Raw genomic sequence first — 113,543 nt, 5'->3', positions numbered from 1 at the left:
GCCCAGCTCGGCCTCGCCGTCGGCGACGTCGACCAGGTTGAACCGGCCCAGCACCGTCCCGTCCGGCTCCACGAGGACGTGGAAGTGGCAGATGCCGCTCTCCTGCTCGGTGAGCAGGCCCGCGTGCCGCGCGGCGAAGTCGGCGAAGTACGCGTCGCCCCGGTCCGGCACCGACCGCGCGAACCACTCCCGGTTCTGCCGCTCGAAGCGCAGCAACGCGTCGGCGTGGTGGGCGGCGAGCCGCTGAAGATCGGACACCGCGCCACCCTATCGAGCTGCGCCCGTACGCCTCAGTGGTCGCCGGCCGAGCGGCGGGTGGGGCGGCGGCCGGGCGGGGAGGGCGGCTCCGGCCCCGGGTCGGGCACCTCGGGCATCGGCCGGGTGACCGGCCCGGCTCCGGTGACCCGGAGCGGCTCGCCGTGGTGCCACACCTCGACGCAGGTCTCCGGGTCGGCGTCCGGCAGTTCGTAGCGAGCCTCGTCGGAGGTGAGGGTGACCCGCAGCCGGTGGCCGTGCCAGCGCAGGTGGAACGCGAGCCGGTCGATCGCCGCCGGCAGCCGGGGGTCGAAGGAGAGCACCCCACGGTCGTCGCGCAGCCCGCCGAAGCCCTGCACCAGGGCCAGCCACGCGCCGCCCAGCGACGCCAGGTGCAGCCCGTCGCCGGTCTTGTCGCCGAGGTCCGCCAGGTCCTGGAGCACCGACTCGGCGAACAGGTCGTACGCCAGGTCGAGGTGCCCGACCTCGGCGGCGAGCACGGCCTGCGGGGCGGCCGACAGCGACGAGTCCCGGACGGTCCGCGCCTCGTAGTAGGCGAAGTTGCTGGCCTTCTCGTCGGCCGTGAACTCCCCCGGGCAACGCTGCATGGCGAGCACCAGGTCGGCCTGCTTGACCACCTGTCTGCGGTACAGCTCCAGGTAGGGGAAGTGCAGCAGCAGCGGATAGTCGTCCTCGGAGGTGTCCGCGAAGTCCCACTCCGGCTGCTCGGTGAAGCCGGCCGACTGCTGGTGCACCCCCCGCTTGCGGTCGTACGGGACGAAGACCGCGTCGGCCGCGGCGCGCCAGGCCGACACCTCGGCCGGCTCGACCCCGAGCCGGGCCGCCGCCTCGGGGTGCCGCTCGGCGGCGTCGGCGGCCCCGCGCAGGTTGCGCCGGGCCATCAGGTTGGTGAAGACGTTGTCGTTGACCAGGGCGCTGTACTCGTCGGGGCCGGTCACGCCGTGCAGGTGGAAGGTGCCGGTGTCGGACCAGTGGCCGAAGCCGTGCCAGAGCCGGGCCGTCTCGACCAGCAGTTCCAGCCCGGGCCCGGCGAGGAACTCCTCGTCGCCCGTGGCGGCGGCGTAGCGCAGCACCGCGTCGGCGATGTCGGCGTTGAGGTGCAGCCCGGCCGTGCCGGCCGGCCAGTAGCCGGAGCACTCCCGCCCGCCGAGGGTCCGCCACGGGAAGGTCGCCCCGGTCAGCCGCAGCTCCGCCGCGCGCTCGCGGGCCTCCGGCAGGTGGGCGTGCCGCCAGCGCAGCGCCGAGCGGGCCAGCGGCGGGTCGAGGTAGGTCAGCACGGGCAGGACGTAGCCCTCCGTGTCCCAGAGCACGTGCCCGTCGTAGCCGTTGCCGGTCAGGCCCTTGGCGGGAATGGTCCGGTCGCCGTCCGCCCGGGCCGCCTGGAGCAGGTGGAACACCGAGAAGCGGATGGCCTGCTGGAGTTCGGCGTCGCCGTCGAGCTGCACGTCGGCGGTCTGCCAGGCGGCGTCCAGCGCCGCGCGCTGGCCGGCCAGCAGGGCCTCGAAGCCCTCCGCGCGGGCCGCGTCGGCCTCCGCGACGACCAGGCGGGCCAGCTCCTCCGGGGGCAGGCCGTCCACCGGGGTGCACTCGTACGCGGCGAACTTGGTCAGTCGCAGCCGCTCGCCGGCGCGCAGCGTCCCGGACAGCGTGAGGCGTAGCCGGTCGGGGGTGCAGTCGACGCCGGGGGCGAAGCCGTCCGGGGCGTGCACGTCGTGCGCGACGGCGACGGCGACCCGCTGGCCGCTGTGCCCGGTGCGGTGGACGAGGACGCCGTCGTGCCCGTCGGAGTGCCGGTACTCGGCGGTCAGCGGGTCGGTGATCACGGAGGCGGCGCGGGGGTCGTCGGCGCGCTCCGGCACCCGCTCGTTGGCGAGCAGGTCGGCGCAGACCCGCACCTCGACCGTGCCGTCCAACGGCTCGACGGACCACCGGACGGCGGCCACCGGACGGCGGGGCAGGGAGACCAGCCGGACGCTGCGGACGCGTACGCCGTGCCCGGCCGGCGAGATCCACTCGGTGTGCCGCTCGATCACCCCGGCGCGCAGGTCGAGCACCCGCTCGTGGGTACGCAGGGTGCCGGTGCGCACGTCCAGCGGTTCGCCGTCGACCCAGAGGCGGATCAGGGCGGCGTTCGGCGCGCTGATCACCGTGTCGCTGAACTGCGGGAAGGCGTACCCGTCCTCGGGGTAGTCGAGCTCGCGCCGCTCGTGGAAGCCGTTGAGGTAGGTGCCGGGCATGCCGTAGGGCGTGCCCTCGTCCAGGGTGCCGCGCCAGCCGACCCAGCCGTTGCCCAACGCGAAGATCGACTCGGTCTCGGCGAGGCGGTCCATGTCCGCCTGCGTACGCCGGATCCGCCAGGCCTCGTCGCCCCCTGTGACCTGCCCGGTCGGCGGCCGATCGGTGATGGGGGTTTCGTGCACAGCGCCTCCAGGGAAGTCCGACGTACCGGGTCAATCGAAACAGATGGGGCTGAGAGGTCGCTGAGACGAAAGTCGGGGTCACCACCCGACCAATGCACACTGCGCCCGACTTCCAGGTATTCCAGGGTTGTCTGGGTGCTAAACGAGGTATGAACGATCCGTGAGGTGAATCATGATTGATGCGGACACGCCGGATGTTCCGAAGATCAGTGTCGAGTGGTACCAGGACATCGTCGACTTCGCCGCCGACACCCCGCAACCGGTGCAGTGGTTCGCCGAGCACTTCACCGAGGGCGCGATCCTGCTGCTCGGCGCGCTGTGGCTGATCGCGGCCGTGTCCCGGCTCGGGGGCGGGCCGCGCGACCGCGCGTACGCCCTGGTGTCGCCGGCGCCCGTGGTGCTCGCGTACGGGTGCAGCGAGTTGCTGAAGACGGTGGTGGACCAGGAACGCCCCTGCCGGGCGATCGCCACCGAACTCGCCATCATCGCCGGCGAGTGCCCGCCGACGGGCGACTGGTCGTTCCCCAGCAACCACTCCACGATCGCGGGCGGCCTGGCGGTGGCGACGCTGCTGCTGTCCCGCCGGGTCGGACTGGTGGCGCTGCCGCTGGCGGCGCTGGCCGCGTTCTCCCGCACCTTCGTCGGCGTGCACTACCCGCACGACGTGGTCGCCGGTGTCCTGCTCGGCGCCCTGTTCGCCGCGCTGCTCACCCCGTTGTTCGCCCGCCCCGCCGCCGGGCTGCTGCACCGCCGCACCCGCCGGGCCGAGCGCCCCGTCCGCGATCCGGCCACCCCGACGTCCCGCCGCTGACCGCTCATGGGACGCGGAACCGGCCCGGGCCGACGGCCTGCGTGGACGGGAGGCCGCCCGGCCAGGGGAGGAGCGCGGGCGGCCTGCGCCCGGACGGATCAGAGCAGGAAGAGGGCGGCGAGGGCGCCGAGGACGAGGAACGGGCCGAAGGGGAGGTGGCTGCGCCAGCCGACGCGGCGGGCGGCCAGCAGCGCGACGCCGACCGCCCCGGAGAGCAGCAGGGCGAGCACCAGCCCGGCCACCGGCACGGCCCAGCCGTACCAGCCCAGCAGCGCGCCGACGCCGAGCGCCAGCTTGGCGTCGCCGAGGCCGAAGCCGCGCCGGCCGAGCAGCAGCGTGGTGGTGGCGAAGAAGAGCGCCAGCGCGACGCCGGCCACGGTGGCGCGCAGCCAGGGCGCCGGGCCGGCCCCGGCGAGGGCGGCCAGCCCCAGCAGCAGCCAGGTCCCGGCCGCGGCGGGCCAGGTGAGCCGGTCCGGCAGCCGGCACACGGCCGCGTCGACGAGGACCAGCGGGATCGCCCAGCCCAGCCACCAGGCCGTGGCGACCAGCACGGTGGCGGGCGGCCCGAGCAGCACCAGCGCCCCGACGGCCGCCGCGAGGGCGAGTTCCACCGTGCCGGGCGGCGGGCCGACGCGCGCCCCGCACCGCCCGCACCGCGCCGTCGGGCCCAGCGCCGGCCAGGGCTGGGCCAGCCCGACCGGGGCGCCGCACGCGTCGCACCCGGTCCGGGTCGCCACCCCCGGCGGTACGGCGTGCCGGATCACGGCGAGCCGGAGCGCCGGGGCGAGCGCGAGTACGGCCAGCAGCCGCGCCCCGCGCGCGGCGACCTTCGGTGCGGTCGGCTCCGCCACCGCCGGCGGCCCGGTCAGCGCCACGACCGCCCCCGGAGGCCGGCACCGGCGGCGACCACGCAGGGTAGCGCCATGGACAACTTCCGGTAACGGGCGAAACGGCCCGCACCCCTCCCCCGCAATGCGCGGTACCGGGCGCGGAAATGGCGCATCCGAATAGGCGGGAATCCCACCGTGGCGAAATAGCGACGCGTCGGCGCGGGGGACGGATCGGACCAGACACCACGTCCGGGACGCGCACCGGCCGCCTCGACGACGCCTCGCCCACCGCGCGCGCTTCCCACGCCAGCGCCCCACCGATCCCCGCCGCCTGACCCGCCCGTACCGGCCCCGACCACCCGCCGCCACCACCTGTCATCACTCACAGTGTTCAAAGGAATTGCCTCTGTTGCATCGGCGAGCGTCAGCCTATGCTCGCCCCTTGGGTGTGGTGCAACCCACAGCGAAAAGACAGGACAACGCGGGACAACGCTTTTGTAGAGATCCGTAACGGCAAATGCGTCGGCGCTTTACGACAGGTCCGGACGACCCCATCCGGTCGCGCCGCCGCATGCCCGGATGCCGCCACACCGGCCCCGGGTCGCCACCGAGGAGGCACGACGTGCGCGGACGGCGGTTCAGCCGATGGGCAACCTGCCTGCTCGCCATCGCGACGCTCGGCGCGGCCCCGGCGTGCGGTGCCGAGCCCGGACCGACCCCCCGGGCGGCGACCGCCGGGGACGCTCCCACCCCCACCCACCGTGCTGCCGACGAGCAGGCGGCGAGGAAGGCGGCGCTTGCCGCGTACGCCGGCTATCTCGCCGCCTCCCGCGAGGCGAGCGGGCGCGGCGACCCCCACGACCCGGAGCTGTCCCGGTTCCTCGCCGACCCGCTGCTGACCCGGGTCCGGCTGACCATCCGCAAGGCGAAGGAGCACGGCGCGATGCGTACCGGCACGTTGGTCTCCGACCCGACCGTGACCTCGGTGAGCCTGGATTCGAGCCCGCCCACCGTGGAGATCCAGGACTGCCTGGACGCCACCGGCTACCGGCTGGTCTACGCCAGGGACAAGCGGGTCGTGCCCGGCACCGGCGGAACGCGGCACCTGGCCACCGCCACCGCCACCCGCTACCCGGACGGCCGCTGGCTGATCAGCGCCGGCGCCGCCCACGAGGACCTGCCGTGCTGACGCGGGCGGGACGGGACGCCGGGGCGGCTCGCGTGCGTACCGCCGACGGTGGCGGCCGGAATGGGACGGCCCGCCGGTCGCTCGCGGGCGCCGGCCTGGCCCTGCTGCTGGCGCTCGGGGCGGCCGTGCCCGCGATCGCCGCGGGACGCGCGGACCCCGGCGCGGAGTGCCCGCCGGGGCAGAGCGACTGCAGCGTCTGGGACGACGATCCCGGCACCCCGGGCGGCCCCGGCGACGGTGGGGACGACGGCGGGGGCGGCGACTCGGGCGGCGGGGGCGGCGGCGGCAAGTGCCAGTGGAACGGCCGCACCGTCAAGTGCTACGACAGCGTGCTCGGCTGGTTCAACAACGGCGACGGCTGCTACTACAAGCTCGCCGAACCCCAACCCGAGGCTCCCGAGGGCCAGCAGTGGTACGTGCGCACCTGCAACGGCGGCGACCTCGGCTCCCAGACCACGGTCCTGCGCGACGCCCCGCCGCCCGGCTTCGGCGCGCCGCCCGACCCGGAGGAACTCGCCCGGCGGGCGCTGGCCAAGATCACCATCGCGGCGCCCCGGATCGCGGTCGCCCCCCGCCGCAGCAACGGTCCCGGCCTGGTCGGGCTGCCGGTCTGGATGTGGGGCCGCAACGACGACCCGAAGTACTTCGGGCCGATCCAGCGGGCCTCGGAGCACGAGCGGGGCCTGACCGTACAGATCACGGCGACGTTCGACCGGATCGTCTGGAACATGGGCAACCGCCGCAAGGTCACCTGCTCCGACGCGGGCACGAAGTACGAGGCCGACGGCCCGCTCGCCGGCCGCCCCTCCCCCGACTGCGGCTACGACAGCGGCTACCCGAAGGCCGGCGACTACCGGGTGCGGGCCACGACCTACTGGACGGTGACCTGGGAGGGCGGCGGCCAGAGCGGCGTCATCCCGGTCAACCGGACCACGGGAACGGTCCCGGTCCGAATCAACGAACTACAGGTAGTGGCCCAGTGAGCGCGAGGAGTGAGCCGATCTTGCGAGCCCCGCAGTCGCGAACGGAGATGGTCCGGTGAGTGTGGCGACCCGGAACGGAACCGGGCCGGTGGACGCGCCGGTCGCCCCGCCCCGGGTGGTGCGGCAGCGGCGGATGCGGCCCGGGCTGCTCGGCCTGGCCGTGCTGCTGATCGCCCTCGGCGGCCTGGGGGCGGCGTTCGCGGTCACCTCCGTGCGCGCCACCGGCAGCTACCTGGCCGTGGCCCGGCCGGTCGAGGTCGGCCGGCAGGTCAGCGCCGACGACCTCGTCCCGGTGCAGGTGGCCGGCGGCCAGGGGCTCTCCCCGGTGCCCGCCGGCCGGCTCGACGAGGTGGTCGGCAAGCGGGCCGTCGTGTCGCTGGCCCCCGGCACGCTGCTGACCATGGCGCAGCTCACCGACGACCCGCTGCTCGGGCCCGGCCAGCAGCAGCTCGCGCTGGGCCTGAGCCCCGCCGAGGTGCCCGCCCGCAGGCTCCATCCCGGCGACAAGATCCTGCTGGTGAGCACGCCGGACGGGGACGACGACCGCCCCGCGGGCGCCGCCACCCGGTTCGAGGCGACGGTCATCGACGCCGTCACCTCGGACGACGACGACGAGGTGGTGGTCTACCTGGCGCTCGCCGTCCGGGACGTGCCGGCCGTCGTCGCGCTGTCCAGCCAGGAGCGGATCGCCCTCGTACTGACCGGGGCGGCCTGACCATGGCGATCATCGCGCTGGTGTCGGCGAAGGGTTCCCCGGGCGTCACCACCGCCGCCCTGGCGTGCGCCCTGACCTGGCACCGGCGGCTGGTGCTCGCCGAGTGCGACCCGGCCGGCGGGTCGATCCTCGCCGGCTACCTGGGCGGCGCGCTCGACGGCCCCCGGGGCATCGGCGAACTGGCGGTCGGCGAGTTGCGCGACGGCAACCTGGAGTCGGCGTTCTGGTCGCAACTGGTCGACCTCGACGCGCCGAAGCGGGAGCGGCTGCTGCTGCCCGGCGTCGTCGATCCCGCCCAGGCCGGCAGCATCACCCCGCTCTGGCAGCGGTTCGCCGACTTCTTCGGCAGCCTGGAGGGCGGCGACCCGCCGTACGACGTGGTGGTGGACTGCGGGCGGCTGCACGTGGTCGGTCCACCGTGGCCGATCCTGCGCGCCGCCTCGGTGGTGCTGCTGGTCAGCGGCGCCCGGCTTCCCGACCTCTCCGGCACCCGGGCCATGGCCAGGACGATCGAGCGGGACTTCGCCGAGCACCGGGTGCCGCCGGGCACCCTGCGGCTGCTGCTGGTCGGCGACGGCCACGGCAGCGGCGAGGTCAGCAAGGCGCTGCGGCTGCCGGTGATCGCCCGGATGCCGCACGATCCGCGTACGGCCGAGGTGCTCGGCCTCGGCGGCACCGTGCGGGCCGGTCGGCCGCTGATGCGCGCGGCCGGGGCCCTGGAGGTACCGGTCGGGGCGCTGCTGGAACGCCGGCGCGCCCGGCTGACCTGGCCCGTGCCGCAGGGGGTGCCGGATGCGGTTTGAACCGGTCTCCGGCGACCCGCGCCGGCAGCCGCCCGGCGCCACCTCCACGGCACCGCCGCTGGCCCCGCCCAACGGCCGGCACCATCCCGTCCCGCTGCCGGTGCCGGTCACCGCGCCGCGGCCCGAGCCGCCGCCCCGGCCCCGGGTCGACTTCCAGGTGGTCCGCGAGCTGCGCCGGGAACTCAGCGAGCGGCTGGCCCTGTGGCAGCGCGGCCGGGAGTTCACCGTCGACGAGGAGGACACCGAGCGCGCGCGGCTCGCGGTGACGGTGGTGGCCGAGTACGCGGACGCGGTGCGCCGGGCCGGCACCCCGATGGCGGCCGGCGAGGAACGGCTCCTGCTCGACCAGGTGACCGCCGAACTGGCCGGGCTCGGCCGCCTCCAGACGCTGCTGGTCGACGACACCATCGAGGAGGTGCACATCCTCGGCTGCGACCAGGTGCGCGTCACCCGGCACGGCGGCGGGGTCGACTGGGTGGAGCCGATCGCCGACAGCGACGACGAGCTGGTGGAGATCCTCCAGGCGGCGGCCCGCCGGGCCGGGGCCACCGAACGCTCGCTGTCGACCTCCAAGCCCACCCTCGACCTGCAACTGCCCGACGGCAGTCGGCTCGCCGCGGTGTTCCTGGTCAGCCACCGCCCGTACGCGGTGATCCGCAAGCACAACACGCTGGACGTGAGCCTCGACGACCTCGCCGGGGCCCGGGGCGACCTGGACGAGATGATCGACCCGCTGGTGCGCGACTTCCTCCGCGCGTCCATGCGCGCCGGGCTGAACATCATGGTGGCGGGCCTCGCGGGCGCCGGGAAGACCACCGTCATCCGGGCGCTGATGGACGAGATCCCGGCCGACGAGCCGTACGTGCTGCTGGAGGAGAGCCGCGAGCTGCTGCCGGCCCGCCGCCGACTCAAGCACCGGGCGGTGATGAGCTTCGAGGCCCGGGAGGGGCACGGCGAACGCGGGGCGGACGGCCGCCCGGCCGGCGAGGTGAGCATCGCCGACCTGATCCCGGTCTCCCTGCGGATGGGCGTGCTGCGGATCATCGTCGGCGAGGTCCGGTCCCGGGAGATCGTCCCGATGCTCCAGGCCATGACGACCAGCCGCGGCTCGATGTGCACCATCCACGCCCGTACGCCCGCCGGGGTCAGCGAGCGGATCATCGAGCTGGCGCTCGCGCACGGCCGGGAGATGACCGTCGACCAGGCCCGCCGGATGGCCGGCAACGCGCTCGACCTGATCGTCTACGTCACCGTCGAGGACGAGACCGCGATCGGCGGGCGCAAGCACCGCTTCGTCTCGCACGTCGAGGAGGTCATCGGCGTCGGCGACGGCAACCGGATCACCACCACCCAGGTGTTCGGGCCCGGGCCGGACGGGCGGGCCGTACCCCGGCACCTGCCCGAGCGGGTGCGCGCCCAGCTCCTCCGGGTCGGCTACGACGCCCGGCTGCTCAGCCGCTGGATCGAGGCCGGCACGGGCGCGTGGCGGCGGCCCCGGCAGACCCGGCTCGGGCGGCGGTGACCTCGGTGCTGGACAACGTCGAACTCGTCGCGGTGGCCTCCGGCGCCGCCTGCGTGGCCGGGCTGCTGCTGGCGGTCGTCGCGCTGGTCGGCACCCGCCGGCCGCCCGGTGGCCCGGGCGCGGGCCGTGGGCTCGACCGGCTCTGGAAGGGCCCGGGCGCCACCCCGCGCGAGCAGCGGGCCCACCAGGCGCTGCTGGTCGCCGCCCTGGTCGCGGGTGCGCTGGCCTTCCTGGTCACCGGCCTGCCGGTCGTCGGCCTGCTGGTCGCGGTGGCCGTCCCGGGCACCCCGTGGCTGTTCTCCGTCGGCAAGGCCGAGCAGCGGGCCATCGCCCGCATCGAGGCGGTCGGCGAGTGGACCCGCCGACTCAAGGACGTCTCCGCGACCGGCCAGGGACTCCAGCAGACGATCATCGGCACCGTCGCCACCGCGCCCGAGGAGATCCAGGAGGAGGTACGGCTGCTCGCCGCCCGCCTCCAGGCCGGCTGGCTGGCCCGCTCCGCGCTGCTCGCCTTCGCCGACGAGATCGGCGATCCGGTCTGCGACCAGGTGGTGGCGGCGCTGATCCTGCACGTGACCGACCGGGGCGAACGCCTCGGCGACGTGCTCGGCTCGATCGCCGGGGCGGCGGCGGCCGAGGTGGCCACCCGCCGGGAGATCGAGGCGAAGCGCACCCAGCCCCGGTTCGCGGTCCGCTTCCTCACCGGGATGACCCTGGCCACCGTCGCGTACGGGCTGCTCAACACCGAGTACGTGAGCCCGTACGGCACGCCCTTCGGGCAGCTCGTGATGGCGACGCTCGGCGCGGCCTTCGTCGGCCTGCTGGCCTGGGTGCGGTCGATGAGCCAGCCCCGCCGGCCGGCCCGCTTCCTGCCCGCCCCGGACCCGGAGGAGGTGCTCGCGTGATCCTCAACTGGCAGCTCGCCGTCGCCGTGTGCGGCGGGGCGGCGGTCGGGCTGGGCGCCTTCCTGGTGGTCCGCGAGCTGGTGCCGGCCACGCCCGCGCTCGGGCCCGCGCTGCGCCGGCTGCACCAACCGGCCGGCGCCGGGCAGCTCGCCACGCCCGCCGACCGGCGGCTGGAGTGGCTCACCGGGCTGTCCCGCTGGCTGCGGCCACCGCACCGGCAGCTCGCCCTGATCGACCGGACACCCGAGCAGTACGCCCTGTCGATGCTGCTCTCCGCGCTGATCGGGCTCGCCGCGCCGACGCTGCTCGGCGTCACCCTGTTCGCCGTCGGCATCCGGCTGCCGGTGGTCGTACCCGTCCTCGGCAGCCTCGGGCTGGCGCTGTTCTGCGCCCTGATCGCGCACCGGTCGGTGCTGGACCGGGCGGACAAGGCGCGCGACGAGTTCCGCCAGGCGGTCTGCACCTACCTCGACCTGGTCGCCCTCCAGCTCTCCGCCGCGCACGGGCCGGTGCAGTCGCTGGAGCGGGCGGCGGCGGTCTGCGACGGCTGGGTCTTCGACCGCATCTCCGAGTCCCTGCGGATCGCCCAGATGCAGATGCACTCGCCGTGGGACGAGCTTCGCGACCTCGCCGAGCGCATCGGCATCCCGGAACTGGGCGACGTCGGGGCGATCATGCGCTCTTCCGGCAGCGAGGGCGCACAGGTGCACGAGACCCTGCGCAGCCGCGCTGACTCGCTGCGCGACCAGATCCGCACCGACAACCTGGCCCGGGCCGAGGGGGTGACCAGCCGGCTCGACATCCCCGGGGCGCTGCTCGTCTTCGTCCTGCTCGGCTTCGCCGTCTATCCGTTCATCGCCCGCCTGTGATCAGACCCCGAGAGAAGGAGCACGTCATGTCCGTCATCACCCGCCTGCACGTCGTCGTGTCGACACGCCTGGCCGAGCTGCGCGAGGACGGCGAGCGGGGCGACAGCCCCGTACCGACCGCAGTGATCATCTTCGGTCTGGTCGCCGTCGCGATGGCGGTCACCGCCACCGCCCTCGGCGCCGCCAACGACTGGATGGACAACATCCCGACCCACCAGGACCCGAACCCGAAGTAGCGCCGGGCCGTGCGCCGAGCAGACCCCACCCCGGTACGCCGGGCGGCCACCGTCGCCCGGCGCACCGTCGCGGCTGCCGCCCGGCGGCTCGTGGCCGGCGGGGTCGACCGGGGGGCCAACCCGGTCGAGCTGGCGGTGGTGATGCCGGTGATCCTGCTGCTGCTCTTCGCCTCGATCCAGGCAGCGGCCTGGTTCGTCGCCCGCTCCACCGCGCTCAACGCCGCGCAGAGCGCGGTCAACGCGCAGCGGCTGCACCAGGCGCCGCCCGGGGCCGGTGAGGCGCGGGCCGTCCGGTTCCTGAAGGCCTCGGGCGGCTGGCTGGTCGGCTGGAAGGATCCCGCACCGAGCTGCGAGACCACCGCGACCGAGGTGACCTGCACGGTGCGCGGGCGGTCCCTGTCGGTCGTACCCGGGGTCACCTTCCCGGTGCACCAGACCGCGCACGGGACCGTGGAACGGTGGACCGCGCCGTGAGCCGTACCGCCGAGCGGGGCTCGGTCTCGATCGAGGTGGCGGTGCTCGCCCCGGCGTTCATCGCGCTGATCGTGCTGGCTGGCGTCGCCGGGCGTACCGCCGTGGCGGCCGAGGCGATCGACGCCGCCGCCCACGACGCCGCCCGCGCCGCCTCGATCTCCCGGGACGCCCGCACCGCCCGCGCCGAGGCCCGGGACGCGGCCCGCCGGCAGCTCGACTGGCGCGGCCTGAACTGCGCCGGCACTCCCGAGGTGACGTTCAGCGGCGCGGTACGCGGCGCCCCCACCAGCTTCGACGCGGCGTTCCGCAGCCCGGCCGGGCAGGACGCCTCCGTCACCGTTCGGGTCGCCTGCACGGTCTCCTACGGGGACCTGCACCTGTCCGTCCTGCCGGGGATGCCCGCCGGCAAGCGCGTGTCGGCGAACTTCACGTCGCCGCTGGACCGCTACCGGAGCCGGGGATGACCGCCATCGGCCGGTGCGACCGGGGCCGGGTGAGCATCTTCCTCGCGGTGGCGATGGTCGGCGTCCTCTCCGTCATCGGCCTGGCCTTCGACGGCGCGGGTCAGCTGCGCACGTTGCAGCGGGCCGACAACCTCGCGGCCGAGGCCGCCCGCGCCGGCGGCCAGGCCATCGACCGGGCCGCCGCCATCGAGGGCGGGCCGACCCGGATCGACCGCCCCCAGGCCCGCCGGGCCGTCGCCGGTTACCTCGCCGCCGCCGGCGCCGCCGGCCACACCGTCAGCTTCCCGGTCGTCGACGGGGAGACCCGGGTCCGGGTACGCGTCACCGTCACGCACCACCGATCCATGCTCGGCCTGCTCGGCTTCGACGAGACCGTCACCGTCTCCGGTGAGGCGACCGCGCGGCCGCTCACCGGGGCACCGTAGGAAGGGAAGGCAGCCATGGCCGCATCGGGGCGTTCCGTCGTACGGCGGACCGGACGCATCCTGACCGGGTTCGGCGCGCTCGTCGTGCTCTGCGCGGTGCTGGTCGGCGCGCCGGTGGCGCTGCTCGCCCTCGCCGGCAACCCGTTGCCCGACCACCTGCCCAGCGTCGCGGAGATCGGCTCGACGCTGACCAGCCGAGACGACGGACGGCTCTTCCTGCGGGCGCTGGCGCTGGCCGGCTGGTTCGGCTGGGCCACGTTCGCCTTCTCCGTCCTGGTCGAACTCTGCGCGCAGGCGCTGCGCCGGCCGGCGCCCCGGCTGCCGGGGATGAGTCGCCAGCAACGGGCCGCCGCCGCGCTTGTCGGTTCGGTCGCGCTGGTCCTCGCGGCCAGCCCGGCGGCGAGCGCGGCGACGGCGGTCACCGGCCCGTACGCCCTGCCGGCGGCACCGCCCGCAGCCGCGCGGACGGCGGTTGCGGAGGCCGCCTGGCCGGGTCCGGCCGCGCACACCTGGTCCACCCCGGTCGCCTCGTCCGCTCCGGTGACCTCATCCGCCTCGGACGACGGGGTGGCGGTCTACCGGGTGGCCCGGGGCGACCACCTGGGCGCGGTCGCCCAGCGCTACCTGGACGAGTTCGCCGACTACCGGGAGTTGGCCGAGCTGAACCGGCTCGGCGACCCCGACCGGATCCACCCGGGTCAGCTGTTGAGGCTGCCCGGGGACGCCGAGGACCGGGGTGCCCGCCGGCACGCGACCGGCCGCCTCGTCGCCCGCCCGACCCCGCCCGCGCCCGCCCGGCCGGCTCCGCAGCCGGCGCCCGGGAAGGTCGCTCCCGAGCAGGCCACGCCGCCCCTGCCGGCTGCCGAGGCCCCGGCGGAGAGGGACGCCGGTCAGGCCCCGACGGTGACGGTGGGAGCCGCCCGGGCCGGCGAGCCCGATCGGGTGAACCGGCCCCTCGCGGTCTCCGCCGTCCTGGCGGTGGCGAGCATCGTCGGCGCGCAGATCGGCGCGGTCCTGGGCCTGCGCCGCCGCCCGGCCCACGTACCGGCCGGCGCGGGCCGGCCCACGGTCGCCGCGCGCCGCGGCACCACCGCGCGTGGCACCACCACGGCCAGGCGCGGCACGGGCCACCGGGACATCCGCACCACCCCACGCGGCGGCGCGATCGGAGTCGACCGGGGCACGGGGACCGGTACCCACGACAGCGTTCCGACCGGCCACGGCCGGACCCGTGCGGGTTCGTCCCACGACACGGCGACCGGCCGCCACCGCCGCCCCTGACTCCCGGGGCCGGGAGGCCGCCGGGGGCCGGTCAGGGCAGGCGGGTCTCCAGGACGCCGTCGACGACGCGGGTCGGCAGGATCTGCTGGTCGTTGCCGGAGGGGCCGTGCACGACCTCGCCGCCGTTGAGGCGGAACGCGCTGCCGTGCCACGGGCAGACCACGCAGTCGTGCCCGTCGATCTCGCGCACCTCGCCCTCGCCCAGCGGGCCGCTCTGGTGCGGGCAGCGCTCCAGCATCACGGTGACCTCGTCGCCGTGCCGGTAGAGGATCACCGAGACGTCGTCGACATCCCGGGTGATCAGCGTGCGCTCCGGCAGGGCAGCCATGTCCGCGATCGAGTGCCAGCCGTCGCTCATCCGGTGCAGCTCGGAGATGCTCTGGTTGACCTGCGCGCCCTGCTTGTACGCCAGGTGCCCGCCCAGGTAGGCCCCCATGCTGGCCGCGCCGAGCCCGAGGAACCCGAGCGTACGGCCGAGGTTGTGCCGGCCGGTCATCCGGGCGGCCACCGAGCCGGCGTAGAACGCCAGGCCGACGCTGTTGGACGCGGCGTGCACCAGGCCGATCCGGCGCTGGTCGCGAGCCAGTGCCGCCCAGTCGTTGAGGCCGGTGATCGCGGCCGGGAGGGCGCTGACGGTGCCCACCGCGCACAGCGTGGCGGCGGCCCGGCGCTGCCCCGGCATCAGGTCCAGCACCGCCGTGCTGATCCACGCGCCCACCGGCACCTGCACCATCGCCGGGTGCAGCGGATGGCCCAGCCAGACGCCGTGCAGCAGGTCGCGGACCCGCTGCGGTCGGAGGGTGGCCTGGACGACACGCTGCAACCGGTCGCCGACCCGGTCCAGGCCGGATGCCTGCTCGATCTTCGTCAAGAGTGCTCGCACCCGTACCGACTTCCCGGCAGGAGCCCCCGCAAACCGGTCGGCGGTGACGGATCCGCAGCGGTACGTGGTCGCGCCCCCACCGACCCGTAACGGGACGTCGCCACCGAGGTCGGCGGGCGCGGAAATCCGGTCGCGGGCCGCACCGTCCACGACCACTGTGGTCCGGGTGTACGCACTCTCCTCCCGCCCGCTGCCGGCCGGTCGACCGGCGACCCGACTCAGCGTCGCGCTGGGGCAGCCCCGGGCCGTGCCGCCCCCGCTGCTGATGCTGCTGGGCATGCTCTCCACCCAGGTCGGGGCGGCCGTCGCCAAGCAGCTCTTCGGCAGCACCAGCGCCGGCGGCACCACCACGCTGCGGCTCGGCTTCGCCGCGCTCATCCTGCTGGTCCTGGTCCGGCCGGGGCTGCGCCTGGGCTGGCGTACCGCCGGTCTGGTCGGGGCGTTCGGGCTGGCCCTGGCGGTCATGAACCTCGCCTTCTACGCGGCCCTGCACCGGGTGCCGCTGGGCGTCGCCGTCACCATCGGCTTCGCCGGGCCGCTGCTGGTGTCGCTCGCCGGCAGCCGCCGCCTCGCCGACGTGGCGTGGGCGGCGCTGGCCGGCGGCGGCGTGCTGCTGATCAGCGGGCTCGGCGGGACGGGGGTGGACCGGCTGGGGCTGCTGTGCTGCGTGGCCGTCGCGGTCGGCTGGGCCGGCTACGTGCTGCTCGGCAAGGCGGTCAGCGCCCGGGTGCCGGGCAGCCGGGGCCTCGCGCTGGGGATGGCCGTCGCCGCGCTGGCCGTGCTGCCGTTCGGGGTCGCCGGCAGCGGTACGGCGCTGCTCGACCCGTGGACCCTCGCGCTGGGCGCGGCCGTGGCGCTGCTGTCGTCGGTGCTGCCGTACTCGGCGGAGATGGCGGCGCTGCGCCGGATGCCGGCCCGGGTCTTCGCGGTCCTGCTCAGCCTGGAGCCGGCGATCGGGGCGCTGGTCGGGCTGGTCCTGCTCGGCGAGCTGCTGGCCTGGCCGCAGGCGGCGGGGGTGGCCTGCGTGGTCGGCGCCGCGCTGGGCGCCACCCTGGTCCGCCCGGACCGGTCCGCCCCGCGCTGACGCCTGGCGCCGCCGGCACCGCCGGGGGCATGCTGTCGGCATGGGCGTACGCGTCGAACGCGCCGCGGCGGTGACCACGGTGATCCTGGACCGCCCGGCGGCCCGCAACGCGGTCGACGGGCCGACCGCACGGGCGCTGGCCGACGCGTTCCGCGCCTTCGAGGCCGACCCCGACGCCTCCGTGGCCGTGCTCTGGGGAGCCGGCGGCACGTTCTGCGCCGGGGCCGACCTGAAGGCCATCGGCACCCCGAGCGGCAACCGGGTCGAGGCGCAGGGGGACGGCCCGATGGGTCCGACCCGGATGACGCTCAGCAAGCCGGTGATCGCCGCGATCTCCGGTCACGCGGTGGCCGGCGGGTTGGAGCTGGCGCTCTGGTGCGACCTGCGGGTCGCCGAGTCCGACGCGGTGCTCGGGGTGTTCTGCCGCCGCTGGGGGGTGCCGCTGATCGACGGGGGCACGGTCCGGCTGCCCCGGCTGATCGGCGAGAGCCGGGCGATGGACCTGATCCTCACCGGCCGGCCGGTGCCAGCCGAGGAGGCGTACGCCATGGGGCTGGTGAACCGGCTGGTCGCGCCGGGTGAGTCCCGGGCGGCGGCCGAGCGGTTGGCCGCCGAGATGGCCCGGCACCCGCAGACCTGCCTGCGCAACGACCGGGCGGCGCTGCTCGCCGGCGCCGGCCGGCCCGAGCCGGAGGCCATAGCGGGCGAACTGGCGTACGGGATGGAGTCGCTGGCCGCCGACGCGGCGGCCGGGGCGGCCCGGTTCGCCGCCGGCGCCGGTCGGCACGGCGACCCGGCCGACTGACCGGGCGGGACATCTCTCGACGGGCCGGGCGGTGCCGCCACTCGGGTGTCGAGTGGCCGCACCGCCCGGTGGACCGGCCGCCGCCCGGGCGACCCGGGTGGGTCAGTTGCGGTTGATGGTGAACGTCGAGGTGGGGTTCTGGATGTCCACCGCGTTGTTGCTCAGGCGAAGGTTGTTGAAGGTGACCGACCCGACGGCCGGCCCCTGCCCCGTCTCCGGCATCGGGTTGGCCCAGATGCCGAAGCCGGACTTCGCGTCGTAGGCGTCACCGCTCTTGCGGGCGCCGCTGATGGAGACGTTGGTGAAGACCGTGTCGGCGATCGGGAACTGCGGCTGCCCGCCGACGTAGTTGGTCTGGAACATGATGCCGCTGTAGGTGGGGTCGACGATGTCGACGTCGCTGACCCGGATGCCCTGGAACACCTTCGAGGCGGAGAAGACCCAGATCGCCGGGAAGGTCTGCCCGCCCCAGAAGTGCCCACCGGCCCGCACGATCGAGATGTTCTCGAACCGGGTGGGCGGGCTCGCGCCGAAGCCGTTCATCGGGTAGCCGAAGTCGAGCGAGCTGATGGTGATGCCGGAGTAGACCAGCGTGTCCGCGATGTAGATGTTGCGGAACGTGTTGCCGTAGCCGCCGTAGACGGCCACGCCGGCGGCCCGCCAGGTCAGGGTCGAGGTCAGGTTCTCGTAGACGTTGTTCTTCATGTCGGCGCCGCCCGCGTCGATCGCCGAGAACAGCGCGAAGCTGTCGTCGCCGGTGGCCCGGGCGTCGTTGTTGCTGACCAGGTTGTTGGTGCTCCCGTTGGTCATGTTGATGCCGTCGGCGAACATGTTCCGGATCCGGGAGTTCCTGATCGTCATGTGATCGGTGTTCGCGCCCCAGTAGAGGCACACCATATGCTCGTTCCAGATGTTGTCGATCACGATGTTCGACACGTTGGAGAAGTCGAACACCTTGCCCGGCCCGTCGATGCGCGACGTGTAGTTGCCGAAGTAGGCGAAGTTCGCGAAGGACGATCCGGCCGCCGAGTTCTCGGCCCGGAAGCCGATGTCGGTGTTGTCCTGGCCGGAGGGCGCGTTGAACCGGGTGTACCAGGGCCCGGCGCCGGTCACCTTGACCGCCTTGCCGTACACCTGGAACTTCGACGCGGTGGAGTAGTTGCCCGCCGGCAGGTACACCCCGACGAGGTTGCCGGTGGTGTCCATCCGTACCCGGTCCAGGGCGTTCTGCACGTCCTGGTGCGTGAAGCCGGTCGGCGTGGCGTAGCGCGCCGGGTCCGGGTTGCCGATCGGCGCCACCTGCTCGGTGTTGATGAAGTCGATGGCGTACGTGGTGGTGTTGGCCGGGTCCTTCTGGAGGCGGATCCTGCTGCCCGCCGGCACCGTGGAGTTGAGCATGACGTTGGCCTCGTCGTAGATGTGCCGCGGTCCGCCCGCGCTCGGCGAGTTGCCCGGGCTGGCCTCGTTGCCGTAGAGCCAGGCGTACCGGGACGTCAGGTCGATGGCCTTGTGGAACGTGCCGTTGACGTAGACGTTCAGCGTCGAGTTGATCCCGCCGCCGCCCGGGGCGTCCGGGATGGAGAAGCGGGTGACCAGGGTGTTGGTGCTGGCCCGGGTGGTCCACTCGACGTAGCTGCCGGTCGAGTTGAGGGTCACCGCCCGCCGGCCGGACGCCTCGCCGGCGAGGTCGCCGACGGTCCGGTTCGGCCCGACGACGCCGGCGCCGCCGCCGACCACGCCGTCCTCGGCCTCGTACATGTCGTACGGCATGTTGGCGCCGCGCCCCACGAAGAGCGCCCGGTCGCTGGTGTTGTTGCCCTGCTTGACCGGCAGCTCGTTGCCGTCGGCCGCGAGCACCACCCGGACGGTGTACTTGCCGTTCGCGGCCGTCCAGGTGCCCAGGTTGACCGGGCCGACGGTGGCCCCGGCGTTGATCACTCCGGAGTACGAGCCGGTCAGGGTACGCACGACCGTGCCCGCCTCGTTGAGCACGGTGAGCGTGATGCCGTGGGCGCCGGACGCGGAGGCCACGCTGCCGGCGTTGCGGATCGACACCGAGAAGGTGACCGTGTTGCCGGCCGCCGGGGTGCCCGGCGACCAGGCGACCGCGGCGGCCACCAGGTCGGAGCTGGCGACCGGGCTGACCACCAGCGGGCTCGGGTTGGTGTAGCTGTTGTTGGTGTCGTCCTGCTCGACGACGGTGTTCGCCTCGTCGACCTTCGCGCTCAGCGGGTAGCTGCCGGCGTCCCGGTTGCCGATGTTGGCGGTGACCGTGGCCGAGGCGCCGGCCGCCAGGCCGCCGACCGGCGCGGTGCCCACCCGGTTGGTGCCGAGGTAGAAGTTGACGTTGGTGGCGCCGGAGGCCGCCGAGCCGGCGTTGCGGACGGTGGCCGAGAGCGTGACGGTGCTCGTCTCCACGGGCGCGGACGGGCTGAACGACATGCCGGTCACGGTCAGGTCCGGGTTCGGCGCGGGGGTGCCGATGACCTGGAACTCGGCGACCTGCCCGGCCGGGGCGCCGGTGTTCGAGGCGATCGAGAGCCGCACGTCGGCCGCCGCGCCGGAGACCGGGATGGTCACCGTGTTGCCGCTGGCCGGGCTGAAGCTGTAGTTCGCCGCGCCGACCAGGGTGGTGAAGGTCGAGGAGCCCTGGTCCCGGCCGAGGACGGTGATGTTCTGGGTACGCGCCCCCCACGCGGAGTCGGGGTTGAGCTTCAGCACGACCTGGCTGAGGCTGGCGTTGGCGCCGAGCTGCACGGTCAACGTGCTCGGGTTGCCGTTGCCCTCCCAGTAGGTGGCCACGTTGTTGTCGTTGGCGTTGGTGGCCACGAACGTGTGCACGTGCCCGGAGGCGGTGATCGGCTTGCCGACCGCCAGGTTGCTGCCGACGGGCGGGTTGCCGGTGCCGGTCCGGGTCACGGTGTTGCTGTTCGCCGACTGGTTGCCGGCCGCGTCCCTGGCCCGGACCTGGTACGAGACCGTGGCGCTGTCCGGCTGGCTGTCGGTGTACGTCAGCGTGGAGCCGTTGACGCTGCCGCGCAGCGCGCCGTTGGCGTACACGTCGTAGCCGGTGACCCCGACGTTGTCCGTGGACGCGGACCAGGTGAGCCGGATCTGCCCGCTGGCGGGCTGGGTGTACGCGAGGTTGCCCGGGACGCTGGGCGCCTGGGTGTCGGGGTTCCCGGCGGCGCCGTAGACCTCGACCTCGGAGAGTTGGGCGGCCGGCCAGCCGGTGTTGCCGGTGACCTGCACCCGCACGTACCGGGTGCTGGTCGCGGTGAAGCTGACGGTGACGGTGTTGCCGGTGGCCGGATTGAAGGTGTGGCCGCCGGACGCCTTCAGGGTGGTGAACGACGAGCCGTTGGTGGAGCCAAGCACCGACAGCGTCTGGGTGCGGGTCTGCCAGTCCGACGACGGCGGCAGCTTGAGCACCACCCGGTCGACGGTGACGGTGGCGCCGAGGTCCGCCTGGATCCACTGCGGGAACGCGTTGTTGGCGCTCTCCCAGTAGGTGGCCGCGTTGCCGTCGTTGGCGTTGCCCGCCACGTAGTTCTGGTTGTGGCTGCTGGCGCTCATGGTGGCGGAGAGCCCGGCGAGCAGGGCGGCGCGGGCGGCGGTCGCGGCCGGGTCCGCCGGTGGCGCGGCGGCCGCCGGGGTGACGGCCGGAACGGCGGTGAGGAGCAGCCCGGCGAGCACGCCGGCGAGCAGCCGCCGGTTGGCCGGGCGGGCCGATCGGGGGACGGGACGGGGCGCGCCGGCCGGCGCGGTCCCGGGTCTGGTGCCGTTTCTGGACATGGGTCGCTACACCTCTTTCGGGGGTGGGGTGCGGGTGCGTTGCCCGGTGACGGGCGCAGGGGTACGCCCGTCGTGCCGCGACAGGTGGGGACGGTGCGGGGCGGAGGTCGGGGCGGCGCTGCGCCGGGCCGCCCGGACCGGGACGGCCCCCGCCGGGACGGGCGGGGGCCATCGGGTCAGCTGGAGTGGACCTCGAACTCGCTGAGCTGGCCGGCGGGCCAGCTGCTGTTGCCGGTGAACGTCAGCCGCAGGTACCGCTGGCTGGTCGCCGCGAAGGTCACGGTGACCGTGTTGCCGGTGGCCGGGTCGAAGGTGTGGCCGCCGGACGCCTTCAGGGTGGTGAACGACGAGCCGTTGGTGGAGCCGAGCACCGACAGCGTCTGGGTGCGGGTCTGCCACGCCGAGGACGGCGGGAGCTTGAGCACGACCCGGGACACCGTCCGGTTGGCGCCCAGGTCCACCGTCAGCGACTGCGGGAAGGCGTTGTTGGCGCTCTCCCAGTAGGTGTTCGGGTTGCCGTCGACCGCGTTGGTCGCCACGTACACGTCGGCGTGGCTGGTCGCCGCGGCCGGTCGACCGAGCGCCAGGTTCCCGGCCGGCGGCGGGGTGGTGGGCGGCGGGGTCGTCGGGGGCGGGGTGGTGGGGCCGCCGCCGTACACCTCGAACTCGGAGAGCTGCGCCGCCGGCCAGCCCGTGTTGCCGGTGACGGTCAGCCGGACGAACCGGCGCTCGCCGGCCGGCACGCTGATCGACACCGCGTTGCCGCTGGCCGGGTCGAACGTGCGCCCGGCCGACCCGGCGAGGGTGGCCCACGAGGAGCCGTCGGTCGAGCCGAGCACCGACAGCGTCTGGGTCCGGCGCTCCCAGCCGGCGGGCAGCTTCAGCACCACCCGGTCGACGGTGCGCGCCGCGCCCAGGTCCACCGTCAGCGACTGCGGGAAGGCGCTGTTGGCGCTCTCCCAGTAGCTGGCCGCGTTGCCGTCCACCGTGTTCGTCGCGACGTAGTTCTGGTTGGCGCTGGACGCGGTCACCGGCCGCCCCTGCGCCAGGTTTCCGCCGGTCGGGGGCGGGGTGGTCGGCGGGGGCGTGGTGGGCGGCGGGGTGGTCGGGGGCGGGGTGGTCGGCGTCGTCGGGGGCGGGCTGGTGGGGCCGCCGCCCCACTGCGGCTCGGGCCACGGCCCGCAGTACGGCGTCGACGTGTACCAGCCGGAGTTGCCGGTGCCCTGGGTGATCTGGAAGCCGCTGCCGACGCAGTTGTGCATCGGGTTGGCCTGGGCGATCCCGGTGGCCCGCACGTTCGTGAAGGACACCTGGCTGGGCGCCTGCACCTGGAGGGCGTACGTGCCCGCGCCGTCGATCCGTACGTTGTTGAAGCTGATCCCGCTGGACTGCCCCTCGATCCAGTGCAGCGCCGCGTACGAGCTGTCCAGGATGTCGGTGTCGGTGACGTTGACCGCCGCGCCCTGGATGGGCTCGTTGAGCGCGGAGAACCAGATCGCGCCGACGCCGAAGCGCCAGTTGTAGTCCGAGTTGCCGTTGCGGATCAGGGTGTTCCGGGCGACGGTGATCGTCCCGGAGACGGCGGTCGGGCCGGTCACGCCCGGGTAGCGGTTGGCGACGTGGATGCCGCCGCCGTTGGTGACCGAGTCGGCGGTGACGTTGTCGGTGATCTTGATGTCCCGCCCCCCGTACGTCACCAGGTGGTTGGCGAGGATCGTCACGCCGATCGTGTTGCGGGTGAAGGAGTTGTTCACGTTCGGCACGCTCTGCGCCCACATCGCGAGGGCGTCGTCACCCGTGTTGCGTACGAACGTGTTGGTCACCGTGGAGTTGGTGACGCCCCAGTGGAAGTTCACCCCGTCGGCGGTCTGGTCGAGGATCCGGCTGTTGCGGATGGTGAAGTTGTCCATCGGGCCGTCCATCCAGGCCCCGACCTTGGTGTGCTGCATCCAGACGTTGTCGACCACCGAGTTCGACATCGCCCCGCCGATGGCGTTGACCTGGTCGTCGTCGATCCGCTCGCGGATGTCGCCGATGATGGCGAAGTCGCGCAGCGTGACGTTGCGGCTGGGTCCGCCGGCCTCGTGCGGCCGGATCTCGCCGCTGTAGCCGCCGCCGGGGACGTACTTGCCGTAGATGCCGGCGGCCCGCTTGCGGTCGGTCGGGTGTCGCCCGCCGAGCACCGAGTACCACGGTCCCGCCCCGCGCAGGGTCACCCCGTCCACGACGACGTGGTCCCAGAGGGTGAACGTGCCGGTCGGGATCCAGACGGCCCGGCCCTGGGCCTTGCCGGCGTCCACCGCCGCCTGGAACTTCGCGGTCGAGTCGGTCGCCCCGGTCGGGTCGGCGCCGAAGTCGGTGACCACGTCGAGCACGCCGGCCGGCTTGGCGATCGGGGCACCCACCAGCTCGAAGTCGGCCAGGTCGATGGTGAAGGTCGGCGACTGGGCGGTCGAGGAGACCTGGAGGCGGATCTTCGTGCCGGCCGGGTACGTGGTCCCGAACATGGCCCGGGTCTCGTCGTAGAAGTGGTGCGGGTTGGTGTCGCCCGGGTTGTTGTTGAACGGGTATCCGCCGTAGTACCAGCCGTACCGCGAGGTGACCGGCACCGCCTTGACCAGGGTGCCGTTGGCCCGCAGGTCGATGCTGGCGTCCCGGCCGGTGCCGGCGGCGTTGTCCGGCAGGCTGTAGCGGAAGGTCACCGCGTTGGCGGGCGCGGTGAGGGTGAACTCGACGTACTCGCCGACGGCGTCGAGGGTGACCGCCTCCCGGCCGGACGCCTCGGACGGCAGCGTGCCGTAGCGGCGGTCCGGGCCGATCCTCGTGCCGGTGTGCGCGACCTCCTCCGCCTCCTGCTCGACGAACGGGACGGTGGCGCCCCGCCCCGGGATGTCGAACGGCGAGAGTCCCGCCGCCTGGGCGGGGGTGGCGGTGCTGGTCAACGCGATGACGGTGAGCGAGGTCGCGGTGAGGGCGAGGCCGGCGAGGGCGGCGATACCCGCCCGGGTCCTGGTTCCGGGGGGCGCATGCGGGGTGGCGGTGGTGTGGTCGGGCATCGGCGAACTTCTCCCTGTCGTCGGTGGTCCCCCCGTGCGTTACAACGTGGCGCTGGAGCTGCGTACCTCCTTCCCGGGTGCGGGTGACGCGGTGCCGACGGCCGGGACGGGCCGCCGGCACCGCGCGGTGGTCAGGCCGTCTCGGGTCCGGCCGGGTCTTCTTCGGCGGTACGCAGCCAGACGGCGGTGTCCGGCGGAAGCAGGTCGTCGTCGAGCGGCCCGCTGGCGAGCAGCCGCCCAGTGTGTGGCGGCAGCGGCACCGCGACGTCCGAGAGGTTGACCAGGCAGGTGAAGCCGGGCCGACGGTGGTGGGCGAGCACGTTGTCCGGGGCGGGCAGCCAGCTCATCGTCCCGTCGCCGAGCGCCGGTTCGGCCCGCCGGATCCGGATCGCCGCCCGGTACAGCTCGAGCATCGAGGACGCGTCGCCGGTCTGCGCCCGGACCGTCTGGTCCTTCCACCCGGCCGGCTGGGGCAGCCAGGGGGCCGTGGCGCCGTCCGGACTGAACCCGAACGGCGGCTCGTCGCCGGCCCAGGGCAGCGGCACCCGGCAGCCGTCCCGGCCGGGGTCGATCCGGCCGGAGCGTTCCCACATCGGGTCCTGGCGCAGCGCGAACGGGATGTCCTCGACCTCCCAGAGGCCCAGCTCCTCGCCCTGGTAGACGTAGGCGGCGCCGGGCAACGACAGCGACAGCAGCACGGCTGCCCGGGCCCGGCGGGTGCCCAGCTCCAGGTCGGTGGGGATGCCCTCGCGCTTCGCGGCGAAGCTGAACGTGGTGTCCTCCCGCCCGTAGCGGGTGACGTGCCGGGTGACGTCGTGGTTGGAGAGCACCCAGGTGGCGGGCGCGCCCACCGGCGCATGCGCGCTCAGCGTGCCGTCGATGCTGTCGCGCAACGCCGTGGCGTCCCAGGCGCAGCCCAGGAAGTCGAAGTTGAACGCGGCGTGCAACTCGTCCGGGCGCAGGTAGTTGGCGAACCGCTGCCGGTCCGGCATCCACACCTCACCGATCAGTGCGCGGTCGCCCGGGTACGCGTCGGCGACCCGCCGCCAGGCGCGGTAGATCTCGTGCACGCCGTCCAGGTCGCGGAACGGGTGCGGCCGGCCCGGCAGGGTCTCGGGCAGCGTCCCGTCCTTGACCAGTAGCCCGGCCGAGTCGATCCGGATGCCGTCCACCCCCCGGTCGAACCAGAACCGCAGGATGTCCTCGAACTCGGCGCGCACCCTGGGGTGGTCCCAGTTGAAGTCCGGCTGCTCCGGCGCGAACAGGTGCAGGTACCAGTCGCCGGGGGTGCCGTCCGGGTTGGTGGTCCGGGTCCAGGTCTCGCCGCCGAACTCGCCGACCCAGTCGGTGGGCCGCTGGTCGCCGTTCGGGCCCCGGCCGGGGCGGAACCAGAACAGCTCGCGCTCGGGTGCGTCCGGCCCGCCGGTGAGCGCCGCCTGGAACCAGGGGTGCGCGTCGGAGCAGTGGTTCGGCACCACGTCGACGATGGTCCTGATGCCGAGCGCGTGGGCCTCCGCGATCAGCGCCTCCGCCTCGGCCAGGGTGCCGAAGACCGGGTCGATGTCGCGGTAGTCGGAGACGTCGTAGCCGGCGTCGGCCATCGGGGAGGGGTACCAGGGACTGAACCAGATCGCGTCGACGCCGAGCGCGGCCAGGTGATCCAGCCGGGCCCGGATTCCGGCGATGTCGCCTATGCCGTCGCCGTCACCGTCGGCGAAGCTACGTGGGTACACCTGGTAGATCACCGCTCCACGCCACCACGGACTGTTGTCTGCTGTGGACACGGACACCTGCTTTCTGCGTCGGCACGTCGGCGTTGTCGCCGGACCTGGATGTGTGTCGGGCGAACGGTCGTTGGTCGCCGACGGGGTTTCGGTGGGTGGTGATGCGTCGGTGCGCCGGCCCTATCCCTTGAGGCTGCCCGTGGTGAGGCCGGACATGATGTTCCGCTGGAAGATCAGGAAGACGATGACGGTCGGGATCGCGGCGATGACCGAGGCGGCGACCACCACGTTCATGGGCGTACCGCCCGAGAAGGCGTAGATGCCGACGCTGACCGTCCGGGTCTCGGGTGACGGCATGACCAGCTTCGGCCAGAGGAAGTCCTTCCAGACCGCGGTCACGGCGAAGATCGAGACCACGCCGAGGATGGGGCGGGACATCGGCAGGACGATCGACCAGAGCGTGCGCAGCGGGGTCGCCCCGTCCATGAGGGCCGCCGCCATCAGTTCCTCGGGGATCGAGTCGAAGAACCGTTTCAGGAGGAAGATGTTGAACGCGTTCGCGACCAGGGGCAGCCAGATCGCGAACGGCGAGTCGAGCAGGTTGACGTGCAGGATCGGCAGGTCGATCACGGTCACGTACTGCGGGACGATGAGGACCATCGCCGGGATCATCAGCGTCGCCAGCATCAGGCCGAGGATCACGTTGCCGAAGATCGGCCGGAGCTTCGACAGGGAGTACGCCGCGGCGGTGTCGAGGACGAGTTGGAACAGCACCGCGCCGGTCGCGTAGTAGAACGTGTTGAACAGCAGCTTGGCGAGATCCAGGTTGTGCCACGCGTCGACGTAGTTCTGCCACTGGGGATCCTGCGGGAACAGCGACGGCGGGGTCTGCGCGATCTCCTGGCCGGACTTGAGCGCGCCGGTGACCATCCAGTAGAGGGGCCCGAGGAAGACGAGCGTGAAGCCCGTCACGACGACGGCGAGCAGCGCCCAGTAGATCACCCTGCCGCGTCCCCGTCTGAGCTGGGCGGGGGAGACGAGTGTCCGGGTCCCGGAGTCCTGTGCCATTCCGCGTCCGTCCTAGTCCTGTTTCGCAGTCAGCCGCACGTAGACGGCGGAGAACCCGGCCAGCACCACGAGCATGATCACGCCGAGCGCGGCGGCGCCGTTGAGGTCGTTCTGGAAGAAGCCGTGCTGGTAGATGAGGTACGCGACGGAGGTCGCCGAGTCCTCCGCGCCCGCGCCGTTGGCGAGGATCAGCGGCTCGATGAAGAGCTGCATGGTGGCGACGATCTGGAGCATCGCCAGGAGCGCGAGGATCAGCCGGGTCTGCGGGATGGTCACGTGCAGGATCCGCCGCCAGATCCCGGCGCCGTCCAGCTCGGCCGCCTCGTAGAGTTCGCCGGGGATGTTCTGCAACGCCGCCAGGTAGATCAGCACCGCGCTGCCCATGTTCATCCAGGTCGACGCCAGCACCATGGCAGGCATCGTCATCTCGGGGGACTGCATCCACTGCGACGTCGGCAGGTGCAGCGCCTTGAGGATCGCGTTGAGGAGTCCCGCGTCGCTGGGGTCGTACGCGTAGAACTTGAACAGGAAGAGCGCCGAGGCCGGCGGCAGCATGACCGGCAGGTAGACCAGGATCCGTAGGTACCCCTTGGCGTGGCGGAACTCGTTGAGCAGGATCGCCACGAAGAACGGCACCACGTAGCCGAGGACGAGCGCGAGGACCGTGAAGTAGAAGGTGTTCTTCCAGGCGGTCCAGAAGCTCGGGTCGTCGAGGATGCGCGTGTAGTTGTCCCAGCCCACCCAGGTGGTCTCGCCGCGCCGGGTGCGCTGGAAGCTCATCACGATGCCGCGGATCATCGGGTACCAGGAGAAGACCGCGAAGCAGAGCACCGCACCGATCAGGAACGCGTGGCCGGTGAGGTTGTCCCGCACCTTGCGGCCGAGGCTCGTACGCTGCGGCCCGACCGGGGACGGCGACGCGGGACGATCCGTGTCTCTGGTGGTCCCCGGGGCGGAGAGGATCGCCAAGGCAACTCCTGGTGAGTCGGTGACCGGACGGGCGGTGCGGGCGGGGTGGGGGCCGGCGCACCGGCCCCCACCGTCGGCTCAGCTCTGCGCGGCGAGGAGCTGGTTGACCTTGGCCTCGGCCGTCTTGAGCAGCGCGTCGATGTTCGCGTTCGGGTTGGTCAGCACCCCGGACATCGCCGCGTCGAGCACCGCGTAGATCGCCTGCGCGTTGCGCGGTTCGCCCTTGATCTGCACCGGGGTGGCCTCGAAGAGCGCGAAGTTGGCGGTGTCGACGTTCGCGTTCGCCTTGCGCAGTTCGAGCTCCTGCTTCTGCGCGTCGCTGCCGCCCGCGAAGAGCAGCGGCTGGGGCAGGCCGACCGGGTAGTTCTGCGGCTTGGCCCGGACGTAGTCGAACTGGCCCTTGCCCGGCGTCAGCTTCTGGTAGGCGATCCACTTCAGACCGGCCTCGACCTGCTCCGGGGAGAGGCCCTTCTTGAAGAAGTAGCCCTCGCCGCCGCCGAGCGTGCCCTTCGCCGCGCCGTCCTGACCGGGCAGCGGGGCCATCGCCCAGTCCTGGAACTTGCCCTGGAACTGGCTGACGATCGCCTGGGTGGCGTCCGGCGCGCCGATGAACATGCCCACCTTGCCGGCGGCGGCGTTGGTCAGCAGGTCACCCCACTGGAGCAGCTGGCGGCTGCCCATGCTGTTGTCGCCGAACCGCATGTCCTTGAGGTTCTGCAGGACCTGCTTGCCCATGGCGTTGTTGAAGTCGGCCTTCTTGCCGTCCTCGGTCAGCATCTGGCCGCCCTGCGAGTAGAGCAGGGAGGTGAAGTGCCAGCCGCCGGTGTTGCCGGCGCTGTACTCCGAGTAGCCGGCGATCCCGTTGCCGAGCGCGGAGATCTTCTTGGCGGCCGCCCGGACCTCGGGCCACGTCCTGGGCGGGTTGTTGGCGTCGAGCCCCGCCTGCTGGAACAGCACCTTGTTGTAGACCAGGCCCATCGAGTAGTTCTTCGCCGGGACGGCGTAGAGCTTCCCGTCGTGGCTGAAGGCCTCCTTGAGCGCCGGGTCGACGCTGTCCCAGGTGGGGATCGTGTCCTTGTCGGCGTACTCGCTGATGTCCATCGCCTGGCCGGAGTCCAGCACCTGCTGGAGATCGGTCATGTACCCGTAGAACAGGTCGGTCACGGTGCCACCGGCCAGGCGGGCGGTGAAGTCCGGCGGGTTGTTGCACTGCTCGCCGACGCTCACGCTCTTGATGACGATGTCGGGGTTCTGCCGCTGGAATTCGGCGACGTCGTCGTTCCAGTTCTTCAGCAGCTCTTTCTGGGAGCCGACCGGCTGGCAGTCGACGGTGACGGTGACCTTGCCGCCTGCGCTGCCTGTCGCGTCGTCGCTCTTCGTCGAACAGGCCGCAAGGCTGAGCCCCAGGCCGGCCACGAGCGCCAACGCCGCAGTCTTCCGGTACTGCGGTACGGACATCTGTCCATCCCTTCGGGAACGGTGTCTCCATGACCTGCGCTGATGCCCGGTGGTCGTCACCGCGCCGATGCGCCGGCACTGATCTGCATCTGCCAAGCGACCTGACACCGGGTAGCTGCGCCGGGGCCAGGTGTGAGTGGGGTCACTGTAGCCAAGCGAACTTGTCTCAGCAAGGTATCGATCCTGTGCTGAAAAGACGAGACTTCGAAACGACAGATTTTGACAGGATCTTGGAAGACGGCCGAGTTGCGGCTTTGGCCCGATTGGTTCCTGCCGGCGGGCAGACAGAACGGAACGGCCGCCGACCGCGAGCAGCGGTCGACGGCCGTTCCGTCGTACAGGTGGGCGGGGGCGGACCCGGGTCAGCGACCGGGGGCGGGCGCGGTGGAGCCGCGGACGACCAGCTCGGGCTCGAACAGCAGCTCGTCGTGCAGCACGCCGGCGCCCTCGATCTGGGTGACCAGCAGGTCCACGGCGGCCTGCCCCATGGTCTCGATCGGCTGCCGCACCGTGGTCAGCGGCGGGTCGGTGCAGGTCATGAACGCGGAGTCGTCGAAGCCCACCACCGACACGTCGGTCGGCACCACCCGACCCAGCCGCCGGGCGGCCCGGATGGCGCCCAGGGCCAGCACGTCGCTGGCACAGATGATGCCGGTCACGCCGCGCTCGACCAGCTTGGTCGCGGCGACCCGCGCCCCCTCCATCGAGAAGCTGGAGCGCTCCACGTACGCCGTGTCGTCACCCCAGCCCGCCGCCTGGGCCATCGCGTCGAGCTTGCGCCGGGACGGCACGTGCCCCTCCGGGCCGAGCACCATCCCGATCCGGTCGTGCCCGAGCGAGCGCAGGTGCCCGTACGCCTGCTCCACCGCCACCGCGTCGTCCGTGGAGACCCGTGGGAAGCCCAACTCGTCCACACCCGCGTTGACCAGCACCACCGGCAGGCCCCGGTCGGTCAGCCGGCGGTAGTGGTCGTGCCGGGCGTCGGCGAGCGCGTACGACCCACCGGCGAAGATCACCCCGGAGACCTGGTGGTCGAGGAGCATCTCCACGTAGTCCATCTCGGAGACGCCACCGATGGTGCGGGCGCAGAGCGCCGGGGTGAATCCGCGCTGGGCGAGGGATCCGGTGACCACCTCGGCGAGCGCCGGGAAGATCGGGTTCTGCAACTCGGGCAGCACCAGCCCGACCAGCCGGGCGCGCTCGCCGCGCAGCTTGGTGGGCCGCTCGTAGCCGAGCACGTCCAGCGCGGTCAGCACGGCCGTCCGGGTCGCCTCGGAGACCCCGTCCCGGCCGTTGAGCACCCGGCTGACGGTGGCCTCGCTGACGCCCGCCTTCTTGGCAACTTCGGTCAACCGTTTCGTCACGGCCGCAATCGTACGTCATCCTGCTGAAAGAAATGAGCAGCCATCTGCCGCGCGATTGCCTTCCGCTGCCGCCCGCTGCCCGGCATCCGGTATGCGGCCCGGTCGTCAAGACATGTTCCGCAACGCGTCCTCGATCGTCCGGTGGAAGGTCGGGTACGCGTAGATCATCTGCCGGAGCCGGGCGAGCGGCACGGCCGCGTGCACCGCCACCGCCAGACCGGAGAGCACCTCGCCACCGGCCGGCCCCACCGAGGTCGCGCCGATCAGCACGCCCTGGTCGGCGTCCGCGACCAGCTTGACGAAGCCCTCGTTGCCGGCCTTGTGGATCCAGCCCCGGGCCGACGACGGCAACCGGGCGAGGCCGACCTGCACGTTGACGCCCCGCTCGCGGGCCTGCGACTCGGTGAGGCCGACCGCGCCGACCTCGGGGTCGGTGAAGGTCACCCTGGGCAGCGCCCGGTAGTCGGCGCGCGGCACCGCGCCGGCGGACCCGCGCACGCCGGTGGTGCCCGACGCGCCACCCGTCGCGCTCGCGGTGCCGCTGGGGTCGGGCCCGCCTGCGGCGCGCCGGGCGTGGTCGAGCACGTCGGCGACGACGATCCCCGCCTGGTACATCGCGACGTGCGTGAACGCCCCCTCGCCGGTGACGTCGCCAACCGCCCAGATCCCCTCCGTCACGTGCAGCCGGTCGTCCACGGCCAGGTAGCGCCGGCCGGCGTCCACCCCGACGGTGTCCAGGCCCAGCTCGTCCAGGTGGGCCCGGCGACCGGTCACCACCAGCAGCCGCTCGGCGGTGAACTGCGCCCCACCGGCCGCGTGCAGGGTGAAGCCGCGCGCGTCGTGGCTGACCCGCTCCGCCTGTACCCCGGTGTGGATCTCCACCCCGTCGGCGCGCAGCGCGGCGGCGGCCACCTCGGACGCCTCGGGCTCCTCGACGGCGAGCACCCGGTCCAGGGCCTCGACCACGGTGACCCGGACCCCGAACCGGGCGAAGACCTGCGCCAGCTCCAGCCCGATCGCCCCGCCGCCCAGCACCAGCAGCGACTCCGGCAGCTCCTCGACCTCGATCGCCTGCCGGTTGGTCCAGTACGGCGTGTCCGCCAGCCCGTCGACCGGCGGCACGGACGGTCTGGTGCCGGTGCCCAGCACGATCCCGTGCCGGGCCTGGAAGACCCGCTCGCCGACCCGGACCCGGCCGGGGCCGTCGAGCCGGGCGCTGCCCCGGACGAACCGCCCACCCTTGTCGGTGAACCGCCGCACCGCGACCGTGTCGTCCCAGGTGTCGGTGGCCTCCTCGCGGATCCGCTTCGCCACCGGCGCCCAGTCGGGCCGGACCTCGGCGGTGCCCGCGAGCCCGTCCACCCGGCGGGCCTCGGCGATCGCGTTGGCCGCCCGGATCATCATCTTGCTCGGCACGCACCCCCAGTACGGGCACTCCCCGCCGACCAGGTCACGCTCGACGCCGACGACGGTCAGCCCCGCCTCGGCGAGCCGCCCGGCCACCTCCTCGCCGCCGACCCCGAGCCCGATCACGACCACGTCCACCAGTTCCGGATCCGCCATCCCGCCAGCATCGCGCACCGCCCGACGGCCGGCCAGCGGGTCGACCCGGAAATCCGCTGCCCGCCGGCGTCCCGGCCTCCTACCGTGGCCGGATGCGCACCCGCTTCGCCGCCGTCCACGACTGCTTCACCGAACTGCTCGCCGAGGGCCGGGAGACCGGGGCCGGCCTGGCGATCTGGTACGACGGCGAGCCGGTGGTCGACATCGTCGGCGGCGAACGGTCACCGGGGCGGCCGTGGCTGCCGGACACGCTGGTGAACGTCTACTCCGTCGCCAAGCCGGTCGCCGCCCTCTGCCTGCTGGCGCTGGTCGACCGGGGCCGGCTCGACCTGGACGACCCCGTCGTCGACCACTGGCCCGGCTTCCGCGCCCCGGCCACCGTCCGTCAGGTGTTGGCGCACACCGCCGGGCTGCCGGCCTTCCCGGTGCCCCGGCCGGCCGCCGCCGTCGCCGACTGGGACCTGCTCTGCGCCGACCTCGCCGCCGCCGAGCCGGAGTGGCCGCCCGGGTCCGTCGCGGGCGAGCACGCCTGGACGTACGGGCACCTGGTGGGCGAGCTGGTGCGGCGGGTCGACGGGCGGTCGGTGGGCCGCTTCCTGGCCGAGGAGATCGCCGGTCCGTGGCGGCTGGACCTCGGCTTCGGCCTGGGCGAGGCGGACCAGCGCCGCTGCGCCGACCTGCGCCACGGCGATCCGGGGTGGCCGGACCGGGTGGCGGGCGAGCCGGGTTCGCTCTGGGCGCGGGCGCTGGACAACCCGCCCGGCGGCCGGGACCTGGCGGTGGTGAACAGCCCGCTCTGGCGCGGCGCCGAGGTGCCGGCCGTCAACCTGCACTCGACCGCTGGCGCCCTGGCCCGGCTCTACGCGGGGCTGCTCGCCGGCGGCGTCCTCGACGGCGTACGGCTGTTCAGCCGGGAACTGGTGGCCGAGGCGACCCGGGTCCAGTACGACGGCGACGACCTGCTGCTCGGCCGGCGGACCCGCTGGACGCTGGGCATGCAGTGGGAGGAGGACGGCAGCTGGGGCATGGGCGGGATCGGCGGCAGCTCCGCCTGGGCCGATCCCGGACGCGGCTACACCTTCGCGTACGCCACGGCGCACCTGGCCGACCACGACCGGGTCGACGCCCTGGCGGACGCCCTGCACTCCTGCCTCTGACCGCACGGCCGGCGACCGGGCGCTTCGACCAGCCGTCACGGGGTCGGCACGGCCAGCGGGCCGGGCACCCGGGCGGGGCCGGGGATCACCACCGGCGTGCCGGCGGGGGTGAGCAGGGCGCGGGCGGCCACCGCCAGCCGGCGGCGCTGCGGCACCAGCGCCCGGTCGACGAAGACGTCGTAGTCCCGCGCGGCCACCTCGTCCAGGATCCCGCCGTACAGCGCGTACGCGGTGCGCATGCAGGCCTGCGAGGCGGGTGCGAGCAGGGTGATCCCGGGAGCCGCGGCGACGTAGTGCGCCTGGGCGCGGGTCACCTCGTACGCGATCAGCTCCCGGATTTGGGACGTGGCGCGGCCCCGGGCGCGCGCCTCGGCCAGGTCCTCCCGGGTGACGCCGAACAGGGCCAGGTCGTCGTCGGGCAGGTAGGTCCGCCCCCGGTCGAGGTCCTCGGCCACGTCCCGGATGAAGTTGGTGAGCTGGAAGGCGAAGCCGAGCTGGCGGGCCGGCTCCCGGGCCGCCGCCGGGTCGGAGCTGCCCAGGATCGGCAGCATCATGGTGCCGATCACCGCCGCCGAGCCCTCCATGTAGTCGAGCAGGTGGTCGTAGGTGCGGTACGAGGTGACCGTCAGGTCCATCGCCATGCTCTTGAGAAACGACGCGAAGTCGTCCCGGTCGAGATCGAAGACGGCGATCGTGTGCAGCACGGCGGGGAGCAGCGGGTCGTCCACCGGTTCGCCGTGCAGTCCGGCGACGAACCGGCCGGCCCAGTCGTCGAGTCGGGCGGTGCGCTCGGCGGGGGGAAGTTCCTCGGTGCGGTCGACGATCTCGTCGGCGTAGCGCGTGAATCCGTACAAGGCGTGCACATGCCGCCGTTTCCAAGCGGGCAGCAGCCGGGTGGCGAGATAGTAGGTGCGGCCGTGCCGTCTGTGCAGTTCACGGCAGCGGTCATAGGCAGCGGTGAGATCGGTGTCCACCGGCCCTCCTCATCTATCGACGCACTAATCGACGCAACTCGTAAGCCTAGGGTACGCTCGGTCACATGGCCAACGACGCAGTTGCGGGTAACTCGCTCCGCGTGGCCCCCGCCGGCCCGACCGACGGGGACGACCCGGTCCGGGCGGTCCTGGCCGCGTACACGAAGGACCTGGTCACGGCGGTGCAGGACACCCTCGCCGCCTTCCTGGCCACCGAGGTCGACGCGTTGCGCGAGATCGACGCGGCGATGGGCGGATTCGCCGCGACGGCGCGCGACTGCGTGCTGGCCGGCGGCAAGCGCGTCCGCCCCACGTTCGCCTACTGGGGGTGGCGCGGCGCGCCGGGCGGCACGGGTCCGCTGCCGGCGGTGCTGCCCGCGTTCGCCGCCCTGGAGTTGCTGCACACCTTCGCCCTCGTCCAGGACGACGTGATGGACGCCTCCGCCACCCGCCGTGGCCGGCCCACCGCGCACGTGGCGCTGGCCGCCCGGCACGCCGCCGCCGGCCACCGGGGCGACCCGCGTCGGTTCGGCGAGGCGGTCGCGGTGCTGATCGGCGACCTCTGCATGGTCTGGGCCGACCGGATCCTCGCGCACGCGACGCTGCCGCCGGCCCGCCTGCTCGACGTCCGGCGCTGCTACGACCAGATGCGCGTGGAGACGATCGCCGGGCAGTACCTCGACGTGCTCGGCGAGAGCGACGCGGCGAACTGGTCGGTCGACCGGGCGCTGCGGGTCGCCCGCTACAAGACCGCGAGCTACACGGTGCAGCGGCCGCTGCTCTTCGGCGCCTGCCTGGCCGGCGTCGGCGGTGACGCCCCGCTGACCGCCGCGTACACCCGCTACGGGCTGGCCGTCGGCGAGGCGTTCCAGCTCTGCGACGACCTGCTCGGCGTCTACGGCGACCCGGCGACCACCGGCAAGCCGGCCGGCGACGACCTGCGCACCGGCAAGCCGACCGTGCTGCTCATGCTGGCCCGGCAGCTCGCCACCCCGACCCAGCGGCGCGCGCTGGACGGCCTCGGCGCCGACGTGGGGGACGCGGAGGTCGCCCGCCTCGCCGAACTGGTCGCCGACACCGGGGCCGTCGACCGGGTCGAACGCATGATCTCCGACCGGGTCGACGAGGCGCTGACCGCCCTCGGCACCGCGTCGATCGACGAGACCGCGCGCACCGCGCTCACCGGCCTCGCCACCGCCGCCACCAACCGGCGGGCATGATGGGCAACTTCGCACAAGGAGGTGGTCGCGTGCGCACCGTCGACGGGCGTACGGACCGGGTGGTCGTCGTCGGCGCCGGGCTGGGCGGGCTGGCCTGCGCGCTGCACCTGGCGGGCAGCGGTCGACAGGTGACCGTGCTGGAGCGCGAGCCGGTGCCGGGCGGCCGGGCCGGCCGGCTCGGCGTGGACGGCTACGAGTTCGACACCGGACCCACCGTGCTCACCATGCCCGACCTGATCGCCGAGGCGCTCGGCGCGGTCGGCGAGGAGCTGGACGACTGGCTCGACCTCACCCCGCTCGACCCGGCCTACCGGGCGTACTACCCGGACGGGTCGACGCTCGACGTCATCACCGACACCACCCGGATGGCCGCCGAGATCGCCCGGGTCTGCGGCCCGCGCGAGGCCGACGGCTACCTGCGCTTCGTCGACTACGCCCGCAGGCTCTGGCAGTGGGAGCGCGCCGACTTCATCGAGCGCAACCTGGACGCGCCCACCGACCTGCTCACCGGCAACCTCGTGAAGCTGCTGGCGGGCGGCGCGTTCCGCCGGCTCCAGACGAAGATCAACCAGTTCTTCCGGGACCCGCGCACCCAGCGGATCTTCTCCTTCCAGGCGATGTACGCCGGCCTCGCGCCGCACGACGCGCTGGCCATCTACGCGGTCATCGCGTACCTCGACTCGGTGGCCGGCGTCTACTTCCCGCGCGGCGGCATCCACGCGGTCTCCCGCGGCATGGCCGGCGCCGCCGAGAAGCACGGCGTCGAGATCCGCTACGACACCACGGTGACCCGGGTGGAGACCGCGCACGGCCGGGCCACCGGCGTGGTGACCGCAGACGGCGAGCTGATCCCGGCCGACGTGGTCGTGCTCAATCCCGACCTGCCGGTCGCCTACCGCGACCTGCTGCCGCCGAGCCGTCCGCGCCGGCTCACCTACTCCCCTTCCTGCGTGGTCCTGCACGTCGGGTCGACCCAGGGGTATGGGAAGATCGCCCACCACAACATCCACTTCGGACGGTCGTGGAAGGGCACCTTCGATGAGGTCATCCGGCGGGGCGAGCTGATGAGCGACCCGTCCCTGCTGGTCACCAACCCGAGCCGGACCGACCCGTCGGTGGCACCCACCGGGCGACACACCTACTACGTGCTCGCCCCGGTGCCCAACCTCGACCGGGCGCCCTTCGACTGGCGGGGCGACCTCACCCGGCGCTACGCCGACCAGCTCGTCGGGACCCTGGAGGAGCGCGGCTACGTCGGCTTCGGGGCCGGCGTCGAGGTGCTGCGGGCCGTGACCCCGGCCGAGTGGGCGGAGCAGGGCATGGCCGCCGGCACCCCGTTCGCCGCCGCCCACAGCCTCTTCCAGACCGGCCCGTTCCGCCCGTCGAACCTGCACCGGACGCTGCCGAACGTCGTCTTCGTCGGCTCGGGCACCCAGCCCGGCGTCGGCGTGCCCATGGTGCTCATCTCCGGCAAGCTCGCCGCCGGCCGCATCACCGGGGCGGCCTGATGGCCCTCCCCCTCGGACCCTGGAGACACCTGCCGTGACCACCCGCGAGAAGCATCTCGTCGAGCTCGTCGACGACGCCGGGCGGCCGCAGGGCGAGACCACCGTGGCCGCCGCCCATCAGCCCCCGGGTCAGCTCCACCGCGCCTTCTCGGTGCTGCTCGTCGACCCCGACGGCCGGGTGCTGCTGCAACGGCGGGCGCCGGTGAAGACCCGCTTCCCGCTGCGCTGGGCCAACTCGTGCTGCGGCCACCCGACGCCCGGCGAGTCCCTGGTCGAGGCCGCCAACCGCCGGCTGCGCGAGGAACTCGGCGCCGGCCCGGTCGAGCTGACCGAGGTCGGGGTGTACGTCTACTACGCCGAGGACCCGGTCACCGGTCGGGTCGAGTTCGAGTACGACCACGTCCTGCGGGGCGAGTTCCGACCGGGCGACCCGCTGCTGCCCGACCCCGACGAGGTGGCCGAGCTGCGCTGGGTGGACCCCCTCTCGCTGGCGGCCGACCTCGACGCCGACCCCCGCGCGTACGCACCGTGGCTGGGCGGGGTGGTGAACCGGCTGCTGGCCCCCTCGGGTCCGGCCGTCGGCCCGCCCAGCCCGCCGGGTCCGGCCGCCAGCCCGCCCAGCCCGCCGGGTCCGGCCGCCAGCCCGCCCAGCCCGCCGGGTCCGGCCGCCAGCCCGCCCAGTCCGCCGGGTCCGGCCGCCAGCCCGCCCGGTCCGCCGGCGAACGACGCCTCGGAGCGGTCGGGTGGCCGATGAGGCGCTGAGCGCGGGAGCCGTCGCCCGACGGCTGGGCGTCGCCGTGACCACCCTGCGCACCTGGCACCAGCGCTACGGCCTCGGGCCCAGCGAGCACGTACCCGGGCACCACCGGCGCTACACGCCGGCCGACCTCGCGCGCCTGGAGATCATGCGACGCCTCACCGCCCAGGGGGTCACCCCCGCGGAGGCGGCCCGCTGGGCCCGCCGGGCACCGGACGCCGCGCCCGCCGACGCCGCCGTACCCCCACGGGTGCGCGCCGTCGCCGGCCGGGACGGCGGCGGCTCGACGATCCCGGTCGGCCGGGCCGGGCCGGCGGCCCGGGGGCTGGCCCGCGCCGCCATGCGGCTGGACGCGGTCGCGATCGGCGAGACGATCGCCCGGGCGGTCCAGGCGGACGGCGTGATCGCCACCTGGGACGGGTTGCTGCGCCCCGTGCTCTTCGGCATCGGGGAGCGGCACTCCGTCACCGGTGGACTGGTCGAGGTCGAGCACCTGATGTCACGCTGCGTCTCGGAGGCGTTCGCGGTGGCCGCCCGGGCCGGCGCGCCCGCCGGCCCACCGCGCATCGTGCTCACCTGCGCCGACGAGGAGCAGCACACCCTGCCGCTGGAGGCGCTCGCCGCCGCGCTCGCCGAGGCCGGGGTCGGCTACCGGATGCTCGGCGCCCGGATGCCGCTGCCCGCGCTGCTCGAGGCCGTCAACCGGACCGGGCCGGCCGCCGTGGTGATCTGGTCGCACACCCGGGCCACCGCCGACCCCGCCCAGCTCAACGCCCTGCTCGCCGCGCCCCGCCGGCCGCTGCTGGTGCTCGCCGCCGGGCCGGGCTGGCTGGCGGACTCGCTGCCCGCCGGGGTGGTGCGACCGGTCGACCTCACCGAGGCGGTCTCGCTGGCGCTCGCCCTACGCGACTCCCTGGACCAGGCGACGGCGGACTGACGGGGGTGCCGAGGGCGGGACGCCGTCCACTAGCGTCGGGAGTTCCGCCGACCCCGACCCCTCCGGGAGCGAACGATGCGCCTACGCGCCGTGCTGGCCACCGGTCTGACCCTGATCCTCCTCGGCGGCTGCGGCGACGGCCCCGCGACAGAGCGGCGGGCCGCCGGCCCCGACCCCGTCGCCTCGGCCCCGCTGCCGGCCGAGCCGACTCCGTCGGCCACCCCGCGACCGACCCGCGGCACCCCGCCCAGGCGTCTGGTCCGGCCGCTGCCGCCGAAGCTGCCGGCGGGGCTGCGTCGCACGACCGGCGCACGGACCGTGGCGTTGACCTTCGACGACGGGCCGGACCCGACCTGGACGCCGAAGGTCCTCGACCGCCTCCGGGCGGCCCGGGTCACCGCCACGTTCTGCGTGGTGGGCACGCAGGCCCGGCGCCACCCCGAGCTGGTCCGGCGGATCGTGCGGGAGGGCCACCAGCTCTGCAACCACAGCTGGAACCACGACATGCAACTCGCCCGCCGGCCGGTCGCCGAGATCCGGCGGGACCTGCTGCGCACCAACGCGGCGATCCGGGCGGCGGTGCCGGGCGCCAAGGTGCCGTTCTACCGGCAGCCGGGCGGCCGGTGGACGGCCGAGGTGGTGACGGTCGCCAAGCAGCTCGGCATGCGGTCGCTGCACTGGCACGTCGACCCGCAGGACTGGGGCAAGCCGACCGCCGCGACGATCGCCAAGCGGGTACGCGCCGCGGCCCGGCCCGGCTCGGTCGTGCTGCTGCACGACGGGGGCGGCGATCGGGCGGCCACGTTGGCCGCCTGCCCTCGCCTGATCGCGGACCTGAAGCGCCGCTACGGCATCGCCCGGCTCCGCTAGACCCCTCTGACCTGCGGATTCGTGCGCCGTTGTGGCCAGGGCCATACCGGTTTGGTCGAAGGACCGACCATCACGTAAGCTATCCAAGCCTCCGGCGGGGCCGGATGGGAGCAAGTCCGCTTGAAGTTGCGAGTGTGCAATGATGGCGGGGCCGCCCTCATCGTCTAGCGGCCCAGGACGCCGCCCTTTCAAGGCGGTAGCACGGGTTCGAATCCCGTTGGGGGCACGATCCGGCTTCGGCCGGAGGCAACAAAGCTAGGTCCTGTGGAGCAGTTGGAGTGCTCGCCGCCCTGTCAAGGCGGAGGTCGCGGGTTCAAGTCCCGTCAGGACCGCCAGCGGAGAACGCCGCGCCCTGCGCGGCGTTCTGCGTATCGGGGCATGTGACCCTTCCGGCGGAGAACCCGCCGTGCGGGTAGCATGAACCGAGCAACACGGCCAGGTAGCTCAGTTGGTACGAGCGTCCGACTGAAAATCGGAAGGTCGGCGGTTCGACCCCGCCCCTGGCCACATAGCCTTTCGCCGGGCTAAAGAGGTCCCCACCAGCGGAAACGCCGGTGGGGATCTTCTTGTATGCCCTCATCGGGCATCCAGCGGTGTTACCCGTGGCTGACTCCTCTTGGCCGCCGATTGCCGCCCGGTATCGCACGTAGATCGCACGCTGTGCCCTTCCCCACACGGCGGCCTCAGAGCCATCTCCGCCGTGAGTCCCACACACCGTGGAGCGGGCCAGGGACTCATGGTGGAGATGGCGACCCACGCAACCACCGACTACCGCACCGTCCGGACGGGCCTCCCCCATCTCTGTCGAAGATCCCCGCCCGGAGGGCGATAACTCTTGCAGTCCGCCGACCGTCCCGTCCCGTCCGGCCGAACCTGGCACCTTCCGTCGCCAGCCCGCTACCGAGCCTCGATGGGTGACGATGGCGGCATGGCTCGACGGATGAAACTGAAGACGTGCAACGACCGACCCAAGGAGGCAAGGTGACTCAGCGCTCGCAGCACCAGCGGGACTACTGCCCCGTCTGTAAACGCCTCGTACCCCTTACCGCTGACGGAAGAGTGGCGCGGCACAACGGCACCATTCGCGCCTACGCCCCGCCCGAGGAGTGTCCCGGGGGTGGACAGCGGACGGAAGCTACGGGGTCCTGAGCAACAGCGGGCCCTTGGGTAGATGCCAGTCAATCCGGAGAGGTGCCACGGTGGTGCCAACTACAGCCGGTGGCGGCGCCCCTGCTACGTTGCGTCTTCCGGGGCGGCCGGCGTCCCGGCGACCAGGACGAGGGACGAGCCCCCCGGGAGGCGCGCGGTGCCCACCGTCGACATGCCCGCGCTGCGCGAGCGGATCGTCGCGAGCATCTGCGCGACGATCGGCCCGATCCTTGAGGGACGTGCATCGGAGGAGCTGTACGCGGTGGCACTCACCACGGACAGCGACGTCGTCACGGTGACCCTGTTGGCGCACACCGAAGAAGCCCTTGAGGTGCTCGTCGAGGCCGACGACGCGTACGCCGACGGCTACCGCTGGTGGCCCGACGAGTGGGCTGTCACGGACGACCACGGGGCTGCCGAGCCCGGTGTCGAGTCGATGGTGCAGATCAGCCGGGACATGTTCGACACCCACGACTCCCTCGGCGACGACGACGAGGCTCACGGCGAATGGTGCCTCCGGGCCCGAGCGACGCTGGAGGACGCCCTGGGCGACCACCGCGTCCGGGCGAGCATCGCCGACATCAACCCCGCATGGCACCCCGTGCTGTTCGTCACGGACACGGATGGCAACGCGCATCTCACGGTGCGCAGCATCGACCTCCTCAACACCGGCCACCCGAACCCCGACCTCGTCGCTTCCGCCCGCGACTTCTTCGACGAGACGGACGGCGGCTGACGACCGTTGCCGTAACGCCGTCTTCACCGCCGTGGCGACGCCTACCGCCGCCACGCGGACTACCGCCGCCACGCGGCCGGGGTGGGCCGCTTCCTACCCGGCCTGGGCAGGATCAGCCGGCAGCACGGCACGCAGCCGGTGCCCTTCGTGCCGACGCCTAGCGCCGGAGCAGGGCGAACCATCCCGCCCCGGTCACGGCAAGGAGGAGCGCCACCACGAACAGGGTGCGCCCGGCCAGGAAGGGCATGGGGATGAGGAACGGCACCTGCTGGACCAGCAGGCACGCGCCGAGCAGCGCCTGGCTGCCGCCGATGCGGGCGGGGTGGGACCGCTGGCTCGCCGTCAGTCGGGCGATCCGCACCCACGCCGAGGGAAACCGCCCCGACACGGCGACCCGGACGCCAAGAGCGATCATGGCCAGGCTGAGGACCACGATCACGAGGCGTACGGCGATCCACACCGGATCCGGATCACTCAGGCTCATGCGGCCATCATGCAAGGAACGTCAATCTCCCAGGGCGTACCGGCGGGGCCCGCTCCTTCGGCTTGGCCGCGGCTGTCGGGGGTATGCAGTACGGTCCCGCCATGGCAGCCAGAATCAGCCTGACCCTCGACTGCGCGGACGCGAAACTCCTCGGCGAGTTCTGGAAGACGGCGCTGGGTTACGTGGACGAGCCGCCGCCCGCGCCCTTCCGGACCCGTGAGGAGTGGCACGCGAGTTTCCACCTGCCGGAGGACGACTGGGTGGACGACGTGGCGTGGCTCTGCGATCCCGACGGCGTCGGGCCCGCGCTCTCCATCCTCAGGGTCCCCGAGCCGAAGACGGCGAAGAACCGACTGCACATCGATGTCCGGGTGCCGGGCCACGGCACCCCCGACGAGCGGTGGGCGCGGATCAGGGCCGAGTCCGAGCGGCTGGTGAAGGCGGGCGGAAGCGTCCTGGGGGAGTTCACCGGGCACCACATCGTCATGGCCGATCCGGAGGGCAACGAGTTCTGCGTCGCCGCGACCTCTGCCTGACGGCGCGTCTGCCGTCCACCCGCCCTGACTCCTGTCGACGGACGGATCGGGACAGCGGTAGGCCACCCGGCTCTGCCAGGCTGATCACCGACCCGCCCTGGTTCCGTCTGCGGCGGGCCGGCGCGACGGGGGGACGGATCGTGGCCGAGCAGTCGACCGCACAGTCGGCACCGCTGGTGGTGAACTCAGGACGCCTGGCGGTGGGGCAGATGGTTCTGGTCGGCGCGACGGCCGCCCTGTTCCTGCGCGGGACCGACAGCGGCCCGTGGCTGCTGTTCGCCTTCTTCGTGGGGGTGCACGCCGTGCTGCTCGCCGGCGTGGCGACGCTGCTGACGCTGACCTACCTGCTCGGCACGCTCACCCGCCACGGATCGCGGCTGACCGAGAACCCTGGCCGCCGGTGCGGCTGGACCCTGCTCGTCTGGGTCGGCGGTGCCGCACTCGTCGGCTACGGGCGTGCCGCCCTCGGTCACCTCGGCTTCGATCCCGACCGGCACCCCGAGGTCGATCACTGGTTGCTGGGCCTGGGCGCGGCGCTGGTGGTGGGCCTCCTCACCCGGTCGCGACAGGCACGGATCGCCTCCGCCGCCACCATCGCACTCTTCGTCGTGGTCACGGTCGCACTGCGAGCCCTCGACTGATCATCCCGGCCGCCCGCTGGGTCAGCGCCGCTGTTGGCGGTGCTGGGCAATCCCGCCCTGGATCGCCTCCCAGACGCTCCGGCCGGCCTGCCTCAGCGTCTCCCCCGCCTGCTCGGCGATCTGGGCGGCGCTCGGTGCGCCACCACCGCCACCGCCCGAGGGCTCGGTCTGCTGCCGGCCCTGCCCGCCCTCGGACGGACCGCCCGACGGCTCACGCTGCCCGGCCTCCGGCCCGCCACCGGACCGGCCGGCACCCCGGTCCCCGCCGCCCGCTCCGGCCGTACCGCCCCCGGGCCCGCCGACCCTCTCACCACCCGGCTGCTGAGCACCCTGTTCCGCGCGCCCCGGCCGCTGCACGCCCTGCTCCGCGCCGCCCTGCTCCGCGCCGCCCTCTTGCGAACCGCCCGGCTGTTGCCCGCCCTGCTCCGGGGTGCCCTGGCCGTGCTCCCGTTCCTGGGGGCCGCTCGGCTCCCGACGGGCCGCCTCGTCGCCCTCCTGCTCGCGTGCGCGCTGCGCCTGGCCCTGCTCGCCGCCGCCGCCCGAGCCGCTGGCGAGGCCGCCACCCCGCTGGGCCTGCTCGGCGCCGGGCTTACCGCCCTGCCCTGGGCCGCCCGCCTCCCCGCCCTGCCCGGCTCCGGTCTTGCCGCCCCGGCCCGGGCCGCCCGCCTCCCGCAGTGACTGGTCGGCGACCGCACCGATCGCGCCCACCTGCTGACCGAGATCGTCGGTCGCGCCGCCGGCCCGCTCCACTGGGCGCTGCTCCCCGAGGGCGGTGAGCTGCTCAGCCCCGCCGCCCCGCTCCCCCGGGCCGGTGAGCTGCTCACTCAGGTTGGCCATCTGCTGACTGGCCCGGTTCACGTCGTCCATCGAGGCCGTCGCCGTACCCGACAGCGTCTGGATGACCTGCGGGTTGCGGTCGATGGTGGTCAGCGCCCGGTCGAGGATCTGCACCAGCTTCTCCAGCCGCACCTTGAGCAACGCCTCGGCGTGCACCCCGGTGATGTCCAGCTCGACGCCCTCCAGGTGCACCCGCACCCCGGCGTCGAGCTGAAGGAGGTTGGCCAGCCGGGCCCGCAGGGAGACGTCGGCGTCCAGCCCGTCCACGGCGAGCCGGATCGAGTCGACCGACACCTCCGGGATGTCCAGCAGGACGTCCGGCTCGCTCTCCCCACCCCGGCGGGCGGGTTCCGCTTCCCCGTCACGTCGCCTCGATCGGCCGCCGGTCCGGTCGTCGTCCTGCTGCTGCGCGTTCTCGCTCATGCTCCCCGCTCCGCATTCTCCGGCCGGGCCGGCCGGGACCGTTCGGCGCGGGTACCCGCTATCCGGCCGAACATCCCGCCCGGCGACACGACCGGTCACGGGTCGGGCGCGCGGGCGTCTTCCGGCGTACGGCTGGGCGGCCCGAAGAGGGCAATCACGAAGCTGCGCACCCGGGCATGAGCCGGTATGGTCCCGGCCTATGGGACAGGAGATGGCTGACCCGGCCGGCTTCCGGCAGGAGTCCGAACGATTCGCGTTGCGCAGCGCCCTCCTGGTCCCCGCTCCCGCGCAGCGGGCGTTCGAGGTGTTCACCGGCGGGCTGGCGCAGTGGTGGGTGGTGGAATACACCTGGTCCGGGCCGGAGCAGCTCGCCGACCTGGGCATGGAGCCGCGCGGCGGCGGGATGCTCTACGAGATCGGTCCGCACGGCTTCCGCTGCGACTGGGGCAGGGTGCTGACCTGGGATCCGCCCGAGCGGCTGGTCTTCACCTGGCAGATCGGGGCGGACCGGGTACCGGTGCCGGACCCGGCGAAGGCGAGCGAGGTGGAGGTGCTCTTCCACGCGGACGGGCCGGAACGGACGCGGGTGGCGGTCGAGCACCGGCACTTCGACCGGCACGGCGAGGCCGCGGAGGGCTACCGGCAGGCGCTGACCGCAGGCTGGCACGAGCTGCTCACCCGCTACGCCGCCAGAGTGGCCGACCGCAGCGCCGACTGACCGGCTTCCGGCGGGGCAGCGACCGAGGCCCGACCGCCCCGGGCCACGCGCCACCGCCGCCACGCACCGCCGGGCCCACACGCCACCGAGGCCGACTGCCACCGCCGCCACGTACCGCCAGGGGTTGCGGCGGGTCAGCGGCCGAGGCCGGGACGCGCGCCCGGCGCGGTGGCGACGCCCCGGCCGTCGAGGTCGGCGCGGCGGCCCGCCTCGGCGCCCGAGCCGAACCCGTCGCCGGCCAGCCGGCGCGGCGCGGCGGTACGCAGCCGTGGGTACACCTCGGCGACGCGGTGCCGGACCCGGTCCGACCGGTCGGCCAGGACCAGTGCCACCGTGGGCGCGCCCGCCTCGGCGACCGCCCCGGCCTCCGCCGCCCGCAGCCGCACGCCGATCACCTGGGCGAAACCGGCCAGCCACGAGCGCCGGAAGGCGGCGACGTGCGCGCCGGCCGGCACCTCGGCGCCGGCCAGCCCGTGGGCGGCCTGCACCAGCAGCGACGTGAAGAGCAGCTCGACCCGTTCCAGGTCGCTGGCGAAGCCGAACAGGTGCATGGCGAAGCCGGCGCCCTCCTGGCGGCGGACGCAGCGGCAGCGCAGCGGGTCGGCGACCGCGGCGAGCAGGCCGGCCTTGTCCCGGGCGTACGGGGCGACGACCTCGACCACCCGGTCGCCGACCGGGTCCGTGGCCGGGTCCCGGGCGGCCAGCAGCGCCCGGTCCACGCCGTAGCGGGCGATCAGCTCGGTCGCCTTGGCCGTGAACGCGGCCGACTCGGCGGGGGTGCAGGCCGGGTCCTCGGCCTGGGCCAGCAGCTTGCGCACCTTGCTGAGCATGGCGTCGGACATGCCCTCAGCCTGTCACGGCGGTCCGGCCCCGCCGCGCCACGTCCGGCGGGCGGGCGGGCGGGCGGGCAACGGTCCGGCCGGCGGGCACCCCACCGTCCAGCCGGCGGGTGCCGTCGTCCCGGTCCGTGCCGGCGGGCGGCACGAACTATCAGGTACTCCGGCTACGCAGCGTCGCCACGGTCGAGCCGGCGAGCGTGAGCAGGCACTCCGGCAGCAGCCCGTCGGCCGCCGCCGCCCCGAACAGCGCCTCGCCGGTGTCGTCGTCGGCGTTGGCGTACGCGCTGACGAAGCGCGCCACCCAGCGGGTGTCGTAGCCCGCCTCCTCGATGCCGGGGAAGTCCAGCGCGCACGTGCCCGGCGGCACCGGATCGCCGACCATCGTGGCGGCAAGACACCAGGCCACCCCGTACGCGCCGGCCAGGCCGGACCGGTCGACGACCGCGTCGAACGCCCCCGTCACCGCGTCGCCGTCCCCGGCCAGCGCCGAGCGGAGCACGGCGGTCGCGTCGTCGAGCGTCTGCTGTGGTGAGTCCGTCACCCACAGCACGGTAGGGGGGAGGGTCAAGCCACCCGTCGCCGGTTACTGTGCGTAGCCTGGGCGGGCGACCTGCGGATTGAGCCGCCTCCGTGGTCCCGCGGCACGCGCCGGCACGCTAATGTGCGCAGCGGACCTTCGCCGGAGGAAGGACGACCATGTTCAAGTCTCGCGCCTCGCGGGCGGCCACCTTGGCTGCCTGCGCGACGTTCCTGCTCGCCACCAGCGCCTGCGGGACCGAAGAGCCCGAGGAGGCGGCCACCCACCAGGTGCGCCTCTACGGCACCGACGGCAACATGCTGAACTCGTACCCTGCCGAGCTGAAGGACCGCGCCGGCCTGGTCGACGGCATGAAGGGCACCACGCCGCTCACGCCCCTGCCCGAGGACTTCAAGAACCGGCTCCGGTCAGTCGACCCGAAGCTGGGCGACTTCCTCTACTCCGCCGAGGCGTACGACGCGGTGGTGATCAGCGCGATCGCCGCCCAGCTCGCGGGCACGACGGATCCGGCCGCCATCGCGAAGCAGATCGTCGGGGTCACCAACGACGGGCAGCGCTGCGAACGGGTGGCGGAGTGCCTGACCCTGGCCCGCGCGGGCCGGGACGTGGAGTACCGCAGCGTCTCGCTGACCCGGGCCGGCTTCACCGACGCCGGCGAGCCGTCCACCGCGAGCTATGGCACGCTGCACTTCGACGGCCAGCGGCTCAACGACGGCAAGACGGAGTTCGTCGGGGCCGGCGACGAGTCGGCGGCGAGCACCAAGGCCCCGCCGAAGGGGAAGAAGCAGCGTGGCGGCCGGACCGACCGCAGCGACGGCTCGCCGCTGGTCCTGGGCGGCCTGCTGTCGCAGACCGGTGACCTGGCCCTCGCGTACCCGCCGATCTCCGCCGGCACCAAGCTGGCGATCAGGGAGATCAACGCGGCGGGCGGGGTGCTCGGCGAGCCGGTGGTCTGGATCGACGGCGACGACGGCACCAACCCGGCGGTCGCCAAGGCCACCGTGGCGAGGCACGTCGCGCAGAAGGTCCACGTCATCATCGGCGCCAGCGCCTCCGGCATCTCCCGCGCGGTGCTGCCCGACGTGGTGCAGGCCGGGAAGGTGCTGTTCTCCCCGTCGAACACCGACGCCAGCCTCACCGAGCTGGACGACAACGGCCTCTACTTCCGCACCGCCCCGCCGGACAGCCTCCAGGGCCGGGCGCTGGCCGACGTGATCCTCCGCGACGGGCCGCAGAAGATCGCCCTCGTGGCTCGTAAGGACTCCTACGGCGAAGGTCTCCAGGGCTTCGTCCGCGCCGAGCTGGAGCGGGCCGGCATCGGCGGTGACCGGCTCAAGCTGCTCACCTACGACGTGCCGGAGGACGCCAAGGCGAACCCGATCGACTTCGTCGCGGGCGCGAAGGAGATCAAGGACTTCGGCGCGGAGGCCGTGCTGGTCATCGGCTTCGCCGAGTCCGCGCAGGTGATCCGGGCCCTCGCGGACGCCGGGGTGCAGATCCGGCACTGAGCCACCACCCGTGGGACACGGACGGCCGCACCGGTGACCGGTGCGGCCGTCGTCTCGTCCGGGGCTCAGCGGGGGCGTCGCCGCTCGAGGAACTCCGTCATCCGCCGGTGCTTCTCCTCGTCCTCGAAGAGCACCGCCTGGCTGACCAGGTCGAGGTGCGGATGCGCGGCGGCCGGCGCGTCGATCGCCAGTTTGGTCAGCCGCAGCGCCAGCGTGGACCCCTTCGCCATCTCGTCGAGCAGCCCGTGCGCCGTGGGCAGCAGCTCGCCGGGCTCGGGCACCACCCGGTTGACCAGCCCGATCCGCAGCGCCTCGTCGGCGTCGACGCGCCGGCCGGTGAAGAGCAGTTCCTTGGCCCGGGCCTCCCCGACCAGCGCCGGCAGCCGGTGGGTCGCGCCCGCGCCGGCCAGGATCCCCAGCCGGACCTCCGGCTGGCCGAACACCGCCCGCGCCGTGCAGACCCGCAGATCGCAGGCGTACGCCAGCTCGGCGCCCCCGCCCAGCGCTGGCCCGTCCACGGCCGCCACGGTCGGCATCGGCAGCGCCCGGATCCGGGCGAAGGCCGCCGAATTGATCGCCGCGAGGGCGTCCAGCCGGCCCCGCTCGCGAAGCTGCCCGATGTCCGCCCCACCGGCGAAGATCCCCTCGGTGCCGCCGGTGAGCAGCAGCAGGCGGGGCCGTGCCTCCAGCTCCGCGCAGACCTGGTGCAGCTCGGCGATCAGGTCGGCGTCGATGGCGTTGCGCTTCTCCGGCCGGTCGAGCGTCACCACCACCCGGTCCGGCTGCTCCTCGATCCGCAGCCCACTCACGAGCGCACCCCGCCTTCCCAGCGGTAGAAGCCCTGGCCGGACTTCTTGCCCAGACGGCCGGCGGCCACCATCTCCGCCAGCAGCGGCGGCGGGGCGAACCGGTCCCCGTACGCGGCCTGGAGGGTGCGCGCGATGTCGAGCCGCACGTCCAGCCCGACGATGTCGGTCAACTCCAGTGGGCCGACCGGGTGCCGGTAGCCGAGCACCATCGCCTTGTCGATGTCGGCCGGGCTGGCCACCCCGTCGGCGACCATCCGGATGGCCTCCAGCCCGAGGGTGACCCCGAGCCGGGAGGTGGCGAAGCCGGGCATGTCGCGTACGACGACGGGGTCCTTGCCCAGCCGGCCGGCGAGCGCGACGGCCGCGGCGGTGGTCTCCTCGGCGGTGGCCGGGCCGACCACGACCTCCAGCAGGGCCATCGCCCAGACCGGGTTGAAGAAGTGCAGCCCGAGGAAGCGCTCGGGCCGGGCCAGCCCTTCGGCCAGCGCGGCGATCGGGATGCTGGAGGTGTTGCTGCCCAGCAACGCCGGCCGCAGCGCCTCGGCCTCGCGCAGCACCGCCCGCTTCAGGTCCGGCCGTTCCGGTACGGCCTCCACCACGACGGCCGGCTCCTCGGCGACCTCGGCGAGCCCCGAGCGCAGCGTCACCCGCTGCCGGTTCGTCGCGGCCCGGTCGGCGTCCAGCTTGCCGCGCTCCACCGCCCTGTCCCACAGCTCCCCGAGTCGCTCGACGGCCGCCGCGCCCCGGGCCCGGTCCACTTCGACCAGCTCGACGGCGTGCCCGGCCCCGGCCGCCACGTACGCGATGCCGAGCCCCATCGTGCCGGCCCCGACGACGACAAAGCGGTCGCTCATGACGCCTCCCTGTCTCCGGTGGCGGGACGGGGTCGACCCGCGCCCCGCCGCCCGCTCCACTCGCTCATGGGCCCGACCCTATGCAGCGGCGATCTTCCCGGCATGCGTGGGGGCGCGCCGGATCGGGTACCACGGCACCCAACCGAGGGAAGGACGGCCCAGATGAGCCAGGCACCGGAGACCGTGCACGCCGCGGACGCGGCGGAGACCGTGGAGACCCGCGGGAACGAGCGGGTCGACCTGCTGCGCGCCGACACCAACAACGACGGCCGCACCGACGTCTGGGTGGTCGACACCGACGGGGACGGCAAGCCCGACCTGTTCCAGTTCGACACCGACGGGGACGGCAAGGTGGATATCACGATGGTCGACCTCGACGAGGACGGCACCCCGGACGAGGTGGTCGACGGCGACGGCGGCCTGCCGCCCGAGCAGCTCCCCCCGACCGTCCAGGTCTGACACCCGCGCCGGGTTCCCGCGTCCGGCGGGAATCCGGCGTCGGCGTCGGGGGTCCGCGGCCGGGGTCGGTCGTCAGCCGGCGAGGCGCAGGGTCGCCAGGTAGTACGGCGCGTCCCGATCGTCCACGTCGGTCAGTCGCCAGCCGCTGCCCCGGACCAGCTCGGCCAGCTCGTCCGGGGAGCAGACCAGGTAGTCGAACCACTCGGTGCCCAGTTCCCGGTAGCGCAGCCGGAGCCGGAGCTGCCCACCGAACCGGCCCCGACGCCGGTTGCGCTCGTGGTAGCCCGTGTGCACCGGGTCCCGGGTGCCGTACGGGTCGGTGCCGTGGGCGATGACCTGTGCTCCCGGCCGGGCCAGCGCGGCCAACGCGGTCAGCAACGCCGGCCCGCGTTCCCGCCCCTCCAGCAGGCCCACGTTGTTGCCGAGCAGCAGGAACGTGTCGTAGCGGCGGCCGTCCGCCACGTGCGCGTCGACGGTGCCGTGCACCAGGTCGCGTACGCCCCGGCGGCGGCAGACGGCCAGCGCCCCGGCCGAGGTGTCCAGCCCGGTGACGGGCACGCCCCGTTCCTGGAGCAGCAGCGCGATCCGGCCCGCCCCGACGCCGACGTCCAGGGTCGCGCCCCGGACCCGGTCCACGGCCCGGTGGTCGTACGGCTGCCAGTCGGCCGGCCCGTCCAGGTAGTGCGCGGCGGGGGCGCCGTTGATGAGCCCGTCGTCCCGCTCGATGATCTCGATGACCGGTCGCGGCAGCCGCCCGCCGGCCAGCGGGCGGGGTCCGACCCCGGTGGCCACGGCGTACGCGTCGCGCAGCATCTCCCCGAACACGTCACCGATCCGTGGCTGTCCCGTCACGGGCTTCACGCTATCCGGCCGGTCAGTCAGCCGCACCGCCCGTATCCTGGCGGGGTGACCACCCTGGACCGCCTCGGCGCGGAGAAGTACATCCTGCTCACGACGTTCCGCAAGGACGGTCGGGCGGTGCCGACCCCGGTCTGGGCGGTGCGCGACGGCGACGCGCTCTGGGTGTGGTCTGCGGCGGACGCCGGCAAGGTGAAGCGGATCCGGCGCAGCGGCGACGTCACGGTGGCGCCGTGCGACGTCCGGGGCCGCCCGCACGGCGAGGCGGTAGCGGCCCACGCGACCCTCTGCGACGCGGCCGGCACCCGACGGGTCCGTGAGCTGATCAAGCAGAAGTACCGGATGATCGGCCGGCTCAGCCTGCTCGGCAGCCGCCTGCGTCGCGGCGAGAGCGGCACGGTCGGCATCCGGGTCGTCCTCGCGGACCGGCCGCCGGCCGGCGCCTGATCCCGCGCCCGCCGTCAGTACGCGGGCGGGGTCCGGACACGACGGAGGGCGGCGGACCATGTCCGCCGCCCTCCGTTCACACCTGTTTGTATCCCGGTCGGTCAGTCCCCCTGGCGCTGCTGGGGGATCTGTCCCTGCAACAGGGCCCTGACCTCCGACTCCCGGTACCGACGGTGTCCACCCAGCGTGCGGATGGCGCTGAGCTTGCCCGCCTTTGCCCACCGGGTCACCGTCTTCGGGTCGACACGGAACATCGACGCCACCTCGGCCGGTGTGAGTAGCGGCTCTGGTTCGTGCGTTCGCGATGCCATCGGTCACTCCTCCACATGTATAGACATCGGCCGGGGTCCCGCCGGTCGACGCGTCTCCCATGGTCCGGCTAGTCCCCGATGTCCGACATGGGCCGAACGGCCGAACGTCCCTAGACGGACGGATGAACCATGCCCGATTTATGCGACTTTTACACGGCAGAAAGTACCTTATTCGGACTCATGATCACGGTTCGTGATGCATCGACTACGAACTCACCTCGGCTTGGGGGCAGTTTATGGGCGATTTCGCACTAGTTGCACCGTTCCAGCAGCTGGATCGCCCGCCAGCGCGCGACCAGCTTGTCGTACGCCGCCGAGGCCTCCTCCGCCTCGCCCCGGGACAGCCCGGCCAGCCCGCTCGCCACCAGCTGGGGCGAGTCGTCGGCGGCCAGCGTCTCGTCCGACAGCAGCTCGACCAGGCCGCCGTAGTCCAGCTCCACCATCGAACGGGGGTGGAACTCCTCCAGCCAGCGGGCGGCCTCCTCGACCGCCTCCGTGATCGGCGCGTCGCCGATCGACTTGCGCAGCACCGACAAGGCCCGCGACGAACGCCGCCGCGCCTTGGAGATCTCCGTCCGGTAGCGCAGCGCCCGCCGCCCGGGGTCGGTCACGTGGTGCCGTTCCTCCGGGCCGAAGAGCACGAACCAGCGCAGCGGTACGCCCCACGTGGCGATCTGCTCGTGCACGCGCGGCACGCCGTGCTCCAGCACCCGCGCCCCGCTGCGCCAGTCCTCCACCACGGCCTTCGCCTGACCGGCGAGCACCGGCGGCACGAACGCGTCGGCCAGCACCGGCGGCACCCCGTCGCGCGCGTTCAACGCCGCCTCGGCCACCCGGATGCGCAGGTTCCACGGGCAGACCAGCAGGGCCTCGTCGGTCTCCAGGACGTACGCCTCGTCCGGCAGGTCGGGCAGCCGGGTCCAGCCGGCGCCGAGCGCCTCCAGCACCGACGTCCGTTGCCGGCCCGGCCCCTCCACCGGTGCCACCGCCCGCCCCTGCTCCACGTAGCGCCGCCAGTACGCCTGGCGGTCCCGGTCGAAGGCGGTCAGCGGCTCGTACACGCGCAGGTATGAAGCGAAGAGCGACGGCACGGCGCGATCCTCCCACGAATTGGAACTCGGCCGGCGTCGGCAGCGCGATCACGCGTGCCGTGGGCGGCCGGACGGCGTCGGCCGATACTAGGCTCAGCGGCACCGGCAGCATCCCGCCGGCGGTCCACCGGTCCGCGTCCCACAAGGGCGCACCCCACACCAGGAGCGAGTCATGGGCGTATTCGCCACCACCGAAGACCCGGGGTCCAGCGGTCACGAACAGGTCGTGTTCTGCCAGGACAAGCAGACCGGCCTCAAGGCGATCATCGGCATCTACTCCACCGCGCTCGGCCCCGCGCTCGGTGGGACCCGGTTCTACCCGTACGCCAGCGAGTCCGACGCCCTCGCCGACGTGCTCGACCTCTCCCGGGGCATGGCCTACAAGAACGCCCTCGCCGGGCTGGACCTGGGCGGTGGCAAGGCGGTCATCTGGGGTGACCCCGAGCGGATCAAGAGCGAGGCGCTGCTGCGCGCGTACGGCCGCTTCGTGGAGTCCCTCGCCGGGCGCTACTACACCGCCTGCGACGTCGGCACCTACGTCGCCGACATGGACGTGATCGCCCGCGAGACCTCGTACGTCACGGGCCGCAGCGTCGAGCACGGCGGCGCCGGCGACTCCTCGATCCTCACCGCCTGGGGCGTGTTCCAGGGCATGCGGGCCGCGGCCGAGCACGTCTGGGGCGCCCCGACCCTCGCCGGCCGGCGGGTCGGCGTGGCGGGCCTGGGCAAGGTCGGCAAGTACCTCGTCGGCCACCTGATCGACGACGGCGCCGAGGTGGTGGCGACCGACGTCAACCCGAAGGCCCTGGAGTGGGCGCGCGCCACCCACCCGCAGGTCGCGCTGGTCGACGACGCCGCCGCGCTGGTCGCCGCCGACATCGACGTGTACGCCCCGTGCGCGCTGGGCGGCGCGCTCAACGACGACACGGTGCCGGCGCTGCGCGCCAAGGTGGTCGCTGGCGCGGCCAACAACCAGCTCGCCCACTCCGGCATCGAGAAGCTCCTCGCCGACCGCGGCATCCTCTACGCCCCGGACTACGTCGTGAACGCCGGCGGCGTGATCCAGGTGGCGGACGAGATCGAGGGCTTCAACTTCGACCGGGCCAAGCTGCGCGCGACCCGGATCTACGACACCACCCGGGAGATCCTGCGACTGGCCGACGCCGAGGGCGTGCCGCCGGCGGTGGCGGCGGACCGGCTGGCGGAGCGGCGGATGGCCGACGTCGGCCGGCTGCGCACGATCCACCTGCGCTGAGCGCCCTCGGGGGCGGAGCGGCTGTTCCGCCCCCGGCCCCGGCGGGCGGCCCGTCCCGTTAGGGTGGTTTCGCATGGCTCTGCCCGGTGTCACGGGCGCTCTCCGCGCCGCTCCTTACCGGGTACAATCGGTGACGGCCGGATGACCGCGACGCGCGGTGTCGGTCGACGGTAACCCGAGGTGCCGAACGGTGGCATCCCCATGTACCGTAAGAGCTACGAGAGATGCCTGACGTCATCGGGGCCCGCCTTCGGGCTGCCCCGCATTCTGTGCGAGGGGGTCGAGCCATGGGGCGCGGCCGTGCTAAGGCCAAGCAGACGAAGGTGGCCCGGGAGTTGAAGTACCACTCCCCGAACACCGACCTCACCGCCTTGCAGCGCGAACTGGCGGGTGCTGGTAAGTCTGAGCACAACTTCGACGACGACTACAAAGAGTATGTCGACGACGATGATGAGGATCATGCGGACGAAGACCCGGATCCCTGGGTACGTCCGCCCCGCTGACCTCCGGTAGCAGCTGAGCACGCGGTGATCGCCCGCGTGCTCACGCATGTGCCCATCGAAGCGGCGCCAAGACCGACGATCAGGGACCTGCCCCGCCCGGACAACGCTCCGGACGATCGGCAGGTCCCTGATCACGGTCTGTCTCAGCGGGGACGGTTGTTCCAGTTGTAGAACGTCGGGATGTTCTCGAAGTGGTTCCAGGCGCACACGGCGCTCGCGCCGTCGCCGCCCGCCACCTCGGCCCGTAGTCGCCGCGCGGCCTCGGCCTCGTGGAGGAGTGCGGTGAGTCCCGGCGCGGCTTCCCGCACCCGGTCGGCGACCTCGTCCGGGGTGTCCGTCCTCCGGTCAGGATGCCGGTGACTGGTGGTCTCGGGCATGCTCCAACACTCCCTCCAGTAAGTGGATCTTGCTGTTGCGACAGTGCGCGGTCTGCGTACCGTCGAAACGCCCCTGCTCGAAGTAGCGGTTGGCCGCGTGGCCCCCGCCGCAGAACCCGAAGTAGGGGCAGGACGCACGGCACGCCTCGACGCCGGCGAGGAACTCGCCGACCCAGGGCGTCCGGTCCGCGTGGGCGAGGATCTCGACCAGCGGGGTGACCAGCACGTTTCCGCTGCTGAAGTCGCCGTACCGGACATCGGTGAAACCGGCCAGCTCCGGCGAGAGCACGGTCACCGAGCCGTCGTGGCCGACGGTCGGAATCGGGTCCAACCGCCGGGGAAGCAGGTCGTCGGCGCTGCCGTCCAGCACCGCCGCGGCGTACCGCAGCGACCACTCGACCTCGCGCAGGTGGATCCGGGGCTCCCGGCGCCACGCGGCCACCAGCTCCGCCCAGAAGGCGGTCACCTGCCGCGCGTCGTGGGAGTTGTCGCGGAGGTTGACCCCCTCGGTCTCCTCGATGTTGACGCCCAGCACGTCACAGCCCAGGTCGAGGAAGTAGTCGTACAGCTCGGTGGCCAGGCCCGGCCCGGGGCGACCCACCACCGCCAGCGCCGAGAACGGCAGGCCGTGCCGGCGCAGTGCCGCCACCCCGCGAAGGATCCGGTCGTACGCGGGACTGCCGCCCCGGGTGACCCGGTCGCCGTTGCGTTCCCGCGGGCCGTCCACGCTCACGCTCACCCGCACCCCGTGCTCGACGAAGAACGCGCACCAGGCGTCGTCGATCAGCGTGGCGTTGGTCTGCACGTGGTGCTCGACCCCGGGCCCGAAGGGCGCGATCAGCGCGGCGAGGTGCTCCCGGCCGGCGGCCAGCGGCTCGCCGCCGTGCCACACCACCGAGAACCGGCCCGCCGCCGCCCACGGGTTGACCGACGCGGCCACCGCCTCGGCCACCGGCACCGGCATCCGCCGGTCGGCCGCGCGGAACGGCAGGTAGCAGTAGGCGCAGTCCAGGTTGCAGAGGGTGGTGGGCTGCATGACCACGTACGAGGGGACGGCGGCCAGGCCGCGCATCCCGCTGAACGACAGTCCCCGAGCAGCCATTGCCCTCCTCCGCGCCTGAAGGGCTGTCGGGGAAACCGGGCGGGCGGCCCCGACAGCTCTGAGGGTGCCCTTCAGGCTAGGCGGCGACGGCCACTCGGGTGAAGCCCTGATCAGGTGCCCGTACGGTCACCGGGAGTCGATCAGCCCCGGGTGTGCTGGCCGACCATCTGCACGTTGCCGGAGCCCTCGATGATCTCGCCGGCCTGCCACGCGTCGACGCCCCGGCCCGTCAGGGTGGCCAGCGCGCGGTCCGCGTCCTCGGCGGAGACGATCGCGAACATGCCGACGCCCATGTTGAAGGTCGCCTCCATCTCCGGGTCCTCGATCCGCCCCTTGGACTGGATCAGGTCGAAGATCGGCTGCGGCTTCCAGGTGGACCGGTTGACGACCGCGTCGACGTGCTCGGGGAGCACCCGGACCAGGTTGCCGGGGATGCCGCCGCCGGTGACGTGGGCGATGGAGCGCACCTCGGCCTCGGCGATGAGCTTCAGGCAGTCCTGCGCGTAGATCTTCGTCGGGGTGAGCAGCTCCTCGCCGAGGGTGCGCTGCCGGCCGAAGTCGTCGATCACCACGTCGAGCCGCATCCGGCCGGCGCCCAGCAGCACGTGGCGCACCAGGGAGTAGCCGTTGGAGTGCAGGCCGGAGGAGCGCATCGCGATGACCACGTCGCCCACCTCGACCCGGTCCGGGCTGAGGATGTCGCTCTCCTCGACCACACCGACGCCGGTGGCGGAGATGTCGTACTCGTCCGGGCGGAGCACGCCCGGGTGCTCGGCGGTCTCGCCGCCCAGCAGGGCGCAGCCGGCGTACCGGCAGCCGTCGGCGATGCCGGCGCCGATCTCGGCGACCTTGTCCGGCACGACCTCGCCGGTGGCGATGTAGTCGAGCAGGAAGAGCGGCTCGGCGCCGCAGGCCACCAGGTCGTCGACGACCATCGCGACCAGGTCGATGCCGACCGTGTCGTGGATGTCCATCTGCTGCGCGATGACCAGCTTGGTGCCCACGCCGTCCGTGGACGAGGCCAGGATCGGGTTCTTGTACTTCTTCGTGTCCAGCCGGAACAGGCCGGCGAAGCCGCCCAGATCGCCCATCACCTCGGGGCGTCGGGTCTGCTTCACCTTCGACTTGAGCAGCTCGACCGCGCGGTCGCCCGCCTCGATCGAGACCCCGGCGTCCGCGTACGAGACCGAGCGTTTGCGCGCCTGGCGGCCGGTGCCGGCCGTCCAGGGCTGGCGGTCGCCGCCGGCGCCGGACGGGCTGCTTCCTGCGCCGCTGCGCTCGGACACGTGCGTCACGGTTCTCCCCCTTGGTTCTGGCGCCGCGCCGGCGGTGGCCGGGCCACGCCGGGTGGTGCTACGGGCGGTGTGTGGTCACGCCGCCCGGAGTGGCGACGAGCGGGGCGGTGTACTCCGGGGTGTCGGCCGCCTGGGCGGCGACCCGCCGGCCCACCCCTTCGAGCACGTGCTTGCCGATCAGGTTGCCGGCGGGCAGCTCGATCGGGTATTCCCCGTCGAAGCACGCCCGGCACAGCCGGGTCTTCGGCTGCTCGGTGGCGGCGATCAGGCCCGGGAGCGACACGTAGCCGAGCGTGTCCGCCCCGATGGAGCGCCGGATGCCGTCGTTGTCCAGCCCGTTGGCCAGCAGCTCGGCGCGGGTGGCGAAGTCGATGCCGTAGAAGCACGGCCAGTTGACCGGCGGCGAGGAGATGCGCACGTGCACCTCCAGCGCGCCGGCCTCGCGCAGCATCCGCACGATCGCCCGCTGGGTGTTGCCGCGCACGATCGAGTCGTCGACCACGACCAGCCGCTTGCCCCGGACGTTCTCCCGCAGCGGGTTGAGCTTGAGCCGGATGCCGAGCTGGCGCAGCGTCTGCGACGGCTGGATGAAGGTGCGCCCGACGTACGGGTTCTTCATCAGGCCGGCGCCGTAGGTGATGCCCGACTCCTCGGCGTAGCCGATCGCGGCCGGGGTGCCGGACTCCGGCACCGGGATGACCAGGTCGGCCTCGACCGGGTGCTCCTTGGCCAGCTGGCGGCCGATCTGCACCCGGGCGGAGTGCACGTTGCGGCCGGCGATGGTGGCGTCCGGGCGGGCGATGTAGACGTACTCGAAGAGGCAGCCCTTGGGCTCCGGGGCGGCGAACCGGCTGGAGCGCAGGCCGTCCTCGTCGATCGCGATCAGCTCGCCGGGCTCGACCTCGCGGACCACGCTCGCGCCGACGATGTCCAGCGCGGCGGTCTCGCTGGCCACCACCCAGCCGCGCTCCAGGCGGCCCAGCACCAGCGGACGTACGCCGTGCGGGTCGCGGGCCGCGTAGAGGGTCGACTCGTCCATGAACACGAAGCTGAACGCGCCCCGCAGCCGCGGCAGCACCTCCAGCGCCGCCGCCTCGACCGACAGGTCCGGGCGGCTGGCCAGCAGCATCGTCACCAGGGAGGTGTCGTTGGTCGAGCCGTCGGCGACCAGGCCCCGCTCGGCGACCTCGCGCTGGAGCTCCGCGGTGTTGACCAGGTTGCCGTTGTGGGCCAGCGCGATGGTGGTGCCGGAGGTGGTGGACCGGATGGTCGGCTGGGCGTTCTCCCACGTCGAGCCGCCGGTGGTGGAGTAGCGGGCGTGCCCGATCGCCACGTGCCCGCGCAGGCTGGCCAGGGTCGGCTCGTCGAAGACCTGGGCGACCAGGCCGAGGTCCTTGTAGACCACGACGCCCGAGCCGTCGCTGACCGCGATGCCCGCGGCCTCCTGACCACGGTGCTGGAGGGCGTAGAGCCCGAAGTAGGTCAGGTTGGCGACCTCCTCCCCGGGCGCCCAGACGCCGAAGACGCCGCACGCGTCCTGAGGGCCTGGTCGTTGGGGATCAAGGTCGTGGCTCAGCCGGCCGTCGCCTCGGGGCACCTGCGCTCCCTCATGCTGATCTGGACCGGCCTTGCGGAATCACGCGGGGGCGGATCCGCACTCCTCGACCGGGACCACTGTCGTCGCCTGACAGTGTACGCGAATCCGTGTCGATACAGAAAGTCACGATCCGGCTCCGAGCTGTGACCGGTCGATGCGTATCGCCGCAGCTAGAGCGGCAGGTGCCCGGAGAGATCCGCTCGGATTCCGCTCACCCGTACGCGACCCTGGGTGATCGCGTCAGCCCAGCCGAGCCGTCCGGTGGCCACCGCCAGCCAGGTCTCGGGCTCCATCTCGACGACGTTGGCAGGGGTGCCACGGGTGTGTCGGGGGCCGGGAACGCACTGAACTGCGCCGTAAGGTGGGACACGCACCTCCACCGAACGGCCGGGGGCGCGCTCCGCGAGGACGGTCAACAGGGCACGGACCGCCTCCCGGAGGACCGGTCGTTCGGGCGTACGCCCCTCGTCGAGCGCCGACAACGCCGCCGCGACCGCGGCGGACTTAGTGTGCGGAGAGGACACGACGGGACGATACGGCTTCAACGCGCCGCGCCTGACGCTGGCCCTGGGTCGCGCCGATCCGGTCAGACAAGGCATAGTTGCCGACGGCGTATTCGAACCGTGATGATCCCCGGCCCGGCGCCCCGCCGCCGAGGGAAGTCAGTCCGGAAGGGCGGTGGACGTGTCAACACACCGACGTGCCTGGAAGCAGCGGGCCGGTGTGGTCGTGGCGCTGGTTGTCGGCGCTCTGCTCGCCGCCCCCGTCACACCAGCCCTGGCCGCGGACGTCACCGTGTCCCCCGGCTCGGTCACCGTCAACGCCGGCAGCGACGCCGCCGTCACCGTGCAGGTGACCCCCCGCGAAGGCGACGAGAAGGTCAAGATCAGCCTCGCCGGCCTGCCGGGCGGCGTGAGCTGCGCGGGCGGCTGCGGAGAGATCGACGTCAACAACGACCGGCCGAGGTCCCAGCTGCTGCGGATCAGGGCCAGCGACAACGCCGGCGACGCCAACGTCACCGTGACGGTGGCGGCCGAGGGCGACAAGTCCGGCGCCGGCACCGCCACCTTCCAGCTCGGCGTCAAGGGCCGGGCCCAGCCGTCCCAGCCGACCCAGGCGCAGACCGTCAAGTCGGTCTCCGGCAAGGTGGTCGCCCAGGCGAACGGCAAGGCCGTGCCGAATGCCGTGGTCATGCTCCAGGACGGCGCCGGCAAGAAGATCGACACGATCAGCGACGACGACGGCAACTTCCGGTTCACCGGCAGCACCGCGAAGCCGATCGCGCCCGGCCGGCTCGCCATCGGTGCCAGCGTCGGTGAGGTCTACGCCACCAAGAGCTTCGACGCGTCCGCCGGGCAGAGCGTCACCGGCCAGCGCATCGCGCTGGCGATCAAGGTCGAGACGACCCCGAGCCCCACCCCGTCGGCCAGCGAGGAGCCCCTGCCCTCCGACGAGCCCGTCGAGGAGACGCCCGCGGAGAGCACCGAGGCGACCCCGGGCGCGGCGGCCAACGCCGGCAACGAGGACTCCGGCGGCATGGGCTCCTGGCTGATCATCCTGCTCGGCGGCCTGCTCGTCGCCGCCGGTGTCGGCACCATCGTGCTGCTCCTGATGCGGCGCAAGGACAACGGCGACGAGGCCGACGACGACGCCCCGGCGGGCGCCGCGGCCGGCGCGGTCCCGGCGGCCCGCGGGGCGTTCCGCGGCGCGGACGACCAGACCCGGGTGGTCAACCGGGTCGGCACCACGCCGGATCCGACGATGGTGGGCGGCGCCGCGCTCAGCGACGCCCCGACGATGATGCACCGCCCCGTGGTCGACGACGTGCCGCCGGACCCGTACGCCGCTCCCCCGCAGCCCTACGGCGCGGCGGGCAACCAGCAGGGCTGGGGCGGCAGCGGCTACGGCGACGAGCCGGCCGGCGCGGGTGGCTACGGCGGTGCCGGCTACGGCAACGCGCCCGCCTCCGGCGGCGGCTACGGCAGCGGCGGCTACGGCAACGCGCCCTCGTCCGGAAGCGGCTACGGCAACGCTCCCGCCTCGGGCGGCGGCTACGGCAGCAACGACTACGGCGCTCCGGCGGGTGCGGCCGGCACGGCGGGTGCCGCGGGCTACCCGCCAGCGGGCGGCGGCCGGGGCCACGGCGAGCGGTACGACGAGCCGACCGGCCGCTACACCGGCGACGCCACGCAGTACCCGGCCCCGGCCGACCCGTACGCCACCGGCGTCTACCAGCCGGAGCAGGGTCAGGGCTACGGCCAGCCCGACCCGGCCGCGTACGGCCGGGGCGGCGAGCCGACCGGCGGTTACGACCAGCCGGGCGGCGGCTACGAGCGGGGCGGCTACGGTCAGCCCAGCGGCGGCCAGCCCAGCGGCGGCTACGGCGGCCAGGAGCCCACGGCGCCACGCGGCGGCTACGGCCAGCCGGGCGGCTACGACCAGCCCACCTCGTACGACAACCAGGGCGGCTACGGCCAGGGTGGCTACGGTCAGGAGCCCCCGCAGCAGCGCGGCGGCTACGAGGACCGCGAGGGCTACGGCCAGGGTGGCTACGGCCAGCCGGGCGGCTACGACGACCCGCAGACCGGTCGCGGTCGCCCGGACGGCCCACCGCAGCAGGACCGGGGTGGCCGCCGGCTGGACTGGCTGGACGACTGACCCGCTCGGGGCCGGCCCCCGACGACAGCACCACGGCGAGGGCCGTCCGGATCTCCGGGCGGCCCTCGCCGCCGTTCCGGCCCGCCCCGACCCGGTCGGAGGCGCGGTCGCGGGGAGGTCAGATGGCGGCGAAGACGCCCTGCCGCAGCACCGGGACCACGTCCGAGACGCCGACCCGGACGGCGACCTCCACGTCCCCGGCGAAGCCGCCCTCGATGAGCTCACGGCCGGACACGCTGCCGCGGACCGCGGCGGGCACGTCGGGGGTGCTGGCGAGCGCGGCGAGGGCCATGGCCGCCTCCACGGAGAGGCCGCCGGGCACACCCGACAGGGCGTCCAGCACGCAGGCCGCCCCGAGCTGGTCCTCCACGCAGGGGCGCAGGGAGCCGTCCGGCCAGCGCTCGCCCGAGGCGATCACGCCGATGGGCGCGTCCGTCGAACCGTACCCCTGCTGGTCGAGCCAACGGCCGACGGCTTGCGCGTTGCGCAGGCAGGCCGCGACCACCGGCAGTCCGGTGGCGCTGGCCGCCGCGCTGATCGCCGACCCGTTCGGCGACGGCAGCACGAGGTCGGCGACGACCGGCGCGGTGGTCAACGCCGCCGACGAGAGCGACCAGGGATGCTCCCGGGTCGTCTGCCGGCGGCCCACCGCCGCGACCGCGCCGACCCGCCGCGCGTAGTCGGCGGCCTGCTCGCCCCACGGGAACGGGTGCACCCGCATGCCGCGCCCGACCGCGACGTCCACGGCGGTGGTGAACGACAGCACGTCCACCACCACCAGCACCGCGCACACCCGGCCCAGCTCGGCCGCCCCCGTCAACCCCCAGTCGAAGCGGGCGCCGGAACCGGGTTGGACGTGGACGGCCGCGGCCACCGCCTCAGCGCTGACCGGGCTCGGTGTCGCCGGGCTCGGGAGCCGACGCCCCGCCGGCCTCGGCCGGCCGGTCGGCGGCCTCGGCCGCCGGCTGCTCCGGGCCGGGCGCGACGGCCTCCGCCGGGGCTGCCGCCTCGGCCGGGGCCACCGGCTCGACGGCACCGGTCGACGGGACCGGCCCGGCCGACGCGATCGGCTCGCTCACGACGGCCGACGGGTCCACCGGCTCCACGCCGGCCGATTCGGCGACGGGCAGCGGCACGGCCTCGACGGCACCCGCCACACCGGTGGCCGGCGCGGGCACCTCGACGACCCCCGCGCCCCCGAAGAGGCGCGGCAGCGTCTCGCCGTGCGCGGCGCGCAGCTCGTCCAGGCCGATGCGGAACTGGCCGTGCACCTCCAGCGCGCCGCCGGTCGGATCGGTGACGCCGATCAGCTCGAACGGCACGCCACGCTCAGCGCAGAGGGCGGTGAACGCCTTCTCGTGGCCGCGCGGCACCGACACCAGGGCCCGGCCGGCGGACTCGCTGAACAGGTAGACGAACGGCATCGAGCCGCCGTCGAACCGCTCCGGCACGGCGATCCGGGCGCCGACGCCGCGCCGCAGGCAGGACTCCACCAGGCTCTGCGCGAGGCCGCCGTCGGAGAGGTCGTGCGCGGCGCTCAGGTGCCCGACCCGCGCGGCCTCCGCCAGCAGGTCGGCCAGGAGCCGCTCGCGGGCCAGGTCGACCTGCGGGGGTACGCCGCCGAGGTGCTCGTGGGTGACCCAGGCCCACTCCGAGCCGGAGAGCTCCACGTGCGTCTCGCCGAGCAGGAAGATCTGGTCGTGGTCGCCGCTCGGCCGGGGCACGAAGCCCATCGGCACCCGGTCGGCCACGTTGTCGAGCACGCCGAGCACACCGACCACCGGGGTCGGGTGGATCGGCGCCGCGCCGGTCTGGTTGTAGAAGCTGACGTTGCCGCCGGTGACCGGGATGCCCAGCTCGGCGCAGCCGTCCGCCAGGCCGCGGACGGCCTCGGCGAACTGCCACATCACGCCCGGGTCCTCCGGCGAGCCGAAGTTGAGGCAGTTGGTGACGGCGATCGGCTTCGCGCCGGTGACGGCCACGTTCCGGTACGCCTCCGCCAGCGCGAGCTTCGTGCCGTGGTACGGGTCGAGCCGCGCGTACCGGCCGTTGCCGTCCACCGACAGCGCCACGCCCAGCCCGGTCCGCTCGTCGATCCGGATCACGCCGGAGTCCTCCGGCTGGGCGAGCACGGTGTTGCCCAGCACGTAGCGGTCGTACTGCTCGGTGACCCAGGTCTTGTCGGCCAGGTTGGGCGACGCGATCATGCGCAGCACGGTCTCGCGCAGCGCCTCCGGGTCGGCCGGCCGGGGCAGCGTCTCCGCGCGGTCGGCCTGGAGCAGGATCAGGTCGGCCGGCTCGCGCATCGGGCGGGCGTAGACCGGACCGTCGTCGACCAGCGAGCCCGGCGGCACGTCGACCACCAACTGGTCGTGCCAGGTGATCAGCAGCCGGCCCGGCTGGCCGTCCGGCGCCGGCGGGGTGACCTCGCCGATGGCGGTGGCCCAGACGCCCCACTTCTCGGCGGTCTTGAGCACCGCTTCGAGCTTCTCCGGCTCGACGACCAGCAGCATCCGCTCCTGGGACTCGCTGGCCAGGATCTCGTGCGGCTCCATCGAGGGCTCGCGCAGCGGCACGCGCTCCAGCCAGACCCGCATGCCGGTGCCGGCCGCCGCGGCGGTCTCGGTCAGCGCGCAGGTGAGGCCGGCGCCGCCGAGGTCCTGGATGCCGACGACCAGCCGGGCGTCGTAGAGCTCCAGGCAGGCCTCGATGAGCAGCTTCTCCATGAACGGGTCGCCGACCTGCACCGACGGGCGGCGCTTCTCGCTGCCCTCGTCGAAGGTGGCGCTGGCCAGCACCGACACGCCGCCGATGCCGTCCCGGCCCGTCCTGGCGCCCATCAGCACGACGACGTTGCCCGGGCCGGCGGCGGCCTTGTTCTGGAGCCGGTCGACCGGCAGCACCCCGAGGCAGAGCGCGTTGACCAGCGGGTTGCCCTGGTAGCAGGGGTCGAAGACGACCTCGCCGCCGATGTTCGGCAGGCCCAGGCAGTTGCCGTAGCCGCCGACTCCGGCGACCACGCCGGGCAGCACCCGGGCGGTGTCGGGGTGGTCGGCGGCGCCGAAGCGCAGCGGGTCCATCACCGCGACCGGGCGGGCGCCCATGGCGAGGATGTCCCGCACGATGCCGCCGACGCCGGTGGCCGCGCCCTGGTAGGGCTCGACGAAGCTCGGGTGGTTGTGCGACTCGACCTTGAAGGTCACCGCCAGCTCGTCGGAGACCTGCACGACGCCAGCGTTCTCACCGATGCCGGCGAGCAGCCGGTCGCTCGGCGGGGCCTTCTCGCCGAACTGCCGCAGGTGCACCTTGCTCGACTTGTAGGAGCAGTGCTCGCTCCACATGATCGAGTACATCGCCAGCTCGGCCTGGGTGGGCCGCCGGTCGAGGATGTGCCGGATCCGCTCGTACTCGTCGTCGCGGAGCCCCAGCTCGGCGTACGGCTGGAGCTCACCGGGGGTGTCCCCGGCGCGCGGCACGGTGTCCAGGCCGTCGGCCCAGTCGGCGGTCGCCGGCCCGGGACGCCCGGCCGGCGGCACGACGTCGGTCGGACGCGGCTCCACCGGCTGCGCCGGGGCGGCCGGGAAGGCCTCCGGGTTATCCCGTACCTCGTCCGGATGGGTGGTCATGACCTCTCCTCGCTGCGCTCGCGTCCGCCCGACGGGCGGGTGAGCCGACCGATGATGCCGCGCACGGTCACGCCGGCGTCCCCACCAGGTGCTTGAGCACCGAGGTGAAGAAGCCGAGACCGTCCAGGGAGGGGCCCGTGAGCGCCTCCACCGCGTGCTCGGGATGCGGCATGATGCCGACCACGTTGCCGGCGGGGTTCGTGATCGCGGCGATGTCGCGCTGCGACCCGTTGGGGTTGCCGCCGACGTAGCGGGCGACCACCCGGCCCTCGGCTTCGAGCTGGTCCAGCGTCGCGGTGTCGGCGACGTAGCAGCCCTCGCCGTTCTTGACCGGGATCAGCACCTCCTGGCCGGGCTGGAACGCGTTGGTCCACGCGGTGCCGGCCGACTCGACGCGCAGGACCTGGTCGCGGTTGCGGAAGTGCAGGTGCTGGTTGCGGGTGAGCGCGCCGGGCAGCAGGTGGGCCTCGCAGAGGATCTGGAAGCCGTTGCAGATGCCGAGCACGGGCAGGCCGCCCCGGGCCGCGTCCACGATCGCGTCCATCACCGGGGCGAACCGGGCGATGGCGCCGCAGCGCAGGTAGTCGCCGTAGGAGAAGCCGCCGGGCAGGACGACGGCGTCCACCCCGTGCAGCTGCGGGTCGCCGTGCCAGAGACGGACCGGTTCGGCGCCCGCGATCCGGACGGCCCGGGCCGCGTCCCCGTCGTCGAGCGAGCCGGGGAAGGTGACCACACCCACCCGGGCGGTCACGAGCGTGCGTCCACGGTCTCGTCGGCCTCGGCCACGCGGACCGTGAAGTCCTCGATGACCGGGTTGGCGAGCAGCTTGTCGGCGATCTCCCGGGCCCGGTCCAGGTCCGGTTCACCGGTGAATTCGATCTCGATCCGCCTGCCGATCCGAACCGAGGCGACGTCGCTGACGCCGAGCCGGGGCAGCGCGTTTGCGACGGCCTGGCCCTGGGGATCGAGGATCTCGGGCTTGAGCATGACGTCGACGACGACGCGAGGCACTGGGCACTCCTGACTGTGTACGCAGTTGGGTGCCTACCCACAACGGGCGAGCGCAGCCAGCCTACCTGGCAGATACCGCCCCGGACGCACCGGCCGGACGCAGTTCAGGCGGTGATCGACATTCCCGGCGCGGGGCCCGGGGACCGATGCGGGTTCGTTGCGATCCCGATGCCCATCCGTTGCCGACCTACCCGTTTCGCCCCGCTCCGTCGGATCACCGGAGGGCCGGCCGCCGCCCGGCCCGCCATACCGTCTCATCCATCATTTCCGATGGATCTCTTGTGAACGACATCTCAGGGGCCCTACCGTACATCGTCGTACGTCGATCGGCTGTCGGGCCACCCCGCCCGCCGGCCGACAGCTCGACCCGGTGAACCCGGGCCCCACCCCGAAGGAGCCCCCATGCGCATCCGATCCATGGTCGCGGTGCTGGCCACCGCAGCGGCCGGCCTGCTCGGCGCCAGCTCCGGCGCCCTCGCCGCCCCCGCCGGCCCGCAGCCGATCATCGGCGGCAGCACCGTCTCGTCGGCCCCGTGGGCCGCCGCCGTGCTCAGCAACGGCTCGTTCACCTGCTCCGGCACCATCATCGCGCCGCAGTGGGTGCTCACCGCACGGCACTGCGTGAACGGCACGATGTCCGTCCGGGTCGGCAGCGTCAACCGCACCTCCGGCGGCCAGACCCGCACCGTCAGCGCCAGCTACAGCCGGTACGACCTGGCCCTGCTGCGCCTGTCCAGCTCGGTGAGCACCTCGTACGTCACGCTCGCCAACAGCAACCCGCCGCTCAACTCGACCAACTCGATCTACGGCTGGGGCATGACCTGCTACAGCGGCTGCTCGGCCTCGACCCAGCTGAAGACCGCGTCGGTCCGGGTGACCAGCAACAGCGTCACCGACGCGTACGGCGGGCAGGCGATCCGGAGCACCCGGATCAACGGCAACGCCTGGCGGGGCGACTCGGGCGGCCCGCAGTTCTACAACGGCGCGCAGGTCGGCGTCGCCTCCACCGCCGACGGCCAGAGCATCCAGAACTACGGCAGCGTCGCGTACAACCGGGCCTGGATCACCCAGACGGCCGGTGTCTGACGGTTAGCGCCGCGCTAGGCGCGGATGGTCGGCAGCGCGCCGGCCGTCCGCGCCGCGCCGTTTTGCAGCATCCGATCAGGTGAACACGGCTCACGATCGGGTGCGCGCAACCCTGAGACCATCGGAAACGTGCTGGTCGTGACGACGGAGCAACTACCCGGGTACGAGATCCGCCAGATCCTCGGCGAAGTGGTGTCATCGATGGCCAGGACGCGGAACCCGTACCGCGAGGGGGTCAAGAACCTGCGCGGTGGCGCGTACGACCCGATGGCCCCGGACAACCTCACCCGGTGGCGTACGGACTCGGTGGCCCGGCTCGGCGAGGAGGCCCGCCGCATCGGCGCGAACGCCGTGGTGGGGATGCGCTTCGACAGCCGCGACTGCGGCGAGATGTGGATGGAGATCTGCGCGTACGGCACGGCCGTGGTCGTGGCTCCCAAGATGCCCGACGTCATGCCGCCCGACCAGCCCCTGGTCGCCGCGGAGACCGCGCACGACCCCGCCTTCGCCGAGTCCCCGGGTGGCATCGCAGAACCGGCGAGCGCCCCCAACCTCCGCTCGGCCGCCGAAACCCCCACCCGAGACTGACCCACCCACCCCACCCCCTCCCCTGGCCCTCCCGTGCCCCGCCCAGGCGGTTGATCATGAAGTTGTTGCCGGTTTCATCGGCGTGTCGCGACAACAACTTCATGATCAACGGGCCGGGAGGGAGGGGCGGGCGGTGCGCGGGGTGGGGGTGGGAGTGGGTGGGGGTTAGAGGATGGGGGGTGGGGTGTAGGTGGCGGCCTGGGGGTGGGTGGCCACGACCGTGGCGATGCGGCGGGCGACCGCCTCGATCTGGGCCGGGGCGGCGCCGACGAAGGCGGTGCGGTCGGCGACGAGGGTGTCGATCTCGGCGCGGGTCAGGCCCAGGCGGCCGTCCTGCGCCAGGCGGTCGAAGAGGTCGTTCTCGGCGGCGCCCTTCTCGCGCATGGCCAGGGCCACCGCGACCGCGTGCTCCTTGATCGCCTCGTGGGCGACCTCGCGGCCGACGCCGCGCCGGACCGCCGCCACCAGGATCTTCGTGGTGGCCAGGAACGGCAGGAAGCGCTCCAGCTCGCGGTTGACCACCGCCGGGTACACGCCGAACTCGTCCAGCACGGTGAGGAAGGTCTGGAACAGCCCGTCGGCGGCGAAGAACGCGTCCGGCAGGGCGACCCGGCGGACCACCGAGCAGGAGACGTCCCCCTCGTTCCACTGGTCGCCGGCCAGCTCGCCGACCATCGACAGGTAACCCCGGATGATCACGGCGAAGCCGTTGACCCGCTCGCTGGAGCGGGTGTTCATCTTGTGCGGCATCGCGCTCGAACCCACCTGGCCCGGCTTGAAGCCCTCGGTGGCCAGCTCCTGGCCGACCATCAGCCGGATGGTGGTCGCCAGCGACGACGGGGCGGCGGCGATCTGCGCCAGGGCGGAGAGCACCGCCAGGTCGATCGAGCGCGGGTAGACCTGGCCGACGCTGTCGAGCACGCGGCTGAAGCCGAGGTGCCCGGCGACCCGGCGTTCCAGCTCCGCCACCTTGTCGGCGTCGCCGTCGAAGAGGTCGAGCTGGTCGGCGGCGGTGCCGACGGGGCCCTTGACGCCCCGCAGCGGGTACCAGTTGATCAGGTCGTCCAGCCGCTCGTACGCGATGAGCAGCTCCTCCGCGGCCGACGCGAAGCGCTTGCCCAGCGTGGTGGCCTGCGCCGCGACGTTGTGCGAGCGGCCGGTCATGACCAGGTCGGAGTGCTCGACGGCGAGCCGGGACAGCCGGGCCAGGGTGGCGACCGCCCGGTCCCGGATCAGCTCCAGCGAGCGGCGCACCTGGAGCTGCTCGACGTTCTCGGTGAGGTCACGGGAGGTCATCCCCTTGTGCACGTGCTCGTGCCCGGCGAGCGCGCTGAACTCCTCGATCCGGGCCTTCACGTCGTGCCGGGTGACCCGCTCCCGCTCGGCGATCGAGGCCAGGTCGACCCGGTCGAGCACCCCCTCGTACGCCTCGACCACGCCGTCGGGCACGGGGATGCCGAGGTCCCGCTGGGCCCGTAGCACGGCGAGCCAGAGCCGCCGCTCCATCCGGATCTTCTCCTCGGGCGACCAGAGGGTGACCAGTTCGGGCGAGGCGTACCGGTTGGCGAGCACGTTCGGGATCGTCGTCACGGCGCTCATTCTCCCGGACCCGCCCGCACCGCATCGGCAGGGTTGCCGGCTGGCTAGGGTGATCACCCTGCTGAGTCGACTGACGGGAATGAGGAAGAGTGTCCAGACTTACCGGCAGGGTCGCCCTGGTCACCGGTGGTAGCCGCGGTATCGGCGCCGCCGTCGCACGCCGGCTGGCCGAGGACGGAGCCCACGTCGCGTTCACCTACCGCCGCGACGAGGAGAGCGCGAAGGCCGTCGTCGCCGACATCACGTCGTACGGCCGCACCGGCCTGGCGATCCGCGCCGACAGCACCGACGGTACGGCGGTCGTCGACGCGGTCGAGCGGACCGTCGCCGAGTTGGGGCGGCTGGACATCCTGGTCAACAACGCCGGGGTGTTCTCGTCCGGGCCGATCGAACAGGTCAGCCTCGACGATCTCGACCGGGCCATCGCCGTGCACGTGCGCGGGACGTTCCTGGCCACCCAGGCGGCGGTACGCCACCTGCGCGACGGCGGGCGGATCGTCAACATCGGCAGCAGCTTCGCCAGCCGCGTACCGGCTCCCGGGGTGAGCGTCTATGCCATGACCAAGACCGCCATCAACGGCCTGACCAGGGCGCTCGCCCGCGAGCTCGGCCCGCGCGGGATCACCGTCAACCTGGTCCTGCCCGGTTCCACCGACACCGACATGAACCGGGCGGACAGCGCCGGCGCGGACGCCCAGCGGTCACACATCGCCCTCGGCCGCTACGGCACGCCGGAGGACGTGGCGGCGACGGTCAGCCACCTGGTGGGCGAGGGCGGCCGGCACGTCACCGGCGCGTCGATCGCCATCGACGGCGGCGCCACCGCCTGACCCGGCGGGCGGATGCGAGACGGGCGAACGGCGTGGACTGCCCCATCTGTCGGTCCGGCCGGATCGAGGCCGCGACGCGAGCCTCGACCCGCGCCGGACCAGCCCGGCGCTGGATATACTCGGCAAGTGGACGGTATATAGGGGGCGCGCGATGACCAAGATCCTGGTGGACGTCGACGACGAGGCGCTTGCCGACGCGGCTGCGGCTTTCGGCACCAAGACCAAGAAGGACACGGTGAACGTCGCGCTGCGGGAAGGGGCTGCCCGCCTCCGGCGCGCCCGCGCCCTCGCGGAACTCAGCGGACGGGCCCAGGCCGGGGACTTCGACGAACTGCTCGACAAGAGCACGTACCGGTCGTGAGACTCGCCGACTACCTGGTCGACACCAGTGCGCTGGTCCGGCTGCTGCGCGACCCCGATACCCAGGCCCGATGGGAGCAGCCACTCACGGCCGGCCTGCTCGCGGTCTGCCCGCTGGTAGAACTGGAGTTCCTGTATTCGGCCCGCTCGCTGGCCGACCGCAGATGGCTGGGGGACCGGCTTCGAACGGTGTTCAACTGGGTGAGCATGCCGGACCGGATCTACGAGCGGGCGGCCGAGATCCAGGAGCAGCTCACCGCTCGGGGTACCCACCGGTCTGCCGGCGCCGTCGATCTGCTGATCGCGGCGACGGCCGAGTACCAGAGCCTCTCCCTGCTGCACTACGACCGTGACTTCGACCAGATCTCCGGGGTCACCGGTCAGCCCGTGCGATGGCTCGCCCCGGCAGGCACGATCAAGTAGGTACGGGCCGGCCGGTGAGCGCCCGCCACAACCCGACGCACGCCTGCGCCTCGGTGTCGAACACCAGCCGGACGTCGTACCGGCCGCGCTCGTAGGCGCCGATCTCCCACCGCTCCCCCGCCGAGCGGCGGAGGAACCAGAAGTCGGGCGGGACCGGCACGTGCTCGTGCACGCCTTCCAGCTCGAACGCGTCCGGTGACATCCCGGTCGCCAGCAGGGCGTCACGCACCTCGTGCCGGTCCACTCCCTGACCTCCCCTGTCCACGCGGCTCAGCAGACGGGGGTTCCGCCGCCCACTCCACCCTGCCTCGGCACCGCGGAGGTCGGGCATGGCGGGGCGACGCCGTCCAGGTACTCCTCGACGAGGTAGTGGTGGTCGATCAGCCACTGCACGTTCAGGGTCCCACCGGCCTGCGGCACGTACGCCGGGTTGAGCTGGAACTGGGTGCCCATGCCGGGCTGCGCGAACCACGGCGCGATCGGGCCGGAGTCGACGTCGAACGGCTTGAGCACGCAGTAGGTGTGGTAGTTGGCCAGCGTGGCCGCCGGCGGGACGCCCGGCGGGGGTGGCGGGATCGGCGGCGTGTTCAGGCTCTGCGGCGCGAGGGATCGGGCGCTGAACGGGGTGCCGACCGGCGAGAGGAAGGCGCCGCCGGGGAAGCCGAAGCGGTCGAGCCGGTACCCGGGCAGCAGGGTCTGCCGGGCCTTGACCGGCTCGCCGTGCGGGCCGAGCACGTAGCCCTCCTGCGGCGGGAAGCGCAGCGCCGCCGGGCTTCCGGCGGTGTAGTTCGCCAGCCACTCGGTCTCCGTCTGCAGGCCGAGCCGCTGGTAGCCGGCGAGCAGCGGCCCGACCGGTGAGGCGAAGGGAAGCTGGGCCGGCCCGAGCAGCCGGTTGCCGCCGTAGAACGTGGTGGTCTCGGGCGCGTTCGGCGCCAGGCCGGGGCGGCAGAGGCTCGATGCGGGCTGCCCGTCGCCACCACCGGGGTACGCGACCGGCTGCCCGGCAAGGCGCCGCCCGTCCTCGGCGGGCGCGGCGGCCTGGGCCACCGCGGTGGGGGCGGCGGCGTACGAGGCGCCGGGGAGCAGGACCAGGGCCGCACTGGAGAGTGCGGCCACCAGCCAACGTCTTGATTTCACTACAAACCTCCTGAAGAAGGACGACCAGCGCCTTCATCTTCAGGAGGTTGAGACGTGAATGTGAGCTCTTGTTCGTTTTATCCCTCGAAGAGCCGACGACCTGTTTTCTGAGGTCGCGGTTCTACCCGGCTGCGGCTCGGCCAGGGCCGACAACTCGTTGCACAACGCGTCGGCGTTTGCGGGGCAGGTTGCCGGCTCAGCGCTCCAGAATCGCGGTCACGCCCTGGCCGCCAGCGGCGCAGATGGAGATCAGGCCCCGGCCGCTGCCCTTCTCGGCGAGCAGCTTCGCCAGGGTCGCCACGATCCGGCCGCCGGTGGCCGCGAACGGGTGCCCGGCCGCCAGCGACGAGCCGTTGACGTTCAGCCTCTCCCGGTCGATCGCGCCGAGCGGGGCGTCCAGCCCCAGCCGGTCCTTGCAGAACTCCGGGGACTCCCAGGCGGCCAGGGTGGCCAGCACCTGCGAGGCGAACGCCTCGTGGATCTCGTAGAAGTCGAAGTCCTGAAGCGTCAGCCCGGCCCGGGTCAGCATCCGGGGCACCGCGTACGCGGGGGCCATCAGCAGCCCCTCGTCGCCGTGCACGAAGTCGACGGCGGCGGTCTCCGACCAGGAGAACCACGCCAGCACGGGCAGGCTGTGCGCGCGGGCCCACTCCTCGCTGGCCAGCAGCACCGTCGAGGCGCCGTCGGTCAGCGGCGACGAGTTGCCGGCCGTCATGGTCGCCGCCTCGGCGTCGGGCCCCTTCGCGCCGAAGACTGGCTTCAGCGCGCCGAGCTTCTCCAGGCTGCTGTCGGGGCGCAGGTTCGCATCGCGGGTCAGCCCGAGGTACGGGGTCAGCAGGTCGTCGAAGAACCCCCGGTCGTACGCGGCGGCGAGCCGCTGGTGCGAGCGCAGGGCCAGCTCGTCCTGCGCCTGCCGGTCGACCTGCCAGCGCAGCGCCGTGCGGGCGGCGTGCTCCCCCATCGACAGCCCGGTACGCGGCTCCGCGTTGCGCGGGATCTCCGGCTTGAACGGCTGGGTGGGGCGCAGCTTCGCGGCGATCTTCAGCCGCTCGCCGAGGGTGCGGGCACTGTTGAGCCGGAGCAGCGTGCGGCGCATCTCCTCGTTGACGGCGAGCGGCGCGTCGGAGGTGGTGTCCACGCCGCCGGCGATGCCGACGTCGATCTGCCCGAGGGCGATCTTGTTGGCGACCAGGATGGCCGCCTCCAGCCCGGTGCCGCAGGCCTGCTGGATGTCGTACGCGGGGGTGTGCGGGTCGAGCTTCGAGCCGAGCACCACCTCGCGGGTCAGGTTGAAGTCCTTCGCGTGCTTGAGCACCGCGCCGGCCACCACCTCGCCGACGCGCTGGCCGGCCAGCCCGAACCGGGCGACGAGCCCGTCCAACGCGGCGCCCAGCATGTCGGCGTTCGACGCGCTGGCGTACCGCGAGTTGGACCGCGCGAAGGGGATGCGGTTGCCGCCGATGACCGCCACCCGCCGGATGCTCTGCACGATCCCGCCTCCTCGAAAGACTTGCCCTCAACCTACTCGCCAGTAGGCTACGCCTATGACCGACAGGTACGCGAGCTTCGTCCGATCGGGGGCCGGCCGCACGCTGGTCAAGCGCCTCGGGCTGCCCGACCCGCCGCGACTGCGCCGGCACACCCCCGGCGATCCCATCGTGCCCGGCCCCGTCCTGCTGGGCGCCGCGACCGGCGGCCGGCTCGCCGAGCGGGCCGGCAGGCTCCTGACCGCCGCCGGGGTCGAGCTGCCCGATCCCGGCGCCGTGGAGTCCACCGGGCGCTTCGCCGCCCTGGTGTACGACGCCACCGGCATCACCGACTCCACCGAGCTGCGCCAGCTGTACGACTTCTTCCACCCGCGCGCCCGGTCGGTGCTGCCCAGCGGCCGGGTCGTCGTGCTCGGCACCCCGCCCGACGAGTGCGGCTCCCCCCGCGAGGCGACCGCCCAGCGGGCCCTGGAGGGGCTGACCCGCAGCATCGGCAAGGAGTTCGGCCAGGGCGTCACCGCCCAGCTCGTCCACGTCACGAAGGACCCCGACGCCGGCACCTGGACCAGCCTGGAGGCGACCCTGCGGTTCCTGCTCTCCGGCCGGTCCGCGTACGTCTCGGGGCAGGTGGTCCGGGTCGGCGCCGGCACGGCCGAGGCCCCGGCCGACTGGGACCGCCCGCTGGACGGGCAGGTCGTCCTGGTCACCGGGGCGGCCCGGGGCATCGGCGCGGCGCTGGCCCGGGTGCTGGCCCGCGACGGCGCCCGGGTCGTCGCGCTGGACATTCCGGCGGCCGGGGACGAGCTGGCGGCGGTCGCCAACGAGATCGGCGGCACCGCCGTCCAGCTCGACCTGACCGCCCCCGACGCCCCGCAGCGGCTCGCCGAGCATCTGGCCGAGCGGCACGGGCGGGTCGACGTGGTCGTGCACAACGCCGGGATCACCCGCGACAAGACCCTCGGCCGGATGGACGCCGACCGGTGGGACTCGGTGCTCGACGTCAACCTCTCCAGCCAGGAGCGGATCAACGACGTGCTGCTGGAGCGGGAGCTGATCCCGGCCGGCGGCCGGATCGTCTCGGTCTCCTCGATCGCCGGCATCGCCGGCAACCGGGGCCAGACCAACTACGCCACCAGCAAGGCGGGCGTGATCGGGCTGGTCGAGTCGCTCGCCCCGGCGCTGCGTCAACGGCAGATCAGCGTCAACGCGGTCGCCCCCGGTTTCATCGAGACCCGGCTGACCGCGCGCATCCCGCTGGTGATCCGCGAGGCGGGCCGGCGGATGAACAGCATGTCCCAGGGCGGGCTGCCGGTGGACGTCGCCGAGACCATCGGCTGGCTGGCGTGGCCGGCCTCCGGCGCCGTCAGCGGCAACGTCGTCCGGGTCTGCGGCCAGAGCCTGCTGGGGGCGTGATGGCGAGGAGAGGACAACCGGCGCCGGACCCGGACGACCTGTCGGTGCACGAGCTGATCGACGGCCCGACCGAGATCCTGTCGCAGGACACCCTGGACGCGATCCGCGGGCCGGCGGCGTCCGGCCACGACCTGAGCCTCGAAGAGACGCACGACCTCTCCGCCTCCGCCGCCGAGGCGACGCGGGACCTGTCGGGCGGTGGCCCGGCCGGGACGGGTGCCCGGGAGCGCGTCGAGCTGTCCCGGATGCCGGCGGCCGGGGCGCTCTACCGGCGGGCGCTGCTCGGCGCGCTGCCCGGCCTCGGCGGTGGGCGGCGGTCGGCGGGCGTCCCGGCGGTCGAGCTGGCCGTCGGCGGGATCGCCGTCGACCGGACGCACCTCGCCGACTACGACCGGGTCTGCGGGTTCCGGCTCACCGACCGACTGCCCGCGACGTTCCCGCACGTCATGGGCTTCCCGCTGGCGCTGCGGCTGATGACCGCGCCGGAGTTCCCCATCCCGCTGACCGGCGTGGTGCACGTCGGCAACCGGATCACCGTGCACCGCCCGATCAGCGCCGACGAGACCTTCGACTTCCGCACGTACGCGGAGAACCTGCGCCCGCACGACCGGGGCCGGCAAATCGACGTGGTGCTGGTCGGCTCGGTCGACGGGGCGGAGGTGTGGCGGGGCGTCTCGACGTACCTCGGCAGGGAGGGCAAGCGGGGCGGCGGCGGTCGGCGCGAGCAGGCCGGGCGGCCCGCGACGCCGGCCGGCTCTGCCCGCTGGCGGGTCGATCCCCGCGTCGGTACGGACTACGCGCGGGTCTCCGGCGACCACAACCCGATCCACACCTCCCGCCTCGGCGCCCGACTGTTCGGCTTCCCCCGGCCGATCGCGCACGGGATGTGGAGCAAGGCCCGCTGCCTGGCCGCGTTGGAGAACCGGCTGCCGGACGCCTACACGGTCGAGGTGGCCTTCAAGCTGCCGGTGCCGCTACCGAGCATGGTGAGCTTCGGCCTGCTGCCGGACGGCGGGTTCGCCCTGCACGACTCGCGCGGCCGACCGCACCTGGCGGGCCTCGTGCGCTGAGGCGCCCCTGCCGAAGCTGGGTACGCCCCTGCCGAAGCTGGGTACGCCCCTGCCGAAGACGGGTACGCCTCTGCCGATCCGGAACCCGGGCTTGGCAGAGGCGTTCTCGTGCGCTAAGTTCTTCTCAGATCGAGATGTTCTCAGAATGAGAGAGACATGGTTGACGAGCAGGACTTCCTGGCCGCGTACGACCCCGGGGCCTACCCCTCGGTCGCCGTGACCGTCGACGTGGTGGCGCTGACCATCCGGGACGGCGCGCTGCACCTGCTGCTGATCCGGCGCGGCCAGCCGCCCTTCGCGGGGCACTGGGCGCTGCCCGGCGGCTTCGTCCGCCCCGACGAGGACCTCACCGACGGCGCCCGACGGGAGCTGGCCGAGGAGACCGGGCTCGGCGGCGAGGGACTGCGCCGCGTACACCTGGAGCAGTTGGGCAGCTACGGCACCCCCGACCGCGACCCGCGCATGCGCGTCGTCTCGGTCGCCCACCTCGCGTTCGCCCCCGACCTGCCCGACCCGGCCGCCGGCACCGACGCCGACGAGGCCGGCTGGCTGCCGGTGACCGCGCTGGCCAACCGGCAGCTCGCCTTCGACCACGGCCGGATCATCGACGACGCGCTGGAGCGGGCCCGGTCCAAGCTGGAATACACCCCGCTCGCCACGCGCTTCATCGCCGGCGAGTTCACGATCAGCGAGCTGCGCGCCGTCTACGAGACGGTCTGGGGCCACCCGCTGCACGCCGGCAACTTCCACCGCAAGGTGCTCTCGGTGCCGGGCTTCGTCGAGAGCACCGGCACCAGCACCGAGCGTGGCGGCGCCCGGGGCGGCCCCCGCGCCAAGCTCTACCGGGCCGGCGACGCCCGGCTGCTGCACCCGGCGCTGCTGCGCCCCGCCCGGGAGGAGACGGTCCGATGAGGACCGCCGACGCCGTCCGCCTGGTCGCCGCGGCCCGCACCGACGCCGACCTGTTCGGCACGGACCAGCCGGCCCGGCGCTACCGCGAGCTGGTCGCGGCCCTGCACCCCGACCGCCTGCCGGCCGACCCGGCGGTACGCGCCGAGGCCACCGACGCGTTCGTCCAGGTCACCACCCGCTGGCGGGCCCGGCAGGTCACCGTCCTCGGCGACTACCGACTCGGCACGCCGGCCCACTCGGGCCACCTGGCCGACCTCTACGGCGTCGGGGCCGACCGGCTGCTCAAGCTGCCCCGGCGACCCGCCGACAACGACCTGATGGCCCGCGAGGCGCACGCCCTGCGCACCATCGCCGAGCGCGGCGACCCGCGCTACCTGCCGTACGTGCCCCGGCTGGTCGAGGACTTCCGGCACCTCGACGCCGCGACCGGCGCGGAACGGCGGATCAACGTGCTCGCCACCGCGCCCGGCCTGCACGACCTCGACGAAGTCCGGCGCGCGTACCCGGACGGGCTGGACGCCCGCGACGTGGCCTGGATGTGGCGCCGGCTGCTGGTGGCGCTCGGCCTGGCCCACCGGGCGGGCGTCGTGCACGGCGCGGTCCTGCCGCCGCACGTGCTGATCGAGCCGGACGCGCACGGCGTGGTGCTGGTCGACTGGTGCTTCTCCGCCCCCGTCGGCAGCACGATCCCCGCGCTGGTGCCCGGCTACGACGCGAACTGGTACCCCGACGAGATCCCCCGGAAGCGGCCCTGCGGGCCGGGCACCGACATCGCGATGGCCAGCGGATGCATGAGCTGGCTGATGGGGGCGCGCGCGCCCCGCGAGCTGGACGCCTTCGCGCGGGGCTGCCGCCAGCGGGCCCTGGACGCCCGGCCCGACGACGCGTGGCGGCTGCTGCGCGAACTGGACGAGGTGCTGGACCGGCTCTACGGGCCACGCACCTTCCGACCCTTCACCCTCAACCCCTAAGGAGCTGTCATGGGCAGTGGAATGTGGTCCACCGACGTGTACGACGCCGCCGACCGCTACCGCCGGAAGACCGGCAAGAGCGCGTTCTCCTACAGCGACAGCGGGGCGCGCAAGGTGCACCCCGCCCTCGACCCCCGCGACGCGATGCGCGAGAGCCGGGACTCCGACGAGCACCCCCGCTCGACACCCATCGCGGTGCTCTTCGACGTCACCGGCTCGATGCGCAACGTGCCGCGCGTCCTGCAGACCAAGCTGCCGCAGCTGCTCGGGCTGCTGCAACGGCAGGGCTACGCCAGCGACCCGCAGATCATGTTCGGCGCGATCGGCGACGCCACCTGCGACCGGGTGCCGTTGCAGGTCGGCCAGTTCGAGTCGGACAACCGGATGGACGACGACCTCGGCCGGATCGTGCTGGAGGGCGGCGGCGGCGGGCAGATGACCGAGTCGTACGAGCTGGCCATGTACTTCATGGCCCGGCACACCGCGACCGACTCCTGGGAGAAGCGCGGCCGGCGCGGCTACCTGTTCATCATCGGCGACGAGCTGGCGTACCCGCAGGTGAAGTCCCGGGAGGTGGCCGGCGTCGTCGGCGACGACCTGCGCGAGGACGTGCCGCTGCGGCAGATCGTCGACGAGCTGACCCGCCGCTGGGACACCTACTACCTGCTCCCCGCCGGCAGCCACTACTCCGGCAACGCCAAGGTGCTCGACTTCTGGCGGGACCTGCTCGGGCAGAACGCCGTCGTGCTGGACGACCTCGACGCGGTCTGCGAGACGATCGCGCTCACCGTCGGGCTCGGCGAACAGGCCATCGACCTGGACGAGGGCCTGCGCGACCTCGACCGGGCCGGCTCGGGCGCCAGCGGCACCGTGTCGAAGGCGCTGGCCCGCCTGCGCGGGGGGCGGCGCGCCGAGGTGTCGACGCTGCCCGCGTTCCGCGACACCGGCGGCGAGGTGACCCGGTTGTGAACCACGTGACGGCGGTCGGCGGCGGCAGCTCCGGCTTCGGCTCCGGCGGCGGGGAGGCCCGGTGAGCAGGCACGTCGCGGTGGTGGACCTCGGCTACGGCGACGCCGGCAAGGGCACGGTCGTGGACTGGCTCTGCGCCACCCGGCCGGTGCACACGGTGGTCCGCTTCAACGGGGGCGCGCAGGCGGCGCACAACGTCGTGCTGCGCGACGGCCGGCACCACACGTTCGCGCAGTTCGGCGCCGGCACGTTCCACCCCGGCGTCCGTACGCACCTGTCGCGGCACGTGGTGGTGGACCCGCTGGCGCTGGCCGCCGAGGCCGACCACCTCGCCTCGGTCGGGGTGCCCGACGCGCTCGACCGGCTGACCGTCGACGGGGAGGCACTGCTCGCCACCCCGTACCACCGGGCCGCGAACCGGGCCCGGGAGATCGCCCGGGGAGCCGACCGGCACGGCTCCTGCGGGCTCGGGGTGGGCGAGACCGTCGCGTACGGTCTCGCCCACCCCGACGAGGCGCCCCGGGTGGCCGACTGCGGCGACCCGGCGCTGCTGCGGCACCGGCTGACCGCCCTGCGGGACCGGCTGACCGCCGAGCTCGGCCCGCTCGACGCCCCGCCGGTCGAGGACTGCCTGCCCGCGTTCACCGGCTTCGCCGGGCGGGTGGCGATCGTCGACCGGAGCTGGCTGGCCGGGGCGCTGCGGGCCGGCACCTGCGTCTTCGAGGGCGCCCAGGGGGTGCTGCTCGACGAGTGGCACGGCTTCCACCCGTACACGACGTGGAGCACCACCACCTTCGCCAACGTCGACGGCCTGCTCGCCGAGGCGGGCCAGCCCGGCGGCGCCACCCGGATCGGGGTGTTGCGCGTGGTCACCACCCGCCACGGGCCCGGTCCGCTGGTGACCGAGGACCCGGCCCTGCCGCTGGCCGACCCGCACAATCCGACGAACCCGTGGCAGGGCCGGTTCCGGTTCGGCCACTTCGACGCGGTCGCCCACCGGTACGCCCTCGCCGCGGCCGGTGGGGTCGACGGCCTGGCGCTCACCCACCTCGACCTCGCCGGCCCCGGGCTGCGGATCTGCCGCCGCTACGACACCACCGACCGGCTCACCCCGGGCCCGCCCGGCGACCTGGACCGGCAGGCCGCGCTCACCGCCCGCCTGCTGCGCTCCCGCCCCGTGTACGACGACGCCCCGCCGCCCGACTGGACGGCGGCGGTGCAGGAGGAGCTGGGCGCGCCCGTGGTGCTGACCTCCCGGGGTCCCACCGCCGACGACAAGACCCCGCACGGCCCGCTGCTCGCCCCGCGCCCCCTCGCGCCCGCCAGAACGCCCGCCGAGGCGTCGGTGTGACGCCGGGCCGCCCCGGAGTCCCGAGCGGGTCGATCCGGCGACTCGACCACCGGGCGGGTCGCACCCGGCGAGCATGGGAGGCATGGAGTCCGTGCTCGACCTGCTCCGGCAGCTGGTCGCCTCACCGTGGGTGTACCTGCTGATCTTCGGGCTCACCGCGGTCGACGCGTTCTTCCCCGCCGTACCCGGCGAGACGGCCGTGATCACCGCCGCGGTGCTCGCCACGGGCGGCAACCCCGACCTGGTGGGGGTGATCGTCGCCGCCGCGCTCGGGGCGTGCGTCGGCGACCACGTCTCGTACGCCATCGGGCGCGGCGGCGGGGCGAGCCGGCTCGCCCGCTTCCCGGCGGACAGCCGGCGCCGGGCCAGCTCCGAGTGGGCCCGGCGGGCGGTGCACCAGCGCGGCGGGCTGATCCTGACCACGTCCCGGTACGTCCCCGGTGGCCGGACGGCGGTCACCCTCACCATGGGCGCGGTCCGCTACCCGATCCGGTCGTTCCTGCTCTTCGACGCCATCGCGGCGGTGAGCTGGGCGCTCTACTGCACCCTGCTCGGCTACTTCGGCGGGCTGGCCTTCGAACGCGACCCGGTCAAGGGCATCCTCGCCGGCGTGGGCCTCTCGCTGGCGATCACCCTGCTGCTGGAGTCCGCCCGCTGGTTGCACCACCGCAGGCGCCGCGCCACATCTCGCCGCTGAACCACCTGCCAGCCGACGAGCGGGACGCCACGGCCGTCGGCGGGTCAGGACGGGGGCATCCGTGGGTGCCAGGTGACGCCGTGCAGGAGTTGACCGGCACCGAGCCAGGCGACGTTCATCATCCGGGTGGCGGTCTTCTCCGGGTCGGCCTCCGGGTGGTCGGCGAGCCAGTCCGCCAGCGACTCGGTCGCCCCCACGAGGGCGTACGCGACGACCTCCAGGTCGGTCTCGCCCACCTCGCGGCCCTCGGCGCGCAGCGCGTGGTCGAGCATCCCGGCGACCACCTCGACCAGCCGGGCCCGCATGCCGGCAAGCTCGCCGGCGAAGGGCTGCTCGCCCCGGGCCTGCCGGTAGAGCACCGCCCATCCGTCGCGGTGCGCCCCGACGAAGCCGAAGAAGGCGCGCAGCCCGCGCCAGAGCCGCTCGTCGGCCGGCAACTCGGGGGCGGCCGCCCCCGCGATGGCCTGCATCATCCGGGTGCCCTCCCGGTGCAGGCAGGCGACGAAGAGTTCTTCCTTCGTGCCGAGGTACGCGTAGACCATGGGCTTGGAGATGCCGGCGTCCTCGGCGATCTCGTCCATGCTGGCCGCGTGGAAGCCCCTGCGTGAGAACACTTTCACGGCCGCGTCGAGCATCTGCTGCTCGCGTACGGCGCGGGGGAGGCGCTTGAAGGTGGGTGGGGTGGACACCTTGCGAGCATACCTACTCGCCCGTAAGGTTACGCACGAGTAGCCAATACCCGGAAGGTGCAGCCCCATGACTGACTTCGACCCGGCCAACTTCGCGAACGTCGGCCCCAAGGAGTTCGCCCAGCTGGTCAAGTCCACCCCGGACGACAAGATCGCCGAGGTGATGTCCGGCGACCTGCGCGGCAAGATCCTCGGCGAGGTCTTCGGCCGGATGCCGCAGCTCTTCCGCGCCGACCGGGCCGGCTCGACCAACGCGGTCATCCACTGGAACATCACCGGCCGTCCCGACGGGGGCACCGACACCTACGAGGTGGTCGTCGCCGACGGCGCCTGCACCGTCAACGAGACCCCGCAGCACGACCCGAAGCTCAGCCTCACGATGGGCCCGGTCGAGTTCCTGAAGATCGTCTCCGGCGGCGCGAACCCCGTCATGATGTTCATGACCGGCAAGCTCAAGGCCAAGGGCGACCTGGGCCTGGCCGCCAACATCGCCAACCTGTTCGACATCCCCAAGGCCTGACATGGCCGAGTTCTCGCTCGACCTGAACGAGGAACAGCGGGATCTGCGCGACTGGGTGCACGGCTTCGCCGCCGAGGTCGTGCGCCCGGCCGCGGCCGAGTGGGACGCCCGGGAGGAAACCCCCTGGCCGATCATCCAGGAGGCGGCGAAGGTCGGCCTCTACGGCTTCGAGTTCCTCGCCACCTGCTGGGCCGACCCCACCGGCCTCTCCCTCCCGATCGCCAGCGAGGAACTCTTCTGGGGTGACGCCGGCATCGGGCTGGGCATCTTCGGCACCTCCCTCGCGGTGGCCGCGATCTACGGCGCCGGCACCCCCGACCAGATGGTCGAATGGGTGCCGCAGTGCTTCGGCACCGTCGACGAACCGGCCGTCGCCGCGTTCTGCACCACCGAGCCCGAGGCCGGCTCCGACGTCGGCGCGATGCGCACCCGGGCCGTCTACGACGAGGCGGCCGACGAGTGGGTGCTGAGCGGCCAGAAGGCGTACGCCACCAACGGCGGGATCGCCGGGGTGCACGTGGTCACCGCCTCGGTCGACCCGACGCTCGGCTCCCGCGGGCAGGCGGCGTTCGTCGTACCGCCGGGCACCGCCGGCCTGAACGCGACCCGCAAGCTGCGCAAGCTGGGCCTGCGCGCGTCGCACACCGCCGACGTCTTCCTCGACGACGTACGCGTGCCGGGGCGCTGCCTGCTCGGCGGCCGGGACGCCCTGCTCGAACGGCTCGACCGGGCCCGCTCCGGAAAGCGCGTCTCGGGCCAGGCCGCGATGCGCACCTTCGAGCTCTCCCGACCCACCGTCGGCGCGCAGGCGCTGGGCGTGGCCCGGGCCGCCTACGAGTACGCCCTGGACTACGCGAAGGAGCGGGTCCAGTTCGGCCGCCCGATCATCGAGAACCAGGCGGTCGCGTTCGCGCTGGCCGACATGAAGTTGGAGATCGACGCCGCCCGGCTGCTGGTCTGGCGGGCCTCCTGGATGGGCCGCAACAACCGGCCCTTCACGGCCGGCGAGGGCTCGATGTCCAAGCTGAAGGCCGGTGAGGTGGCCGTCTCCGTCACCGACAAGGCCGTGCAACTGCTCGGCGGGGCCGGCTTCCTGCGGGACCACCCGGTCGAGCGCTGGTACCGGGACGCCAAGATCTACACCATCTTCGAGGGCACCTCCGAGATCCAGCGGCTGGTCATCTCCCGGGCCATCTCCGGCGTCCAGATCCGCTGACCGACCGCCGGCACGGTCGCCGTCCAGGGGCCGCGCCAGGCCCGGGCGTCCGCCGCGCCCGTACCGCTGCGCGCTCGATCTCCAGATCGCCCGCGTGGGGTCCCCGGCCCGGGGGCCCCACGCGCACCGCACGAGGAGGCCGCGTCATGGACCTGCCGTTCGTCGTCGCCACCCTGACCCGACGCGGGCTGCTCGCCCCCGGCCGACCGATCCGCGTCGCCTCGCAGCTCCAAGCGCTGCGCAAGTGGGGCTGGAACATCGCCGGCGAGCTGCGCCAGGCCGCCGCCCGCGACCCCGACCGGGCGGCCGTCGTCGACGAGCAGGGCACCGGCCTGACGTACGCCGAACTGCTCGACCGGTCGGAGCGGCTGGCCCGGGGAATGCGGACGGCGCTCGGGGTGCGACCCGGGGACCGCGTCGGCGTGCTCTGCCGCAACCACCACGGCCTGGTCGAGACGATCGTGGCCGCCACCCTGCTCGGCGCGGACGCGGTGCTGGTCAACACCGGGCTCTCCGCCGGGCAGCTCGCCACCGTCGCGCAGGAGCAGCGGCTGCGGGTGCTGGCGCACGACGCCGAGTTCGCCGACCGGGTCGCGAACCTCCCCGCCGAGGTGCAGCGGCTCGACGAGCGCGCCCGGGAGGCGCTCGTCGCCGGCGCGGTCCCCGGCGAGCTGCGTCCCCCCGAGCGCGACGGCCGGATCATCGTGCTCACCTCCGGCACCACCGGCGCCCCCAAGGGCGCCCGGCGCCCCACCCCCAACGGGTTCGGCCCGCTGGTCTCCATCATCGACCGGATCCCGCTGCACACCCGGGACACCGTCATGATCGCCGCGCCGCTCTTCCACACCTGGGGGTACGCGGCCCTCCAGGTCTGCTTCGCCCTGCGGGCCACGGTCGTGCTGCACCGCCGGTTCGACCCGGCCGCCACGCTGGCCGCCCTCGTGGCGCAGCGCTGCGACGCGCTCTTCGCCGTGCCGGTGATGCTGCAACGGCTGCTGGAGGTGCCGCCGCCGGACCCCCGGCCCCCGCTGAAGGTGGTCGCGGTCAGCGGTTCCGCGCTGCCGGGCGGCCTCGCCCTGCGGTTCATGGACGTCCACGGCGACGTGCTGCACAACCTCTACGGCTCCACCGAGGTCTCCTGGGCGTCCATCGCCGGCCCTGCCGACCTGCGCGCGGCTCCGACCACCGCCGGCCGCCCGCCGCACGGCACCCGACTGGAGATCCTCGACGCGGCCGGCGAGCCGGTGCCGACCGGGCAGGTCGGCCGGATCTTCGTCGGCAACGAGATGCTCTTCGAGGGCTACACCTCCGGGGCCGTCCGGGAGCACCGCGACGGCCTGCTCGACACCGGCGACCTGGGGCGGCTCGACGCCGACGGGCTGCTCTTCGTCGACGGCCGGGCCGACGACATGATCGTCTCCGGCGGGGAGAACGTCTTCCCGGCCGAGGTGGAGGACCTGATCGCCCGGCTGCCGCAGGTACGCGAGGCCGCCGTGATCGGCGTACCGGACCAGGAGTACGGCCAGCGCCTCGCCGCGTTCCTCGCCCTGCACCCCGGCGAGACGCTCGACCCGGAGGCGGTCCGCGAATACGTCCGGCACTACCTGGCCCGGTTCTCCGTACCTCGGGACGTGGTCTTCGTGAAGTACCTGCCCCGCAACGCCACGGGCAAGGTGCTGGCCCGCGAACTGCGCCGCTACTACGGCTGACCGTTCCCCGGCCGTTACTGCCCGGATGCCCGGCCGCCCCTAGGCTGACGGCACCATGATCGGCTCCGGACCCCGCCGCCGTGCCCGTCACCGCCACCATCCCCGTCACCGCCAGCCGGCACCACGGAGGGCACCGCTGCTGCTGGTCGAAGCGGCGACCCTGCTCTCCAACACCGGCAACGGCGTGGCGAACGTGGCCCTGCCCTGGCTGGTGCTGGAACGCACCGGCAGCCCCACCGCCGCCGGCGTGGTCGCGGCGGCCACCGCCCTGCCGCTGCTGCTGTCCGGCCTCGTCTCCGGCACCGTCGTGGACCTGCTCGGCCGGCGGCGTACGGCGCTGGTCTCCGACACGCTCTCCGCCGTCTCGGTCGCCGCGATCCCGGTGGTCGACGCGCTGCTCGGGCTGAACCTCGGCTGGATCGTGGCGCTGGCCGTGCTCGGCGCGGTGTTCGACCCGGCCGGCCTGACCGCCCGGGAAACGCTGCTGCCGGCCGCCGCGCAGGCCGCCGGCTGGCGGATCGAACGCGCCAACGGGGTGCACGAGGCGGTCTGGGGGCTCGCCTTCCTGATCGGGCCCGGCGTCGGCGGCATCCTCATCGCCGCGATCGGCCCCGGCCCGACCCTCTGGGTCACCGCCGCCGGGTTCGCGCTGGCCGTCGCGATGATCGCCGCCGTCCGGCTGCCCGGGGCCGGCCGCCCCGAACGTCCCCCCTCCGGGCTGTGGCGTGGCACCGTCGAGGGGCTGCGGTTCGTCTGGCGGGACCGGCTGCTGCGGACCATCGCGCTGCTCACGATGGTGCTGGCCGCGCTCTACCTGCCGGTCGAGGGCGTGCTGCTGCCGGCGTGGTTCGTGGGCCGGGGAGAACCGGCCCGGCTCGGGGCGCTGCTCATGGCGATGAGCGCCGGCGGAGTCGTCGGGGCGCTCGCCTCCGGCATGGCGGGCCGGCTGATCCGGCGCCACACCCTGATGGTGATCTCCCTCGTCGTCATCGGGATGGCCCTCGTGGGGCTGGCCACCCTGCCGCCGTTCCCCGCCATGATCGGCTTCGCCGTCGCGATCGGGCTCGCGTACGGGCCGGTCAACCCGCTGTCCAACTACGCCATGCAGACCCGCACGCCCGAACGGTTGCGCGGGCGCGTGGTCGGGGTGATGACCTCGTTCGCGTACGCCGCCGGCCCGGCGGGCTACCTGCTCGCCGGGCCGCTGGTCGGATGGGTCGGGCTGCGTACCGCCTTCCTGGTGCTGGCCGGGGCGCTGCTGGTGGCGACGCTGGCCGCCGCGCCACTGCCGGCGCTGCGGGCGCTGGACGAGCCGCCCCGCTACCCGCCCGCCCCGCCCGGCGGCCCGGGCGACCGGGCGGAGGAACTCGTGCCGCTCAACGGCCAGTACGCCTCCGCGACGCGCCGGGACACGCCCCGCGTACAGGGGCGCGTCCGGGTCGAGGGACTGTGGACGCCCGCCGCGCACCAGGACGCGCCCGTGCGGGGATGACGGCCCCGGTCAGGGATTACGGCCCCGGTCAGGGATGGAGCGTCAGCCGGGGCACATCGCCAGCCGCGCCCCGACGTACTCGCGGCAGCCCTTCGATGTCGGCAGGCGATACCGCCACCTCCTCGCCTCACCGCTCAAACGGAGGCGAGGCGGGTGGAGGTTACCCGGTCAGCCCGGAATGCTGATCCGGTCCTCGACGGCGGCGGAGGCGATGTCGGTGCGGTGGTGCGCCCCGGCCAGTTCCACGCCGGCGACCAGCGCGTACGCGGCGTCCCGGGCGGCGGGCAGGTCGGCGCCGGTGGCGGTGGCGCAGAGCACCCGGCCGCCCGAGGAGAGCAGCGCCCCGTCGGCGCCCCGTCGGGTGCCGGCGTGGATGATCCCCGGCGACTCGGCCCCGGTGATCACGTCGCCGGTGCGCGGGGCGGCCGGGTAGCCCTCGGCGGCGACCACCACCGTGACGGCGGCGCCGTCGCGCCAGCGCAGCGGCGGGTGTGCGGCCAGCGTGCCGGTCGCGGCGGCGTGCAGCAGCCCGGCCAGCGGCGTCTCCAGCAGCGCCAGCACCACCTGCGTCTCCGGGTCGCCGAAGCGGGCGTTGAACTCGATCACCCGGGGGCCGTCGGCGGTGATCGCCAGCCCGACGTAGAGCAGGCCCGCGAACGGGGTGCCCCGCCGGGCCATCTCCGCCAGGGTCGGGTGCACGACGTCGCGCATGACCTCGTCGACCAGGCCGGACGGCGCCCAGGGCAGCGGCGCGTACGCCCCCATGCCGCCGGTGTTCGGGCCGGTGTCGCCGTCGCCGACCCGCTTGAAGTCCTGCGCCGGCAGCAGCGGCACCGCCGCCTCGCCGTCGGTGACCACGAAGAGGGAGACCTCCGGGCCGGACAGGTATTCCTCGACGACGACCCGGCCGCACTCCTCGGCGTGCCGCAGCGCGGCGGCGCGGTCGTCGGTCACCACGACACCCTTGCCGGCGGCGAGCCCGTCGTTCTTCACCACGTACGGCGCGCCGAACTCGTCCAGCGCCCTGCCGGTGCTCTCCGCGTCCGTGCAGGTGTACGCGCGGGCGGTCGGTACGCCAGCGGCGGTCATCACGTCCTTGGCGAACGTCTTCGAGCCCTCCAGCCGGGCCGCCTCGCCGGACGGCCCGAAGGCGGCGATCCCCTTGGCGCGTACGGCATCGGCGACCCCGGCCACCAGCGGCGCCTCCGGCCCGATCACCACCAGGTCGGCCCCGATCTCCACCGCCAACGCCGCAACGCCCGCCGGATCACACGGATCCACCGCCCGCAGCTCGGCGAGCGAAGCGATGCCAGGGTTGCCCGGCGCCGCAACCAACTGCTCGACGGCCGGATCCGCAGCCAACCCGAGCGCGAGCGCATGCTCCCGCCCCCCACCACCAAGAAGAAGAACCCGCACACCGGCATCCTACTGACCCCACCCCCCACCCCGTTGATCATGAAGTTGTTGTCACGACACGCCGACGCGGACGGCAACAACTTCATGATCAACGGCGCCGGGCAGCGGCGATGGCCTGGCGGACGGTGTGGGGGATGTAGGCGGGGTCCAGGGTGTCGGCCCAGGTGAAGCGGAGCACGGTCCAGCCGGCGTTGACCAGACGGTTCTGCCGGCGGCGGTCGGCGTGGACGGCCTCGGGGGTGCCGTGCGGGCCCCGCCCGTCGGCTTCGGCGATCACCCTCGGGCCCCGCCACCCGAGATCCCCGATCCCGAGCAGGTACCCGTCGTCGTCGCGCACCTCGAGCTGGAGGGCGTCCGGTGGCACCCGGCCGTCGACGCAACGCAACCTCGTCCGGGTCTCCAGCGGGGACTGCGCCCGACCGTCCGCCTCCGCCAGGTGGGAGCGCGCCGCCACCGCGCCGCGCCGGCGTCTGATCAGACGCGGTACGGCAAGCAGATCATCGTCGGTGACGAGCCCACGGTTCAGCGCGGAGTCCAGCACGCCGACCGCGGCGTAGCGGTCTTCCCGGAGGACCAGGTCGGCGACGGTCCGCAACGGTGAGGTGGCGGCGATGCCGTCGACCCGGACCAGTTGCCCCGGCGCGACCGTCAACTGGTGCACCACCACGTCGGGATTGGCCAGCCGGGCGGGCTTCGCGACCGGACCAGGCATCGACAGGTGGATCACCTCAGTCGCCCGGGGGCCCGCGATGCCGTGCAGTTCGGCGGCCGTTGTCAGGACCGCGGCGGCACGCGTACCGAAGGATGCGACAGCCGCCCTGATCCGCGCCCGTCGCGGGATGCCGTCATAGCGGTCGGCATCGACGAGGTAGCCACCCCGGATCACCGCACGCCAGCGACCGGATCGACAGAGTCGGTGTACGTCGTGCACCGTAAGCCCAGCCGCACGTGCCTGCGCCAACGTCACGATGCCGTCGCGCGCACCAGCCATCAACCGTACGACCGCCAGCGGACTCGTCTCCACACCGAACGACTGTCCCGCCCGCCGAAGACCGACGAAACCCCCTGTGGATAACCCACCCCCTCCCTGTGGACAACCCCCCGCCTACAGCCCCGTTGATCATGAAGTTATTGGTGCGACACGCCGGTGCCGAAGACAACAACTTCATGATCAACGGGGTGGGGGCGAGGTGGGGGGCCCGGGTGGGGTGGGGTGGGTTAGGGGAGGAGGGGGTGGCGGAGGACGTTTTCTTCTCGGCCCGGGCCCACGCCCACGACGCTCACCCTGGTGCCGCAGAGTTCCTCGATGCGGGCGACGTAGCGGCGGGCGTTCTCCGGGAGCTCGTCCTCGGTCCTCGCCTTGGTGATGTCCTCCCACCAGCCGTCGAGCTCCTCGTAGATCGGAGTCGCGTGGTGGAAGTCGGTCTGGGTCATCGGCATGTCGTCGAAGCGCTCGCCGTTGATCTCGTACCCGACGCAGATCGGCACCTTCGGCAGGCCGGTGAGCACGTCCAGCTTGGTGACCACCAGGTCGGTGACGCCGTTGAGGCGGCAGGCGTACCGGGCGACGACGGCGTCGAACCAGCCGCAGCGGCGCTCCCGGCCGGTGGTGGTGCCGTACTCGTGGCCGATCTTGCGCAGGTGCTGCCCGTTGTCGTCGAACAGCTCCGTCGGGAACGGCCCGGAGCCGACGCGCGTCGTGTACGCCTTGCTGACCGCGATCACCTTGCTGATCGCGGTCGGCGGGATGCCGGCGCCCACGCAGGCCCCGCCGGCCGTCGGGTTCGACGAGGTCACGAAGGGGTACGTGCCGTGGTCCATGTCGAGCATGGTGGCCTGGGCGCCCTCCAGCAGGACCGTCTCGCCGCGGTCCAGCGCGTCCCAGAGCATGACCCGGGTCTCGGCGATGTACGGCTTGAGCCGCTCCGCGTACCGCAGGTATTCCTCGACGGTCTCCTCGACGTCGATCGCCTTGCGGTTGTAGATCTTGAACAGGAGCTGGTTCTTCTCGCGCAGCGCCAGTTCCAGCTTCTTGCGCAGGATGCCCGGGTCGAGCAGGTCCTGCAGCCGGATGCCCATCCGGGCGACCTTGTCCCCGTACGCGGGGCCGATGCCCCGGCCGGTGGTGCCGATGCGGGAGCTGCCGAGGTAGCGCTCGACGACCCGGTCGAGGGCCCGGTGGTGCGGCATGATCAGGTGCGCGTCGCCGGAGATCCGCAGGCGGCTGACGTCGACACCGCGCTCGGCGAGCCCGTCGATCTCGGCCAGCAGCACCTTCGGGTCGACCACGACGCCGTTGCCGATGACGATCATCGCGCTCGGGGAGAGCGCGCCCGACGGCATCAGGTGCAGCGCGTACTTCTGGCCGTCCGGCGTGATCACCGTGTGACCGGCGTTGTTGCCGCCGGAGTAGCGCACGACGTAGTCGACCCGCCCACCCAGCAGGTCGGTAACCTTGCCCTTGCCCTCGTCGCCCCACTGGGCACCGAGGAGCACGATCGCTGGCATCTCTTCGCCTCCAGAAGGCTCGGGTGCCAGGTGGCGACCGGTCAGCGAGCCCGGGGTGTCAGGCTAACAAGTAGTGGCGGCGCGGCCGGCAGGGGTCGCGTCGGGAGGCAGGAGGCCTTTCCGTGTACGACGTGGTGCTGCTCACCCTCGGCTCGGACCGCGACGCGTCCGGCGGGGCCTGCGGCAGCGGCGGACGCTGCGGCGCGGCGCCTCAGGAGGGGGCCGGCCCGGCCGCCGCCGGCGCGTCCGGCGGCATGACGGCCGACGCCTGCGCGGCCGGTGGCGCTACGGCCGACGGGCGCTGCGACACCCCGCGGGTGCCGGTGCTGGCCTGCGCGGAAGCGCTCACCGCCCGGGGCGCCCGGGTCGAGACGGTCACCGCCCGCTCCGACGCCGAGATCGACGAGGTGCTGGCCCGGTTCGACGGCCCGCCCCGCCCGGACGGCCTCACCTGGCCCGACCCGGACTCCAAGGCCCGGCTCGTGGTCGCCTCGGCCAGCGACGCCCAGTTGCGCGCCGTCGTGCGTCGGCTCGTCCGGCGGTACGCCCCACCGCCCAGCCGCCGCCCCGACGACCTGCCCGGCAACCGGACGGTGCCGGACCTGCCGCCGATCGGCGTACTCCCGCTCGATCCGGCACGGAGCACGACGCACCGTGACCTGGCGGCGCAGCTCGGGCTGCCCCGCGACCCGGCGGCGGTGGCCGCTGCGGTGCTGGACGGCACGCCCCGCCGGCTCGACCTGCTGCGCAACGACGGCGGCTCGGTGACCCTGGACGGCGCGCTCCTCGGTGCCGCCGACGACAGCGGCCGGCCGCTGCACTGGCGCGGGCGGGTGGAGGTGGACGACGCCGTGCTCTCGAACGGCGACGATCCGCTGCTGGCCTGCGCGATCGGCAACGCGGGCGGGTACGCCCGGCTCGACGACGTGGCCCTGCTCGGCGACCCGGACCCGACGGACGGGCTGGTCGAGGTGGCGGTCGCCGTTCCCGTGGTGACCCGCTCGGCGCTGGGCAGGAAGCGGGTCCGGCTGGAGGTACGACGCGCCCGGGGGCGGGCCGTGGCCGTGCTGCCCCGCGAGGGGAAGATCCCGTTCCTCGACGACGGTGCCGAGGGCGAGCTGAGCCGGAAGCGGTCCTGGTGGACCGAGCCGGGTGCCTGGGCGGTCTGGGCGGGCTGACCTCGGCGTCCCCGACGCGACGGACGCGGCCGGCCCACGACGGCCGACCCGGCGCGGTCACTGGGCCTATCCTCGGCAGGAGGAATGGGGAGGAACCGTGGTGGACGAGAACGTCGACCGGGTCCACGGGCCCGGCCAGCAGCCGATGCCGGAGCGGGACATCGAACCACTCTGGCCGCCGGAGCAGATCGATGGCACCGACACGCCGCCCTGGGCGTCGACCGCCGCGCCCCCGTCCTCCGTCCCGCCCCAGGGCCGGCCGGGTCACCCGCCCTCGCCGGCCGACTACCCGTCCCTGCACGGCGGGGTGCCGCTCCCCGGCGCGGGGGCGACCGCCCCGCAGGGCGCGAACACCGGCTGGGCGTCGCCACCACCCGCACTCCCGGGCCACCCCCCGGCCGCAGTCCCGGGACCCTCACCCGCTGCGGTCCCGGGACCTCCACCGGCCGCGGTCCCAGGGCCTCCGCCGGCTGCGGTCCTTGAACCTCCACCGGCCGCGATCCCGGAGCGTCCGTCCGCCGCCGCCTCGGGCCACCCAGCGACCGGGGCCCCGGCCCGTCCACCGGTAGAGGCCTCTGGTCCCCCACCGGCCACGGCGCCGGGATGGGGGGCTGACGCCTCGGCCTGGGCACCGCCGACGCCCACCGCGCAGGCCACACCGGCCATCCCGAACGCCCCCACGGGCCCGACGGTCCCGCCGGGCTCGACCCCGACCTCAGGCCCGACCCCGAGCCCGAGCCCGACCTCAGGCCCGAGCCCGAGCCCAGGCCCGAGCCTCGGCGCGGTCGGCCCGCATGTCCCCGGCCCTGCCGGCGACCGCACGGCGGTCGGGGTGGGCAGAGGTCCTTCGGTGGCCGCCGGAGGCGGCGTACCGGCTCCTCGGGCTCCGCAGACCGGGCCCGCCCCGGTCGACCTCGACATGCCATTCAGCCTCGACCAGCCGGCCGTACCCGTTCCGGTGGCGTCCCCGCAGCCCGTGGGCACCGCCCGGACCGACACGGGTCCGGGCGAGCCGGCCCACGGGTTCGCCAAGCGGCCGGACGGTGCCTCGCCGGCCGCCACGGCCGACGCCTTCCCGGGTGGTCGGCCGTCGCCCCACGACACGGCGCCCGTCCACGGCGGATCCGCCGGGGCTGACGGCCTCCGCCGGACCGGCGACGCCCCGACGGCCGGCACGCCGACGGGCGGGAACGGGACCGGCGGCCCGGCCAACGGCCGCCCGGCGAACGGGACTACCAGCGTCCCGACGGATGACGGTGTCGGCGGCCCGGCGAAGGGCCGTGCCGGCGGCCCGGCGGATGACGGTTCCGGCGGCCCGACGAACGGCAGTGCCGACGGCCCGACGAACGGGGGTGCCGACGGCCCGATGCACGGAGGTGCCGACGGTCCGACGAACGGGGGTGCCGGCAGCGTCGGGAATGACGGTGCCGGCAGTCCCGCGAACGGGGGTGCCGGCGGCTCGGCGACGGGCGGCGGACAGGCCAACGGCGGCGGGGTGCGGATGCCGGCCGAGTCGCCGTGGGCGCAGCCGCCGCAGCGGCCGGCCACGGCGGCCGTCGAGCCCGGACCGGGACCCGGCGCGACCGATCCCGCGCCCACGCACCAGGGCGCCGCGCTCCGACCGACCCTTCACCATCAGCAACCGGCCCAGCCACGCCCGGCCGACCAGGCCCTCCCCCCGCCGGGTCCGGCCGATCAGGGCCCACTCCGGCAGGCCCCGCCCCAGGCGGGTGCGCCCCAGGTGCCGTTCCCGCGCGATTCGGCGGGGCAGGGCGTGCCGGTCGGCCCCACGCCGAGCCCTGCGCCGAACCCTGGACGCGACCTGGCGACGCCACAGCAGAGCTTCGGAGCCGACGCGGCAGCGACACAGCAGAACTTCGAAGCCGACCCGACGGCAGCACAGCAGGGCCTCGGACCGGACCACGCGGCGGCGCAGCAGAACTTCGGGGCCGACTCGACGCCACAGCAGAACTTCGGGGACGACCCGGCGGCGGCACAGCCGCCCGGGCCCTACCCGCCGCAGCAGGGCGGCCCCTACCCGGCGCAACAGGGCGGGACCCCGCCCGGGCCGTACCCGCCCGGCTGGTACCCGTCCGGCTGGTACCCGCCGCCCTGGCAGCAGGCTGCCCCGGTGGGCCACGCCCCGGCTCCGAAGCAGGCGTACCAGCCGGCGGAGGGGGTCGTCGCGGTGCCGCCGGCACAGCCCGACCCGAACTGGCGCCCGGCGATCACCGACCCGCCGACCGCCGAGGACTTCGCGCGCCGCCGGCAGGTCCGGCCCGCCGACCCGGTGGCCACGATGGGCGTACGGGCGGTGGCCAACCGGATGGGGCTGCGACTGCCGCCCGGGCGGCACGAGCAGGAGATGCGGCGGGACATCGAGACGGTACGCCGCAACTTCGGCGGGCTGCGCCAGGTGACCGTGGTGAACCCGAAGGGCGGAGCCGGCAAGACGGTGGCCATCCTGCTGCTGGCGATGACGTTCGGCCAGAAGCGCGGCGGCTACGTGCTGGCCTGGGACAACAACGAGACCCAGGGCACCCTCGGAATGCGCGCCCAGCAGGACTTCCACTCCCGTACGGTGCGGGACATGCTGCGGGACCTGGGCCAGTTCCAGGGCGCGCACGGGCGGGTGGGCGACCTGTCGCAGTACGTCCGCTCGCAGGGCGAGGGGATGTTCGACGTCCTCGCCTCGGACGAGTCGGCCACGGGTGGCGAGATGCTCACCGCCGCCGCCTTCGCCGAGATCCGCGAGGTGGTCAGCCGGTTCTACAAGTTGATCTTCGTGGACACGGGCAACAACGTCCGGGCCCAGAACTGGCAGGCCGCCATGGACGCCACCGACCAGTTGGTGGTCACCATGTCGGCCCGCAACGACTCGGCGGAGACGGCCGCCCGGATGCTGGACCACCTGGAGCAGAGCGGCCGGCAGCGGCTGGTACGGCAGGCGGTCACCGTGGTCTCCATGCCGCCGTCGCGCAAGGAGATCGACCTGCCGGCGATCCAGGAGCACTTCGCGGCGCGCACCCGGGCGGTGCTGCTCGCGCCGTACGAGCGGCTCATCGACACCGGCGAGCCGATCCGGTACGGGGGACTCTCCGCGGCCGCCCGGGACGCCTGGCTGAAGATCGCCGCCGCCGTCGCGGAAGGGCTGTAGGCCCTCGCCGGGTGCGGCGGGATGGTGGGTTCGGACGAGCCGACGGCCGGCGGGACTGACGCCGCGCCGGCCGTCGGCTCGGGCGTCAGTTGCTCGCGAGCGCGTCCGCGGCGGCCGGGTCGCAGTCGCGGAGGAACTGGGCGCAGCGGGCCGCCTCGTCCGCCTCGCCGATCTCGTCGGCGGCCCGGGACAGCACGTAGAGGCAGCGCAGGAAGCCCTGGTTCGGCTCGTGCGACCACGGCACCGGACCGAATCCCTTCCAGCCGCTGCGGCGCAGCTGGTCCAGGCCCCGGTGGTAGCCGGTGCGCGCGTAGGCGTACGCCGGGATGACCTGGCCGGCGGCGAAAGCCCGCGCGGCCAGCGCACCCCAGCCGGCGCTGTAGGTCGGGAAGCGCGCCGCCACTTGGGCGTACGCCTCGTCGCTGCCGGCCTGCTCGGCGGCGGCCAGGGCGGCGTCGGCCTCGTCGTGCGCGGGGAGGAGAGTGGCCGGTGGTTCCGGCAACAGGTTCTGCATCGCCCCATTCAACCCGCTTCGCCCCGGGGCGCGCGAGGGGGTTGGGCGAGCCGACTGGCTGAACGGCTGAGGAGTTGGTCACGCCTGCGGCCCATGCCCCGGGCAGATGCTTTCGACTACAACTATTGGTCGGGAGCCTCCCCAGGACCCGGTACCGCGGAAGCCCGGTGGTCACGGCCGCCGGGCTCCCGTCGGTCCAGCGCGGGTGCGGTGCCGCGCTGGTCGGGCGACCTCCGGCGGCAGGTCGCCGGAGCGCGGAGGGCTCCCAGGTTTGGCCGGTTGACCCGGCGGGGCAGGATGGCCAGGGTGCCGACCCCACCTCCCGCGGACGTCATCGAGCCGCACACCTGCACCGACGAGATCGAGACCCGCGCCGAGTTCGACCGGCGGCTGACCACCGGCAGCCTCGTCGGGCTGACCGTGCAGGGGCTACGGCTCGACCTCGATCCCGTCCCCGACCTCACCGCCGTCGAGGTGACCGGCGCCCTCTTCGTGGGGTGCCGCTTCGCCTCCCGGGAGGTCGGCGCCGACCTGGTCCGGCGCGGCGCGAACGTGGTGCCGCCGTTCTCCGGGCTGCCCTACCCGACCCAGCCGTCCCACCTCTACACCCCGGAGGAGCTGGCCGCCGGGTTCGCCGAGGGCGGGTTCGCCGGGATGTACGACACCCGCGTCTACGAGCACTTCCGGGCGCACGGCGGGGCGCTGCCGGACGTCCGGGAGGCGCTCGGTCAGCGGCTGCACGACCACGGCGTGGACAACGCGCTGGCCGACGCCACCCGCGCCTGGCTGGCCACCCACGGGCCGCAGTCGGTGGTCGGCATCATGGGCGGGCACGCGGTGGCGCGTGGCAGCGCGCCGTACCGGATGGCGGCGGTGCTGGGCTGGGAGCTGGCGCGGGCCGACCGGCTGGTGGTGACCGGCGGCGGCCCCGGGGTGATGGAGGCCGCCAACCTCGGCGCCCACCTCGCGCTGCGGCCGGTCGAGGACCTGGACGCCGCGATCGACCTGCTGGCCGGGGCGCCGGACTTCACCGACCACGACCGCTACACGGCGGCGGCGCTGCTGGTCCGGGAGCGCTACGGCCAGCCGGTGGTGCCGCCCCGGCCCCGGGACGCCGACTCCGGCAGCGTGTCCCGCGCCGACTCGGCAGCGCTGGCCGCCGGCGACGTGGACTGGGCCCGCGCGGGCGGGCTGGCCATCCCCACCTGGCTGTACGGGCACGAGCCGGCGAACCTGTTCGCCGGCCGGATCGCCAAGTACTTCTCCAACGCCATCCGCGAGGACACCATCCTGCGGCTGGCCCGGGGCGGGATCGTCTTCGCCCCCGGCCGGGCGGGCACGGTGCAGGAGGTGTTCCAGGCCGCCACGAAGACCTACTACGGCACCGACGGGGCCAGCGGCGCGTACGTCTTCCTGGACCGTGCGTACTGGACGGACGAGCTTCCGGTGGAGTCGCTGCTGCGGCCGCTGCTGGGCGCCTCGCCGTTCGGCGACCTGTCGTCCTCCGTGCACCTCACCGACGACGTCCACGAGGCGGTCCGGGTGCTCACCGCCGGTTGAGAGAGAGGCACCTTCCTGTCGCATTCCGATGTGCAAGGTGCCCCTCCCAACGACAACGACGGCCGGCCCCCGGGTGGGGAGCCGGCCGTCGGCGGTACGCGTCAGCGCGTCACTGTGCTGCGTGGAGGCCGCTCAGCGCGTCACTTGGCCAGCGTGGTGCCGGTCGAGCGCAGGTGCTCGCAGGCCTCCGCCACGCGGGCGGCCATGCCGGCCTCGGCGGCCTTGCCCCAGACGCGGGGGTCGTACTGCTTCTTGTTGCCGACCTCGCCGTCCACCTTGAGCACGCCGTCGTAGTTGCGGAGCATGTGGTCCGCGACGGGCCGGGTGAAGGTGTACTGGGTGTCGGTGTCGATGTTCATCTTCACCACGCCGTAGTCCAGCGCCTCGCGGATCTCCGACAGCAGCGAGCCGGAGCCGCCGTGGAAGACCAGGCTGAGCGGCTTCTCCTTGCCGTACTTGGCGCCGACCGCCTCCTGGATCTGGTTGAGGATCTCGGGGCGGAGCTTGACGTTGCCCGGCTTGTAGACGCCGTGCACGTTGCCGAAGGTCAGCGCCGCCATGTAGCGGCCCTTCTCGCCCAGGCCGAGCGCCTCGACCATGGCCAGGCCGTCCTCGACGGTGGTGTAGAGCTTGTCGTTGATGGCGTTCTCGACGCCGTCCTCCTCGCCGCCGACCACGCCGACCTCGATCTCGAGGACGATCTTGGCCTCGGCGGCCCGGTCGAGCAGCTCGGCGGCGATCTGCAGGTTCTCCGCCACGGGCACGGCCGAGCCGTCCCACATGTGCGACTGGAACAGCGGCTCCTGGCCGGCGGCCACCCGCTCCTTGGAGATCGCCATGAGGGGCCGGACGAACTTGTCCAGCTTCTCCTGCGGGCAGTGGTCGGTGTGCAGGGCGATGTTGACCGGGTACTTCTTGGCCACCTCGTGCGCGTACGCGGCGAACGCCACCGCGCCGGTGACCATGTCCTTGACGGAGGGGCCGGAGAGGTATTCCGCGCCACCGGTCGAGACCTGGATGATGCCGTCGCTCTCCGCGTCGGCGAAGCCCTTGAGCGCCGCGTTGAGGGTCTGCGAGGACGTCACGTTGATTGCGGGGTACGCGTACCGGCCGGCCTTGGCGCGGTCCAGCATCTCCGCGTAGGTCTCGGGGGAAGCGATGGGCATGTCGAACGCTCCTTACTTACCGCTGTCGGCCGTCACCGGCCGCTGTTGTTCCTGGGTGCGCCGGACCGCGCTGTCCACCGTCGGCAGTATCCCGTAGAAGACCGGTGCCGGCACAACCGACCCGGTACGCGCCCGGTCCCTGGCCACCGCCCCACCGCCCCTCCCACCTGTCGGGCACGGAAGACGCCGATCAGCCAGCTCGCCACGGCCAGCACGACGGCACCCCGGGACGCGGCCGCGCGACGGCGGTGGTCGCCGACCGGATCAGGAAGCCCACCGTCCCATCCTGGCACCGGGGGCGGCGGCCGGTGGGTCGATTCGGTCGACTCGGCTTCCGAGCGGCGGGCGGACGCAACCCGTACGGTGTGTGGGGAACTGTCCGCTGAGATCCCGGGAGGGACTGATATGGGTCAGCCCGAAGAGGACTTCGCACCCAGCGACCACCTCAGCCCCGAGGAACGCGACATGGAGGCGGAGCCGGCCGACGCGATCGAGCAGGCCGCCGCGATCGACCCCGGCGACGCCGACACCGAGCCGCACCGTGGCCTGGAGGTCGACGACTGGGACGCGATGGAGCAGGCGCGGGTGGTCGCCGCCGACGAGGACGACTACCGCTGAGCCGTACGCGGGCCGGACGCCGCCGGACGACCCCGGTGGCGTCCGGCCCGCGCGTCAGCGGGTGCGGTTGACCCGTTCCGGATGCCGCGCCGCCCACTGCGCCAGCCGGTCCTCGCGCAGCGCCGCGAGGAACTCCGGGGCTTCCTCCGGGTCCGGTGACAGCCGCCAGCCGAGGCTGTCCGGCGGCCCGACCGGGAGACTGAGCCCGACCGGGTCGACGGACCTCAGATCCGGAAGCACCCTCAGCAGGTCCACGAGAGGCGTGCCGTCGCCGCCCGCCACCAGGTCCGCGCCGACGATGTCGACCAGCGCGAGGAGCCTGACGGGGTTGGTCAGCACCTCCTGTTCACCGGCCCGGCGGATCAGCCCGGCGGCGAAGAGCTGCGCGTGCCGGTCCCGGTCGAGCCCGCCCTCGGGCAGTCCCCGCCGCTGCCGCAACAGGTCGACCGAGGCGGCGCCGTCGAGCCGTTGGCAGCCGGTCGGGAAGACCCGCTCCGTGTGGACGGAGCGCACCTCACGCGGCAGGCAGACCTCCACCCCGCGGACCTCGTCGGTGAGCCGGCGCAACACCGGGTAGGTGAGCACCGCGCCGGCGTCGACGCGTACGCCGGTCAGGTCGGCGACCACCCGGCGGGTCAGCTCGTAGCCGCGCCCCAGGTCGGGCCGGGGCTCGCCGGCGCCGTACAGGAAGGCGGCGTTGAGCTTGTCGGTCCCGTGGCCGGGAATCGGCACCGCCAGGTCACGGGGCAGCGAGACGAGGTACGGCCGGCTGCGGTCCGCCGGAATGTGCACCAGCAGTACGGAGTCCGCCAGCCGGAAGGGCCGCTCCGGCGCACCGTCCACGCCGAGCAGCAGGATGTTCAACGCGCCCGTCGGTGCCGACCCGGCAGGCTCGGCGAGCAGGGTGGCGTCGTCGGCGACCCGGTCGGGCGTGAACTGCGGTATCCCGATCCCCAGCACGCCGAGCAGGGCCAACGCGACACCGCCGGCCTGGAGCCGCAGCCGGCGACGGCGACGGGCAGCCGCGAGCCGGTCGATGGCGGACCGCAGCGGGCCGGCGGGCGGCGTCAGGGTCTCGTGCCGGGCGAAGGCGGCACGCAGGTCGTCCTCGATCACGATCGGGCCTCCACGTATTCGGCGCGCAGCGTGGCCAGGGCGCGGGAGATGGACGAGCGGACGGTCCCGACGGCGCAGCCGAGGATGTCGGCGATCTCCGCGTCGGGCAGGTCCTCGTAGTAGCGCAGCACCAGCGTGGCCCGCTGCCGGCGCGGCAACCGGGACAGCCAGGACCAGATCTGGTCCCGCTCCACGGCGTGCTGGGCGTGGTCGGCCGGCGCCGGCACCGCGTCGTCGGGCTCGGCGCGCAGCAGCACCCGGCGCATCCAGGAGCCCCGCCGCCAGTCGACGTACTGGTTGGTCAGCATCCGGCGGACGTAACGCTCGGGCGAGTCGGCACGGGCCACCCGGCGCCAGTTGAGCTGGACCCGGACCATGGTGTCCTGCACCAGGTCCTGCGCCTGGTGCGGGTCGCCGGTCAGCATGACCGCGTACCGCAGCAGCGCGGCCAGCCGTGAGTCGGCGAACTCCTCGTACGTCACTGCACCTCCCGGGCTCCTGCTCCTGATGACGGATGCGGGCGGCCGGAACGTTGCGGCGCAGCCGTTCTGGTCGATGTTCGGCCGTTGCCGGCGAGGCGGGCAGCGACGACGCTCAGGGATTCCTAGGATTTACTGACCGCTCCGGGCATCGCACGGGAGGAACCCCCACATGCTCAAGCACTCCACCCGGCGGTGGCTGGCCGGGCTGGGCGTCGCAGGCGCGCTGGTCGCAGCCTCCGCCATTCCCGCCTCCGCCGCTCCGACCGGGAGCCTCGAGCTCAATGCCAACGACGTGATCGTCGCCCCCGGCGGCGCGACGAAGTGGGTGACCCTCTCCGCCCTCGGCATCGAGTGGTCCGACGACATCGTCGTGAAGGTGGACCGGAGCGAGGTCGCCGGGTTCGCCGACGTGCGGAGCACCGCTCCCGCCGGCGTCTGCACCGAGGCCGGCGTGATCCTGACGTGCAGGGTCCCCGACCTCGGCGATGGTGACCCGCCCGTGCAGATCGAGCTGTCGGTGCGGGCGAAGGACGGCGCCAGGCCGGACCAGGAGGGCGAGCTGGCGTTCACCGTCACCGCGCCCGGTTCCGGTTCCGGCAGTTTCCGCTCGACCGTCGCCGTCGGTGAGGGTGTGGATCTCGCCGCCGCCTATTCGTTGAAGCTGACCGGCACCCCGGGCGGCACGCTCAAGGCCCCGCTCACCCTGGAGAACCGGGGCGAGACGGCCGCCCGCGGTGCGGTGCTGTTCGTCTCCGCCAGCTACGGGCTCCGCCCCTCGCAGCGATACGAGAACTGCCGGTACGCCAGCGGCGCGTTCAAGGACTACGCATTCGTCTGCACGTTCGACACCGTCATCGAGTCGCACGGGGCCGCCGCGCTCGACTCCAGCTTCGGCTTCACCGTGCCGGCCGACAGTTGGGCTCCCACCGCCTACTCCGGCTCCGCGTTCTGGTTCACCCCTGCGGACTGGGAGGAGTACAAGGCCCAGACGAACGTGGATGACGATCTCGGGCCGGGGGGCACCGACGGCAGGCTCGAACTGCGGCCCGTCACCACGCGTCGTTCGGCGCAGACCGATGTCGACCCGTACGACAACCAGACGTGGATCGAGCTCCAGGTGACCGGCGACCAGCGGGCCGACGTGGCGGCGCTCGGGGCGAAGGTGGACGCCCGGGTGGGCAGGACCGTCCCGGTGACCGTCGGTTACGTCAACCACGGCCCGGCGGCGGTCGGCATCGGAAGCCGCCCGGGCGTCGAGGTCTCGACCACCGTCACGCTGCCGAAGGGTGTCACCGCCGTACGCGCCCCGAAGACCTGCGTCAGCAACGCGAGCGGCGAGGGTGAGCCGGGCGAGCCGGGAGCCTCGGCATATCGATGCTCCCTCATCGGCCGGGTCGGCAAGGGCGAGAAGGTGGAGTTCGCCTTCACGCTGCGCATCGACAAGGCCGGCAGCCACACCGGTGAGGTGCGGCTGCGCACGGGCGACGAGAACCCGACCAACGACACCGCCAGGATCCTGGTGAACGCGACCGGCGGCCAGGGCGGCGGGAACGACGACGGTGACGGCGGCACCCTGCCGATCACCGGCGGGTCCACCGGCCTGATCGCCGGCGTCGGCGGGCTGCTGCTGGTCGCGGGCGTGGGTGGCTACGTGCTGACCAGGCGCCGCAGGACCCGTTTCGTCGCCTGATCGACCCGGATCGCGGGAAAACGGGACGACGCAAGATCGAAGACACTGGGACCATGGGCGCGTGCTGCTCACTCTGACCACCACGCACCAGCCGGCCACCGACCTCGGGCACCTGCTGGTCAAGCACCCCGACCGCGCGCACTCCTTCGACGTGCCGGTCGGCACCGCGCACGTGTTCTACCCGGAGGCGGACGAGCAGCGTTGCACCGCCGCCCTGCTGCTCGACGTCGACCCGCTGCGGCTGGCCGGCGCGCGGGGCCGCGGCCGGCAGCAGGCGCCGACCCCGGACAGCTTCACTCTCGGGCGGTACGTCAACGACCGGCCCTACGCGGCGTCCAGCCTGCTCTCCTCCGCGCTGTCCAAGGTGTACCGCTCGGCTCTGCGCGGCGAGTCCCGCGAGCGCCCCGAGCTGGCCCGTACGCCGATCCCGCTGGAGGTGCGGGTGCCGGTGCTGCGCTGCCGAGGCGGCGCGGACGTGGCGGTCCGGATGTTCGGCCCGCTCGGCTGGGCGGTGACCGCCGCCCCGATCCCGCTCGACGAGCGGCACCCGGAGTGGGGCGACAGCCGGTACGTCGACCTGACGCTGAGCGGCACGCTGCGCGTCGCCGACGCGCTCAACCACCTCTACGTCCTGCTGCCGGTGCTGGACGACGCCAAGCACTACTGGGTCGCCCCGGACGAGGTCGACAAGCTGCTGCGGGCCGGCGAGGGCTGGCTGGCCGACCACCCGGAGCGCGACATGATCAGCCGCCGCTACCTGGCGCACCGGCGCGCGCTGGCCGGGCTGGCCCTGGCCCGCCTGGCTGAGCGACGCCCGACCGACGAGCCGGCCGCCGACGGGACGACCGCGGACGGGGGGACCGGGGACGGCACGACCGCGGACGGGGCGACCGGGGAGCGCGGGCAGGTCTCGGCCCGCCGGGCGTCACTGGCCGCGCGCCGGCGGGAGGCGGTGCTCGGCGCGCTGGCCGGTGCGGGCGCGAGCCGGGTGCTGGATCTCGGCTGCGGCGGCGGCGCCCTGCTCGCCGCGCTGGTCGGCGACCGCCGGTTCACCGAGATCGTGGGCACCGACGTGTCCACGCACGCGCTGGCCCTGGCCGCCCGGCGGCTGCGGCTGGACCGGCTGCCCGAGCGGCAGCGGGACCGCATCCGGCTCTGGCAGTCGGCGCTGACCTACCGGGACGACCGGCTGTGCGGGTACGACGCGGCGGTGCTGATGGAGGTGATCGAGCACGTCGATCCGCCCAGGCTGCCGGCGCTGGAGGACGCCGTGCTCGGTCACGCCCGTCCGGCGACCGTCGTGGTGACCACGCCCAACGCCGAGTACAACGTCCGCTACGAGGGGCTGCCCGCCGGGCGGTTCCGGCACGCCGACCACCGCTTCGAGTGGACCCGCGCGGAGTTCGCCGCCTGGGTCGACCGGGTGTCCACCACGTACGGCTACACCCCCGCGATCAGCGGGATCGGGGACGACGATCCCGAGGTCGGCGCCCCCACCCAGCTCGTCGTGCTGACCCGGAAGGAGAACCCGTGACCACCCTCGACATCCCCGAGCTGGCCCTGGTCGCCCTCGTCGGCGTCTCCGGCTCCGGCAAGTCCACCTTCGCGCGCCGGCACTTCGCGCCCAGCCAGGTGCTCTCCTCCGACACGTTCCGGGCGATGGTCGCCGACGACGAGAACGACCAGTCCGCCTCCGCCGACGCCTTCGACGCGCTGCACCACGTCGCCGCCACGCGGCTGCGGCGGGGCCGGCTCACGGTGGTCGACGCGACCAATCTCCAGCCGCACGCCCGGGCGGGCCTGGTGCGGGTGGCCCGCGAGCACGACGTGCTGCCGGTGGCCGTCGTGCTGGACGTGCCCGAGGCGCTGGCGTGGGAACGCACCGAGGGCCGCGCCGACCGCACCTTCAACCGGCAGGTGCTCGCCCGGATGCAGCGCGACCTGCGCCGGTCGTACAAGCTGTTGGCCCGGGAGGGCTTCCGCAAGGTGCACGTGCTGCGCGGCGTCGAGGAGATCGACGCCGCCGAGATCCGCTACGAGAAGCTGTTCAACGACCGGCGCGAGCTGACCGGGCCGTTCGACATCGTCGGGGACGTGCACGGCTGCCGCGCCGAGCTGGAGGCGCTGCTCGTCCGGCTCGGCTGGGAGCTGCGCCGCGACGAGCGGGGCCGGCCGATGGACGCGACGCACCCGTCGGGGCGTACCGCCGTCTTCGTCGGTGACCTGGTGGACCGCGGGCCGGACTCCCCCGGCGTGCTCCGCCTGGTGATGGGCATGGTCGCCGCCGGGCACGCGATCTGCGTGCCCGGCAACCACGAGCAGAAGCTGCTGCGCCGGCTGCGCGGCCGCGAGGTGCGGCTCACCCACGGGCTGGCCGAGACGATGGAGCAGCTGGCGGCGGAGCCGGACGCCTTCGTGGCCGAGGTGGCGGGCTTCATCGACGGCCTGACCAGCCACTTCGTGCTCGACGGCGGCCGGCTGGTGGTCGCGCACGCCGGGCTGAAGGAGGCCTACCAGGGCCGCGCGTCGGGCCGGGTGCGCTCCTTCGCGCTGTACGGCGAGACCACCGGCGAGACCGACGAGTACGGGTTGCCGGTGCGCTACCCGTGGGCGCGGGAGTACCGGGGTTCGGCGATGGTGGTCTACGGGCACACGCCGGCCGCCGTGCCGGAGTGGGTGAACAACACCATCTGCGTCGACACCGGCTGCGTCTTCGGCGGCCGGCTCACCGCGCTGCGCTACCCGGAGAAGGAACTGGTCTCGGTGCCGGCGGAGCGGGAGTGGTACGCCCCGGTCCGCCCGCTGGCCGCCGCGCCGGCCCGACCCGACCAGGTGCTGGAGCTGACCGACGTGACCGGCCGGCGGCACGTCGAGCACCCGTACGGGTCGCTGACCGTGCCGGCGGAGAACGCGGCCGCCGCGTTGGAGGTGATGAGCCGCTTCGCGGTCGACCCGCGTTGGCTGGCCTGGCTGCCGCCGACGATGGCGCCCTGCTCGACGGCGACGGCGGGCGGCTTCCTGGAGCACCCGGCGCAGGCGTTCGCCGACTACCGCGCGGCGGGCGTGGACCGGGTGGTCTGCGAGGAGAAGCACATGGGCTCGCGGGCCGTGGTGCTGGTCTGCCGGGAGCCCGACGGCGGGCCCTTCGGCCCGGGCTGCGGGGTGGTGCACACCCGCACCGGCCGCCCGTTCTTCGGCGCGCCGCTCGACACCGAGCTGCTCGACCGGGTGCGCGCGGCGGTCGGCGGGGCGGGGCTCTGGGACGAGCTGGGGACCGACTGGCTGCTGCTCGACTGCGAGCTGCTGCCCTGGTCGGCGAAGGCGGGCGGGCTGATCCGCGAGCAGTACGCCGGGGTCGGCGCCGCCGGCCGGGCCGCCCTGCCGGCGGCGCTGGCCGCGCTGGAGGCGGCGGCCGGGCGGGGCCTGCCCGTGGGCGAGCTGCGTGACCGGATGGCCCGTCGCCGCGACGAGATCCTGGCCTACTCGGACGCCTACCGGGCGTACGTGGGGCCGACCGACGGGCTGCGCGGGGTGACCCTGGCCCCGTTCGCGGTGCTGGCCGGCGCGAAGGCCAGCTACGCCGACCGGGACCACGGCTGGCACCTCGGGCTGGCCGACCGGCTCTGCGCCGCCGACCCGGAGTTCTTCACGCCTACCCGCCGCCAGGTGGTCGACCTGGCCGATCCGGCCGCCGAGGTGGCGGCCACCGAGTGGTGGCTGGCGCTGACGGCGGACGGCGGTGAGGGCATGGTGGTGAAGCCGTACGCCGGCCCGGCCGCCCGCACCGAGCGGGGTTCGCTGCTCCAGCCGGGCATCAAGTGCCGGGGCCGGGAGTACCTGCGGATCATCTACGGTCCCGGCTACGACGAGCCGGAGCAGCTGGCCGCGCTGCGCCGCCGGTCGCTGGGGCGCAAGCGGGGGCTGGCGCTGCGCGAGCACGGGCTGGGCCTGGCGGCGCTGGACGCACTGGTCGCCGGCGCTCCGCTGTGGCGCCGGCACGAGTTGGTCTTCGCGATCCTGGCCTGCGAGTCCGAGCCGGTCGACCCCCGGCTGTGACGAGGCGCCGACGGGTGACGGCGGTCGGCGGCGGCCGTCACCCGTGACCGCCCGCGTGTCGGTGGACATCCTGCGCCCGGTGCCGGTGGCGGAGCTGACGCTGCGGGTCCGTACGGTCCGGGCCGGCCGCCGGATCACGCTGGTGGAGGGGGTCGCGGAGGCCGGCGGGCAGGAGGCGGCGCGGCGGCCCGGTGCGGATGTGCCTGTCCGGCCGGGGTGGCACCGCCTCGCGCGCTGTGACGTCGAGCACCGGGCCGGTCGGCGGCCACCTAGACTACGGACGTTCCGTCCCCGACCGGCATACATCGGAGGTCGCCTCGTGCCGACGCCCACCACCACCCTGGCCCTGGGGCCGAGCTGGCTCGATCCAGAGGTGTTGATCTCGACGTTCGGGCTGATCGGCATCCTGGTGATCGTCTTCGCCGAGTCCGGCCTGCTGATCGGGTTCTTCCTGCCGGGCGACTCGCTGCTGTTCACCGCGGGGCTGCTCACCGCGGACGGGAAGTACATCACGTACCCGCTGTGGCTGGTCTGCCTGCTCATCACCATCGCGGCGATCGCCGGCGACCAGGTCGGGTACGCGTTCGGCCGCAAGGTCGGCCCGGCGCTGTTCCGCCGGCCGAACTCGAAGCTGTTCAAGCAGGAGAACGTGCTGAAGGCGCACGAGTTCTTCGAGAAGTACGGCGCGCGCTCCATCGTGCTGGCCCGCTTCGTGCCGATCGTGCGGACGTTCACGCCGATCGTGGCCGGGGTCAGCCGAATGAACTACCGCACGTTCGTGATCTACAACGTGATCGGCGGCGTGCTCTGGGGCACGGGCGTGACCGTGCTCGGCTACTTCCTCGGCCAGATCCCGTTCGTCAAGGCGAACATCGAGATGATCCTGATCGGCATCGTGCTGATCTCGGTCGTCCCGATCGCCATCGAGCTGCTCCGGGCATGGCTGGCCGCCAGGCGCGGCACCACCGCGCAGGAACGGGCCGCCGCCGAGGAGGCGATCCAGGAGACCCGCGAGCACTACGGCAAGCACTGACCGACCGGCCGTCCGGTGCCGTCCCCGGTGGGGGATGGCACCGGACGATCGGTGAAGGTCAGCGCGCCTTCTTGGTGGCGCGCTTGCGCGGCGGGGTCAGCAGATCGGCGATCGTGGCGATCGCCGACGGCACCAGCCGGTAGTACGCCCAGACACCGCGCTTCTCCCGCTCCAGCAAGCCGGCCTCGGTGAGGATACGCAGGTGGTGACTGACCGTCGGCTGCGAGAGGCCGAGGGGTGCGGTCAGGTCGCACACGCACGCCTCGCCCTCGGGCGCCGACTGGATCAGGCTGAGCAGCCGAAGTCGAGCAGGGTCGGCGAGGGCCTTGAGGACCCCTGCCAGACGCTCGGCATCGGCACGTTCGATCGGCTCGCCGGCAAGCGGCGAGATCTGAGGCATAGTCATTTCGGCCAACGCAGTTCCCACGTATTCCATCCTTCCACCAGCAGCATCGATCCGCCTGCATATCGGCGGATCCGAATCGGCAGACTTTTACGCCACAAGGCCGAGGTCAGCCAACGTATAGGCCGCTCGATACGGCAATCCGGCGGCTCGCACCGCGTCGCCGGCGCCTCGATCAACAATAACCGCCACACCCACGATCTCGGCCCCGACCTCGCGAAGGGCCTCGACCGCCGTCAACACACTTCCCCCGGTGGTGGAAGTGTCCTCCACCGCCAACACCCGCCGGCCGGCCACGTCCGGCCCTTCGATCCGGCGCTGGAGACCATGCGTCTTACCCGCCTTGCGGACCACGAACGCGTCCACCGGACGATCGGTCCCGGACGCGGCGTGCACCATCGACAGCGCCACCGGGTCGGCGCCCAGGGTCAGCCCGCCCACCGCGTCGTACTCCCAGTCGGCCGTCAGGTCACGCATCACGCGCCCCACCAACGGAGCGGCCTGGTGATGGAGCGTGACGCGACGTAGATCGACGTACCAGTCGGCCTCGCGGCCTGAGGAGAGCACCACCCGGCCGTGGACCACCGCCAGGTCAGTGATGAATTTACGCAGGTCGTCGTGGTCCCCCATGCCGATAGAGGGTACTGCTCAAGTCTGGGAGTCGCGTGCGGGGTCCACCGGGATCAGCCCTGGGGGCGACCGACGGGTGGCGATGTCCGGCTACGCTGAGCGACCGTTCAGCCGGACATATCGGACGATCGACGGAGATCGACGGGCCGAGTCGGCCGCGACCCGCCGCTCAGCCGCCGTCGCGGCCGATCCGGCCCCGGGTGTCCCGGGACACCGCCTCCAGCAGCCGCCGAGGCGCGTGCCGCAGCCCCGCCACGGCGAGCTTGTACTTCCACGCGGGAACGCTGACCAGCTTGCCTTTCCGCAGGTCACGTAGGGCTTCGTCGACCACGTCGTCGGCCCGCAGCCACATCCACTCCGGCGTCTTCGACATGTTGATGCCGGCGCGCTCGTGGAACTCCGTACGCGTGTAGCCGGGGCAGAGCGCCATCACGCGTACGTCGAAGGGCCGGGCGGACTGGCCGACGGACTCGCTGAAGTTGGTGACCCACGCCTTGCTGGCGGAGTATGTCGAACCCGGCATGACCGTGCCGAACCCCGCCACTGAAGAGACATTTATCACTGCCCCACGGCGCCGCTCGGTCATCGGACGCAGGGCCGCGAGGGTCAGCCGCATCACGGCGTGCACGTTGAGCCGCAGCAGCCGCGCCTCGTCCTCGGCGGAAGAGCGCAGGAACGGGGTGTTCAGGCTGATCCCGGCGTTGTTGATTAGCAACTCGATCGGCGACCCCTCGGCCAGCCGCCGCTCCACCGTCGCGCAACCGTCGTCGGTGGACAGGTCAGCCGGGAGCGTCTCGACCTCCCGGCCGTGCCGCCCGGTCAGCTCCGCGGCCGTCGCGGCCAGCCGGTCCGCGTCCCGGGCCACCAGCACCAGGTGCCAACCGTCGGCGGCCAGCCGGCGGGCGAAGGCGGCACCGATGCCGGCGGTCGCTCCGGTGATCAGGGCCCGCCGCTCGCTGGCCGACTGGTCGAGCGTCACGGGCGGTCCTCACTCGGCAGGTACGGGGGCGCGGGCGGCTGGTGCGGGGGCTGGACGGGTGGCGGCGCGGGCGACGCCGGAGGGTATTGCGGGGCGGACGGCGCGGGCCGCCGACGGAACCAGGCGCCCGCCGCCGGCAGTGCCAGCAGCACGGCTACCACAAGGTAACCGAGCACCTGGCCGACGGAAAGCCCCGCGCCCAGCGGAATCCACCAGGACGGGTAGGCGTCGGCGAGGAGGCCGAGGAGTTCCGCCGTCGCCCGCTCGTCGTCGCCCGACCCGAGCGGAGTGGCGCGCTGGCCGACCAGCAGCGCGAGCCCGCAGCACCCGGCGATCAGCCCCAGCCCCGAGACCACCCAGGTCGCGGTGCGGGCGCCGTCCCGGCCGGCCCGCAGGCCGAGGGCGAGACCGGCGAGGAGCAGCCCCGCGAGCAGGCTCACCACCGCCGTCAGCACGGTGGACACGCCCAGCAGGGTGACCGTCCCGTCGATCTGGTCCGGGAGCGCCGACGTGTCCGCCGCGGCGGCGCGGAACCGGTCGACGGTGCCGCCCCGGATCGCCACACCGGCGGCAGCGTACACGAGGGCGGCGACCGCCATCAGCGCCAGCAGCGCCACGGCCGCCGTGACGACGGCCGGACGGCGGGCCGGTGCCCGATCGGGGTACGACACGACGAGTCCCTCCGGTAGGCATCGGGTTGCAACCTACTCGGAGGGACCGTCGGCGTCGCTGTTATCGACCGGTCAACTCACCGGCGGCGGGGTCGGCCCGGGACGGTCCGACCCGGGCTGCTCGCCACCCGGGTTCGACCCCGGCTGGCCCGGCTGGTCCCCGCCGTACGGCGTGGACGGCGGCTGGTCGCCCGGGGCCGGCGGGTAGCCCGGCTGGTCGGACGCCTGCGGCTGGCCCGGCGTGGGCGGGTACCCCGGCGTGGGCGGGTAGCCGGGCTGGCCGGACTGCGGGTAGCCGGGCTGGCCACCGGACTGCGGGTAGGCCGCACCCGGGACCGGCGGCTCCCAGCCCTGCTTCGGCTTGCGGAAGAACTCGTTGGCCTTCGGCAGCGCCAACAGGATCAGCGCGGCGAGCAGCGCGAGCAGCCCGAGCACGCTGAGCAGCGTGGTGACCGGGGTGAACCAGCCGGGCAGCGCCTCGTCGAGGCGGCGCTGGATCTCCTCCGCGCTCGGCGCGTTGCCGGTCGTCTGACCGGTGCCCAGTCCGCCGCCCGCTCCGCTGACCAGTCCGCCGCCCGTGCAGCAGACCATGATGCCGCCGATCACCCAGGTGGTGATCCGCGACCCGTTGCTGCCCCGGTTGTTGAACACCCCGAGCACGGCCAGCACGACCGCGAGCAGGAGCACGAAGATGGCGCCACCGATGGTGATCATGGTGGTGATGTCGGCCAGGTTCTGCGTGCCGTTGGCGTCGGTGCCCCGGTACGCCTCGTCGAGCACCTTCGAGATGGTGCCGACGGTGGAGAGCGTGATGATGAGGCCGATCAGCTGGGTGAGCGCGAACAGCCACAGCAGATACGTGGATATGGTCACCACACCCGGCCGGGTGCGGGCCGGCGTGTTGTGGGAATCGACCATGATTCTCCTTCCCTAGATCGCGGTCACACCGTATCCAGGTCGAGCCAGTCCGGCACGTCAGACGGGCATTGACCCGCCGGGACGGCGGCGATCGCGGGGCCGCGGGCGGCACCTCAGTAGCCGCGCCACTCCGCGCGGGCGTACTCCAGCACGTGGGGCTGGAGCAGGGTGGAGGCCGGCACGTCCACCCGGCCCCGGTCGGCGGGGAAGGACCCGGCGGCGGAGAGCGTCGCCGCGTCGAGGAAGCGCAGCGCGGGCGCGTCCGGCGGCAGGGCCAGGGCGGGCGCGGTCGGGCCGGGGGCCGCCAGCAGGAAACCCCAGTCGCCGAAGGACGGCACGTCCACGTGGTACGGCGTGGTGGCGAAGCCCGCCTCGCGCAGCGACGCCTCGATCGACCAGTACGACCGGGGCGCGAAGTACGGCGAGCCGGACTGCACCACCAGCCGGCCGCCCTCGGCGAGCACCGCCCGTACCAGCGCGTAGAACTCGACCGTGTAGAGCTTGGCGGTGGCCGTCTCGTCGGGGTCGGGCAGGTCCGCCACCACCGCGTCGAACCGGTCGGGGGCGGTACGCAGCCAGGCGAACGCGTCGGCGTGCACCACCCGCACCCGGGGGTCGTCGAGCGCCCCGCCGTTGAGCCGGCGCAGCTGCGGCTCGCTGCGGGCCAGCGCCACCACCGCCGGGTCCAGGTCCACCACCGTGATCCGCCGGACGTCCGGATAGCGCAGCAGCTCGCGTACGGCGAGACCGTCCCCGGCGCCCAGCACCAGCACCTCGCCGCGCGGGCCGTTCAGCACCGGATGCACCAGCGCCTCGTGGTAGCGGTACTCGTCGACCGAGCTGAACTGGAGGTCGCCGTTGAGGAAGAGCCGCAGGTCGGTGCCGGCGCGGCCGGTCTCGGCGACCGAGCGGGTCAGCACGATCTCCTGGTAGCGGCTGCGCTCGGAGTGCACCACCGGATCCCGGTAGAGCTGCTGGCGGGCGGTCAGCTCGAAGTCGTGCGCGGTCACCCACGCGTACCCGAGGCTGAGGAAGACCACGACGCTGCCGGCGCCGAGCGCGACGCGCGCCCGGCGGCTCAGCTCCCGCCGGAAGACCGTGCAGACCAGTGCGAGCCCGGCGACGGCGTTCACCGCGCCGACCACCAGCGCGCCCTTGAGCAGGCCGAAGACCGGCAGCAGCAGGAACGGGAAGGCCAGCCCGCCGAGGAGCGCGCCGACGTAGTCGGCGGCGAACAGGTCCGCCACCGCGCTGCCGGCCGCCTGCTCCCGGATGCGTTGCAGCAGCACCATCAGCAGTGGAATCTCCGCGCCGATCAGCAGGCCGAGCACGAAGGCGGTGGCGACCAGCGCCGGGCCGTAGAGGTCCAGCCACGCGAAGGCCGCGTAGAGGCCGAGCACGGAGAGGCCACCGAGCAGGGCCAGGGCCAGCTCGATCGCGGCGAACGCGGGGGCGGACCGGGGCTGCAGGGGCTTGGCGGCGAGCGCGCCCACACCCATCGCGAACACCATCACGCCGAGCACGATCGACGCCTGCCCGACCGTGTCCCCGATCAGGTAGCTGCCCAGGGCCACCAGGGCCAGCTCGTAGACCAGGCCGCAGGCGGCACAGACGAAGACCGCGACGAGCACCGCCGCGCGGGACAGCCGCCACCGCGCGGGCGGTGCCGGCGCGTCGACGGTCACCGGCCCTCCGGCGTACGGGCGAAGGCCCGGGAGTTCCTCGTCCGCCCCTGCCGTTCGGCCTCCGTGCGGCGCTGTCGGCCGCGCTGCCAGAAGCCGACGGCGAACAGCAGCGCGGTGAACAGCAGCAGGCCGACCGCGGCGAGCAGGTAGCCCCAGCGGTCACGCCAGAGGTCGCTACCGGCGTCCGGCAGCGGTGGCGCGTCGGCCGTCGCGGCCGCCGGGGTCGCAGCCGGCTCCACCACCCCCGCCTCCGCGGCGAGCAGCGGCAGCGAGACGGCGGCCCGGGTGACGGCCCAGCCCGGCTCGTCGACGAAGGCGTCCTCGGTCAGCCCGAGCCGCTCCAGCCCGCTCTGCATCCGCAGGCGGGCGGTGGCGGAGACGTCGTCGGAGGTTTCCACCGTGATGCGGGCGAAGTCGTTGCTCTCGCTGCTCTCCGGCGTGTAGGCCACCCGGGCGACCACCTGCACCCAGCGCGGGCAGGCCGAGTTCTCCTCGACCGCCACCCCGTCGCCGAGGTTCGACCCGACGCTCAGCTCGGTGTAGCCGTAGTAGTCCTGGAGCACCCAGCCGTAGCAGATGCCCTGGCTGGCGCTGGCGTGTTGCAGGATCGGCACGGTGTCGCCGCGTTCCTGCGAGGTCGGCGGCAGCACGTCGTCGCCTCCGTCGCGGCTGTTGACCACGCCGATGCCCACGCAGCACAGGAAGGCCACGCCGACGATCACCCAGATGACCCAGCTGCCGCTCTTCATCGGGCCTTCGCGCGCCGGTCGCGGCGCGACGGGATGCTTCGCCGTGGTCATCAGCTGATGGCGGCGGCGATGATCGCACCGGTGGCGAGGTGCACGACGGCGGAGACCCAGACCGCCGGGTGCGGCTGCTGGTCGACCAGGATCTCGCCGAGCTTGCCCGGCGTGGCGACGTCGAGCAGCACGAAGGCCGCCGCCATGATCACCAGGCCGAGGATCCCGTACGCGGACGCGCCCACGATGCCGAGCGCGAAGTCGTCCTCGCTGGCGGCGATGGCGGCGACCACGATGATGCCGACGCCGGCGAGGTTCGAGGCGAGCAGCAGCGCCGCGTTGCGGTTGCGCTCGGTCCAGATCAGCTGGTTGAGCTTGCCGGGGGTGGCGAGGTCCACGAGGACGTAGCCGATGCCCATCAGCAGGACACCGACCGCCCCGTAGGCG

Annotated in this window: 105 protein-coding genes, 3 tRNA genes and 2 pseudogenes (2 of these 110 only partly in view); 59 read left to right on the top strand and 51 right to left on the bottom strand. The window is 73.7% G+C overall.

From position 1 onward, the window contains the following. Positions 1-258 carry the 5' portion of a GNAT family N-acetyltransferase gene (locus ACPXCB_RS17795; protein ID WP_425876713.1) on the bottom strand. Its footprint begins 234 nt before the window's first position, so only the first 258 of its 492 coding nucleotides appear in the window; its start codon is at positions 256-258; the stop codon falls past the left edge of the window. A 32-nt stretch (positions 259-290) separates the two neighbouring features. Beyond that, positions 291-2,606 (bottom strand): glycoside hydrolase family 65 protein, encoded by a 2,316-nt coding sequence (locus ACPXCB_RS17790; RefSeq protein ID WP_425876771.1) that lies wholly within the window; start codon positions 2,604-2,606, stop codon positions 291-293. Positions 2,607-2,868: 262 nt separating this feature from the next. On the opposite strand from ACPXCB_RS17790, the gene ACPXCB_RS17785 reads away from it, so the two are divergent. Beyond that, the gene (locus ACPXCB_RS17785) at positions 2,869-3,507 is read left to right on the top strand and encodes a phosphatase PAP2 family protein (RefSeq protein ID WP_425876711.1); all 639 of its coding nucleotides are present in this window, start codon (positions 2,869-2,871) and stop codon (positions 3,505-3,507) included. 98 nt (positions 3,508-3,605) lie between these two features. Here ACPXCB_RS17785 and ACPXCB_RS17780 read toward each other — a convergent pair whose 3' ends face one another. Next, positions 3,606-4,358: a prepilin peptidase gene (locus ACPXCB_RS17780; protein ID WP_425876769.1), complete on the bottom strand. Its 753-nt coding sequence runs from the start codon at positions 4,356-4,358 to the stop codon at positions 3,606-3,608. Between the two features lie 601 nt (positions 4,359-4,959). Here ACPXCB_RS17780 and ACPXCB_RS17775 point away from each other — a divergent pair. The 12 genes from ACPXCB_RS17775 to ACPXCB_RS17720 are packed head-to-tail and all read left to right on the top strand — an operon-like array spanning position 4,960 to position 14,203. Then, positions 4,960-5,526, top strand: a complete 567-nt coding sequence (locus tag ACPXCB_RS17775; protein WP_425876709.1) for a hypothetical protein — start codon at positions 4,960-4,962, stop codon at positions 5,524-5,526. 32 nt (positions 5,527-5,558) lie between these two features. Further along, positions 5,559-6,509, top strand: a complete 951-nt coding sequence (locus ACPXCB_RS17770; RefSeq protein WP_425876707.1) for a hypothetical protein — start codon at positions 5,559-5,561, stop codon at positions 6,507-6,509. Positions 6,510-6,564: 55 nt separating this feature from the next. Beyond that, positions 6,565-7,224, top strand: a complete 660-nt coding sequence (locus tag ACPXCB_RS17765) for an SAF domain-containing protein (protein WP_425876706.1) — start codon at positions 6,565-6,567, stop codon at positions 7,222-7,224. A gap of 2 nt (positions 7,225-7,226) precedes the next feature. After that, positions 7,227-8,027, top strand: coding sequence for a ParA family protein (locus ACPXCB_RS17760; RefSeq protein ID WP_425876704.1), 801 nt, complete (start codon positions 7,227-7,229; stop codon positions 8,025-8,027). Continuing rightward, positions 8,017-9,549, top strand: coding sequence for a CpaF family protein (locus ACPXCB_RS17755; protein ID WP_425876703.1), 1,533 nt, complete (start codon positions 8,017-8,019; stop codon positions 9,547-9,549). Before ACPXCB_RS17760 ends, ACPXCB_RS17755 begins: the two co-directional genes overlap by 11 nt. Further along, positions 9,510-10,454: a type II secretion system F family protein gene (locus tag ACPXCB_RS17750; protein WP_425876701.1), complete on the top strand. Its 945-nt coding sequence runs from the start codon at positions 9,510-9,512 to the stop codon at positions 10,452-10,454. Before ACPXCB_RS17755 ends, ACPXCB_RS17750 begins: the two co-directional genes overlap by 40 nt. Continuing rightward, on the top strand, positions 10,454-11,323 hold the full coding sequence (locus ACPXCB_RS17745) for a type II secretion system F family protein (protein ID WP_425876767.1): 870 nt from the start codon (positions 10,454-10,456) through the stop codon (positions 11,321-11,323). The genes ACPXCB_RS17750 and ACPXCB_RS17745 overlap by 1 nt, the downstream gene beginning before the upstream one ends. 26 nt (positions 11,324-11,349) lie before the next feature. Further along, positions 11,350-11,559 carry a hypothetical protein gene (locus tag ACPXCB_RS17740; RefSeq protein ID WP_425876699.1) on the top strand — a complete coding sequence of 70 codons (210 nt, stop codon included), beginning with the start codon at positions 11,350-11,352 and terminating at the stop codon, positions 11,557-11,559. A gap of 9 nt (positions 11,560-11,568) precedes the next feature. Beyond that, positions 11,569-12,033: a TadE/TadG family type IV pilus assembly protein gene (locus tag ACPXCB_RS17735; protein ID WP_425876697.1), complete on the top strand. Its 465-nt coding sequence runs from the start codon at positions 11,569-11,571 to the stop codon at positions 12,031-12,033. Continuing rightward, a complete protein-coding gene (locus tag ACPXCB_RS17730) occupies positions 12,018-12,497 on the top strand; it encodes a TadE/TadG family type IV pilus assembly protein (protein ID WP_151456964.1) in 480 nt (159 codons plus the stop codon). Before ACPXCB_RS17735 ends, ACPXCB_RS17730 begins: the two co-directional genes overlap by 16 nt. Beyond that, complete coding sequence (locus ACPXCB_RS17725) at positions 12,494-12,922, top strand: pilus assembly protein TadG-related protein (protein ID WP_425876695.1); 429 nt, start codon at positions 12,494-12,496, stop codon at positions 12,920-12,922. Before ACPXCB_RS17730 ends, ACPXCB_RS17725 begins: the two co-directional genes overlap by 4 nt. Before the next feature lie 15 nt (positions 12,923-12,937). Beyond that, entirely contained in the window at positions 12,938-14,203 is a 1,266-nt protein-coding gene (locus tag ACPXCB_RS17720; protein WP_425876693.1) for a LysM peptidoglycan-binding domain-containing protein, read from the top strand. Positions 14,204-14,234: 31 nt separating this feature from the next. Here ACPXCB_RS17720 and ACPXCB_RS17715 read toward each other — a convergent pair whose 3' ends face one another. After that, positions 14,235-15,086, bottom strand: a complete 852-nt coding sequence (locus tag ACPXCB_RS17715) for a Rieske 2Fe-2S domain-containing protein (RefSeq protein ID WP_425876691.1) — start codon at positions 15,084-15,086, stop codon at positions 14,235-14,237. A gap of 166 nt (positions 15,087-15,252) precedes the next feature. Between ACPXCB_RS17715 and ACPXCB_RS17710 the strand changes: the two genes are divergently transcribed. After that, positions 15,253-16,170 (top strand): EamA family transporter, encoded by a 918-nt coding sequence (locus ACPXCB_RS17710; protein ID WP_425876689.1) that lies wholly within the window; start codon positions 15,253-15,255, stop codon positions 16,168-16,170. Positions 16,171-16,210: 40 nt separating this feature from the next. Further along, positions 16,211-16,975: a crotonase/enoyl-CoA hydratase family protein gene (locus ACPXCB_RS17705; RefSeq protein ID WP_425876687.1), complete on the top strand. Its 765-nt coding sequence runs from the start codon at positions 16,211-16,213 to the stop codon at positions 16,973-16,975. A 102-nt stretch (positions 16,976-17,077) separates the two neighbouring features. Here the strand turns inward: ACPXCB_RS17705 and ACPXCB_RS17700 are convergent, their stop codons facing one another. From ACPXCB_RS17700 to ACPXCB_RS17665, 8 genes are all read right to left on the bottom strand, one after another. Further along, positions 17,078-20,770 (bottom strand): discoidin domain-containing protein, encoded by a 3,693-nt coding sequence (locus ACPXCB_RS17700; protein WP_425876685.1) that lies wholly within the window; start codon positions 20,768-20,770, stop codon positions 17,078-17,080. A gap of 176 nt (positions 20,771-20,946) precedes the next feature. Beyond that, the gene (locus ACPXCB_RS17695) at positions 20,947-23,826 is read right to left on the bottom strand and encodes a discoidin domain-containing protein (RefSeq protein ID WP_425876683.1); all 2,880 of its coding nucleotides are present in this window, start codon (positions 23,824-23,826) and stop codon (positions 20,947-20,949) included. 131 nt (positions 23,827-23,957) lie between these two features. Further along, positions 23,958-25,571 carry a glycoside hydrolase family 13 protein gene (locus ACPXCB_RS17690; protein WP_425876681.1) on the bottom strand — a complete coding sequence of 538 codons (1,614 nt, stop codon included), beginning with the start codon at positions 25,569-25,571 and terminating at the stop codon, positions 23,958-23,960. A gap of 159 nt (positions 25,572-25,730) precedes the next feature. After that, the gene (locus ACPXCB_RS17685) at positions 25,731-26,618 is read right to left on the bottom strand and encodes a carbohydrate ABC transporter permease (RefSeq protein WP_358114267.1); all 888 of its coding nucleotides are present in this window, start codon (positions 26,616-26,618) and stop codon (positions 25,731-25,733) included. A 12-nt stretch (positions 26,619-26,630) separates the two neighbouring features. Then, positions 26,631-27,587, bottom strand: coding sequence for a carbohydrate ABC transporter permease (locus ACPXCB_RS17680; protein ID WP_425876679.1), 957 nt, complete (start codon positions 27,585-27,587; stop codon positions 26,631-26,633). 78 nt (positions 27,588-27,665) lie between these two features. Beyond that, the gene (locus ACPXCB_RS17675; protein ID WP_425876677.1) at positions 27,666-29,045 is read right to left on the bottom strand and encodes an ABC transporter substrate-binding protein; all 1,380 of its coding nucleotides are present in this window, start codon (positions 29,043-29,045) and stop codon (positions 27,666-27,668) included. A gap of 362 nt (positions 29,046-29,407) precedes the next feature. Continuing rightward, positions 29,408-30,409 (bottom strand): LacI family DNA-binding transcriptional regulator, encoded by a 1,002-nt coding sequence (locus tag ACPXCB_RS17670; RefSeq protein WP_121397202.1) that lies wholly within the window; start codon positions 30,407-30,409, stop codon positions 29,408-29,410. Positions 30,410-30,514: 105 nt separating this feature from the next. Beyond that, on the bottom strand, positions 30,515-31,972 hold the full coding sequence (locus ACPXCB_RS17665) for a dihydrolipoyl dehydrogenase family protein (protein ID WP_425876675.1): 1,458 nt from the start codon (positions 31,970-31,972) through the stop codon (positions 30,515-30,517). Positions 31,973-32,064: 92 nt separating this feature from the next. Here ACPXCB_RS17665 and ACPXCB_RS17660 point away from each other — a divergent pair, with 92 nt between their 5' ends. After that, complete coding sequence (locus ACPXCB_RS17660) at positions 32,065-33,129, top strand: serine hydrolase domain-containing protein (RefSeq protein ID WP_425876673.1); 1,065 nt, start codon at positions 32,065-32,067, stop codon at positions 33,127-33,129. Between the two features lie 35 nt (positions 33,130-33,164). Here ACPXCB_RS17660 and ACPXCB_RS17655 read toward each other — a convergent pair whose 3' ends face one another. Next, positions 33,165-34,103, bottom strand: a complete 939-nt coding sequence (locus ACPXCB_RS17655) for a phytoene/squalene synthase family protein (protein WP_425876671.1) — start codon at positions 34,101-34,103, stop codon at positions 33,165-33,167. A gap of 65 nt (positions 34,104-34,168) precedes the next feature. On the opposite strand from ACPXCB_RS17655, the gene ACPXCB_RS17650 reads away from it, so the two are divergent. The 9 genes and pseudogenes from ACPXCB_RS17650 to ACPXCB_RS17610 all read left to right on the top strand — a co-directional run bounded on the left by ACPXCB_RS17650 (position 34,169) and on the right by ACPXCB_RS17610 (position 41,280). Then, positions 34,169-35,323, top strand: coding sequence for a polyprenyl synthetase family protein (locus tag ACPXCB_RS17650; RefSeq protein ID WP_425876669.1), 1,155 nt, complete (start codon positions 34,169-34,171; stop codon positions 35,321-35,323). Beyond that, positions 35,323-36,831 (top strand): phytoene desaturase family protein, encoded by a 1,509-nt coding sequence (gene crtI, locus ACPXCB_RS17645; RefSeq protein ID WP_425876765.1) that lies wholly within the window; start codon positions 35,323-35,325, stop codon positions 36,829-36,831. The genes ACPXCB_RS17650 and crtI overlap by 1 nt, the downstream gene beginning before the upstream one ends. Before the next feature lie 34 nt (positions 36,832-36,865). Continuing rightward, positions 36,866-37,432, top strand: a pseudogene (gene idi, locus ACPXCB_RS17640) (isopentenyl-diphosphate Delta-isomerase); the annotation flags it as partial. Between the two features lie 142 nt (positions 37,433-37,574). Continuing rightward, entirely contained in the window at positions 37,575-38,525 is a 951-nt protein-coding gene (locus tag ACPXCB_RS17635; RefSeq protein WP_425876667.1) for a MerR family transcriptional regulator, read from the top strand. A gap of 75 nt (positions 38,526-38,600) precedes the next feature. Further along, positions 38,601-39,395: a polysaccharide deacetylase family protein gene (locus ACPXCB_RS17630; protein ID WP_425876665.1), complete on the top strand. Its 795-nt coding sequence runs from the start codon at positions 38,601-38,603 to the stop codon at positions 39,393-39,395. A 153-nt stretch (positions 39,396-39,548) separates the two neighbouring features. Further along, positions 39,549-39,621 (top strand) — tRNA-Glu (locus ACPXCB_RS17625). A 32-nt stretch (positions 39,622-39,653) separates the two neighbouring features. Further along, positions 39,654-39,730: transfer RNA gene (locus ACPXCB_RS17620), tRNA-Asp, on the top strand. 98 nt (positions 39,731-39,828) lie between these two features. Then, positions 39,829-39,902: transfer RNA gene (locus ACPXCB_RS17615), tRNA-Phe, on the top strand. A 799-nt stretch (positions 39,903-40,701) separates the two neighbouring features. Further along, positions 40,702-41,280 carry a DUF4303 domain-containing protein gene (locus ACPXCB_RS17610; protein WP_425876663.1) on the top strand — a complete coding sequence of 193 codons (579 nt, stop codon included), beginning with the start codon at positions 40,702-40,704 and terminating at the stop codon, positions 41,278-41,280. A 157-nt stretch (positions 41,281-41,437) separates the two neighbouring features. Here the strand turns inward: ACPXCB_RS17610 and ACPXCB_RS17605 are convergent, their stop codons facing one another. After that, positions 41,438-41,764: a hypothetical protein gene (locus ACPXCB_RS17605; protein ID WP_425876661.1), complete on the bottom strand. Its 327-nt coding sequence runs from the start codon at positions 41,762-41,764 to the stop codon at positions 41,438-41,440. Positions 41,765-41,865: 101 nt separating this feature from the next. Here ACPXCB_RS17605 and ACPXCB_RS17600 point away from each other — a divergent pair, with 101 nt between their 5' ends. After that, positions 41,866-42,300, top strand: coding sequence for a VOC family protein (locus ACPXCB_RS17600; protein ID WP_425876659.1), 435 nt, complete (start codon positions 41,866-41,868; stop codon positions 42,298-42,300). Between the two features lie 140 nt (positions 42,301-42,440). Continuing rightward, entirely contained in the window at positions 42,441-42,941 is a 501-nt protein-coding gene (locus ACPXCB_RS17595) for a hypothetical protein (protein ID WP_425876657.1), read from the top strand. Between the two features lie 21 nt (positions 42,942-42,962). Here ACPXCB_RS17595 and ACPXCB_RS17590 read toward each other — a convergent pair whose 3' ends face one another. After that, entirely contained in the window at positions 42,963-44,201 is a 1,239-nt protein-coding gene (locus ACPXCB_RS17590) for a hypothetical protein (RefSeq protein WP_425876655.1), read from the bottom strand. Positions 44,202-44,400: 199 nt separating this feature from the next. Between ACPXCB_RS17590 and ACPXCB_RS17585 the strand changes: the two genes are divergently transcribed. After that, positions 44,401-44,919 carry an SRPBCC family protein gene (locus tag ACPXCB_RS17585; protein ID WP_425876654.1) on the top strand — a complete coding sequence of 173 codons (519 nt, stop codon included), beginning with the start codon at positions 44,401-44,403 and terminating at the stop codon, positions 44,917-44,919. Positions 44,920-45,053: 134 nt separating this feature from the next. Here the strand turns inward: ACPXCB_RS17585 and ACPXCB_RS17580 are convergent, their stop codons facing one another. Further along, the gene (locus ACPXCB_RS17580; protein ID WP_425876653.1) at positions 45,054-45,761 is read right to left on the bottom strand and encodes a DUF2786 domain-containing protein; all 708 of its coding nucleotides are present in this window, start codon (positions 45,759-45,761) and stop codon (positions 45,054-45,056) included. A 148-nt stretch (positions 45,762-45,909) separates the two neighbouring features. After that, complete coding sequence (locus ACPXCB_RS17575) at positions 45,910-46,299, bottom strand: hypothetical protein (RefSeq protein WP_425876651.1); 390 nt, start codon at positions 46,297-46,299, stop codon at positions 45,910-45,912. 155 nt (positions 46,300-46,454) lie between these two features. On the opposite strand from ACPXCB_RS17575, the gene ACPXCB_RS17570 reads away from it, so the two are divergent. Then, positions 46,455-47,804 carry an ABC transporter substrate-binding protein gene (locus ACPXCB_RS17570; protein ID WP_425876649.1) on the top strand — a complete coding sequence of 450 codons (1,350 nt, stop codon included), beginning with the start codon at positions 46,455-46,457 and terminating at the stop codon, positions 47,802-47,804. 65 nt (positions 47,805-47,869) lie between these two features. Here ACPXCB_RS17570 and ACPXCB_RS17565 read toward each other — a convergent pair whose 3' ends face one another. Together ACPXCB_RS17565 and ACPXCB_RS17560 are read right to left on the bottom strand one after the other, a co-directional pair. Continuing rightward, positions 47,870-48,613, bottom strand: a complete 744-nt coding sequence (locus tag ACPXCB_RS17565; RefSeq protein ID WP_425876647.1) for an enoyl-CoA hydratase/isomerase family protein — start codon at positions 48,611-48,613, stop codon at positions 47,870-47,872. Continuing rightward, positions 48,610-49,467 carry a 3-hydroxyacyl-CoA dehydrogenase family protein gene (locus ACPXCB_RS17560; protein WP_425876645.1) on the bottom strand — a complete coding sequence of 286 codons (858 nt, stop codon included), beginning with the start codon at positions 49,465-49,467 and terminating at the stop codon, positions 48,610-48,612. Before ACPXCB_RS17560 ends, ACPXCB_RS17565 begins: the two co-directional genes overlap by 4 nt. 162 nt (positions 49,468-49,629) lie before the next feature. Here ACPXCB_RS17560 and ACPXCB_RS17555 point away from each other — a divergent pair, with 162 nt between their 5' ends. Next, positions 49,630-49,926 carry a hypothetical protein gene (locus ACPXCB_RS17555; protein WP_425876644.1) on the top strand — a complete coding sequence of 99 codons (297 nt, stop codon included), beginning with the start codon at positions 49,630-49,632 and terminating at the stop codon, positions 49,924-49,926. A 72-nt stretch (positions 49,927-49,998) separates the two neighbouring features. Here ACPXCB_RS17555 and ACPXCB_RS17550 read toward each other — a convergent pair whose 3' ends face one another. Next, positions 49,999-50,778, bottom strand: coding sequence for a class I SAM-dependent methyltransferase (locus ACPXCB_RS17550; protein WP_425876642.1), 780 nt, complete (start codon positions 50,776-50,778; stop codon positions 49,999-50,001). A 54-nt stretch (positions 50,779-50,832) separates the two neighbouring features. Here ACPXCB_RS17550 and ACPXCB_RS17545 point away from each other — a divergent pair, with 54 nt between their 5' ends. Then, positions 50,833-51,231 carry a PPOX class F420-dependent oxidoreductase gene (locus tag ACPXCB_RS17545; protein WP_132235136.1) on the top strand — a complete coding sequence of 133 codons (399 nt, stop codon included), beginning with the start codon at positions 50,833-50,835 and terminating at the stop codon, positions 51,229-51,231. A gap of 101 nt (positions 51,232-51,332) precedes the next feature. Here ACPXCB_RS17545 and ACPXCB_RS17540 read toward each other — a convergent pair whose 3' ends face one another. Further along, the gene (locus ACPXCB_RS17540; protein ID WP_007073996.1) at positions 51,333-51,542 is read right to left on the bottom strand and encodes a BldC family transcriptional regulator; all 210 of its coding nucleotides are present in this window, start codon (positions 51,540-51,542) and stop codon (positions 51,333-51,335) included. A gap of 251 nt (positions 51,543-51,793) precedes the next feature. Beyond that, the gene (locus ACPXCB_RS17535; protein WP_425876640.1) at positions 51,794-52,633 is read right to left on the bottom strand and encodes a hypothetical protein; all 840 of its coding nucleotides are present in this window, start codon (positions 52,631-52,633) and stop codon (positions 51,794-51,796) included. A gap of 172 nt (positions 52,634-52,805) precedes the next feature. Here ACPXCB_RS17535 and ACPXCB_RS17530 point away from each other — a divergent pair, with 172 nt between their 5' ends. Both ACPXCB_RS17530 and ACPXCB_RS17525 read left to right on the top strand, forming a co-directional pair. Further along, entirely contained in the window at positions 52,806-53,888 is a 1,083-nt protein-coding gene (locus ACPXCB_RS17530; RefSeq protein ID WP_357576944.1) for a Glu/Leu/Phe/Val family dehydrogenase, read from the top strand. A gap of 287 nt (positions 53,889-54,175) precedes the next feature. Continuing rightward, the gene (locus ACPXCB_RS17525) at positions 54,176-54,391 is read left to right on the top strand and encodes a DUF3073 domain-containing protein (RefSeq protein ID WP_089002617.1); all 216 of its coding nucleotides are present in this window, start codon (positions 54,176-54,178) and stop codon (positions 54,389-54,391) included. Between the two features lie 143 nt (positions 54,392-54,534). Here ACPXCB_RS17525 and amcA read toward each other — a convergent pair whose 3' ends face one another. From amcA to ACPXCB_RS17500, 5 genes are all read right to left on the bottom strand, one after another. Beyond that, on the bottom strand, positions 54,535-54,768 hold the full coding sequence (gene amcA, locus ACPXCB_RS17520) for a multiple cyclophane-containing RiPP AmcA (protein ID WP_151455707.1): 234 nt from the start codon (positions 54,766-54,768) through the stop codon (positions 54,535-54,537). Further along, positions 54,737-55,840 carry a cyclophane-forming radical SAM peptide maturase AmcB gene (gene amcB, locus ACPXCB_RS17515; RefSeq protein ID WP_425876763.1) on the bottom strand — a complete coding sequence of 368 codons (1,104 nt, stop codon included), beginning with the start codon at positions 55,838-55,840 and terminating at the stop codon, positions 54,737-54,739. The genes amcA and amcB overlap by 32 nt, the downstream gene beginning before the upstream one ends. 170 nt (positions 55,841-56,010) lie before the next feature. Beyond that, positions 56,011-57,165, bottom strand: coding sequence for a phosphoribosylformylglycinamidine cyclo-ligase (purM, locus tag ACPXCB_RS17510; protein ID WP_132235146.1), 1,155 nt, complete (start codon positions 57,163-57,165; stop codon positions 56,011-56,013). 58 nt (positions 57,166-57,223) lie between these two features. Continuing rightward, the gene (gene purF / locus ACPXCB_RS17505; protein ID WP_425876638.1) at positions 57,224-58,762 is read right to left on the bottom strand and encodes an amidophosphoribosyltransferase; all 1,539 of its coding nucleotides are present in this window, start codon (positions 58,760-58,762) and stop codon (positions 57,224-57,226) included. A 170-nt stretch (positions 58,763-58,932) separates the two neighbouring features. Then, on the bottom strand, positions 58,933-59,286 hold the full coding sequence (locus ACPXCB_RS17500; protein ID WP_425876637.1) for a sterol carrier family protein: 354 nt from the start codon (positions 59,284-59,286) through the stop codon (positions 58,933-58,935). A 160-nt stretch (positions 59,287-59,446) separates the two neighbouring features. Here ACPXCB_RS17500 and ACPXCB_RS17495 point away from each other — a divergent pair, with 160 nt between their 5' ends. Next, positions 59,447-61,420, top strand: a complete 1,974-nt coding sequence (locus ACPXCB_RS17495; RefSeq protein WP_425876636.1) for a hypothetical protein — start codon at positions 59,447-59,449, stop codon at positions 61,418-61,420. Between the two features lie 118 nt (positions 61,421-61,538). Here the strand turns inward: ACPXCB_RS17495 and ACPXCB_RS17490 are convergent, their stop codons facing one another. The 4 genes from ACPXCB_RS17490 to purS all read right to left on the bottom strand — a co-directional run bounded on the left by ACPXCB_RS17490 (position 61,539) and on the right by purS (position 66,057). Then, a complete protein-coding gene (locus tag ACPXCB_RS17490) occupies positions 61,539-62,294 on the bottom strand; it encodes a 2-phosphosulfolactate phosphatase (protein ID WP_425876634.1) in 756 nt (251 codons plus the stop codon). A gap of 4 nt (positions 62,295-62,298) precedes the next feature. Continuing rightward, positions 62,299-65,046: a phosphoribosylformylglycinamidine synthase subunit PurL gene (gene purL, locus ACPXCB_RS17485; RefSeq protein ID WP_425876632.1), complete on the bottom strand. Its 2,748-nt coding sequence runs from the start codon at positions 65,044-65,046 to the stop codon at positions 62,299-62,301. A gap of 67 nt (positions 65,047-65,113) precedes the next feature. Further along, positions 65,114-65,797 carry a phosphoribosylformylglycinamidine synthase subunit PurQ gene (gene purQ, locus ACPXCB_RS17480; RefSeq protein WP_425876630.1) on the bottom strand — a complete coding sequence of 228 codons (684 nt, stop codon included), beginning with the start codon at positions 65,795-65,797 and terminating at the stop codon, positions 65,114-65,116. Continuing rightward, entirely contained in the window at positions 65,794-66,057 is a 264-nt protein-coding gene (gene purS / locus ACPXCB_RS17475) for a phosphoribosylformylglycinamidine synthase subunit PurS (protein ID WP_121397234.1), read from the bottom strand. Before purS ends, purQ begins: the two co-directional genes overlap by 4 nt. Before the next feature lie 402 nt (positions 66,058-66,459). Between purS and ACPXCB_RS17470 the strand changes: the two genes are divergently transcribed. Continuing rightward, a complete protein-coding gene (locus ACPXCB_RS17470) occupies positions 66,460-67,143 on the top strand; it encodes a S1 family peptidase (protein ID WP_425876628.1) in 684 nt (227 codons plus the stop codon). Positions 67,144-67,167: 24 nt separating this feature from the next. Further along, on the top strand, positions 67,168-67,731 hold the full coding sequence (locus ACPXCB_RS17465) for a YbjQ family protein (RefSeq protein ID WP_311412114.1): 564 nt from the start codon (positions 67,168-67,170) through the stop codon (positions 67,729-67,731). Positions 67,732-67,896: 165 nt separating this feature from the next. Here the strand turns inward: ACPXCB_RS17465 and purB are convergent, their stop codons facing one another. Then, positions 67,897-69,321 (bottom strand): adenylosuccinate lyase, encoded by a 1,425-nt coding sequence (gene purB / locus ACPXCB_RS17460; RefSeq protein WP_425876626.1) that lies wholly within the window; start codon positions 69,319-69,321, stop codon positions 67,897-67,899. 98 nt (positions 69,322-69,419) lie between these two features. On the opposite strand from purB, the gene ACPXCB_RS17455 reads away from it, so the two are divergent. The 3 genes from ACPXCB_RS17455 (at position 69,420) to ACPXCB_RS17445 (ending at position 70,943) form a co-directional block, all read left to right on the top strand. After that, positions 69,420-70,160 carry an SDR family NAD(P)-dependent oxidoreductase gene (locus tag ACPXCB_RS17455; RefSeq protein ID WP_425876624.1) on the top strand — a complete coding sequence of 247 codons (741 nt, stop codon included), beginning with the start codon at positions 69,420-69,422 and terminating at the stop codon, positions 70,158-70,160. 151 nt (positions 70,161-70,311) lie between these two features. Further along, a complete protein-coding gene (locus ACPXCB_RS17450; protein ID WP_327030153.1) occupies positions 70,312-70,521 on the top strand; it encodes a type II toxin-antitoxin system VapB family antitoxin in 210 nt (69 codons plus the stop codon). Further along, complete coding sequence (locus ACPXCB_RS17445) at positions 70,518-70,943, top strand: PIN domain nuclease (RefSeq protein WP_425876622.1); 426 nt, start codon at positions 70,518-70,520, stop codon at positions 70,941-70,943. The genes ACPXCB_RS17450 and ACPXCB_RS17445 overlap by 4 nt, the downstream gene beginning before the upstream one ends. Here the strand turns inward: ACPXCB_RS17445 and ACPXCB_RS17440 are convergent. The 3 genes from ACPXCB_RS17440 to ACPXCB_RS17430 all read right to left on the bottom strand — a co-directional run bounded on the left by ACPXCB_RS17440 (position 70,936) and on the right by ACPXCB_RS17430 (position 73,569). Then, entirely contained in the window at positions 70,936-71,187 is a 252-nt protein-coding gene (locus tag ACPXCB_RS17440) for a hypothetical protein (protein ID WP_425876620.1), read from the bottom strand. The two genes, ACPXCB_RS17445 and ACPXCB_RS17440, sit on opposite strands and share 8 nt — an antisense overlap. Positions 71,188-71,213: 26 nt before the next feature. After that, positions 71,214-72,080, bottom strand: a complete 867-nt coding sequence (locus ACPXCB_RS17435) for a TNT domain-containing protein (protein ID WP_425876618.1) — start codon at positions 72,078-72,080, stop codon at positions 71,214-71,216. A 196-nt stretch (positions 72,081-72,276) separates the two neighbouring features. Beyond that, a complete protein-coding gene (locus tag ACPXCB_RS17430) occupies positions 72,277-73,569 on the bottom strand; it encodes an acetyl-CoA C-acetyltransferase (protein ID WP_425876616.1) in 1,293 nt (430 codons plus the stop codon). A gap of 55 nt (positions 73,570-73,624) precedes the next feature. Between ACPXCB_RS17430 and ACPXCB_RS17425 the strand changes: the two genes are divergently transcribed. The 7 genes from ACPXCB_RS17425 (at position 73,625) to ACPXCB_RS17395 (ending at position 80,950) form a co-directional block, all read left to right on the top strand. Continuing rightward, entirely contained in the window at positions 73,625-74,980 is a 1,356-nt protein-coding gene (locus tag ACPXCB_RS17425; RefSeq protein ID WP_425876614.1) for a 3-oxoacyl-ACP reductase, read from the top strand. Positions 74,981-75,225: 245 nt separating this feature from the next. Next, the gene (locus ACPXCB_RS17420) at positions 75,226-76,050 is read left to right on the top strand and encodes a MaoC/PaaZ C-terminal domain-containing protein (RefSeq protein ID WP_425876761.1); all 825 of its coding nucleotides are present in this window, start codon (positions 75,226-75,228) and stop codon (positions 76,048-76,050) included. A gap of 156 nt (positions 76,051-76,206) precedes the next feature. After that, entirely contained in the window at positions 76,207-76,962 is a 756-nt protein-coding gene (locus ACPXCB_RS17415; RefSeq protein ID WP_425876612.1) for an NUDIX hydrolase, read from the top strand. Continuing rightward, entirely contained in the window at positions 76,959-77,933 is a 975-nt protein-coding gene (locus tag ACPXCB_RS17410) for a J domain-containing protein (protein WP_425876610.1), read from the top strand. Before ACPXCB_RS17415 ends, ACPXCB_RS17410 begins: the two co-directional genes overlap by 4 nt. 9 nt (positions 77,934-77,942) lie before the next feature. Further along, positions 77,943-78,902: a hypothetical protein gene (locus ACPXCB_RS17405; RefSeq protein ID WP_425876608.1), complete on the top strand. Its 960-nt coding sequence runs from the start codon at positions 77,943-77,945 to the stop codon at positions 78,900-78,902. A gap of 61 nt (positions 78,903-78,963) precedes the next feature. After that, complete coding sequence (locus tag ACPXCB_RS17400; RefSeq protein ID WP_425876606.1) at positions 78,964-80,253, top strand: adenylosuccinate synthetase; 1,290 nt, start codon at positions 78,964-78,966, stop codon at positions 80,251-80,253. Between the two features lie 82 nt (positions 80,254-80,335). Continuing rightward, entirely contained in the window at positions 80,336-80,950 is a 615-nt protein-coding gene (locus tag ACPXCB_RS17395; RefSeq protein WP_425876604.1) for a DedA family protein, read from the top strand. Between the two features lie 44 nt (positions 80,951-80,994). Here the strand turns inward: ACPXCB_RS17395 and ACPXCB_RS17390 are convergent, their stop codons facing one another. After that, a complete protein-coding gene (locus ACPXCB_RS17390; RefSeq protein ID WP_425876602.1) occupies positions 80,995-81,639 on the bottom strand; it encodes a TetR/AcrR family transcriptional regulator in 645 nt (214 codons plus the stop codon). A gap of 67 nt (positions 81,640-81,706) precedes the next feature. Between ACPXCB_RS17390 and ACPXCB_RS17385 the strand changes: the two genes are divergently transcribed. The 4 genes from ACPXCB_RS17385 to ACPXCB_RS17370 all read left to right on the top strand — a co-directional run bounded on the left by ACPXCB_RS17385 (position 81,707) and on the right by ACPXCB_RS17370 (position 86,576). Further along, on the top strand, positions 81,707-82,159 hold the full coding sequence (locus ACPXCB_RS17385) for an SCP2 sterol-binding domain-containing protein (protein WP_151455555.1): 453 nt from the start codon (positions 81,707-81,709) through the stop codon (positions 82,157-82,159). Between the two features lies 1 nt (position 82,160). Continuing rightward, positions 82,161-83,375, top strand: coding sequence for an acyl-CoA dehydrogenase family protein (locus tag ACPXCB_RS17380; protein ID WP_425876600.1), 1,215 nt, complete (start codon positions 82,161-82,163; stop codon positions 83,373-83,375). Between the two features lie 146 nt (positions 83,376-83,521). After that, positions 83,522-85,084: an AMP-binding protein gene (locus ACPXCB_RS17375; RefSeq protein WP_425876598.1), complete on the top strand. Its 1,563-nt coding sequence runs from the start codon at positions 83,522-83,524 to the stop codon at positions 85,082-85,084. Positions 85,085-85,139: 55 nt separating this feature from the next. Continuing rightward, positions 85,140-86,576 (top strand): MFS transporter, encoded by a 1,437-nt coding sequence (locus tag ACPXCB_RS17370; RefSeq protein ID WP_425876596.1) that lies wholly within the window; start codon positions 85,140-85,142, stop codon positions 86,574-86,576. Between the two features lie 168 nt (positions 86,577-86,744). On the opposite strand, the gene purD is transcribed toward ACPXCB_RS17370, so the two are convergent. From purD to ACPXCB_RS17355, 3 genes are all read right to left on the bottom strand, one after another. Beyond that, positions 86,745-87,992, bottom strand: coding sequence for a phosphoribosylamine--glycine ligase (gene purD / locus ACPXCB_RS17365; protein WP_425876594.1), 1,248 nt, complete (start codon positions 87,990-87,992; stop codon positions 86,745-86,747). 88 nt (positions 87,993-88,080) lie between these two features. After that, the gene (locus ACPXCB_RS17360) at positions 88,081-88,704 is read right to left on the bottom strand and encodes an endonuclease domain-containing protein (RefSeq protein WP_425876592.1); all 624 of its coding nucleotides are present in this window, start codon (positions 88,702-88,704) and stop codon (positions 88,081-88,083) included. Positions 88,705-89,210: 506 nt separating this feature from the next. Further along, entirely contained in the window at positions 89,211-90,500 is a 1,290-nt protein-coding gene (locus tag ACPXCB_RS17355) for an adenylosuccinate synthase (RefSeq protein ID WP_327030141.1), read from the bottom strand. A gap of 122 nt (positions 90,501-90,622) precedes the next feature. Between ACPXCB_RS17355 and ACPXCB_RS17350 the strand changes: the two genes are divergently transcribed. After that, entirely contained in the window at positions 90,623-91,678 is a 1,056-nt protein-coding gene (locus ACPXCB_RS17350) for a hypothetical protein (protein ID WP_425876591.1), read from the top strand. 1,741 nt (positions 91,679-93,419) lie between these two features. Beyond that, positions 93,420-94,835, top strand: a complete 1,416-nt coding sequence (locus ACPXCB_RS17345; protein WP_425876589.1) for a MinD/ParA family ATP-binding protein — start codon at positions 93,420-93,422, stop codon at positions 94,833-94,835. Between the two features lie 85 nt (positions 94,836-94,920). On the opposite strand, the gene ACPXCB_RS17340 is transcribed toward ACPXCB_RS17345, so the two are convergent. After that, positions 94,921-95,349, bottom strand: a complete 429-nt coding sequence (locus ACPXCB_RS17340) for a DUF3151 domain-containing protein (protein WP_132235196.1) — start codon at positions 95,347-95,349, stop codon at positions 94,921-94,923. 306 nt (positions 95,350-95,655) lie between these two features. Here ACPXCB_RS17340 and ACPXCB_RS17335 point away from each other — a divergent pair, with 306 nt between their 5' ends. Further along, complete coding sequence (locus ACPXCB_RS17335; RefSeq protein WP_425876587.1) at positions 95,656-96,909, top strand: LOG family protein; 1,254 nt, start codon at positions 95,656-95,658, stop codon at positions 96,907-96,909. Positions 96,910-97,049: 140 nt separating this feature from the next. On the opposite strand, the gene fbaA is transcribed toward ACPXCB_RS17335, so the two are convergent. Next, a complete protein-coding gene (fbaA, locus tag ACPXCB_RS17330; RefSeq protein ID WP_425876585.1) occupies positions 97,050-98,075 on the bottom strand; it encodes a class II fructose-bisphosphate aldolase in 1,026 nt (341 codons plus the stop codon). Positions 98,076-98,480: 405 nt separating this feature from the next. Between fbaA and ACPXCB_RS17325 the strand changes: the two genes are divergently transcribed. Beyond that, positions 98,481-98,693 (top strand): hypothetical protein, encoded by a 213-nt coding sequence (locus tag ACPXCB_RS17325; RefSeq protein WP_311414846.1) that lies wholly within the window; start codon positions 98,481-98,483, stop codon positions 98,691-98,693. Between the two features lie 54 nt (positions 98,694-98,747). Here the strand turns inward: ACPXCB_RS17325 and ACPXCB_RS17320 are convergent, their stop codons facing one another. Beyond that, positions 98,748-99,809 carry an LCP family protein gene (locus ACPXCB_RS17320; protein WP_425876583.1) on the bottom strand — a complete coding sequence of 354 codons (1,062 nt, stop codon included), beginning with the start codon at positions 99,807-99,809 and terminating at the stop codon, positions 98,748-98,750. Next, positions 99,806-100,291: a SigE family RNA polymerase sigma factor gene (locus ACPXCB_RS17315; protein ID WP_357580383.1), complete on the bottom strand. Its 486-nt coding sequence runs from the start codon at positions 100,289-100,291 to the stop codon at positions 99,806-99,808. Before ACPXCB_RS17315 ends, ACPXCB_RS17320 begins: the two co-directional genes overlap by 4 nt. Positions 100,292-100,460: 169 nt before the next feature. Between ACPXCB_RS17315 and ACPXCB_RS17310 the strand changes: the two genes are divergently transcribed. The 5 genes and pseudogenes from ACPXCB_RS17310 to ACPXCB_RS17290 all read left to right on the top strand — a co-directional run bounded on the left by ACPXCB_RS17310 (position 100,461) and on the right by ACPXCB_RS17290 (position 107,070). Beyond that, the gene (locus tag ACPXCB_RS17310) at positions 100,461-101,981 is read left to right on the top strand and encodes an LPXTG cell wall anchor domain-containing protein (RefSeq protein WP_425876581.1); all 1,521 of its coding nucleotides are present in this window, start codon (positions 100,461-100,463) and stop codon (positions 101,979-101,981) included. 61 nt (positions 101,982-102,042) lie between these two features. Next, the gene (locus ACPXCB_RS17305; RefSeq protein WP_425876579.1) at positions 102,043-103,515 is read left to right on the top strand and encodes a 3' terminal RNA ribose 2'-O-methyltransferase Hen1; all 1,473 of its coding nucleotides are present in this window, start codon (positions 102,043-102,045) and stop codon (positions 103,513-103,515) included. Next, positions 103,512-106,037, top strand: a complete 2,526-nt coding sequence (locus tag ACPXCB_RS17300; RefSeq protein WP_425876577.1) for a polynucleotide kinase-phosphatase — start codon at positions 103,512-103,514, stop codon at positions 106,035-106,037. Before ACPXCB_RS17305 ends, ACPXCB_RS17300 begins: the two co-directional genes overlap by 4 nt. A gap of 43 nt (positions 106,038-106,080) precedes the next feature. Further along, positions 106,081-106,203 (top strand): annotated as a pseudogene (locus ACPXCB_RS17295) (acyl-CoA thioesterase domain-containing protein); the annotation flags it as partial. 153 nt (positions 106,204-106,356) lie between these two features. Then, the gene (locus tag ACPXCB_RS17290) at positions 106,357-107,070 is read left to right on the top strand and encodes a DedA family protein (protein ID WP_425876759.1); all 714 of its coding nucleotides are present in this window, start codon (positions 106,357-106,359) and stop codon (positions 107,068-107,070) included. A gap of 58 nt (positions 107,071-107,128) precedes the next feature. Here the strand turns inward: ACPXCB_RS17290 and ACPXCB_RS17285 are convergent, their stop codons facing one another. From ACPXCB_RS17285 to ACPXCB_RS17250, 8 genes are all read right to left on the bottom strand, one after another. Then, complete coding sequence (locus ACPXCB_RS17285) at positions 107,129-107,506, bottom strand: ArsR/SmtB family transcription factor (protein ID WP_007454255.1); 378 nt, start codon at positions 107,504-107,506, stop codon at positions 107,129-107,131. A gap of 57 nt (positions 107,507-107,563) precedes the next feature. Further along, positions 107,564-108,103, bottom strand: a complete 540-nt coding sequence (locus ACPXCB_RS17280; protein ID WP_121397268.1) for an orotate phosphoribosyltransferase — start codon at positions 108,101-108,103, stop codon at positions 107,564-107,566. A 169-nt stretch (positions 108,104-108,272) separates the two neighbouring features. After that, entirely contained in the window at positions 108,273-109,082 is an 810-nt protein-coding gene (locus tag ACPXCB_RS17275) for an SDR family NAD(P)-dependent oxidoreductase (protein WP_425876575.1), read from the bottom strand. Continuing rightward, positions 109,079-109,753, bottom strand: coding sequence for a hypothetical protein (locus ACPXCB_RS17270; protein ID WP_425876573.1), 675 nt, complete (start codon positions 109,751-109,753; stop codon positions 109,079-109,081). Before ACPXCB_RS17270 ends, ACPXCB_RS17275 begins: the two co-directional genes overlap by 4 nt. A 72-nt stretch (positions 109,754-109,825) precedes the next feature. Further along, positions 109,826-110,671, bottom strand: a complete 846-nt coding sequence (locus ACPXCB_RS17265) for a hypothetical protein (protein ID WP_425876571.1) — start codon at positions 110,669-110,671, stop codon at positions 109,826-109,828. Between the two features lie 113 nt (positions 110,672-110,784). Continuing rightward, complete coding sequence (locus ACPXCB_RS17260; protein ID WP_425876569.1) at positions 110,785-112,356, bottom strand: polyamine aminopropyltransferase; 1,572 nt, start codon at positions 112,354-112,356, stop codon at positions 110,785-110,787. Beyond that, a complete protein-coding gene (locus ACPXCB_RS17255; protein ID WP_425876757.1) occupies positions 112,353-113,084 on the bottom strand; it encodes a hypothetical protein in 732 nt (243 codons plus the stop codon). Before ACPXCB_RS17255 ends, ACPXCB_RS17260 begins: the two co-directional genes overlap by 4 nt. Positions 113,085-113,155: 71 nt before the next feature. Continuing rightward, positions 113,156-113,543: the 3' portion of a DUF350 domain-containing protein gene (locus ACPXCB_RS17250; RefSeq protein ID WP_357580595.1), read on the bottom strand. It continues 35 nt past the right edge of the window; only the last 388 of its 423 coding nucleotides appear in the window; the start codon falls outside the window, past its right edge — the gene reads right to left on this strand; it ends in the stop codon at positions 113,156-113,158.

The sequence above is a fragment of the Micromonospora sp. DT62 genome, from assembly GCF_049847285.1.
Classification (GTDB): domain Bacteria; phylum Actinomycetota; class Actinomycetes; order Mycobacteriales; family Micromonosporaceae; genus Micromonospora; species Micromonospora reichwaldensis.
This window is presented reverse-complemented; position numbering and strand designations above follow the sequence as displayed.

What these genes read in the sequence shown, in the direction of transcription:
- ACPXCB_RS17790 (WP_425876771.1), bottom strand. Translation starts at nt 2,606, where the DNA reads ATGGACCGCCTCGCCGAGACCGAGTCGATCTTCGCGTTGGGCAACGGC.
- ACPXCB_RS17785 (WP_425876711.1), top strand. Translation starts at nt 2,869, where the DNA reads ATGATTGATGCGGACACGCCGGATGTTCCGAAGATCAGTGTCGAGTGG.
- ACPXCB_RS17760 (WP_425876704.1), top strand. Translation starts at nt 7,227, where the DNA reads ATGGCGATCATCGCGCTGGTGTCGGCGAAGGGTTCCCCGGGCGTCACC.
- ACPXCB_RS17755 (WP_425876703.1), top strand. Translation starts at nt 8,017, where the DNA reads ATGCGGTTTGAACCGGTCTCCGGCGACCCGCGCCGGCAGCCGCCCGGC.
- ACPXCB_RS17740 (WP_425876699.1), top strand. Translation starts at nt 11,350, where the DNA reads ATGTCCGTCATCACCCGCCTGCACGTCGTCGTGTCGACACGCCTGGCC.
- ACPXCB_RS17725 (WP_425876695.1), top strand. Translation starts at nt 12,494, where the DNA reads ATGACCGCCATCGGCCGGTGCGACCGGGGCCGGGTGAGCATCTTCCTC.
- ACPXCB_RS17720 (WP_425876693.1), top strand. Translation starts at nt 12,938, where the DNA reads ATGGCCGCATCGGGGCGTTCCGTCGTACGGCGGACCGGACGCATCCTG.
- ACPXCB_RS17705 (WP_425876687.1), top strand. Translation starts at nt 16,211, where the DNA reads ATGGGCGTACGCGTCGAACGCGCCGCGGCGGTGACCACGGTGATCCTG.
- ACPXCB_RS17700 (WP_425876685.1), bottom strand. Translation starts at nt 20,770, where the DNA reads ATGTCCAGAAACGGCACCAGACCCGGGACCGCGCCGGCCGGCGCGCCC.
- ACPXCB_RS17695 (WP_425876683.1), bottom strand. Translation starts at nt 23,826, where the DNA reads ATGCCCGACCACACCACCGCCACCCCGCATGCGCCCCCCGGAACCAGG.
- ACPXCB_RS17685 (WP_358114267.1), bottom strand. Translation starts at nt 26,618, where the DNA reads ATGGCACAGGACTCCGGGACCCGGACACTCGTCTCCCCCGCCCAGCTC.
- ACPXCB_RS17675 (WP_425876677.1), bottom strand. Translation starts at nt 29,045, where the DNA reads ATGTCCGTACCGCAGTACCGGAAGACTGCGGCGTTGGCGCTCGTGGCC.
- ACPXCB_RS17665 (WP_425876675.1), bottom strand. Translation starts at nt 31,972, where the DNA reads ATGGCGGATCCGGAACTGGTGGACGTGGTCGTGATCGGGCTCGGGGTC.
- ACPXCB_RS17660 (WP_425876673.1), top strand. Translation starts at nt 32,065, where the DNA reads ATGCGCACCCGCTTCGCCGCCGTCCACGACTGCTTCACCGAACTGCTC.
- ACPXCB_RS17650 (WP_425876669.1), top strand. Translation starts at nt 34,169, where the DNA reads ATGGCCAACGACGCAGTTGCGGGTAACTCGCTCCGCGTGGCCCCCGCC.
- crtI (WP_425876765.1), top strand. Translation starts at nt 35,323, where the DNA reads ATGGGCAACTTCGCACAAGGAGGTGGTCGCGTGCGCACCGTCGACGGG.
- ACPXCB_RS17630 (WP_425876665.1), top strand. Translation starts at nt 38,601, where the DNA reads ATGCGCCTACGCGCCGTGCTGGCCACCGGTCTGACCCTGATCCTCCTC.
- ACPXCB_RS17605 (WP_425876661.1), bottom strand. Translation starts at nt 41,764, where the DNA reads ATGAGCCTGAGTGATCCGGATCCGGTGTGGATCGCCGTACGCCTCGTG.
- ACPXCB_RS17600 (WP_425876659.1), top strand. Translation starts at nt 41,866, where the DNA reads ATGGCAGCCAGAATCAGCCTGACCCTCGACTGCGCGGACGCGAAACTC.
- ACPXCB_RS17590 (WP_425876655.1), bottom strand. Translation starts at nt 44,201, where the DNA reads ATGAGCGAGAACGCGCAGCAGCAGGACGACGACCGGACCGGCGGCCGA.
- ACPXCB_RS17585 (WP_425876654.1), top strand. Translation starts at nt 44,401, where the DNA reads ATGGGACAGGAGATGGCTGACCCGGCCGGCTTCCGGCAGGAGTCCGAA.
- ACPXCB_RS17580 (WP_425876653.1), bottom strand. Translation starts at nt 45,761, where the DNA reads ATGTCCGACGCCATGCTCAGCAAGGTGCGCAAGCTGCTGGCCCAGGCC.
- ACPXCB_RS17570 (WP_425876649.1), top strand. Translation starts at nt 46,455, where the DNA reads ATGTTCAAGTCTCGCGCCTCGCGGGCGGCCACCTTGGCTGCCTGCGCG.
- ACPXCB_RS17560 (WP_425876645.1), bottom strand. Translation starts at nt 49,467, where the DNA reads ATGAGCGACCGCTTTGTCGTCGTCGGGGCCGGCACGATGGGGCTCGGC.
- ACPXCB_RS17555 (WP_425876644.1), top strand. Translation starts at nt 49,630, where the DNA reads ATGAGCCAGGCACCGGAGACCGTGCACGCCGCGGACGCGGCGGAGACC.
- ACPXCB_RS17540 (WP_007073996.1), bottom strand. Translation starts at nt 51,542, where the DNA reads ATGGCATCGCGAACGCACGAACCAGAGCCGCTACTCACACCGGCCGAG.
- ACPXCB_RS17530 (WP_357576944.1), top strand. Translation starts at nt 52,806, where the DNA reads ATGGGCGTATTCGCCACCACCGAAGACCCGGGGTCCAGCGGTCACGAA.
- ACPXCB_RS17525 (WP_089002617.1), top strand. Translation starts at nt 54,176, where the DNA reads ATGGGGCGCGGCCGTGCTAAGGCCAAGCAGACGAAGGTGGCCCGGGAG.
- amcA (WP_151455707.1), bottom strand. Translation starts at nt 54,768, where the DNA reads ATGCCCGAGACCACCAGTCACCGGCATCCTGACCGGAGGACGGACACC.
- amcB (WP_425876763.1), bottom strand. Translation starts at nt 55,840, where the DNA reads ATGCGCGGCCTGGCCGCCGTCCCCTCGTACGTGGTCATGCAGCCCACC.
- purL (WP_425876632.1), bottom strand. Translation starts at nt 65,046, where the DNA reads ATGACCACCCATCCGGACGAGGTACGGGATAACCCGGAGGCCTTCCCG.
- ACPXCB_RS17470 (WP_425876628.1), top strand. Translation starts at nt 66,460, where the DNA reads ATGCGCATCCGATCCATGGTCGCGGTGCTGGCCACCGCAGCGGCCGGC.
- ACPXCB_RS17465 (WP_311412114.1), top strand. Translation starts at nt 67,168, where the DNA reads ATGGTCGGCAGCGCGCCGGCCGTCCGCGCCGCGCCGTTTTGCAGCATC.
- ACPXCB_RS17450 (WP_327030153.1), top strand. Translation starts at nt 70,312, where the DNA reads ATGACCAAGATCCTGGTGGACGTCGACGACGAGGCGCTTGCCGACGCG.
- ACPXCB_RS17425 (WP_425876614.1), top strand. Translation starts at nt 73,625, where the DNA reads ATGACCGACAGGTACGCGAGCTTCGTCCGATCGGGGGCCGGCCGCACG.
- ACPXCB_RS17420 (WP_425876761.1), top strand. Translation starts at nt 75,226, where the DNA reads ATGCCGGCGGCCGGGGCGCTCTACCGGCGGGCGCTGCTCGGCGCGCTG.
- ACPXCB_RS17415 (WP_425876612.1), top strand. Translation starts at nt 76,207, where the DNA reads ATGGTTGACGAGCAGGACTTCCTGGCCGCGTACGACCCCGGGGCCTAC.
- ACPXCB_RS17410 (WP_425876610.1), top strand. Translation starts at nt 76,959, where the DNA reads ATGAGGACCGCCGACGCCGTCCGCCTGGTCGCCGCGGCCCGCACCGAC.
- ACPXCB_RS17405 (WP_425876608.1), top strand. Translation starts at nt 77,943, where the DNA reads ATGGGCAGTGGAATGTGGTCCACCGACGTGTACGACGCCGCCGACCGC.
- ACPXCB_RS17395 (WP_425876604.1), top strand. Translation starts at nt 80,336, where the DNA reads ATGGAGTCCGTGCTCGACCTGCTCCGGCAGCTGGTCGCCTCACCGTGG.
- ACPXCB_RS17385 (WP_151455555.1), top strand. Translation starts at nt 81,707, where the DNA reads ATGACTGACTTCGACCCGGCCAACTTCGCGAACGTCGGCCCCAAGGAG.
- ACPXCB_RS17380 (WP_425876600.1), top strand. Translation starts at nt 82,161, where the DNA reads ATGGCCGAGTTCTCGCTCGACCTGAACGAGGAACAGCGGGATCTGCGC.
- ACPXCB_RS17375 (WP_425876598.1), top strand. Translation starts at nt 83,522, where the DNA reads ATGGACCTGCCGTTCGTCGTCGCCACCCTGACCCGACGCGGGCTGCTC.
- ACPXCB_RS17370 (WP_425876596.1), top strand. Translation starts at nt 85,140, where the DNA reads ATGATCGGCTCCGGACCCCGCCGCCGTGCCCGTCACCGCCACCATCCC.
- ACPXCB_RS17360 (WP_425876592.1), bottom strand. Translation starts at nt 88,704, where the DNA reads ATGCCTGGTCCGGTCGCGAAGCCCGCCCGGCTGGCCAATCCCGACGTG.
- ACPXCB_RS17355 (WP_327030141.1), bottom strand. Translation starts at nt 90,500, where the DNA reads ATGCCAGCGATCGTGCTCCTCGGTGCCCAGTGGGGCGACGAGGGCAAG.
- ACPXCB_RS17340 (WP_132235196.1), bottom strand. Translation starts at nt 95,349, where the DNA reads ATGCAGAACCTGTTGCCGGAACCACCGGCCACTCTCCTCCCCGCGCAC.
- fbaA (WP_425876585.1), bottom strand. Translation starts at nt 98,075, where the DNA reads ATGCCCATCGCTTCCCCCGAGACCTACGCGGAGATGCTGGACCGCGCC.
- ACPXCB_RS17325 (WP_311414846.1), top strand. Translation starts at nt 98,481, where the DNA reads ATGGGTCAGCCCGAAGAGGACTTCGCACCCAGCGACCACCTCAGCCCC.
- ACPXCB_RS17310 (WP_425876581.1), top strand. Translation starts at nt 100,461, where the DNA reads ATGCTCAAGCACTCCACCCGGCGGTGGCTGGCCGGGCTGGGCGTCGCA.
- ACPXCB_RS17285 (WP_007454255.1), bottom strand. Translation starts at nt 107,506, where the DNA reads ATGGAATACGTGGGAACTGCGTTGGCCGAAATGACTATGCCTCAGATC.
- ACPXCB_RS17280 (WP_121397268.1), bottom strand. Translation starts at nt 108,103, where the DNA reads ATGGGGGACCACGACGACCTGCGTAAATTCATCACTGACCTGGCGGTG.
- ACPXCB_RS17265 (WP_425876571.1), bottom strand. Translation starts at nt 110,671, where the DNA reads ATGGTCGATTCCCACAACACGCCGGCCCGCACCCGGCCGGGTGTGGTG.